Below are 86,999 nucleotides of genomic sequence, written 5' to 3'. Positions count from 1 at the left end.
CGCTGGCGGCAGAGCAGGCGCGGCGCGCGGAACTGGCCGCGCTGCCGCCCCTGCCCATGGCGCAAGCCTGGGCGCAGCTGGAAGCCTGGCTCAAGCAGGAGGAGCCGGCGCTCTTGCGCAGTCTGGGTAAGCCAGCCAGCCCCGAGGCGCTGGCCGAGCTGGAGGCCAAGCTCAAACTCAGCCTGCCAGACGACTTCAAGGCTGCGCTGAGCGTGCACGATGGCCAGAAGGGCGAGGAGCCGCTATTCGAGGGCGAGTTCTTCCTGAGCGCCAAGGGCATGCTGTCGCAGTGGCGCACCTGGACCAAGCTGATGAAGTCGCCCGATATGGCCGAGTGCAGCGGCGCGCCGGATGAGGGCATACGCCCCGATTGGTTCCACCCGGCCTGGATTCCCTTCACCCATGACGGCATGGGCAACCACCTATGCCTGGACCTTGCCCCGGCCGAGGGCGGCCAAGTCGGTCAGGTGATCCGCGTCTGGCACGATGAGGACGAACGCCAACTGATCGCGCCAAGCTTCGCGGTGTGGTTCAGCAGCTTTGTGCGCAGCCTGCCGAATGAGGATGATGCAGCGCCAGGGGCGGCAGAGCACGCGGGCTAGAACACCCCTAGCACCAGGCCGCCGGCCAGGCCCTGGCCGATATCATGGGCGGCCTGCAGTGCGGCCGGGTCGGCCGGGCCGCGTACGATCAGTGGCTCGGCCACGGGCTTGAGCGGGTAGCCACGGCAGATACGCTCAACTGCCGTGGCGGCGCCGCTACCGTCATTGCCGGCCGCCACGATCAGCGCATAAGGGCGGCCTTCGACCCGGCCCTGGGCTGGATAGAAGGTGCGGTCGAAGAAGTCCTTCAGCGCGCCGGCCATATAGCCGAACTTTTCCGGGGTAACAAAGAGCAGCGCATCGGCGGCCAGCAGCTCAGCCAGGCCCGCGTCCAGCGCGCGCAGCAACTGCGCATCCACCGCTTCGGTCTGGGCGCCAGCCAGCGCGGCCTGGGCCAAGGCATACACCGGGCCCAGCTCGGTCTGGCCGGCTTGCAGAATCAGCAGTCGTTTCATCACCGCTCCCCACTACAATCGGGGCATCCCCCTGCCCCTGGTGCACCATGTTCTACCCAGTTGCCCAACTCAGACAAATCGAACAGGCCGCCCTGGCCCAGGGTCTGCCGCTCATGCAGCGCGCCGGCCAGGCCGCGGCGGGCTTTATCGCCCAGCGCTTTGGCCCACAGGCACGCGGGCTGGTGCTGGTGGGGCCGGGCAATAATGGTGGTGATGCGCTGGTGGCGGCGCGGCGGCTGCATGAGCTCGGTTTTGCGCTCGATGTGCTGATGCCGGCCGGCCCCGAGCCGCTGCCAGCCGATGCGGCGCAGGCCTGGCAGGATTGGCTGGCCGTGGGTGGCAGCGCGCTGCACAGCCTACCGGCCCAGCCCTATCAGTTTGTGCTGGACGGCCTGTTCGGCATCGGCCTGAACCGCGCACTGGCCAGCGAGTGGACGGACTTGATCGACGCGGTGAACGCACTGGCCCTACCCACGCTGGCGCTGGATGTGCCGAGCGGCATCCTGGCTGATAGTGGCGCCCAGCCCGGTGCGGCCATTCAGGCAAGCTGGACGCTCAGCCTGATCGGCACCGTACGCGGCCTCTTGACCGGCGCGGCCTGCAACCACGTGGGACAACGCCTGCTGGCTACGCTCGGCCTACCCGACTCTCTGCTGCCTGCCGGCAGCCTGGCCGACTGCGCGCAATTGGCTGCCCAGTGCCGACTTAGCCGCCAGCCCGATAGCCATAAGGGCCGCTTTGGCACACTGGTCATTGTAGGTGGGGCGGCCGGCATGGCCGGCGCGGGCTTGCTGGCTGGCCGCGCGGCGCTGCATGCCGGCGCCGGCAAGGTGATCGTGCATCAGCTCGACCCGGACGGACCGCGCTACGACCCCTGCCGCCCCGAGCTGATGCTGCGCCAATACACGACCGCGCAGGATCTGCAGGCCGATGTGCTAGTGGTCGGCCCAGGCCTGGGCAACAGCTCAGCCGCCGCCCAGGCGCTGCAGCAGGCGCTGGCCACGTCGCTGCCGCTATTGCTGGATGCCGATGCGCTCAACCTGCTGGCCAGCGATACCGGGCTGGGTGAGGCAGTCGCGCAGCGCGCGGCGCCCTGCGTGCTGACGCCACACCCGAGCGAAGCGGCGCGGCTGCTGGCCTGCAGCACCGTCGATATCCAGGCGCAGCGCTTTGATGCGGCACAGGCCTTGGCCGAGCGCTACCAAGCCACCGTGGTGCTGAAGGGCGCCGGCAGCCTGGTTGCGCAGCGCACGCGCATGGCGGTGAATACCGCCGGCAGCGCGGCCCTGGCCAATGCCGGCCAGGGCGATGTATTGAGCGGCCTGATCGGCGCCCTGCTCGCCCAGGGCCTGGATGACTGGCAGGCCGTTAATCTGGGTGTATGGGCGCATGCCACGGCCAGCGATGCGCAGCGTGCGCGCACTGGCAGCCTGGTGACGCTGGCCGATGATGTAGCCGAGCAGGTAGGCCGTGTGCTCGCGCGCCATCAGTGTTAACAGGCCCTAGGCCGGCATAGCCACCCGAGGGCTTGGCAAGCTAGACTCGCGGCCTGCTTTGAAGTCTGAGGACCTGCACCATGACCACCCGCGTTCTGACCGGCATCACCACCACCGGCACGCCCCATCTGGGCAATTATGTCGGCGCGATTCGCCCGGCCATCGAAGCCAGCCGCCAGCCTGGCGCCGAGAGCTTCTTCTTCCTGGCCGACTACCACGCGCTGATCAAGTGCGATGACCCGGCGCGCATTGCCCGCTCGCGCCTGGAAATCGCCGCCACCTTCCTGGCAGCCGGCCTCGATACCGAACGCGTGGTGTTCTACCGCCAGAGCGATATTCCCGAGATTCCCGAACTGAACTGGCTGCTCACCTGCGTGACCGCCAAGGGCCTGATGAACCGCGCCCATGCCTACAAGGCGTCCACCGATGCCAATGAGGCAGCCGGCGAAGAGAGCGACCAGGGCGTGACCATGGGCCTGTTCTGCTACCCGGTGCTGATGGCGGCCGACATCCTGATGTTCAACGCCCATCAGGTGCCGGTGGGCAAGGACCAGGTCCAGCATATCGAGATGGCGCGCGATATCGCCCAGCGCTTTAACCACCTGTTCGGTGCCGGGCGCGAACTGTTCGTGCTGCCCGAGGCACGCGTGGATGAGGAGATTGCACTCTTGCCGGGCCTGGATGGCCGCAAGATGAGCAAGAGCTACGACAACACCATTCCGCTGTTTGCCGGTGGCGCCAAGGGCCTGAAGGAGGCGATTGCCAAGGTGGTGACCGACTCGCGCCTGCCTGGCGAAGCCAAGGACCCGGACAGCAATGCGCTGCTCACCCTGTTCAGCGCCTTTGCCAGCGCCGAGGACACCGCCGCCTTCCGCGCCGAACTGATCGCCGGCCTGGGCTGGGGTGAAGCCAAGCAGCGCCTGTTCGAACGCATCGAAAGCCAGATCGGCCCGATGCGCGCGCGCTACGAGGCGCTGATCGCCAACCCGGCCGAGATCGAAGCCGCCTTGCAGGCCGGTGCCGCCAAGGCCCGTGCGATTGCCGCGCCCTTCCTGGCCGAGCTACGCGCCGCGGTCGGCCTGCGCAGCTTTACTGCGGCTGCAGCGAACGCCAAGCCAGTGGAAGCTGCCAAGGCCGCCCTGCCGCTGTTCAAGCAATATCGCGAAGCAGACGGGCGCTTCTACTTCAAGTTCAACGCCGCCGATGGCCGCCTGCTGCTGCAAAGCCAGGGCTTTGAGCAAGGCCGTGAGGCCGGCCAGTGGGTTGGCCGACTGAAGGCCGAGGGTGTGGCAGTGCTGGCCAGCCTGCCCGGCCAGCTGGGCGAAGGCGTAAGCGAGGCCGAGCTGGCCGCCGCCCTGCAGCAACTGGCCGACGCCGCCTGATTGCAAGCCTGCCGGCCAGCACCGCTGGCCGGTCTGCGCTATATATTGCCTAGGCAGCCGTTTTCTTGGCGCCAAGCGTGGCAGCAGGCAATCAGCACAGCGCATGGCACCGCTTGGAAACCGCCGCCAGTCCGGTCCTCTCTGCGAGTCTGAGTATGCTGAGCCTGCTCCGCAAAACCCGTCTTCTCTTGCTCTCCTGCTGCCTCTCGACACTACACGCGGTGCAGGCAGGCGAAATCGGCCTGGTCGGCATCGATACCGCCTCGCTCGCCAACCCCTTCTTCAAAGCCATCGTGCGCGGCGTACTGCATGCCGCCAAGGCGCACGACCCGGCGGTCGAGGTGATCACCCTTCAACATGAGTACGATCCGCAGCGCGAGGAAAGCAATCTGCGCCATCTGATCGCGCGGCGCGTGCGCCTACTGATCACTTCCTCGGCCGGTAGCGCGCGAGTAGACAAGCTGCTGCACCAGGCGCGCCAGCAGGGCAGTGTGGTAATTGCCGTCGATGTGATCGCCCCAGGCGCCCAAGCCACGGTAATGACCGATAATCGCCAGGCTGGTGAGATCGCCTGTCACTATCTGGCCGAGGCCATGCAGGGTAAGGGCCAGCTGGCCATACAGGGCGGTCCGCAGGTGTCCTCGGTTATCGAACGCATCCAGGGTTGCAAAGCAGCACTCGCGCACTACCCAGACATTGCGCTGCTGCCAACGGAGCTTGATGGTCGAGCTTCGCCCTCGGGTGGCCATGCCGCCACACAGACTCTGCTCAAACAGCATCCCAATGTCGCCGGCATCTTCACCATCAACGACCGCCAAGCGCTGGGCAGCGATAGCGCGCTGCGCGCAGCCGGGCGCCGCGATGTGCTGATCGCCAGCGTGGATGGCTCACCTGCTTTCGCCGAGGCGCTGCCGCGCAGTGACAATCTGCTCGCCTCCGCCACCCAGGACCCATTCAAGATGGCCAAACGCGCGGTGGAAATCGGCGTGGCCATGCTGGCAGGCCGCCCGGCCCCGAGCACGCCAGAGCTGATCGCGCCCGGTCTGCTGACCCGCGACAATCTGGCTCAATACCAAGGCTGGCTGGCCAATCCCTAGGCCTACGGCCCGCACGCCACACGGCTCATTGGCAACTTGCACGACTTGGCTGCAGCTTGCGTTCGGGCTGGCTATAACACATTCGGTGCGTTGCACGTAGCCAGTTGAAAACGGTTTCGGCACGCCTTCATACGCTCAGGAGAGGAAGCCATGCGCAAGAACCTGCCGGTTACGGAGGAAGAGCGTCTGCTCGACCCCAAACGTCCCATCGTCACCAAGACCGATCTGAAAGGCGTGATTCGCTACGCCAACCCCGCCTTTATCGATATCAGCGGCTTCAGCAAGGAAGAGCTGCTGGGCAAACCGCACAATGTGGTGCGCCACCCCGATATGCCCCCCGCAGCGTTTGAGGACATGTGGCAGACCATCAAGGCCGGCCTGCCCTGGCGCGGGCTGGTGAAAAACCGCAGCAAGGATGGCGCGCACTACTGGGTGGAGGCGTATGCCACACCTTTGTACGAAAACGGCGAGCGAACCGGCTATATGTCGGTGCGCAATGCGCCAAGCCGCCAGCAGATCGACGAAGCGAACCGGCTATATGCGGCGGTGAATGCCGGCCAGGCCAGCTTCCCGGCCACTCGCTACCCGAAAGATGTGTCGATTGCCTGGCGCCTCGGTCTCTTGGTAATGATCCCGGTGCTGCTCAGCGTGATCAATCTGCTGGTGGAGAACCAGAGCGCCCATATCGGTCTGACCCTACTGGCCCTGGCCGCCAGCGTGGGCCTGGGTGGCTGGACCTGGCGCGGCGTGGTCGTGCCGCTGCAGCGGGCCAGCCAAGCCCTGCGCAAGCTCGGTGAGGGCGAGTTCAAACACAGCGTGGACACCCGCGCGGCGGGCGAATTTGCTCCGCTGCTGCTCGGGCTCAATTCCATGGGGGTCAATCTGCGCGCCATCATCGCGGATGTGGTGTCGGCAGCCGATAGCGTGGGCGAGCAGGCCAAGGAACTGAGCGCGCGGGTGACCGAACTGGCCGATACGGTCAAGGAGTCGGCCGACGGCATCAACTCACTCGCCGCTGCGCTCGAGCAGCTGTCGACCTCGGTATCGGAAATCTCCGAGGCCACCGCGCGCAGCTCCAACCATGCCGATACCGCCAGCCAGCTGGTGGATGATGGCGTGGAACAGATCGGCAGCTCGGCGCACGCCACCCAGCGCGTGGTCAGCACGGTGGCCGAAACACAGAATGTAATCGATCAGCTGCGCGTATCGATTGCTGCCATCAACCAGGTCACCCGCACCATACGTGAGGTGGCCGAGCAGACCAATCTGCTGGCCTTGAATGCCGCCATCGAGGCGGCGCGGGCCGGCGAGCAGGGGCGCGGCTTTGCCGTGGTGGCCGATGAGGTACGCAAGCTGGCCGAGCGCACCGGCAGCAGCACGGCCGAGATCAGCGGCACCATCCAGAATATCGAGGGCAATACCGCCTCAGTGCTCAGCTCCATGCAGCAAGCAGCCGAGGCCGTTCAGCACAGCACGGCGATGATAGACCAGAGCAGCACCAAGCTCGGTCAGATCAAGCAGGCCAGCAATGGGGTGTCGTCCTCGGCCCAGGATATCGCCGTCATGCTCAAACAGCAGGACAGCACCACGCAGCTGCTCGCGCAGAGCATGGAAAAGATGAGCGCGCTGGTGGAACGCAATAGCGTGAATATCGGCGCGGTCAACCAGTCGGCGCGCATGCTGGCCGGCACGGCCAGCGATCTGTACAGCCTGCTTGCGCAGTTCCAGGGCAAGCTCTAGGCACTCACCCGGCACGCCAGCCCCGCCCTGCGGGGCTTTTTCATGCCGGCTGCGACCGCTCAACCTGCCGGTGTCGGCTTAGCGCGTACGGGCGGGTAGAGATTGCACACATTCACATGCTCGGCGCTGTGCACATACCAATCGCCGCTGGCATGCCGGCGCGCCTCCACCCAGCGCTGCCAGGTGGCGGTGTCGGTACGCAGCAGCTCCAGCGCCGGGCGCTCGGCTTCCGGCACATCGGCCAGCAGGCGCGCCTGGCTGATCGGCACCCGCTGCTCGGGCTTCTCATAAAAGCCGAGCGGGCCAGTACCACGCGGCAACGCGGAGAGCGCTTCGATACCCTTGAGCACCCGACCCACCACAGTGATATTGAGGTCGAGCGCGCGCGGCGCCTGGCCGATAATCGTGTACAGACTGCTGCCATTGCTGCTGTCCACCGCATTGCCGCGCCCGGCGCCGATCACGCCATAGCAGTGCGGAATCCAGGCCCGGCCGGTCTTCGGGTTGGCCGCCACCGGCATGCCGTCCAGAAAGCCGGTGATCGGTGCGTAGCCATCGACATCCTTGAGGCGGGCAATCGGCAGCTTGGCGAGTGGGATCGAGAACTCCGCCGGCAGCTTGGCCTCGGCACCACCGAGCGGCTTGAGCTTCTCCGGTTCTTTCTCTTCATCCACCGGGTCGCCCCACTGGCTGACGAAATTGTCCTGCACCCGTATCACCGCCAGGCCGTCGAAATAGCCTTCGCTGACCAGTTTGCGGATATTGGCGGCATGGCGGGGCGCGAAACGCGGCGCCAGCTCGAAGATCACCGTGCTGCCATTCACCGTCATCAGCACCGTATTCTGCGCATCCAGCGCGCGCCAGTCGCTGGGCTGGGATTGCTTGAGCACCTCGGCCGGGCTCAGTGTGCTGGGCTTGGCCGCGTGGGCAAGGCCCAGGAGCGGCAGGATCAAGGTGAAGCGGAAAACAGACGACAGCACAGCATTCTCCTCAAACGTTGGGGGGCGCGAATGATCGGGCAGAAGCATGGCAGCCCGGCTGGGCGCAGCATGCCATGCGCGCAGATAAGACAGAAGAGCACCCTAGCCGCCTAAGGCCCGCCGCTTGGATGGACCCCACGGCAAGCCAGCAGCTATAGTGGCCCCATTCCCAAGCAGGCCCCACCCGCTGACGCATGCACCTCGTGTCCATCGATATCCCTACTCTGGCCCTGTGCCGCGGCCTGCTGCTCATGCTGCTGTCGGCGCTGCTGTGGTTTTCGATGCGCTACGACCGCGATGTCAGCGGCCCCGGCTTTTGGGCGCTGGGCTTTGCGCTGAATGGCCTGGCGATTCTGACCTTCCTGTTTGACCAGCCCTACCTTGTTCCCATCCTGAACCTGACCAACCACCTCGCCACCGGCCTCGCCTGCTGTGCGCTGCTGTTCGGGTTCTGGCGTTTCAATCTGCAGCCACCGCAATGGGGCGTGCTGGGCGTCATCGCCATCCTGCCGCTGATTGGCCTGCTCATCAGCAACGATCTGGGGCGCAATGCCCTGCTGCGCGTGCTGTTCACCGCCAGCGCCCAGCTGGTGTTCTATCTGGCGCTGCTGCAGCTGCTACTCAAGCCATTTCGTGCCGAGATCGGCCAGCTGTTTGGCTGGCTCAGGGTATTGATCACCCTCTTCCTGGTGTTCTTTGCCTGGCAATACGGGCAGATCGGCGCCCGCTATCTGGAACTGCAGGTCGATACACCGAATGTGCTCTACAGCGGCATATTTGGCATCGTCAGCCTGATGTTCACGCTGACCTTTGCGATTGCCTGCATCGCCTTGCAACTGGTACGCATCTCGGCCGGCTTTGCCGATAGCGCCATGACCGACTGGCTGACCGGACTGCTGAATCGGCGCGGCCTGAGCATGCTGGCTGAACAGGACGACGCGCGCCGCCACCGCGACGACAGCACCAGTGCGGTGATCTGCTTCGATATCGACCATTTCAAGCTGGTGAATGATCGCTTTGGCCATCCGGCTGGCGACCAGGTGCTCAAGATGCTGGGCAGTGTGATTCGCAGCAATATTCGCGGTCACGATATCGCAGCCCGCCAAGGGGGCGAAGAGTTCAGCGTGGTCCTGGTTGGTGGCGATGAAAGCCAGGCCATCCAGGTCGCCGAACGTATCCGGCAGGATTTCAGTACGCGCAGCCTGAGTTTGGGGCTGGCTCTGGAAGAAAAACTGACCGTCAGCGCCGGCGTGGTGCAGGTGGTGCGCGACCGCACCATCCTGCAGGCCCTCGATGCGGCGGACATTGCGCTGTATGCCGCCAAGCGCGCCGGGCGCAACCGGGTCGTGGCAGCCTCGTCCTTGGCCAGTGCCAGTGGGCGCTAGCCGCATCACCGGCCCGGCAATTCCAGCGCAAGAAACGACAGTCACCGCACAGCAGCCCGGTTTAGACTGCCGGGCATGGACGACACCGCCCGCTACCAAGCCATTCTGCAACGCGACCGCAGCCAGGACGGCCAGTTCCTGACCGGGGTGCTGAGTACCGGCATCTACTGCCTGCCCTCCTGCCCCGCGCGCAAACCGCGTTTCGAGCATGTGCGCTTCTTCGCCAGCGAGGCCGCGGCCCAGGCGGCCGGTCTGCGCGCCTGCAAGCGCTGCCAGCCCGATCTGTTCTACCGCGGCCAGCCAAGCGGCGAAGCCTGTTACGAGGCGCTGCGCGCCCTGCTGCGCGACGCGCCGGCCGCGCCCGGCGATGTGAATGCGCTGGCCGCACGCACCGGCGTCTCGCGCCGCACCCTGCATGCGCTATGCCGCGAACACGGCCAGACCACACCGGCCCGCCTGCTGCGCAGCGCGCGGCTGGACTGGGCCGCCGACACCCTGCTGCGCAGCCAGGACCATGTGGCGGATATCGGCTATGCCGCAGGCTTTGCCAGCGAGGCGGTGTTCCACCGCCAGTTCCGCCAGGCCCACGCGCTGACGCCAGCCGCCTACCGCGCGCTCGGCCACAGCACGCACTTCACGCTCAGCCTGCCCAGCGCTTACCGCAGCGAGGAAGTACTCGCCTACCTGGGCCGCGACGCCCAAGGCCCGGCCGAGCGGCGCGATGGCCAACAACTCTGCAAAGCCGTATTGCTGGATGGCGAGCCGTTCCGGCTCAACCTGCATCTGGATGGCGCCAGCGCGCACTGCAGCGTGGCGGGCGCCCAGTCGCCCAGTGCGGCCCAGATGCGTGCCGCGCATCACATGGCCTTACGCTGCCTGGGCCTGAACGGCCAGGTGGCCGGCTTCGAGCGCAGCGCGCGCCAACACCCGGCACTCGCGCCGCTGCTGGCACGCCGCCCCGGCCTGCACTTCCCGCTCTCGGCCACCGTGTTCGAAAGCCTAGTGTGGGCGATTGTCGGCCAGCAGGTCAATCTGGCCTTCGCTGCCACCCTGCGCCGCGTGGTCATCGAGCTGGCCGGCCAGCCGGCTGGCGAGGGCATGCTCGCCCATCCCAGCGTGGCGGCCGTGGCAGCGCTGGACCCGGCCACGCTGTGCACGCGCCAGTTCTCGCGCAGCAAGGCCGCCTATCTGGTCGACACCGCGCGCTACCTGCTCGAGCACGGCATCGATATCGAGCAGCTGCCGCACTGGTCCTTCCCGGCCGCCCTGCGCCGCCTGACCGCCATTCGCGGCATTGGACCGTGGACCGCCCAGTACACGCTGCTGCGCGGCGGCGGCTTTGCCGACTGCGTGCCCGTGGGCGACGCGGGCCTGACCGCCGCACTGCAACGTCAGTTCCAGCTGGGCGAGCGCCCGAAGGCCGAGGCCACCCAGGCGCTAATGGCGCCGTTTGCCCCGTGGCGCAGCCTCGCCACCGCCCATCTGTGGGCCAGCCTGAGCGATAAGCCATGACACACTACTACGATCTGATCGCCTCCCCGTTTGGTCCCATGCTGGCCGTGGTCGACGCAGCCGGCGCGCTGACCCAGCTGCATTTCAATCCCTCACCCAAAACCTATGCCCGGCTAGGCGACGCCCAAGCCGATGCAAAGCGCCTGGCCGAGGTGCGCCACCAGCTTGGGCAATTCCTGGCCGGCACACGTACCGTCTTCGAACTGCCCTTGGCGCCCGAGGGCAGCGCTTTCCAGCAACAGGTGTGGCAGCGCCTATTGGCCATTCCCTATGGCGAAACCCGCAGCTATGGCGAGCTCGCGCGCGAGCTGGGCGACCCGAACTTGAGCCGCGCCGTCGGGCGCGCCAATGGCAGCAATCCAATTGCGCTGATCGTGCCCTGCCACCGCGTGATCGGCGCGGATGGCTCGCTAACCGGTTATGCGGGCGGCCTGCCGCTCAAGCAGGCGCTACTGGCCTTCGAGCGCGAACACCGGCCGGGGCCGCAGGGGCTGCTGGCTTTCTAGCCTGGACAGCGCCGCAATCGGCGCTTGTCGCTACCAGCCCGGCCCGCTACAAACAATGGGTTAGCTCACTTCCGGGAGTCCCCATCATGCGCATCGCCCACAAGCTGATCCTGGCTTTTGCCATCCTGGTCGTACTGGTTCTGGCCATGGGAGTGGTGGGAATCAGCTCATTGGCCCATCTGGACCATGCCCTGCTGCATGTGACCGACGATGCCTTGCCCGGCGTGCGCTATTCGGGCGCCATGCGGGCCGAGGCCATCGATTTCCGTAATCGTGAAACCCAGTTTCTGATTGCGAAAGATGCCGAGGAAATACGGGAGGTGGCTGGCCGTCTGGGCAAGAACCTTGAAGCGCTGCAGGGTTTTGAGCAGGCATATGCCAAGTACCTCAGTTCCGAGGAGGAAAGGACGCTGTTCAGCGGCTATCAGGCACAGCTGGCTGCCTATCTGGCCACCCACAAGGCCTTTCGTGCGCTGGTGGAGCGCGGCGATCAGGAGGCCGCGCTGGCCTTCTTCCGCGGTGAGGGGCGTAAGGGCTTTCGCAGCTTTTTGCCCACCGTGGACCAACTGGTGGAATTCAATGTAGCCAGGGCCGGTGCGCTCTCGCAGGCCGCCCACGAGGACTATGCCGCTGCGCGCACCCGGCTGATCGCCATCGTGGCAGTGGTCACGCTGCTCGCCTTACTGCTTTCCTACCTGATTGTGCGCAGCATTACCGGCAAGCTGGGCAATCTATCCGGCACCATTCGCGCCATTCAACAAGACCTCGACTTCACACGGCGGGTGCAGGTGGAGGGAAATGATGAGGTAGCGGCGACCGCCAAGGCCTTCAACAGCCTGGCCGAAAGCGTGCAAGGCGTGCTCAGGGGGGCCGACCGTACCAGCGACCAGCTGATCGCCATGGTGCAGGACCTGAGCAGCTCGGCCCGCCAGGTATCAGATGGCTCACGCCAGCAAAGCGATGCAGCCGCCAGCATGGCCTCAGCGGTTGAACAGCTGTCCACCAGCATCAGCCACCTGGCCGACAGCGCCCGGGAGGCCATGAATTTCTCGGTGGAGTCGGAACACCATGCCAACGACGGAGCCCAGGTCATCGACAAGGCTGTGCGCGAAATGGGCGAGATCGCCACGGTCATCCGCCACACCGCGGATTCGATCCGTGAGCTGGACCAGCGCTCCGCCGAGATCGGCAGCATTGTGCAGGTGATCCGCGAAGTGGCCGATCAAACCAATCTGCTGGCCCTCAATGCCGCCATTGAAGCCGCCCGTGCCGGCGAGCAGGGTCGCGGCTTTGCGGTGGTGGCCGATGAGGTACGCAAGCTAGCTGAACGCACCACTGCCGCCACCGGCGAGATCAGCCACAAGATCAGCGGTATCCAGCGCTCCGCCCAGCAATCGATGCTGACCATGGGCAGCGCGGTAGAACGGGCGGCCAGCGGGCTGGAACTGGCCCAGGCAGCGGGCAGTACCGTCAACACCATCACTGCCGATGCGCTACGGGTGGAGGAACAGGTCCAAACCATTTCCAGCGCGCTGAAGGAACAGGACCAGGCCGGCCACCAGATTGCCGAGGCCGTGGAGCAGATTGCCAATATGGTGGAGCGCAATAGCGCTTCGGCTGAGCAGACCAGCCGCTACGCGCTTGATCTGTCCGATATTGCCCTGGCCATGCGTCAGGATATTGCACGCTTTCGCGCCTAGGCCGCCTGGTGGCCTGCAGTCCAGAAACAAAGCCCCGCACCAGGCGGGGCTTTTTTTGCGGGTGACGGCTTTAACCACCTTACTTCATGGTCGGCATCACAAACTCGGCACCCGAGCGGATCGACTGCGGCCAGCGCGCGGTCACCGTCTTCAGGCGCGTGTAGAAGCGGATGCCCTCGGCGCCGTAAGCGTGATGGTCGCCGAATAGCGATGCCTTCCAGCCGCCAAAGCTCATAAAGGCCATCGGTACCGGAATCGGCACATTCACCCCCACCATGCCGACCTGGATGCGCGCCACAAAGTCGCGCGCCGCATCGCCGTCGCGGGTAAAGATGGCGGTGCCATTGCCGTAAGCGTGCCCATTGGTGATGCGGATCGCCTCCTCGTAGGAATCCACGCGCACCACGCACAGCACCGGGCCGAAGATTTCTTCCTGGTAGATCTTCATCTCGGTGCGTACGCCGTCGAACAGCGAGCCGCCGAGGAAGAAGCCGCTTTCGCAGCCCGCCACCACATGATGGCGGCCATCCACCACCAGCTTGGCACCTTCGGCCACGCCGGCGTCGATATAGCCGGCCACCTTGGCCTTGTGCTCGCGCGTGACCAGCGGGCCCATTTCCACATCGGCCGAGGAATCCCAGGCGCCGATCTTGAGCGTCTGCACCTTGGGCGCGAGCTTGGCGATCAGCGCGTCGGCCGTGGCATCACCCACCGCCACCGCCACCGAGATCGCCATGCAGCGCTCGCCAGCCGAGCCGTAGGCGGCGCCCATCAAGGCATCCACCGCCTGATCGAGGTCGGCGTCGGGCATCACCACCATATGGTTCTTGGCGCCGCCCAAGGCCTGCACGCGCTTGCCCTTGGCCGTGCCGCTCGCATAGATGTATTGCGCAATTGGGGTGGAGCCGACAAAGCTGACCGCCTGGATGTCTGGGTGATCGAGGATCGCATCGACCGCCACCTTGTCGCCCTGCACCACATTGAACACGCCATCGGGCAAGCCAGCTTCCTTCAGCAAGCGCGCCAGGATCAGGGCGGTGCTCGGGTCGCGCTCGCTCGGCTTGAGGATAAAGCTATTACCAGCCACCAAGGCGAGCGGGAACATCCACATCGGCACCATGGCCGGGAAGTTGAACGGGGTGATGCCGGCCACCACGCCCAGCGGCTGGCGCAGGCTATAGCTATCGACTGCCGTGCCGACATTCTCGGCAAACTCGCCCTTCAACAGATGCGGCGCGCCGCAGGCGAATTCGACCACTTCGAGGCCGCGGATCAGCTCGCCATGCGCATCGGCCTTGACCTTGCCATGCTCGCTGGCAATCGCCGCGACGATCTCCTCGGCATGCTTTTCCAGCAATTCCTTGAACTTGAACATGACGCGCGCGCGGCGCAGCGGCGGCGTGGCCGCCCAGGCCGGAAAGGCTGCCTTGGCGGCGGCGACGGCAGCAGCAAGCTCGGTCGGCATGGCCAGTTGCACCCGCGCGCTGACTTCGCCAAACGCCGGGTTGTACACATCGCTGAAGCGGCCCGATTGGCCGGCCACTTCGGCGCCATTGATCCAGTGGTGAATGGTCTTGCTCATGGAGAGGGTCACTTTCATATCGCCCGCCCTCCGCAAGGGATGGCGGGCCTTGCATTAGCAGGAAGTTTTAGCCGGCGGCGCGGATCGAATCGCGCAGCACCTCGGTCATGCGGCTCAGTTCGTCAGGTGTGGAGATAAAGGTCGGGCCCATGGCGATGATGTCGCCGGTAAAGCGGAACAGCACGCCGCGCTTGAGCGCCTCTTCGAACACGCGGATCGCCCGCAGGCCGGGCTTGCCCTCGATCGGCGCGAGTTCCACCGCAGCGGCCAGCTGGCAGTTGCGGATATCGATGATATTGGCCTCACCCTTCAGACCATGCACGGTCTCTTCCAGGCTGCGGCTCAGGCTGTTCACGCGCTGGTAGATATCCTCCTCGGCGATCACATCGAGCGCGGCATGCGCGGCGGCCACCGCCAGCGCATGGCCCGAATAGGTGTAGCCATGGAAGAACTCGACCATATGCTCGGGGCCGGTCATGAAGGTGTCGTAGATCTGCTTGGTGGCAATCACGCCGCCCATGGGCACCAGGCCGTTGTTCACGCCCTTGGCAAAGGTGATCAGGTCGGGTGTCACATCCCAGTGCTGGGCGGCAAACGGCTTGCCCATGCGGCCGAAACCGGTGATCACCTCGTCGAAGATCAACAGGATGCCGTGCTTGGAACACAGCTCGCGCAGGCGCTTCAGATAACCCTTGGGCGGCACGATCACCCCGGCCGAACCCTGCATCGGTTCGACGATGACCGCAGCAATGGTGGACGCATCATGCAGCGCCACCAGCCGTTCGAGCTCATCGGCCAGGTGCGTGCCGTAATCGGGCTCGCCGCGGCTGAAGGCCATTTCCTTCAGATTATGGGTATGCGGCAGATGGTCGACGCCCTGCAGCATGCCGGCGGCAAACATCTTGCGATTGGCCACCATGCCGCCGACCGAGATGCCGCCAAAGCCGACGCCGTGATAGCCCTTTTCACGCCCGATGAAGCGGGTGCGGTGCGCCTCGCCACGCGCGCGGTGGTAGGCCAGTGCCATCTTCAGGGCGGTATCGACCGCTTCCGAGCCCGAGTTGCAGAAGAACACATGCTCGAAGCCAGCCGGTGCCGCCTCGGCAATCCGTTCGGCCAGCTTGAATACGCCCGGCGTACCCATCTGGAAGGCGGTGCCATAGTCGAGCACATCGAGCTGCTTTTTCACCGCTTCAACCAGCTTGGGGTGGCGGTGGCCAAGACCGCAGCACCATAGACCAGACAGTGCGTCGTACAGCTTATTGCCCTCGGTGGTCCAGTAATAGCTGCCCTCGGCACGCGCCAGCAGCCGGTTGCTGCGGTGTTCGGCGCTTTGCTTGTAGTAGCGGTTATGGCTGAACGGCATCCAGTAGGCGTCCAGGTCAAGTTCGGCATCGAGTGCATTGGCGGCCATCTTGGTCTCCCGGGCAGAAAGTGTAATGATCTGTATTGGCTGCGTACTGGTAAGCGCGGTGCGCGATAGCCGCAGAACTGCCTGCAGTATCTCGCTGGCTTCCCCAGATCAGCCAGATACACAGCCCCCCTTGCCGTGGCGAGATGTATTGCGACCCAACCCAGTACAGTGAGCGAAAACCATGCTGCAGCTCGACCCCAAGGCGCTGGCGCCGCTGACCGAACAGATCGTGCAGGGCCTGATCGCCAAGATAGAACGCGGCCTGCTGAATGAAGGCGTACGCCTGCCCTCGGTACGCGGCCTGGCCCAGAGCTGCGGCGTCAGCCCGTTTACCGTGGCCGAGGCCTATAACCGCCTGGTGGCGGCAGGCTGGATACAGTCGCAGCGCGCACGCGGTTACTTCGTGGCCGCCCGCGCGCCCTTACGCAGCCCGCCACCGCGCGCGCCGGTGGATGAGGACTGGCTGCTCAGCCGCGTGTATGAAGACCGCGAGCTGGCCCTGCAGGCGGGCGGCGGCTGGTTGCCCCCCGACTGGCTGTATGAGGACGGGGTGCGCAGCGCGCTACGCGCCATGGCGCGTGCACCGGCCGAGGTGCTGGCGGGCTACGGCCACCCACAGGGCCTGCCCGAGCTGCGCCAGCATCTGCAATGGCGGCTTGCCCTGCGCGGCATCGAGGCACCGGCCGATCAGCTGGTGCTGACCCACGGCGCCAGCCAAGGGCTGGACCTGGCCCTGCGTCTCTTGGTGCGGCCTGGCGACACGGTACTGATAGACAGCCCCGGCTACTCGACCCTGATCGCCGCCCTGCTTGGCCACGGCGCGCGCCTCTTGGGCGTGCCCAGGCTGGCGAACGGGCCGGATGTGGCCGAGCTGGCCCGCCTGGCCGCCGAGGCCCGCCCGGTGGCCTTCTTCACCAATAGCGCGCTGCACAACCCAACCGGCACCACCACCAGCCCCGCCACCGCACACCAAGTGCTCAAACTGGCCGAGCGCTGCGATTTCCGGGTGATTGAGGATGATCCGTTTGCCGATCTATTGACCACGCCCGTGCCAAGCCTCGCCAGCCTGGATGGGCTGCAGCGGGTCATCTATCTGGGCAGTTTCTCCAAGACCCTGTCGCCCGCCTTGCGCCTCGGTTACTTGGCGGCCGATGGGCAGACGGTGGCGCGCGCCACCCAGCTGAAGATGAGTGCCGGCCTGACTGGCTCGGCCATCATGGAGTCGGCCGCGCTGACCATGCTGACCGATGGCCATCACCGCACCCATCTGGACCGCCTGCGCGAGCGCCTGGCCGAAGCACACAGCCGGGTAAGCCGGCGCCTGGGCGAGCTGGGCTGGCAGGTCTTCCATCCGGCCAGCGGGGGATTATTCCTGTGGGCACAGGCACCGGCCGAACTGGATGTGGACACTCTGACAGAGCGCGCCGCCCAGGCCGGCATTGCACTGGCCCCCGGGCGCTTCTACCTGCCGGAAGGCGGCAGCAGCCGCCATTTCCGCTTCAATGTAGCCTGGAGCGATAACAGCCGCCTGTATGGCTGGCTGGCGGCACAGCTCGGCCGCTAACGCCGCCCTGGTAGGCCGCGCGCCCATTCGTGGTAAATGGCCGCCGCCACCTGCTGGCTCTGCGCGACCCGCGCGGTCAGATCGGGCAATAGCGCGGCAGCCTGCTGCACGGCCGGAGATTGGCTGTGGATGAGCTCATCATGGCCTTTATCCAGCCAGAGGCGGATCTTGGCCTCATCGACCTCGCAGTGAAACTGCATGGCCAGATGCTTGCCAGCATATTCAAACGCCTGGTTCGCACAGTAAGTGCCGCAGGCCACGCGCATGGCATCGGGCGGAATGGAAAAGGATTCACCATGCCATTGGAACAGGTTGGCACTGGGCAGCCCACCGAACCAGCGTTCAGCGCCCGCCTCGGCCTGCAGCTCGCTCCAGCCTATCTCCACATGCTCGGCCGCCCCCACCTCACCACCCAGCGCCACGCTCATCAGCTGGCCACCCAGGCAATGGCCAATGACCGGCCTATCCAGCGCCACCGCCTCGCGGATCAGCGCAATCAGCTGCGGGTAATAGGGCAGCGCGTCATTGGCGCTCATCGGCCCGCCCAGCACGCACAGGCCGGCATAGTCATCCATGCGCTCGGGCAGATGCGCATTATCGAACAGGGGGAACACCCGGTAGGGCAGATTCTGCTGTTCCAGCCAGGTAGCGAAATAGGCCGGACCATCGTCAGCCACATGCTGAACTATCGCAATCGGGCGCATGCCGATCTCCTTGTGGGCGAGTTGTAGCCGGCAAGTCTGCCACCCACCGCGCGAACTGGCGACACGTGACCTATCCTGCCAGCCGCAACAGCCAAACTGCAGAGCACCATCAACCCGACCGGGGCCGATGGTATTGGCGCTCGCGGGCAAGCTCAGCGCCCAGATAGCGGGCCATCATCTGCTCAAACAGCCCCTCATCACGGATCGCCTCCAACTCCCGGCGCAAGCGGGCCAGATCGTCGACGGATAGCACACGCGCATCCAGAGCTACCCCGACAGGCAGGCTGCGGCTGCCCGGCACCGGTAACACACGCACTGCCACCTTGGCCGGCGACTGATCGAAATACCAGCGGTACACATAGGCATTGCCGAAAGTTGCGGCAATGCGGCCCGCCTCCAGCTTGCGATACACGGTCTGCGCATCGACCGAGATATCCACGCGGCTGGGCGGCAAGCTGGCCAGCAGGCGGTCGACCTGGGCGCCGTAGGTAACGCCTCGGATCACGCCAAACACCAGCCTGGATTGCTTGAGCGCATCGGCCAGGCTGTTTACGCCGCTATCGGCGCGTAATACCAGCTCCATCGGCTCCTTGGCCAAGGGCACGAACTGCTGTTCATGTACAGGCGACGGCAGCGTACCGACCGGCCCACGCAGGGCCGACGGTCGTATCGGCGCGATGGCACGCGCACGCTCGGCCGGCAGCGCTTCCAGCAGCAAGATGCATTGGCTACGCCGCGCCAGCTCGCGGTACAGATCCGGATAGAAGCCCCGCACCTGGCCGGACGCATCGACAAAACTCGCATAACCGAGCGGAATCACCGTCAGTCGATACAGGCAGCGCGCCGACACCGGCAAGAGCGCCAGCAGGCAGCACAGCACGCCCAGACAACGCAAGCGCATAACACTCCCTCATCACTTAGTAATCCCTATAACTGCTAACAGCATAGCCAGCCAAGCGCCGCGCCAGCGGCCTAATCCATACCGCGCCGCGCAAAAAAACTTTGACAAGGCCAGCGCCGGCCGGTATCTTGCGCCTCCTTTCCTCGATAGCTCAGTCGGTAGAGCGCCGGACTGTTAATCCGTAGGTCCCTGGTTCGAGCCCAGGTCGAGGAGCCAGACGCAAGTAAAAAGCCCAGTTCACGCTGGGCTTTTTACTTTTCCAGTCCAGCCTGGACCGCCTGGGAAAGAAATTTGCTTCAGGCTTTGACAGCAGGACCATCTGCCGGTATCTTGCGCGTCCTTTCCTCGATAGCTCAGTCGGTAGAGCGCCGGACTGTTAATCCGTAGGTCCCTGGTTCGAGCCCAGGTCGAGGAGCCAGATGTAAACAAAAAGCCCAGTTCACGCTGGGCTTTTTTGTTTTTGGCATGAGCAGCGCCTAGGCCGCAGCCAAGGCCTGCTGCAGGAAGGCCGGCACCTTGGCCGCACTGAGCTGGCTGATCCGCCGCAGCAGCGCAATCTCAACCGCCTGCTGAGCATAAGCAACACAGAGGCGCTGCGTGAGCTGCACCAGCAGCCGGGCCGACACCTCGGCATCTGCCTCCGCCCTATGCGCCCGCCCCTGAAAGCGCAAACCCAGTGCGCCAGCCAAGCGCGATAGCGAGTAGCTTGCCTGCCCGGGCAACAGACGCCGCGCCAGCAACAAGGAACACAGCCAACCCTCACTCCCCGCATCCCAGCCTTGGCGTGCATATTCGGCCTGCAGGAATTTGGCATCGAAGCTGGCGTTATGGGCCGCCAGCGCATCCGTGCCGATAAAGTGCCGCAACTCAGCCAGCACCGCCTCAACCGACGGGGCCTGATTCACCATCTCCTGACTGATACCGGTCAGCGCCGTGATCTCTGCCGGGATGCGCACACCGCAGTTCACCAGCGAAACAAAGCGCTCGGTAATCTGGCCATCGATGATGCGCAAGGCGGCCACCTCGGTGATGCGCGCGCCCTGAGCAGGGCTCAATCCAGTGGTTTCAAAGTCCAGCATCACAACGGCCTGCTTGAGCAAGGGCACTCCTCTGTGCGGCCAGGATGGCCTGAAAATGCAAAAGGCCCGACAACATAGTTGTCAGGCCTTTTTTGTATTACTTGGTCGGAGCGAGAGGATTCGAACCTCCGACCCCTTGCACCCCATGCAAGTGCGCTACCAGGCTGCGCCACGCTCCGACTCGAAGGAGGCCGGATTATACCCGACTTTCCGCAGCTGACAAGCGCAAGTCAGCTGGCAAGAAAATCACGTAGCGACTCCAGCTCACGGCGCATGGCCAAGGCATCCAGGCCTGGCTGGCCCGGCTCCTCCACCAACATGCCATGTTCAAGCTGCCCATGCTCAGCTGCATCCAGCGCCTGATGTTCGAGGCGATTGCGCGCACCACTGATGGTGAAGCCTTCTTCGTACAGCAGCGTACGGATACGCCGCACCAGCAGCACCTCGTGATGCTGATAGTAGCGACGATTGCCGCGCCGTTTTACCGGGCGCAACTGGGTGAATTCCTGCTCCCAGTAACGCAGCACATGCGGCTTCACGCCACATAGCTCGCTGACCTCACCAATGGTGAAGTAGCGCTTCGCCGGTATCGGCGGCAGCTCAGACCTCGGCGACGAGCTTTCCGTCTGCATAATTATCTTCCACCATGCCCTTCAGCTTTTGGCTGGCGTGGAAAGTGACCACGCGACGGGCGGAAATCGGAATCTCTTCGCCCGTTTTGGGATTGCGGCCCGGGCGTTGCGGCTTATCGCGCAGCTGGAAATTGCCAAAACCGGACAGCTTGACGCTCTCCCCGGCTTCCAGCGACTGGCGGATCTCCTCGAAAAAGGCCTCCACCATGTCCTTGGCCTCGCGTTTATTGAGGCCGACCTTGTCAAATAGCAAGTCGGCCAGTTCAGCTTTGGTCAGTGTCATATTTCGGTATTCTTGAAGCGGATTTCGTCGCGGAATGGGCCTAGCTGCGAAGCTGGGCATCGTGGCGTTGTTGCAGCGCAGCGACGAGCTGGGAGACGGCCAAATCGATCTCGGCGTCCGAAAGCGTTTTCTGAGTATCTTGCAATATCACCTTGAATGCAAGGCTCTTTTTCCCTTCCGGCACCCCCTTGCCACGGTACACATCGAAGCCTTCTATGCCGGTAACACAGGGCGATTTGGCGCTGCCCATGGCATCCAGAATGTCCTGGTATTGCACGGCATCATCGACCACGAAAGCCAGGTCGCGGCGCACGGGCTGGAACTTGGAAACCGGCTTGGCAGCGATCAGATCACGCTGGATCAGTGCCGCCAAATCCATTTCGAACAGCACCGGCGCTGCCGGCAAATCGTAGTTCTGCACCCACTTCGGATGCAGCTCGCCCATTACCCCAACGACCACGCCATCAAGCAGAATGTTCGCGCAGCGACCTGGGTGGAAAGCCGGGTGCTCAGCCTTCTCGAAACGCGCTTGGCGCGGCGCGAGTAGCGCCTCCACATCGGCCTTCAGGTCGTAGAAGTCCACCCGCGTGGCAGTAGCACCCCATTGCTCGTGCAGACGCGGGCCATAGGCAAGGCCCGCGAGCTTTTCCGGCTGCTGGTTGGCATCCACACCGTGGAATACACGCGCCACCTCGAATAGACGCACACGTTCGTGCTTGCGGTTCAGATTGGCGATCAAGGTGCTGACCAGGCCGCCGATCAGGGTCGAGCGCATCACGCTCATCTGGCTGGCAATCGGGTTCAGCAGCTTCACCGGCGCAGTATTGGCGGCGAAATCAGCCTCCCATTGCGCTTCCACAAAGGCATAGCTGACGATTTCCTGGAAGTCGCGCGCGGCGAGAGCCAGCTTCACTGCCAGAGCCGGCCGCAGCTTGCCATCCTGCTTAAGCATCGCCAAGCTATTGCTCGGCGCGCGCGTCGGCACATTGTCGTAGCCATACAGGCGGGCCACTTCCTCGATCAAGTCCTCCTCGATATTGATATCGAAGCGGTAGCTCGGCGGCGTCACGATCAGCCGCTCGCCATCCTGGCCCACCTGCAAGCCAAGCTTCTGCAACATGGCGACGATCTGCGCCACATCGAGCGAAATACCCAGCACGCGCGCGACACGCGGCACGCGCAGCGTCACCGGCGCACGCGCCGGCAGCTCGGCCAACGCCTCGGTCAGCGGGCCGGCCTGACCACCGCAGATGGCCAAGACCAGCTCGGTCGCACGCTCCATGGCCTGGCGACAGTTGCCGAAATCCACCCCGCGCTCGTAGCGGTGACTGGAGTCGGAACCGAAACCCAGGCGACGCGCCTTGCCATTGATGACAGCCGGCGCGAAATAGGCCGACTCAAGGAACACATCTCGAGTCTGCCCTGCCTGCACCGAGGTGGGCATGCCACCCATGATGCCGGCCAGCGCAATAGGGCCGCTACCGTCAGCAATCACCAGCATATCGGCCTCCAGCGCCAGCTGCTTGCCGTTCAGCAGCTCCAACTGCTCACCCGCCACCGCCATGCGCACATGCACATCGCCCTTCAACTTGGCATGGTCGAAGGCGTGCATGGGCTGCCCCAGCTCCATCAACACATAGTTGGTAATGTCGACCAGGGCGGAGATCGAACGGATGCCGCTGCGCTCCAGGCGTCGACGCATCCAATCCGGCGTCGCTGCCGCAGCATTGACGCCCTGAATCACCCGACCGACATAACGCGGACAGGCTGCAGGCACATCGAGGTGAACGGCGCGCTGCGCATCGATAGTGACCGCAGCCGGCTGGATGGCCACCGGCGAGTAGCGCGAATCAGTCAAGGCAGCCACTTCGCGCGCAATGCCGCTCAGGCTTAGGCAATCGGCGCGATTCGGCGTCAGCTTCAGGGTCAGGATGCGATCATCGAGCTGATAGTAATCGCGGAAGCTCACCCCGACCGGCGCATCGGCCGGCAGGAGCAGCAAGCCTTCACTCTCCTCGCTGACGCCAAGCTCACGGGCCGAACACAGCATGCCGAAGCTCTCCACGCCGCGCAGCTTGGCTTCCTTGATCTTGAAATCACCCGGCAGGCTGGCGCCCACCAAGGCGCATGGCACTTTGACGCCGGGCGCAACATTCGGCGCACCACAGACAATCTGCAGCGGTGCGCCACCGAGCCCCGCATCCACCTGGCAGACATTGAGCTTCTCGGCATTCTCGTGCTTACGTACTTCCAGCACCTGGGCGACCACCACACGGTCGAACGCCGGCGCGGCCGGATCGTTCTCTTCCACTTCCAGGCCGGCCATGGTCAGCAACTCGGCCAGCTCAGCATTATTCAAGGCTGGATTTACCAGCTCGCGCAGCCAGGATTCAGAGAATTTCATGGCTTGGTTCCCTTATGGATTGACGGGCGCCACACGGCACCTCAGCAGGACTTGATGGGGGCAGAGCGGGCCGCGGCCCGCTCAAGTGCATCGACTTAACGGAACTGACCGAGGAAGGTCAGATCGTTATCAAAGAACAGGCGCAAATCGTTGACGCCGTAATAGAGCATGGCGAAACGATCGAGGCCGATGCCGAAGGCAAAACCGGTGAACTGCTCGGGATCGATGCCGACATTGCGCAGCACATTCGGGTGCACCATGCCGCAGCCACCCACCTCCAGCCAGCCGCGCTCACCAAGCACGTCCACCTCGGCCGAGGTCTCGGTAAACGGGAAGAAAGACGGGCGGAAGCGCACCTGCAGGTCGTCGCGCTCGAAGAAGCGGCGCAGGAAGTCGATCAGCGTGGCCTTGAGGTCGGCAAAGCTTACGCCCTCCGCCACCCACAGGCCCTCCATCTGATGAAACATCGGCGAATGGGTCGCATCCGAATCCACACGGTACACACGACCTGGCGCCACGATCTTGATTGGCGGCTTATGGTTCTCCATATAGCGCACCTGGATCGGACTGGTATGCGTGCGCAGCACCAGCGGCTCGCCATCCTTACCACCGCCTACATAGAAAGTGTCCTGCATCGAGCGGGCTGGATGATCCTTGGGCGTATTGAGCGCCTCGAAGTTATGCCAGTCGCCCTCGATTTCCGGACCATCCGCCACCTCAAAACCCATGGACTGGAACAGCGCGACGATACGTTCCTTGACCAAGGTCACTGGGTGCAGGCCCCCACTACCATTGCCACGCCCGGGCAGGGTGACATCCAGCGCTTCGGCAGCCAGCTGCTGGTTCAGTTTTTCCGCCGCAATGGCCTCACGCCGGCCATTCAAAGCAGCCTCGAAAGCCTGCTTGGCCTGATTGATGACTGCGCCCTGGCTACGCTTTTCTTCCGGCGGCAGCGCGCCAAGCTGCTTGAGCAGCTCGGTCAGCGCACCGGATTTGCCCAGGTACTTGGCTTTGACGTTCTCGAGCTCGACCGGATCGGCCGTAGCCGCCAAAGCAGCCAGGCCCTCGTCAAGAAGGGTTTGCACATTGCTCATCGTACGTCGCTCCTCATAAGGCTGGCGATGCGGTCTTGTTCAAAACCGCATGGCCAGCATCCCGTTACACACAGGCGGGGGCAGACAAAAAAAGGGAGGCTCGCGCCTCCCTTTTTCAACTTCCTGGAGCTCAGGCCGCGAGGCTGGCCTTGGCTTGCGCAACGATTTGCGCAAAGGCAGCCTTATCAAACACGGCCAGATCGGCCAGCACCTTACGATCAACATTGATCGAAGCGCGCTTGAGGCCGTTCATGAACTTGCTGTAGCTCAGACCCAGTTCACGCGCAGCGGCGTTGATACGGGCGATCCACAGTTGACGGAATTGACGCTTACGCTGACGACGGTCACGGTATGCATATTGACCGGCCTTCATCACCGCCTGTTTGGCGATGCGATAGACGTTCTTGCGACGACCGCGATAGCCCTTGGCGAGAGCGAGGACTTTTTTATGGCGGGCGCGGGCTGTTACACCACGTTTGACGCGAGGCATGGTTTATTCCTTTCCGAGAAGATTAAGCGTACGGCAACATCGCGCGAACGGAGGCCATATTGGTCGGGTGGACCATGGTCGTGCCGCGCAGCTGGCGCTTGTTCTTAGTGGTCTTCTTGGTCAGGATGTGGCGCTTGAACGCCTTGGAGCGCTTAACGCCACCATTACCCAACACCTTGAGGCGTTTTTTCGCGCTCGATTTGGTCTTCATCTTCGGCATGACGTACTCCGTTTAGCCTAGTTATATCCGGCGCAAGGTGGTGAATTGCTCCACACTTAATGCCCAGCGCCACGTTATTTACGACAAGAGCGGATCGGTTCACACCAACCCAAGGCTTGTCGCCACCTTGTATTCAACTCAAGCTTTTTTCTTCGGGGCCAGCATCATGACCATCTGACGACCTTCAAGCTTGGGGAACTGCTCGACCACAGCCAATTCACCGAGCTCGGTCTCAACACGTTTGAGTTGAGCCATACCGATTTCCTGGTGAGCCATCTCACGGCCGCGGAAGCGCAGCGTGAGCTTGACCTTGTCACCTTCTTCCAGGAAGCGCACCACATTGCGCAACTTGACCTGAAAGTCATTTTCATCGGTACCCGGGCGGAATTTGACTTCCTTGATCTGCACCTGACGGATCTTGAGCTTCTGTTCATGCCGCTTTTTGCTTTCGCGGTATTTGAACTTGCCGTAATCCATAAGGCGACATACCGGCGGCACTGCGTTCGGGGCGATCTCTACCAGATCGACTTCGCGTTCTTCCGCCATGCGCATGGCTTCCGCCAGGCTAACAATGCCGAGTTGCTCGCCGTCGTCACCAGACAGACGGATTTCGCGGGCGGTGATTTCACCATTGATCCGCGGCTCTTTATCCTGAGCGATAGCTGTTACTCCCAAGTAAAAAACGAAAACCGCGCGTCCCGGTAACAATGGCCTCGAATTAACGAGGCCATCGGGCTCAGATCTTGATGGACTCAGCGCTCCAGCGCTCGATCAGCGCTTCCAGCGTCATCTGCCCCAGGTCTTCACCACCGCGGGATCGCACGGCAACCAAGCCTGCTTCCTTTTCCTTATCGCCTACGACGATCTGGTAAGGAAGCTTTTGCAAGCTATGTTCCCGTATTTTAAAGCCTATTTTGTCACTTCTCAAGTCCGCTTCCACACGGAAGCCCAATTGCTTGAGCCGCTCGGTGACTTCAGCAGCGTAATCAGCCTGGTGTTCACTGATGCTCATCACTACCGCCTGCACCGGCGCAAGCCATAGCGGGAAGGCGCCGGCATGGTTCTCGATCAGAATGCCCAGGAAGCGCTCCAAGGAGCCCAGAATCGCGCGATGCAACATGACCGGGCGCTTGCGCAGGCTATCTTCCGAGCTCACATACTCCGCATTCAGGCGCTCAGGCAGTACGAAATCGAGTTGCAACGTGCCGCACTGCCAAGAACGACCCAGCGCATCCTTGATGTGATACTCGACTTTAGGACCATAGAAGGCGCCCTCACCCGGCAATTCCTCCCACTCAACACCACAGGCGCGCAGCGCTTCGCGCAAGCCGTTCTCTGCCCTGTCCCAAGTCTCATCCGTGCCTGCGCGCTTTTCCGGGCGCAAGCTCAGCTTGACCGACACATTCTCGAAGCCGAAGTCGTCGTACACCGACATGGCCAGCTCATTGAAAGCCTTTGATTCAGCCACGATCTGATCTTCGGTACAGAAGATGTGCGCATCATCCTGCACAAAGCCACGCACGCGCATGATGCCGTGCAGAGCACCCGAAGGTTCGTTGCGATGGCAGGCGCCAAACTCAGCCAAGCGCATGGGCAGATCACGATAGGAGCGCAAGCCGCTATTGAACACCTGCACATGACCCGGACAGTTCATTGGCTTGACCGCGTAGTCGCGCTTCTCCGACTCCGTGGTGAACATATTTTCGCGATAGTTCTCCCAATGGCCGGATTTCTCCCACAGCACCCGGTCCATGACCATGGGCGTGCGGATTTCCTGATAACCCGCCTTGGCTAAGCGCTTACGCATGTATTGCTCAACCGACTGCCACAGGCTCCAACCCTTGGGATGCCAGAACACCATGCCCGGCGCCTCATCCTGCAGATGGAACAGATCAAGCTGCTTCCCCAGCTTACGGTGATCGCGCTTTTCTGCCTCTTCCAGCATATGCAAATACTGGTCGAGGTCTTCCTTCTTCGCCCAGGCCGTACCGTAGACACGCTGCAGCATCTCGTTACGACTATCGCCGCGCCAGTAGGCACCAGCCAGCTTCATCAGCTTGAATACCTTGAGCTTGCCCGTGGACGGCACATGCGGGCCGCGGCACAGGTCGGTGAACTCACCCTCGCGATACAGCGACAAGACCTGATCAGCCGGGATGCTCTCAATGATTTCGGCCTTGTACTGCTCGCCAATACCTTTGAAGTAGGCAATCGCCTCATCGCGACTCAGCTCATAGCGCTCGACCGGAATGTCGCGCTTAGCCAGCTCGGCCATCTTTTTTTCGATTGCCAGCAAGTCTTCTGGCGTAAATGGCCGCTTATAGCTGAAGTCATAGTAAAAGCCATGCTCAATCACCGGACCGATGGTGACCTGTGCATCAGGAAACAGCTCCTTGACCGCATAGGCAAGCAAATGTGCCGTCGAGTGACGAATCACCTCCAAGCCGTCCGCATCTTTTTCCGTCACGATCGCCAACTGCACATCACGATCGATCAGATAGGAGGTATCGACCAGCACACCATCCACCTTGCCGGCCAAGGCGGCACGCGCCAGACCTGCGCCGATGCTGGCGGCAACATCTGCAACACGCAGGGGTTGGTCATAACTGCGCTGGGAGCCGTCGGGAAGCGTGACGATGGGCATTTCGATTCCACCTTTACGTTGGGACTACATTAGGAAGTCGGACTGATCACCGACTTCTCAGATTCATGCGATGCGCTTGCTACAGACGAAAAAAAAGTGCGACCTAAGTCGCACTTTTTTGAATAAACGAACTTCCGAAAGCCGACTCAGCCCAGATTGAGAGTGCCGGTAGTAGTAGTTCGAAAGGACATCTTCGTTTACTCCGATGTTGGTAGGCGCGATTGGACTCGAACCAACGACCCCCACCATGTCAAGGTGGTGCTCTAACCAGCTGAGCTACGCGCCTAAAGAGCTGCGCATTCTAGGGACTTCACGAAGAACTGGCAAGCCCTGAATGCAAAAAATTTCACATACCCGGCTTGCGCCAGAAATAACGCCAGACAAAACCAGGATAAGCCGCCACCACGAACAGCGCGAAAGTCGTGACATAGAACTGCCAGCGCTGAGTATGCACAGGCCCCAGGCGGCTTTCCAACCACAGACCCAGGCCACCCATCAGCAGATAGAGCAGGCACAGCTCGAGCAAGCGCCAAGCGAAGGCCTTATGCTGGCGTGGCGCCCAGATAAACAGGATGCGCTCGACCATAAACGGCAAATTGGCGGCCAAGGCCGCCAATCCGATAAAGGCATAGAGTGCCGGACTCACAGCATGCCCAGGCTATGGCGAATCGACTCATAGCACAGCTGCAGCAGCCGATCAGGCATCAGGCCAAGGACCAGCACAGCCAGGCAGTTGATCGACAGCAGCACGCGCATATCGAGCTTGACTGCGATCGGGCTATGGTCGGTCGGCTCATCCATGAACATCAGCTTGACCACGCGCAGATAGTAGAACGCGCCAACCAGCGAAAACAGCACCGCCACCACGGCGAGCCAGATCAGACCGATGTCGACAATCGCCTGAATGACGGCCAGCTTGGCGAAGAAGCCAACGAAGACGGGAATACCTGCCATCGAAAACATCACCAGCAGGAACATCCAAGCAAACCAGGGGCTGCGTTGCGCCAGGCCCTTCAGATCAGACAGGCGTTCGGCTTCGAAACCAGCACGCGACAGCAGCAGCACTACACCGAAGCCCGCCACCGCCATGATGGCGTAGACGATGGCATAGAACATACCGGCAGCGTAGCCCTGGGCCGAACCGGCCAGGATGCCCAGCAGCATGAAACCCATGTGCGAAATGGTCGAGTAAGCGAGCATGCGCTTCAGATTGGTCTGCGCGATGGCGACGATATTACCCACGCCAATCGACAGCACGGCCAGTACGATCAGCATGCCCTGCCAGTCAACCAGCAGACCCGGCATGGCTTGAACCAGCAGACGCATGACGAAGGCAAAGGCAGCGAGCTTGGGGGCCGAACCGATCAGTAGCGTGACCGCGGTCGGCGAGCCCTGATAGACATCAGGCACCCACATATGGAAGGGCACGTTGCCCAGCTTGAAGCCGATACCGGTGACGATAAAGACCAAGCCGAATACCAACAGGGTGCGGCTGGCCGAGCCATCCGCGATCTTGGCGGCAATGGCGTGGATATCCAGGCTGCCAGTGGCGCCGTAGATCATCGACATGCCATACAGCAACATGCCCGAGGCAAGCGCGCCCAACACGAAGTACTTCATGGCGGCTTCGGTAGCCGGTTTGGAATCACGCGGCAGGGCAACCAACGCGTACAGGGACAGCGACAGCAGCTCCAGACCCACATACAGGGTCAGCAGATTGGTGGCAGAAGCCATCACCATCATGCCCAGCAGCGCGAACAGCGACAGCGTGAACAGCTCGCCCTTGTACATCTGGCGGTAAGCCGCATAAGCACGGCTGTAGGCCAGCATCAGGCCGACGGCGGCATACATGCCGAGCTTGAGCACATCGGACATCGCATCAGCGACGAACATGCCCGAGAAAGCGGCGCGCGGGGTCCAGGAAAAACCCTGGATGGTCAGCACGGCGCTCCCCAACAATGCTACCAGCGACAGTGCATAGGTGATGTCGCGCTGTTCATCCTTGATGAACAGGTCGATCAGCAGTACGGCCGAGACCGCACACAAGAGCCAGATTTCCGGCAGGGCGGCGACCAGATTCAAACTAGCGAGCGTCATTCTTGTTTAATCCCGGTTCGTCTCAAGGCAGCTTGGAGTGTTTAACTTGGGTGATCAGCGTATCGACGCTGGTGTGCATCTTTTCGGTGAAGGCTTGTGGGTACAGACCCATGCCCAGCACGGTCACGGCCAGCACGGCCAGCACGGCGAATTCACGCAGATTCACATCCTTGAGCTCGGCAACGTGCTCATTGGCCACTTCGCCGAAGATCACCCGCTTATACATCCACAGCGTGTAGGCAGCGCCGAAGATCAGGGTGGTGGCAGCGGCAAACGCGTACCAGAAGTTCACCTTGACGGCACCGATGATCACCATGAATTCACCGACGAAACCCGAGGTAGCCGGCAGACCGGAGTTGGCCATCGCGAACAGCAGGAAGAAGGCAGCGAACTTGGGCATGGTATTGGCCACACCGCCGTAGTCGGCGATCTTGCGGCTGTGCACACGGTCGTACATGACACCGATACAGAAGAACATGGCGGCCGACACGAAGCCGTGCGAAATCATCTGCACCAGCGCGCCTTCGACACCGTAGGTGGTTGGTGCGCCATCGGCGAACATATAGAAGCCCAGTGTCACGAAGCCCATATGGGAAATCGAGGAATAGGCGACCAGCTTCTTCATATCGGTCTGCACCAGGGCAACCAGGCCGATATAAACCACGGCGACCAGGGACAGCGCGATGATGATCCAGCCCCATTCACGGGCGGCATCCGGTGCAATCGGCAGGGCAAAACGCAGGAAGCCGTAAGCGCCAAGCTTCAGGGTAATCGCAGCCAGTACCATGGAACCGCCGGTCGGCGCTTCCACGTGGGCATCTGGCAGCCAGGTGTGCACCGGGAACATCGGCACCTTCACCGCAAAGGCGAAGAAGAAGGCAATCATCATGAAGCCTTGCACGGCCAGCGGCAGGGCAACGCGTTGGAATTCGGCGATCTCGAAGGTCTTGCCGGCCTGGAAATACAGGTAGATGAAGGTCACCAGCAGCAGCAGCGAACCCATCAGCGTGTACAGGAACAGCTTGATCGCGGCGTAGACGCGATTCTGACCGCCCCACACACCAACGATCAGGTATAGCGGCACCAGCATCGCTTCAAAAAACACATAGAACAGCATCGCATCCATTGCGGCAAACGCGCCATTGATCAAGCCGGACATGATCAGGAAGGCCGCCATGTATTGGGCAACGCGCTTCTCGATCACTTCCCAGCCGGCGATCACCACCAGCAGCGTGGTAAAGGCATTCAGGATCACGAAGAACATGGACAGGCCATCAACACCGAGGTGGTAGTTGATATTGAAGGCCGGGATCCACGGCATCTTTTCCACGAACTGCATGCCACCGTGCAGATCTGCAAACTCGGTGTAGAGCGGGATGGTAACCAGGAAGCCCAGCAATGCGCCCAGCAGCGCGATCACGCGTGCCCAGCCGGCGCGGCTATCGCCGCCGGTCGCTAGCACGATGAGGCCGGCCACGATCGGCACCCAGATCGCCAGACTCAACAGATGTTCAGACATATCCACCCTTACCTACTGAATGTGTTTTCTTTAAGCGTGCACAGCGCACGATTACTGCGTAATCAGGAAGCGACCCAGCCACCAGGTCAGCAGCAGCAAGGCGCCGATGATCATGGCAAACGCGTAATGGTAGATGTAGCCAGTCTGTACGCGACGCACCAGACCTGCGAACACACCCACCAGCTTGGCGGCACCGTTGACGATCAGACCATCGATCAGGACGGTATCGCCCGCCTTCCAGAACACCTTGCCCAGCTTGCGACCGAAGGTCGCAAAACCCTGGATATAAAGGTGATCCATGTAGTACTTGTTTTCCAGCAAGGTATTCAGCGCGCCGGTCTTGGCCTGAATCGCGGCCGGAATCGACGGCTTCTTCAGATAGAAGAACCAGGCCGTCACTACACCGCCCAGCGCCAGCCAGAACGGCAGCGTCATAAAGGCGTGCAGGCCCATGCCCAGCGCGTCATGCGCATGGTGAATGACCGCTTCCATGGCCGGGTGTGCTTCGCTGTTCACGAAGATCACATTCTTGAAGAAGTCACCCGCCAACATCGGGCCGATGGCGATAAAACCAATGACCAGGGACGGGATGGCCAGCGCAACCAGCGGGCCAGTCACCACCAGACCCGGGCTGTGCGGCTTCTCGCCCGGCGCCAGACCATGATGGTGGTCATCGTCGGCGTGATGCTCGTCATGTCCATGATGCTCATCCACCTTGCCGAAACGCTCCTCGCCATGGAAGACCAGGAAGAACATACGGAAGGAGTAGAAGGCGGTCACGAATACGCCGGTCAGCACCGCGAAGTAAGCCCACCCAGCGGCTGGCAGCTGCGAAGCGCCCACGGCTAGGATGATGGAATCCTTCGAGTAGAAACCGGACAGGAAAGGCGTACCGATCAGCGCCAGAGAGCCGAACAGCGAGGTCCAGTAAATGGTTGGCATGTACTTCTTCAAGCCACCCATGCGACGGATGTCCTGGTCATGGTGCATAGCCATGATCACGGCGCCGGCTGCAAGGAAGAGCAAGGCCTTGAAGAAGGCGTGCGTCATCAGGTGGAACACCGCGACCGAGTAGGCCGAGGCGCCCAACGCGACGGTCATATAACCGAGCTGCGACAGGGTCGAGTAAGCCACCACGCGCTTGATATCGTTCTGGATGATGCCCAGGAAGCCCATGAACAGCGCGGTGATCGAACCGATGATCATGATGAAGTTCAGCGCGGTATCGGACAGCTCGAACAGCGGCGACATACGCGCGACCATGAAGATACCGGCGGTCACCATGGTTGCCGCATGGATCAGGGCGGAGATCGGGGTCGGCCCTTCCATCGAATCGGGCAGCCAGACATGCAAGGGGAACTGGGCGGACTTACCCATCGCACCAATGAACAGCAGGATGCAAGCCACACTGAGCAAGGACCATTGCACGCCTGGGAACAGGCTGATGGTGGCGTCCTTCATGGCCGGCGCGCTGGCGAAGACATCGGCGTAATAGAAAGAACCGAAGTGCGCGAGCACCAAGCCGATGCCGAGCAGGAAGCCGAAGTCACCCACGCGGTTGACCAGGAACGCCTTCAGATTGGCGAAGATGGCGGTCGGGCGCTTGAACCAGAAACCGATCAGCAGGTAGGACACCAGGCCCACAGCTTCCCAGCCGAAGAACAGCTGCACGAAGTTATTGGCCATCACCAGCATCAGCATCGAGAAGGTGAACAGCGAGATATAGCTGAAGAAGCGCTGGTAGCCGGGATCTTCCTCCATATAGCCGATGGTGTAGATGTGCACCATCAGCGACACGAAGGTCACCACCACCATCATCATGGCGGTCAGCTTGTCGACCAGGAAACCGACCGAGACATCGATACCGTCCACCGTCAGCCAGGTGTAGACATTGCCGTTATAGGCCTCGCCGCCATTGAGCTGGTCGTACAGCACATAGAAGGAGCCGACACAGGCGGCAGCCACACCGAGAATGGTCACCCAGTGCGCGCCGGCACGACCGACGAAGCGGCCAAACAGGCCGGCGACGATGGCGCCAAACAGCGGCAGAAGGGGGATCAGCAGATAGAGCGTCGGTTTATCCATAGCGCGGTCTTGTTCTGTATTACTTGTGTAGGTCGGCGGCTTTGCTGCAATCGGGCAGTTCGGGTCAGCCCTTCAGGCTGTCCAGATCTTCCACATTGATCGAGCGGGTGTTACGGAACAGCACGACCAGGATAGCCAGACCGATGGCGGACTCAGCAGCTGCCACGGTCAGGATGAAGAACACGAAAATCTGTCCACCGGTATCGCCCAGATACTTGGAGAAGGCGATGAAATTCATATTCACGGCCAGCAGCATCAGTTCAATTGCCATCAAGAGCACGATGATGTTCTTGCGGTTCATGAAAATGCCGAATACCGAAATCGCGAACAGGATCGCGGCCAGCACGAGGTAATGGGTCAGCGTCATGGCTTGTAAGCTCGTCTTGTCTCGGTTCAGGCCGCTGGCTTGTCGCCAGCCTCATCGGCAGCAGCAGGCTCAGGCTGCTCGACCACGGCGTCCATCTTGACGATGCGCAGACGGTCGTTGCGCTTCACCTTGATCTGCTCAGCCGGATCAATGTACTTGGTGTTCTTGCGGCGACGCAGGGTCAGCGACACTGCGGCGATCATGGCAACCAGCAGGAGCACGGCGGCCAGCTCGAAGGGCAGCAGGTAGTCGGTGTAAATTGGTACGCCGAGCTGCTTGATGTTGGACACGCCTTCCGGCAGCGGTGCGACGGCAGAATAAGCGTCGAGGCCAGTGCTCGGCGCGATCAGGATCAGCACCATTTCGGCGGCCATGATCACGGCAACCACGGCGGCGAAGGGGAAGTAGCTCCAGAAACCCTTGCGCAGCTCTTCGAAGTTGATGTCCAGCATCATCACCACGAAGAGGAAGAGCACCATCACCGCGCCGACGTAAACGAGTACCAGCGAGATGGCGAGGAATTCAGCCTCGATCAGCATCCACAGCACGGCGCCGGTGAAGAAGGACAGCACCAGGCTCAGTGCGGCGTGCACCGGGTTCTTGGCGGTAATCACCCGTAGCGCCGAAGCGATCAGGATGGCCGCGAAAATATAGAAGATGACAGTGGTCAGGGTCATGGCTGCCGGCTCGGTAATAGTCGTTTAGCGGTACTTGGCATCGGCTTCGCGGTTCTTCGCGATCTCGGCTTCGTACTTGTCACCCACTGCCAGCAGCATGGGCTTGGTGTAATACAGGTCGCCACGCTTCTCGCCGTGGTATTCGAGCACATGGGTTTCCACAATCGCGTCGACCGGACAGGCTTCTTCGCAAAAGCCGCAGAAGATGCACTTGGTCAGATCGATGTCGTAGCGCGAGGTACGGCGCGTGCCGTCATCACGCACTTCCGACTCGATGGTGATGGCCATGGCCGGGCACACCGCTTCACACAGCTTGCAGGCAATGCAGCGCTCCTCGCCATTCGCATAGCGACGCTGAGCGTGCAGGCCACGGAAGCGCGGCGAATACGGCGTCTTCTCTTCCGGAAACTGAACAGTGATCTTGCGCTGGAAGAAATGCCGGCCCGTGAGCGCCATGCCCTTGACCAGTTCAACCAGCAGGAAGGTCTTGAAGAAATTCTGAATCTTTTCCATGGTGCTCAACTCACCAGAGCGAATACGGGGTTTGCATCCAGGCGGCGACCAGGACGATCCAAACAAGGGTCACCGGGATGAATACCTTCCAACCCAGGCGCATCAACTGGTCGTAGCGATAGCGTGGGAAGGTCGCACGGAACCACAGGAACAGGAACATCACGAACATCATCTTGCCCAGCAACCAGAAGATGCTTGGCGCGCCCAATACGGGGATGGTCGCTGCGAATGGCGACAACCAGCCACCCATGAACAACACCGAGGTCATCGCGCAGATCAGCCAGATGTTCGCGTACTCACCCAGGAAGAACAGGGCGAAGGACATGCCCGAATACTCGATCATGTGACCGGCCACGATTTCCGACTCGCCTTCGGCCACGTCGAACGGTGCGCGGTTGGTTTCCGCCACGCCAGCGATCAGGTAGACCAGAAATAAGGGGAACAGCGGGATGAAGTTCCAGGACAGGATGGAACCACCGCCGATGCCGTGGCCTTGCTGATTCACGATATCGCTAAGGTTCAGACTGCCCGACACCATCAGGACACCGACCAGAGCAAAACCCATGGCCAGCTCGTAGGAAATCACCTGAGCCGAGGCACGCAAAGCACCAAGGAAAGCGTACTTGGAGTTGGACGCCCAGCCAGCCACAATGATGCCGTACACGCCCAGCGAGCTGATGGCCATCACATACAAGAGACCCGCGTTTACGTCAGCCAACACCAAGCCAGGGGCAAAGGGCACTACCGCCCATACCGCTAGCGCCGGCGCCAACACCATCACTGGAGCCAGGAAGAACAGGCCGGTGGAAGCAGCTTGCGGGGAAATGATTTCCTTCAGCAACAGCTTCAGGCCGTCGGCAATCGGTTGCAGCAAACCGAACGGACCCACGCGGTTCGGGCCGATACGGATCTGCATATAGCCGATCACCTTGCGCTCATACAGCGTCGCGTAGGCCACCGCGCCGAACAGCGGCGCAACGATCAGGATGATCTTCAGCAGAGTCCAGGCAAACAGACCCAGAGTCGGGCCGAGCACGGAGAGGAAACCGTTATGCAGCGCGTCGATCATGACTGTCTCCTCAGGCGCGCGTCAGTTGAATGGGAGCGAACATGGCGCCAAGCACCACGGTGTCCGGGTGAGCAACGGCCAGACGCACCACGCCATCGGCCAGGCCGGCGTCCAGCGCGACCTGGAAGCTAGCATGGGCATCGCCCTGGCTGACTTGCACGCGCTCACCAGCCTGTACACCAAGCTGCTGGGCGGTGGCGGCGGACAGGCCCACTTGCGGGGCGACCGCATCACGGGTCTTCTGCAACGACGGTGCACGACGCACCAGTGCATCAGCCTGATAGATCGGCACTTCACCCAGACGCACTAGGCCAGCCGATGGCGCCTGCAGCTGGATGCTGACGCCCTGCACGGCATTGCTCAGCTTAGCAGCGATGCCCGCCTCGCCTTGCGGCAGCGCAGCCTTGCGTACGGCTTCGGCATTGTCGAAGTCGAAACCTTCCAGACCGAGCAGATTGCCCAGCACACGCAGCACCTTCCAGCCCGGACGGCTATCGCCGAGTGGCTTGACCACGCCATTGAAGGCTTGCAGCTTGCCTTCCATATTGATGAAGCTACCGGCAGTTTCCGAGAACGGGGTAATCGGCAGCAGCACATCGGCGTAATCGAGCGCGCCATGCTTGAAGGCCGAGAAGGCCACGACCATTTCGGCCTGCTTGGCGACCGCCAACGCAGCCTGCGCGTCATGGCTATCGAATTCCAGTTCGGTATTGAACAGCAGTACCGCCTTGCACGACTGAGTCAGCGCATTGCTCGCCTGCAGGCCCAGTACCTGCGCGCCAACCGTGTTGGCGGCTTCGCTCATCCAGCCCAGGGTGGCACCGGTCAGCTCGGCCAGTTGGGCAGCCAAGCTGGCGATCTCGGCGGCACGCGGGGAGTGTGCAGCCAGATTGCCCAGCAGCAGTGCGGCGCGGTCGCCTTCATTGGCGGTAGCGGCCAGCAGCTGTTCGGCGATGGCACGGGCAGCGTCGCTGACCACGGCGTTCGCGAGCTCAGCCGGCACGGCTTGCTGCTTGAGTTCAGCAGCGGCCTTGACCACGCCAGCCAGTGCTTCGACCAGTTGATCCGGACGGACGATCAGCTTATTGCTCACCGTGGTGAACAACTCGTCATCCATCGGGTTGATCAGCGACAGCTTGAGGCCACGCTTGACAGCCTGACGCAGACGCTGGGCAAGCAGCGGTTGCTCCTTGCGCACGGTCGAACCAATCAGCAGCACCGCTTTGGCAGCGGCGATATCGGCGATGGGCTGACCAAGCCAGCTTGCGCCCTGCTGGGCAGGGGCCAAGCGCGCATCGGCATAACGAGTCCCAAAGCTGGCAGCACCGGCACCAAGCGCCGTGCTCAGCTTGTTGAGCAGGAACAGCTCTTCCACGCTCGAGTGCGGGGTGGCCAGCACAGCCAGTGACTGCGCGCCAAATTCATTGCTGATCGACTTCAGGCCATTACCCACGTATTCGAGGGCGGTCTGCCAGTCGGTCTCGATCCACTGACCGCCTTGCTTGAGCATGGGCTTGGTCAGGCGTTGTTCGCTATTCAATGCTTCGTAGGAGAAGCGATCGCGGTCGGCGATCCAGCATTCATTGATGGCTTCATTTTCCAGCGGCAGCACGCGCATCACGCGATCGCTCTTGACCTGCACCACCAGATTGCTGCCCAGGCCATCGTGCGGGCTCACGCTCTTGCGGCGCGACAACTCCCAGGTACGGGCGGTGTAACGGAAAGGCTTGGAGGTCAGCGCGCCAACCGGACACAGATCGATCACGTTGCCGGAGATTTCCGAATCCACGGTCATACCGATGAAGGACATGATCTCGGAGTGCTCGCCGCGGCCGGCCATGCCGATCTCCTGCATGCCGGCCACTTCTTCGGTGAAGCGTACGCAGCGCGTGCAGTGAATGCAGCGGGTCATATCGGTGGAAATCAGCGGACCGAGATCCTTGTTCGGCACCACGCGCTTTTCTTCTTCATAGCGCGAGCTCGACGCACCATAACCGACGGCCAGATCCTGCAGCTGACACTCGCCGCCCTGGTCACAGATCGGACAGTCGAGCGGGTGATTGATTAGCAGGAATTCCATCACGCCCTGCTGGGCCTTGACAGCCATGTCCGAGTGCGTAAACACCTTCATGCCATCATTGACCGGCGTAGCGCAAGCCGGCAGCGGCTTGGGCGCTTTCTCGACCTGCACGAGGCACATGCGGCAGTTGGCCGCAATCGAGAGCTTCTTGTGATAGCAGAAGTGAGGAATATGCGTACCGATAGAACGCGCAGCCTCAATGACCGTAGTGCCATTGGGGACTGTCAGTTTGGTACCGTCGATTTCGATTTCAAGCATGGTCGGGCTGCCCGAACTTTCGTTTGTTACTACTGGCGGATGCCTGGTCTGTTGCGACCAGCCAAGGAAGGGTTTGCTGGCAAACCCGCTCGGGGCTGACTACTTAGTAGCCAGGCACAATGCATTTCTTGTGTTCGATATGGTGCAGGAACTCATCGCGGAAGTGCTTGAGCATGCCTTGCACCGGCATCACGGCGGCATCGCCCAGCGCGCAGATGGTGCGGCCAGCGATGTTCTTGCCGACCGACTCCAGCAGCTCGAGGTCTTCCGGGCGGCCCAGGCCGCGCTCGATGCGGTCCACCACGCGGTACAACCAGCCGGTACCTTCACGGCAAGGTGTGCACTGACCGCAGGACTCTTCGTAGTAGAAGTAGGACAGGCGACGCAGCGCCTTAACCATGCAGACGGTCTCGTCCATGACGATGACGGCGCCCGAACCCAGCATGGAGCCGGCCTTGGCGATCGCATCGTAGTCCATGGTGGTTTCCATCATGATGTGACCAGGCAGCACCGGCGCCGAGGAACCACCAGGGATCACGGCCTTCAGCTTCTTGCCACCGCGCATGCCACCGGCCATTTCCAGCAGTTCGCTGAACGGCGTGCCGAGCGGAATCTCGAAATTGCCCGGACGATTGACATGACCAGATACCGAGAACAGCTTGGTGCCACCGTTATTCGGCTTGCCGAGTTCGAGGAACTTCTGCCCGCCTTCACGGATGATGTAGGGCACCGACGCAAAGGTCTCGGTGTTATTGATCGTGGTCGGCTTGCCATACAGACCGAAGCTGGCCGGGAAAGGCGGCTTGAAGCGCGGCTGACCCTTCTTGCCTTCCAGCGACTCCAGCAGCGCCGTTTCTTCACCGCAGATATAGGCGCCATAACCATGGTGCGCATGCAGCTGGAAGCTGAAATCGCTGCCGAGAATCTTGTCGCCGAGGAAGCCGGCGCGACGCGCCTCTTCCAATGCGGCTTCGAAACGCTCGTAGGCGGCGAATACTTCACCGTGGATGTAGTTGTAGCCGACCGAAATGCCCATCGCATAACCGCCGATGATCATGCCTTCGATCAATGCGTGCGGGTTATTGACGATGATGTCCAGGTCCTTGAAGGTACCCGGCTCGCCCTCATCGGTATTGCAGACCAGGTATTTCTGACCCGGAAAGCTGCGCGGCATGAAAGACCACTTCAGGCCGGTAGGGAAACCCGCGCCACCACGACCACGCAGGGACGAGGTCTTCAGCTCGGCAATGATCGCGTCCTGGCTGATGCCCTCGGCAATGATCTTCTTCAGGGCTGCATAGCCACCGCGCTGGATGTAGGCGTCGATGTTCCAGGAGTTCGGATCATCAAAATCGACGCCGTCGAATACAACGCCTTTGACGTAAACGGTCATGCGCTTCGTCCCCGGCCTTAGTTGAGTTCAGCCAGCTTGCGATCAATCGCATCTGGCGTCATGTGGTTACACATGGTGTGGTTATTGACCAGCATCACCGGCGCGTAGCCGCAAGCGCCCATGCACTCGCCTTCCTTGAGGGTGAACTTGCCGTCAGCGGTGGTCTCGTTGTAACCGATACCCAGCTTCTTTTGCAGATACTCACCGGCATCAGCACCGCCCGACAAAGCACAAGGCAGATTGGTGCACACAGTCAGCTTGTACTTACCAACCGGGCTACGGTCATACATATTGTAGAAAGTCGCCACTTCGTGGGCGGCCATGGGCGCAATACCCAAGTAGTCAGCCACGAACTTGATCGTGTCGCTCGACAACCAGCGCTTTTCAACCTGCGCAATGCGCAAGGCCGACATGACAGCCGAGCGCTTCTGATCGGCCGGATACTTGGCCACTTCGCGATCAATCTGCGCGAGAGATTCCGGGCTCAGCCCTGCATTGAGATCACTCACCGGTCAATCTCCCCAAACACGATGTCCTGCGTACCGATGATCGCCACGACATCCGAAATCATATGGCCACGCGCCATTTCATCCAGCGCAGACAGGTGAACAAAGCCCGGCGCACGAATCTTCAGGCGGTAGGGTTTGTTGGCGCCATCAGACACCAGATAGATGCCGAACTCGCCCTTCGGGTGTTCAACCGCTGCATAGGCTTCGCCTTCGGGCACATGCATGCCCTCGGTGAACAGCTTGAAGTGGTGGATCAGCTCTTCCATATTCGACTTCATGTCGAGACGCGAAGGCGGCGCCACCTTGTGATTGTCGACGATGACCGGACCAGGGTTCTTGCGCAGCCAATCCACGCACTGCTTGATGATGCGGTTGGACTGACGCATTTCTTCGACACGGCACAGATAGCGGTCATAGCAATCGCCATTCACGCCGACCGGGATGTCGAAATCGAGCTTGTCGTAGACCTCGTAGGGCTGCTTCTTACGCAGATCCCATTCGACACCCGAACCACGCAGCATCGCGCCGGATAGGCCAAGCTGGATCGCGCGTTCAGGCGACACCACACCGATACCGACAGTGCGCTGCTTCCAGATACGGTTATCGGTCAGCAGCGTTTCGTATTCGTCGACATAGGTCGGGAAACGACGGGTGAAGTCTTCAATGAAATCGAGCAGCGAGCCCTGGCGGTTCTCATTCAGCTGACGAATCGCCGCGGCATTACGCACCTTGGAAGCCTGGTACTGCGGCATGCTGTCCGGCAGGTCGCGATAGACACCACCCGGGCGGTAGTAGGCTGCGTGCATACGCGCACCCGATACCGCCTCATAGCAGTCCATCAAATCCTCACGCTCACGGAAGGCGTACAGGAAGATGGTCATCGCGCCGCAATCGAGACCGTGCGCACCAATCCACATCAGGTGGTTCAGGATACGGGTGATTTCGTCAAACATGACGCGAATGTATTGAGCACGGATAGGCACCTCGATGCCCATCAGCTTCTCGATCGCCATCACATAGGCGTGCTCATTACACATCATCGACACATAGTCGAGTCGGTCCATATAGGGAACCGACTGGATGAAGGTCTTATGCTCGGCCAGCTTCTCGGTAGCGCGATGCAACAGGCCGATATGCGGGTCGGCGCGTTGCACGACTTCGCCATCCAGCTCCAGCACCAGGCGCAACACGCCGTGCGCAGCCGGGTGCTGTGGGCCGAAGTTCAGCGTGTAATTCTTGATCTCAGCCACCGTAGTTCTCCTCGCGAATGATGCGCGGAGTGATCTCGCGCGGCTCGATGGTCACGGGCTGGTAAATCACGCGCCCTTGAGTCGGGTCGTAGCGCATTTCCACATTGCCAGACAGTGGGAAATCCTTGCGGAAGGGGTGACCGACAAAACCATAGTCAGTCAGGATTCGGCGCAGGTCGGGGTGGCCGGTGAACACAATGCCGTAAAGGTCAAAAGCTTCGCGCTCGAACCAGTTGACCCCAGGCCAGACATCCAGCACCGAATTGATCAGCGGCAGCTCGTCGTCTTCGCAAAACACGCGCACACGCAGGCGGGCATTCAACGAGACAGACAGCAGATGGTAAACAACGGCAAAACGGCGACCATCCCAGCCACCGTCCTTATAGGTACTGTAATCCACGCCACATAGATCGACGCAGCTCTTAAACTGCAGCGCATCATGATCACAAAGAAGGCGTGAAATTGCCGGCCAGTCGGAAGACTTGACCACGAGAGTCAATTCATCCAGAGCCTTAGTCAAGGAAACGGCCTTGTCACCCAAGGCCGTTTGCAGCGTTTGTTGCAGCGCGTCGAGTTTGGTTGCCATGATGCGTATCTTGGTTAACGCGCGATGGTGTTGGTGCGCTTGATCTTGTTTTGCAGCTGAATCAGACCGTAGAGCAAGGCCTCAGCTGTCGGAGGGCAACCCGGGACATACACATCCACAGGCACGATGCGGTCGCAACCGCGAACCACCGAGTAAGAATAGTGATAGTAGCCGCCGCCATTGGCGCAGGAGCCCATCGAGAGCACCCAGCGCGGCTCTGGCATCTGGTCATAAACCTTGCGCAGCGCCGGCGCCATCTTATTGCACAGCGTGCCAGCGACGATCATCAAATCAGACTGACGCGGACTAGGACGGAAAACGATACCAAAGCGATCCAGATCGTAACGAGCCGCGCCCGCATGCATCATCTCGACCGCACAGCAGGCCAGACCGAAGGTCATTGGCCACAGCGAGCCGGTACGCGTCCAGTTCACCACCGTATCCACAGTGGTCGTGATGAAACCCTTGTCCATCACACCTTGCGCCATTGGATTCTCGGCTACTCCCATTCCAGCGCTCCCTTCATCCACTCATAAACGAAGCCAACCACCAGAATAGCCAGAAACACCATCATGGCCAAAAAGCCAGGAAAGCCGACATCCTTGATCACCGCCGCCCAAGGCAGCAGAAAGGCAACTTCGAGGTCAAACAGGATAAACAGGATGGCAACGAGGTAATAACGCACATCAAACTGCATGCGTGCATCCTCGAACGCCTCAAAACCGCACTCGTAGGGAGACAGCTTCTCCGCATCAGGACGATTGGTGCCCAATAGCACGCTGACTATCTTGCCAAGCGCCATAGGGGCCACACCAACCAGCAAGCCCACCACCATGAAGAGCAGGACTGGGAAGTAGTTCTCGAGCATGAAAGCTCCCCGGTACGGTTTTAACGTAATTAGACGTGATGGAAGTCTAGCTTCCATTGATATCGCCGCAAGCCTATTTCGGGAGACTTTGCAGCGATTAAGAATTTGGTGCCGACAGTGAGACTCGAACTCACACAGCTTGCGCCACTACCCCCTCAAGATAGCGTGTCTACCAATTTCACCATGTCGGCAGCGCACCAAATATTTGAACGAAATCAGTTAGGGATACTGCTCTGATTGTCGTTTTGCACCGGCTTGGCCGGCGTCTTTTCTTGCCCCGAAGCCGGCTGAGTCTGCACAACACCAGACATCACACCCGCTCCAGCATTAGCACCAGGCTTGGAATCCACCCAGACCAATGCGAACAAACTGCAGAAAAAGATTGTAGCAGAAATCGCAGTCGTTCTACTCAGGAAATTTGCAGAACCCGAGGCACCGAACAGACTACCCGACGAACCACTACCGAAGGCTGCACCCATATCCGCACCCTTACCATGCTGCAACAACACCAGCACGATCACCACCACGGCGGACAGGACATTTACAACCTGAATTAAACTTTTGAAGACTTCCATTTTGCTCAACCAGACGCTCGGCAAACTCGGCCGAATTCTCCAGCACAGGGGCACAAAACACACACCCCTCTCATCAATCGCACAGCAAGCAGGCTGCAACTCGCACAATACCCACCACTGCACAACTAACCACGCCCAACCAACGAGGCATAAGCCAAGCATGGAAAAGCAAAGGCGGCGGATTCTATATGCCCGAGCCCCGCCAAGTCAATGCGAGCCACGCAATTTGCGCTGCGACAGAGTTGTAATCTTTCCGCAATATTCGATGATTAAGATTCGGTCCGTTTGCAGGACTTGGCAGCCCACGGGACTGGTTCAGGTTCGTTCTTACTCGCTTTAGTCTTGTTATCGATATCACGGAGAATCAGCATGTATCTGTCTTTTGGCCGCAAAATGATCGCGACTGCCATCCTCGGCCTGAGCTTTTCCGTCGTGCACGCTGCCGACATCACCGGCGCCGGTGCCAGCTTCCCCTACCCGCTGTACGCCAAGTGGGCCGAGGTTTACAAGCAAAAGACCGGCAACGGCCTGAACTATCAGTCGATCGGTTCGGGCGGCGGCATCAAGCAGATTCAAGCCAAGACCGTGGACTTCGGCGCCTCTGACGCACCGATGAAGCCGGAAGACCTGGCCAAGAACGGCCTGCAGCAGTTCCCCACCGTGATGGGCGGCGTCGTGCCGGTCTACAACTTGCCCGGCATCGCCGCCGGCCAAGTGAAGCTGACCCCGACCGTGCTGGCCGACATCTACCTGGGCAAGATCAAAAACTGGAACGACCCCGCCATCGCCGCCTTGAATAAAGGCCTGGCGCTGCCGGATCTGCGCGTGAACATCGTGCGTCGCGCCGATGGCTCGGGCACCACCTTCATCTTCACCAACTATCTGTCCAAGGTCAGCCCGGCGTGGAAGAGCAGCGTCGGTGAAGGTACCGCCGTTGCCTGGCCTGCCGGCATCGGCGGCAAAGGCAACGAAGGTGTGGCCGCCTATGTGCAGCGCCTGAAGGGTGCCATCGGTTACGTCGAATACGCTTACGCCAAGAAGAACAAGCTGTCGCACGTGGCACTGCAGAACAAGGAGGGCGCTTTCGTGCAGCCAAGCGAAGAGTCCTTCAAGGCTGCTGCCGCCTACGCCGACTGGAAGAATGCCCCGGGCTTTTACGAGATCCTGACCGATGAGCCAGGCAAGGCCTCCTGGCCTATCGTTGGCGCCACCTTCATCCTGGTGCACAAGAAGCAGGACAAGGTTGCCAACGCCCAGGAAGTGCTGAAGTTCTTCGATTGGGCTTACGGTCCAGAAGGCGACAAGCTGTCGCTGGATCTTGACTACATCCCGATGCCGGATGAAGTGGTCGCCCAGATCAAGGCCTCCTGGAAGCAAATGACCGACGCCGCTGGCAATCCGGTTCTGAAGTAAACTTCGCGTCCGCGCCCTTAGGCGCGGCTTCGCCCAAAACGGCAGGGATTGATGGTGACATCGGTTCCTGCCGCTATGTTCGTAACGAGCCGTGAGTCCTTCATGTCCGACCCCGCCCGCCCTGCGCGCCCTCCCCTGGCCGACATTCTGTTCTTTAACCTGACCCGCGGCGCCGCGCTGCTGGTCCTGGTCCTGCTGACCGCCATCATCATTTCCCTGGTGCACGGCAGCTGGGACTCGCTTACCCATTTTGGTGCCAGCTTCCTGCTCTCGCCGAGCTGGGACCCGGTTGCGCAGAATTTTGGTGCCTGGCGTCCGATTCAAGGCACGCTGATCACTTCCTTTATCGCCCTGCTGATCGGCGTACCGATCAGTTTCGGCATTGCCCTGTTCCTGACCGAGCTGTCGCCGCTGTGGCTGCGTCGCCCACTCGGCATCGCCATTGAACTGCTGGCCGGCATTCCTTCTATCATCTACGGCATCTGGGGCCTGTTCGTGGTTGCCCCCATCCTGATGGAAGGCAAGGAACTGACTTGGCTGGGCATCACCATTCCGCCGATTCAACCCTGGCTGACCGAAGTCACCAGTGGCATTCCGGTGATCGGCCCGCTGTTTGACGGCCCACCCTTCGGTATCGGCATGTTCACCGCCGGCCTAATCCTGGCCATCATGGTCATTCCCTACATTGCCTCGGTAATGCGCGATGTGTTCGAAGTGGTGCCGCCCATGCTGAAGGAATCCGCTTACGGCCTGGGCGCTACTACCTGGGAAGTGGTATGGAACGTGGTCTTGCCCTACACCAAGACCGGCGTGGTCGGCGGCATCATGCTCGGCCTAGGTCGCGCACTGGGCGAAACCATGGCGGTGACTTTCGTGATCGGGAATTCCTACGATTCAATCGACTCGCTATTTCATGCCGGCAACTCGATTGCCTCCATTCTGGCCAATGAGTTTGCCGAGGCCAGCGATGCACTGCACTACGGCGCGCTGATCGAAATGGGCCTGATCCTGTTCCTGATCACCTTCGTGGTTCTGGCCCTCTCCAAGCTACTGCTGCTGCGCCTGCAAAAGGGCGAGGGCAGCCATTCCTGATCGCAGAGCACATCATGAACAACTCACTCTATCTGCGGCGTCGCCTGATCAATGGCTTCAACCTGACCATGTCCACGCTGGCCATGGCCTTCGGTCTGTTCTGGCTGGGCTGGATTCTGCTTACCCTGTTCGGCAATGGCCTGGAAGCGATCAGCTGGGCGACCTTCACCCAAGATACCCCTGGACCCGATAGCGCCGGTGGCGGCCTGCTGAATGCCATCATCGGCAGCTTGATGATGGCCCTGATCGGCACGCTGATCGGCACGCCCATCGGCATCCTGGCCGGCATTTACCTGGCCGAGTATGGTCAGCGCGGCTGGCTGGCTCCGACCGCACGCTTCATCAACGACATCCTGCTGTCCGCCCCGTCCATCGTGATCGGCCTGTTCGTCTGGATCGCCTATGTGCAATACATCGGCCATTTTTCCGGCTGGGCTGGCAGCTTTGCGCTAGCGCTGCTGGTGATCCCGGTCGTCCTGCGCACCACCGAGAATATGCTGCGCCTGGTGCCGAATTCGATGCGTGAAGCCGCTTATGCACTCGGTGCGCCGCGCTGGAAGGTGGTGACCGTGGTCACCCTGCGCGCCTCCAAGGCTGGCGTAATCACCGGCATCCTGCTGGCGGTGTCGCGCATCTCGGGCGAAACCGCGCCGCTGCTGTTTACCGCGCTGAACAACCAGTTCTTCAGCGCAAACATGAATCAGCCTATGGCCAACCTGCCGGTCACCATCTTCAAGTTCGCCATGAGCCCGTATGAGAACTGGATTTCGCTCGCCTGGGCCGGCGCGCTGATCGTGACCATGGCGGTACTGATCCTGAATGTGATCGCCCGCAGCCTGCTGAAGAAAGAAAGCACCTGAGCCCCGACGGCCAGGCCAGATATCGCCAGAAAGTGACGAGATGACTACCCAAAACGCCACCGCCAAACTCACGGTCCGTGACCTGAACTTCTACTACGGCAACTTTCACGCCCTGAAGAACATCAATCTCGATATCGCCGAGAAGAAGGTCACCGCTTTTATCGGCCCATCGGGCTGCGGCAAGTCCACGCTGCTGCGCACCTTCAACCGCATGTACGACCTCTACCCCAAGCTGCGCGCCGAGGGTCAGATCCTGTTCAACGGTAAGAATGTGCTGGATAAGAGCGTCGACCTGAACATGCTGCGCGCCAAGGTCGGTATGGTGTTCCAGAAGCCGACGCCCTTCCCGATGTCGATCTACGACAACATTGCCTTCGGCGTGAAGCTGTATGAATCGCTGAGCCGCTCGGAAATGGACGATCGGATCGAGTGGGCGCTGCAGAAGGCCGCGCTGTGGAATGAGGTCAAGGACAAGCTCAAGCAGTCTGGCCTCGGCCTCTCTGGCGGTCAGCAACAGCGTTTGTGCATCGCACGCGCAGTGGCCGTGAAGCCGGAAGTCGTACTGTTGGACGAGCCGACCTCGGCGCTCGACCCGATCTCGACCGCTCATATCGAGGAACTGGTCCACGAGCTCAAGCAGGACTACACGATCGCCATCGTGACCCACAATATGCAGCAGGCCGCACGTGTATCCGATTTCACCGCCTATATGTATCTGGGCGAACTGATGGAAGTCGGCGCCACCGACGATATCTTTACCAAGCCCAAGCGCAAGGAAACAGAAGACTACATCACTGGTAAATTCGGCTGATCCGAGCCCTTTACGCAGTGCGCAAAAAAGGCGACCCCAGGGTCGCCTTTTTCATGGCTGCCTAGCCTTAGGCCAGTACCGCCTCGTTGACCACCTCGACCAGATGGGACACCCAGCGTTCGGTCAGCTTCAGATCATCGGACTCCACCATCACGCGCAATACCGGCTCGGTGCCCGAGGGGCGCAATAGCACACGGCCACGACCCGCCAGCTCGCATTCGGCTTCCACCAAGGCGGCCTGAATGGTCAGGCTGGCGCGGAAGTCGAAGTCCTTGCGCACCTTCACATTACGCAGCACCTGCGGGTAGATGGGCAGATCGGCACAGAATGCCGCCAGGGTCTGGCCTGACAGGCGCACCGCAGCCAAGACCTGCAGCGCCGACACAATCGCATCGCCAGTCGAATGCTTGTCGAGGCAGAGCAGATGACCCGAGCTTTCGCCACCAAGCTGCCAGCCATTCTGCTTGAGCAGTTCGAGCACATAGCGATCGCCGACCTTGGCGCGGGCGAATGGGATACCCAACTTGCCGAGCGCATGCTCAAAGCCCAGATTGGTCATCAAGGTACCAACCACGCCGCCAGCGAGCTGGGCCTGCTGATGACGGAACTTGGCCATCACATACAGCAGGCGGTCGCCGTCATACAGCTCACCTTCAGCATCCACCACCATCAGCCGGTCGCCATCCCCGTCCAGCGCGATGCCGAAATCCGCACCCTCCGCCAGTACACGGGCGCGCATGGCGGCTGGCGCAGTAGCACCCACGCCTTCATTGATATTCATGCCATTGGGCTGATTGCCCATGGCAATGACGGTAGCACCAAGCTCGTCGAAGACATGCGGCGCCACCTGGTAGCCGGCGCCATGTGCGCAGTCAACGACAATCTTCACGCCGCGCAGATCGAGCTCATTCGGGAAGGTGCTCTTGCAGAATTCGATGTAGCGGCCGGCCGCATCGTTGACGCGCCGGGCGCGACCGAGCATCTCCGAGCTCACGCAGCTCATCGGCTTGTCCAGCTCCGCCTCGATCTCCAGCTCGACTGCGTCATCGAGCTTCAAACCGCCTTCGCCGAAGAACTTGATCCCGTTGTCCTGAAAGGGATTGTGTGAGGCCGAAATCACCACGCCGGCGGACAGACGCAAAGCGCGGGTCAGATAGGCGACGCCCGGCGTGGGCAGCGGCCCGGTGATATGTACATCCACGCCAGCGGCCGACAGGCCGGCTTGCAGCGCAGCTTCCAGCATATAACCCGATACGCGCGTGTCCTTGCCGATCAGCACTGCGGCATGGGTGCCATCGCCACGTCGAGCAGAAAGCACCTTGCCCGCGGCATAGCCGAGACGCATGGCGAAATCCGGCGTAATCGGGTACTCGCCCACCAGGCCACGCACACCATCGGTACCAAAATACTTGCGACTCATACTGCCTTCCTTCTTATCCGGCGCCTTTAGGGCGCCTCGTCATGATTCCGCAGGCAGGCTTAGCGGTAGCAAACCCTGCCAGATCTTCAATGCATCCACGGTATCGCGTACCGCATGTACGCGCAGCACCGCGGCTCCAGATTGAGCAGCCAGCAGCGCCGCGGCCACGCTGGCCGCATCACGCTCGGTGGCTGGTCGTTCGCCAAGCAAATGGCCAAGCATGGACTTGCGCGACACCCCCACCAGCAAGGGACCACAGTCCCGGCACAGCGCGGGCAAAGCGCCAAACAGGGCTGCATTGTGCGCGAAGGTCTTCCCAAATCCAAAACCGGGGTCGAGCAGAATGCGCTCTGTTGCAATCCCCGCCACACGCGCCTGCTCGCGCCGGACCTGCAGATACGCCCCCACCTCGCCGACGACGTCCTGATACTGCGGCGCCTGCTGCATCGATTGCGGCACACCCTGCTTGTGCATCAAACAGACGGCGGCGCCACTCTCCGCCACGGCGTCCAGCGCACCCGGCGCCTCCAGCGCGGCGATATCGTTGACCAGGTCGACGCCCATCGCCAGTGCCGCGCGCATCACCTCGGTCTTGCAGGTATCGATTGACAGCGGCACCTGCCAGCTCACCAGCTCGCGCAGCACCGGTACCACGCGCGCGAGTTCCTCCTCGACGCTAATGGTAGGAGCGCCGGGGCGGGTCGACTCGCCGCCGATATCGAGCATATCCGCGCCTTCATCGAGCAGGCGACGCGCCTGCGCCAGCGCCGCATCCAGCTGTGCGTAGCGGCCACCATCGGAAAACGAATCGGGTGTGATATTGAGAATGCCCATCACCAGGGGGCGCTGGAGCGGGAGCCGGAAACGGCCGGCATGCAGGAAGGCAGTCATGGCAGACACGCAAAGCGCAACAGCGGCCGGAGCCGCTGTTGCTGGTTGAGTTGAGGCTTACAGTTCCTGAGCCGGCGTGGTGCTTGGCTCGGGTGCTGGTCCGCTCGGCGTATCGCCAGGTGGCGGGGTAAGCGAACCGCTAGGCTTGGGCGGGCGCGGCGGACGGCCTTGCATGATGTCCTCGATCTGCTCGGCATCGATGGTTTCCCATTCGAGCAGTGCAGCGGTCATCGCTTCCACCTTGTCACGGTTCTCGTCCAGCATCTTGCGCGCCAAGGCGTATTGCTGGTCGATGATGCGGCGGATTTCCGCATCAACCTGCTGCATGGTCGCTTCCGACATCGATTTATGCGTGGTCACCGAGCGGCCAAGGAAAACCTCACCCTCGCTTTCACCGTACACCATCGGGCCAAGCGCGTCGGACATGCCGTAACGGGTAACCATATCGCGCGCCATCTGGGTAGCACGCTCGAAGTCATTCGAGGCACCCGTGGTCATCTGATTCATGAACAGCTCTTCGGCAATCCGACCGCCGAACAAGATAGCGATTCGGTCCATTAGATAGCCACGGTCGTAGGCATAGCGGTCGCCTTCCGGCAGCTGCATAGTCACACCCAGCGCACGACCGCGCGGGATGATGGTGACCTTATGCACCGGGTCGGCCTTGGGCAGCAGCTTGGCGATCACGGCATGGCCGGACTCGTGATAGGCGGTGTTTTGCTTCTCTTCCTCGCTCATCACCACCGAGCGACGCTCGGCACCCATCATGATCTTGTCCTTGGCCTTCTCGAAGTCCTGCATATCGACCAGGCGCTTATTGCTGCGCGCGGCGAACAGGGCGGCTTCGTTGACCAGGTTGGCGAGGTCGGCACCGGAGAAACCCGGTGTGCCACGCGCAATGATGTCGGCCTTCACGTCGTTGGCAATCGGCACCTTGCGCATATGCACATTGAGAATTTGCTCGCGGCCACGGATATCGGGCAGCGACACCACCACCTGGCGGTCGAAACGACCTGGGCGCAACAGGGCCGGGTCCAGCACATCGGGGCGGTTGGTGGCGGCGATCACGATCACGCCGACATTGCCCTCAAAGCCGTCCATCTCGACCAGCATCTGGTTCAGTGTCTGCTCGCGCTCGTCATTACCACCGCCCAGACCTGCACCGCGCTGGCGGCCCACCGCATCGATTTCATCGATAAAGATGATGCAAGGCGCATTCTTCTTGGCGTTCTCGAACATATCGCGCACGCGGGCCGCGCCCACGCCGACGAACATTTCCACAAAGTCGGAACCCGAGATCGAGAAGAACGGGACTTTGGCCTCGCCGGCAATCGCACGGGCCAGCAGGGTCTTACCGGTACCGGGCGAACCGACCATCAGGATGCCGCGCGGAATGCGGCCGCCCAGCTTCTGGAACTTGCTTGGATCGCGCAGGAAGTCGACCACCTCGGTCACTTCTTCCTTCGCTTCATCGCAGCCAGCCACGTCGGCAAAGGTCACGGTGTTGTTGTTCTCATCCAGCATGCGTGCACGCGACTTGCCGAAGGAGAAGGCGCCGCCCTTGCCGCCGCCCTGCATCTGGCGCATGAAGAAAATCCACACGCCGATCAGCAGCAGCATCGGGAACCAGTTGATGAACAGGCTCATCAGGAAGCCCTGCTTCTCTTCCTGCTTGGTGGTGAATTTCACATCGCGCTGGATCAGCGTGTCGACCATGCGGAAGTCGAACGGCGCCAGGGTGGAGAATTCGCTGCTGTCGGCGCGCTTGCCACGGATGGTGTAGCCGGACAGCACATTGCCTTCCAGCTCGACGCTGGCGACGCGGCCTTGCTGAACCTCGCTCATGAACTGCGAGTAGGGAATCTGAACCTGTTGGTCCCGACGGGAATTGAACTGGTTGAACACAGTCATCAACACGAGACCGATGATCACCCATATAGCGATATTCTTGCCCAGATTATTCACGGGACGACTCCTTATACCGGCGAAAGTAAATACGGCTGCGCCGGCGACAGCCTAGTCCTGCCAATTCTATCGACTACCGCCAGCCCACGTCAGGGCTTTTTTCCCTTGCCCAGCAGGTAGATCTCGCTGGAGCGATCGCGCGAGGCGGCAGGCTTGCGGCTGAGCACGCTGGCGAACATGGCGCGCATCTGCTGCAGGTATTCGTTGTAACCCGAACCCTGAAAGGTCTTGACCAGAAAATGGCCACCAGGTTTCAGATGATCGGTACAAAATTCCAGCGCCAATTCACACAGGTGATAACTGCGTCCCTGATCAATCACCGCCATGCCGCTGATATTGGGGGCCATATCGCAAATCACAAGGTCCATCTGCCGACCGTTCAGTAATTGCGTGAACTGGGCCAGCACCGACTCCTCGCGGAAGTCACCCTGTACGAATTCCACGCCATGGATGGGCGTCATTTCCAGGATGTCGAGCGCGAACACCCGGCCGGCATCGCCCACGCGACGCTTGGCCACCTGCGACCAGCTGCCCGGTGCCGCCCCCAGGTCGGCCACCCACAGGCCGGGCTTGAGTAGCTTGTCCTTGTCGTCGATCTCCATCAGCTTGTAGGCGGCGCGCGAGCGATAGCCGTCCTTCTGGGCCTGGTGGACATAGTGATCGTTGACGTGCTCTTGCAGCCACGCCTTGCTGGTTCGGGATCGTGCCATACACTGAATTCTTAGAAGGATTGAGCCGGCCTGAACGCAATATTGCGCGCCATCCGGCATGCGATAGGCCGAAGTCTAGCCGAGCGAGCGCTTTTCCACTCGTACTGAATAGCCGGGATACCAGCCTGACCCGCCCTCAGCGTCCTGCGGGCCGATCAAGAAACAGTCAGGTCTTTGCGGCGCGATTCAGCTAGAATTCGTCGCTTTTTCACGGAGTTAGATCAATGGAACTGAGCAGAGACGAGCGCCTCTACCTGCGCACCCAAGCCCACCAGCTCAGCCCGGTGGTGATGATAGGCAATAACGGCCTGAGCGACGCGGTGATCCGCGAGATTGCACTGAACCTGGATGCTCACGAGCTGATCAAGGTACGTGTGCTCGGTGATGACCGCGAACAGCGTGCACGCTGGTTCGAGGAAATCTGCGCGGCGCTCGATTGCGCACCGGTTCAGCATATCGGCAAGCTGCTGGTGCTCTACCGCGCCACCAAGGAAGGCAAGCCGCGCTACGAGCTGCCCAAGCCGGGCCGCAAGACGCCGGCCAAGGCGGCAGAGAAGACCAGCAAGAAGCCAGTCGAGAAGGTAGCCACCGGCCGCGCCGGCAAGCCTGCCAATAGCAAGGGCGGCACTGCACTGCGCAATAAGCGCAAATAAACAGGCCGGCATCTGCCGGCCTTGTCATTTCTCAGTTCTCGCTGAAGGCGACTTCGGTATCCACCGTAAAGCCTGCGGCGGCTGGCTGGAAACGCCAGCGCGACAGGGCCGCGATCACGGCGCGGTCGAAGACCCGACGCGGCTTGGCTTCGATGATCTCCACCTTGGTCACCTTGCCGGCCTCGTTCACGCTCAGGCGCGCCTGCACGCTGCCCGACTCAATGCCTTCGCGCAGCGCTTCGCGCGGAAATTCAGGCGTTTCGCGGTATACAGGCTTCTTGTTCGGTGCAGCAGGCTCGGGGCGTGCCGGTGCCGCGGCAGGCGCCGCACTGGCCAACTGAACCGGTGCCGGAGACGGTTTGCTTTCCGCGGCAGCCGGTGGCGTATTGACTGCGGCTGGTTCGGGCGCGGCCAGCTTCTCGGCCGGCGCGGGAGCAGCAGGCTTCTTGGCATCGACGACCGGTGCAGCGGGCTTGGCGGCAGCCACATTTGGCGCAGGCAGCGTGGCGACTGGCTTGGCTTCGCTCGGTTTAGGTTCGGCCGGCTTGGGTTCGGGCTTGGCGCCTGGCGAGAACCAGCGCGCCGGATTCGGCATCACCCCAAAGATCTGTGCCTCGGTCTCTTCCGGCGCGAGCTCAGCGCTCTGCGCCGAATTGGCGGCGACCTGCTGGGCCACAGTGGGTTCGGGTTTGTGATTCGCAAAAGCCAGCAGACCACCAACCAGCACCACAGCCCCCACCCCGGCGAACACCAGTGGCTTGCGGCTCTTGTTGGTCTGTGTGGCTGTGGCACTAGCGGCACTGACACCGGCGCCGATCGGACTGATCAGGCCCAGCGCCTCAAGCCGTTCGAAATCACGTACAACCTTGGCGGTCTCGACTTCGTGGCCATTGGCCAGACGTTCAGCCAGGCTGCTGACGCTGGCCTGACCATCGCTCCACTGCAGAAACTTGCGCTGATTGATACTGAGGCCGTTGGCGGGAGCGGCAAGCTCCCCATCCCCGGCGGAAGTGCGGCCATAGACGGCCAGCAGATTTGGACTGGACATTACGGTACTACTCCCCTGATTGCCTCGCTCTGGATAATGGCGAGTGCGCCGAGGAGAGTAGTCGCAGCTACATCAGCGTGTCAGAAGAAAGTCATATACAGACAACACGCGTCGCCTGAATGCAACAGATTGTCGCCTATTTGACCGAGCCACGAATCACGTAGATCAGGCCGAACACGCTCTGCACCAAGTAGATCAGGCTGGAGATGGTCTGCCAGCTCTGGAAGCCGCCACCGAACACCCCTTCCGCCGCCGTATGCATGGTCGGCTTCACCTCGGAAATCACCGGGAAAACCGCGAAGTGATTGACCAGGGTGAGCGCTAGCATAGCCAGGATCAGCCACAGCTCCAGGGTCTGGAAGGCACGCAGGCCTTCCACCCACAGGATGTGCAGGAAGATATAGATGCCGGCCACGATACCGACCCAGGCCATGGCACGGAACATCACCGCCACCATCTTGAAGGCGAGGCCATTGTCGAGCTGCTGGAATAGCAGCGGCCCGACCAGAAGACCGATGATCCAGAGACCGCCGATCCAGAACACCACCAGGATGGAACGCAGGGCGTTGGGGAAGGTTTGCATCCGCTCTCTTTCGCTAGGCTTAGATGTATTTCACGTCCAGCACTTCGTATTCGCGGATGCCGCCCGGTGCCTGCACCTCGGCCACATCACCCGCCGACTTGCCGATCAGCGCGCGCGCGATCGGGCTCGACACCGAGATCTTGCCCAGCTTGATGTCGGCCTCATCGTCGCCGACGATCTGATAGGTCACCGCATCGCCCGACTCGCAGTCTTCCAGATCAACCGTGGTACCGAATACGATACGGCCCTCGGCATCGATCTCGGCCGGATTGATGATGATGGCGTTGGACAGCTTGCCTTCCAGATCGGCAATACGCCCTTCCACGAAGCCCTGGCGCTCCTTGGCGGCGTCGTATTCGGCGTTCTCGGACAGATCGCCATGCGAGCGCGCTTCGGCGATCGCGGCAATCACACTCGGGCGCTCAATGCTCTTCAGGCGCTGCAGCTCGTTGCGCAGCATTTCGGCACCCAAAACGGTCAATGGCACTTTAATCATTACATCCTCCAGTCCGGCCGGGGTTTGCATCGGTTCGGCCGGCGTCAAAAACAAACCCGACGGGCTAGGCCGTCGGGACATAGATCACGGCACCACCGGTGCCGTGACAGGGTTCAACAGGGTATTCAGGCGGTTTGCAAACGCTGGTGCAGGTCCTGCACCGAGTAAACCGTCCATTCCTTCATATGCTTGATGCCATACGCCGCAGCCCGACCACCGGCAACGGTGGTGTAGATCGGCACGCGGCCCTTCAGCGCTTCAAAGCGGATCGAGTAGGAATCCTGAATCGAGGCGCGGCGCTCGTCAACCGTGTTGATGATCAGCGCGATCTCGCCGTTCTTGATCATGTCCACGATATGCGGGCGGCCTTCCTTGACCTTGTTCACATCGGTCGCCGGCACGCCGGCCGCCTGCAGCACGGCAGCCGTACCACGGGTGGCGACGATCTCGAGCCCGGCATCCACCAGCATGCGGCCCATTTCGGCCAGCTGCGGCTTATCGCCGTCGCGCACCGAGATGAACACCTTGCCGGAGGTCGGCAGACGCTCGCCGGCGCCCAGCTGCGACTTCACATAGGCTTCGGCGAAGGTATCGCCCACGCCCATCACTTCGCCGGTCGACTTCATTTCCGGGCCAAGGATGCTATCCACGCCAGGGAACTTCACGAAGGGGAATACCGCTTCCTTGACCGAATAGTAAGGCGGAATCACCTCACCGAAGATGCCTTGATGGGGCAGGGTCTGGCCGACCATGCAACGCGCAGCGATCTTGGCCAGCGGACGACTGGTGGCCTTGGATACATAGGGCACGGTGCGCGAGGCACGCGGGTTCACTTCCAGTACGAACACGGTCTCACCCTGGATGGCGAACTGCACATTCATCAGACCGACCACGTTCAGGCCGCGGGCCATGGCGATGGTCTGGCGACGCAGCTCGTCCTGCAATTCCTTGCTCAGCGAGTAAGGTGGCAGCGAGCAGGCCGAGTCACCTGAGTGCACGCCCGCCTGTTCGATGTGCTCCATGATGCCGCCGATGATCACGTTCTCGCCATCCGAGATCGCATCCACATCGACTTCGATCGCATCGTTGAGGAAACGGTCGAGCAGCACCGGGCTGTCGTTCGACACCTTGACCGCTTCACGCATATAGCGGGTCAGGTCGTCTTCCGAATGCACGATCTGCATGGCGCGGCCGCCCAGCACATAGGACGGACGTACCACCAGCGGGTAGCCGATCTCGGCAGCCAGCACCAGCGCATCCTTCTCGTTGCGCGCGGTAGCATTGGGCGGCTGACGCAGGGCCAGATCCTGCAGTAGCTTCTGGAAGCGCTCACGGTCCTCGGCGGCGTCGATCATGTCCGGCGTGGTACCGACGATGGGCACGCCATTGGCTTCCAGCGCACGCGCCAACTTCAGCGGTGTCTGACCGCCGTACTGCACGATCACGCCGGCCGGCTTTTCCACATGCACGATCTCGAGTACGTCCTCGAGCGTCAGCGGCTCGAAGTACAGGCGGTCCGAGGTGTCGTAGTCGGTGGAGACGGTTTCCGGGTTGCAGTTGACCATGATGGTCTCGTAACCGTCTTCACGCAGTGCCAGCGCGGCATGCACGCAGCAGTAGTCGAACTCGATGCCCTGGCCGATGCGGTTCGGACCGCCGCCCAGAATCATGATCTTCTTCTTGTTGGTTGGCGCGGCCTCGCACTCTTCCTCATAGGTCGAGTACATATAGGCGGTGTTGCTGGCGAACTCGGCCGCGCAGGTGTCCACGCGCTTGTAGACCGGGCGGATGCCGAAGCCCTGGCGACGGGCGCGCACCGCGGCGGCTTCCGCGCCGATCAGCGTGCCGATGCGGCGATCGGAGAAGCCCTTGCGCTTGAGGCGACGCAGCTCAGCCGCGTCGAAGCTTTCCAGCGCCTGGCCGGTCATCGCTTTTTCGTCGGCGATGATGTCTTCGATCTGGGCCAGGAACCACGGGTCGATCTTGGTGTGGCTGAATACTTCATCGAGGCTCATGCCCACACGGAAGGCATCGGCCACGTAGAGGATGCGCTCGGGGCCAGGGGCGCCGAGTTCGGCGGCCAGCACGTCCATATCGGTGGTGCGCTCGTCAAAACCAGCCAGGCCGGTTTCCAGACCACGCAGCGCCTTTTGCATCGATTCCTGCAGCGTGCGGCCGATGGCCATCACTTCACCGACCGATTTCATCTGGGTGGTCAGGCGGCTATTGGCCTGCGGGAACTTCTCGAAGGCGAAACGCGGGATCTTGGTGACGACATAGTCGATGGACGGCTCGAAGGACGCCGGGGTCAGGCCACCGGTGATGTCGTTCTTCAGCTCGTCCAGCGTGTAGCCGACCGCCAGCTTGGCGGCCACCTTGGCAATCGGGAAGCCGGTGGCCTTGGAGGCCAGCGCCGAGGAACGCGACACGCGCGGGTTCATCTCGATCACGATCAGGCGGCCATCCTTCGGGTTGACCGAGAACTGCACGTTCGAGCCGCCGGTATCCACGCCGATTTCACGCAGCACCGCCAGCGAGGCGTTGCGCATGATCTGGTATTCCTTATCGGTCAGCGTCTGGGCCGGCGCCACGGTGATCGAGTCACCGGTATGCACGCCCATCGGGTCGAAGTTCTCGATCGAGCAGACGATGATGCAGTTGTCGTTGCGGTCGCGCACGACTTCCATCTCGTACTCTTTCCAACCCAGCAGCGATTCTTCGATCAGCAGCTCGCGAGTGGGCGAGAGATCAAGGCCGCGCGTACAGATCTCGACGAATTCCTCGATGTTGTAAGCAATACCGCCACCGGTGCCACCCATGGTGAAGCTGGGGCGGATAATGGCCGGGAAGCCGACCTTGGCCTGCACAGCCAGCGCGTCTTCCAGCGAGTGAGCGATGCCCGAGCGCGCCGAACCGAGACCGATCTTGGTCATCGCGTCCTTGAATTTCAGGCGGTCCTCAGCCTTATCGATCGCTTCCGGCGTGGCGCCGATCAGTTCGACCTTGTACTTGTCGAGCACGCCATGGCGCCACAAGTCGAGCGCGCAGTTCAGCGCGGTCTGGCCACCCATGGTGGGCAGGATCGCGTCCGGGCGTTCCTTGTCGATGATCTTTTCCACCACTTCCCAGGTGATCGGCTCGATATAGGTCACATCGGCCATATTCGGGTCGGTCATGATGGTGGCCGGGTTGCTGTTGACCAGAATGACCCTGTAACCCTCTTCACGCAGGGCTTTGCAGGCCTGCGCGCCGGAATAGTCGAACTCACAGGCTTGGCCAATGATGATCGGGCCGGCGCCGATGATGAGGATGCTTTGAATGTCTGTACGCTTGGGCATCGCTGTCTATATCCAAAAATCAAACTGGTTAATTCGCACTCGCCGTGGCGAGCTTGGCACTAAAGCCGAGAAACAGGGCACCGACCGAGCCGGCCAGCGAGGCTGACAGACGCTGGCGGCGGCGGAAGGCATCCGCCACGCGCGCGCCGATCAGGATCACGGCGCTCAGGTAGAGCACGCTGCAGCTCTGGGCGATCAAGCCCAGCACCGTAAAGGTCAGGGCCGGGTAGGCATACGCCGGATCAACGAACTGCACAAAGAAGGAGATGAAAAACAGTATCGCCTTCGGGTTGAGCAGGCTGATCAACAGCGCCTTGCGGAACGGATGGCTGTCATCCACCGGCACCGGCGGGGCGACCAGCGCGCCATGGGCACGCCAGCCGCGCCAGGCTCCGTACAACATCTGCACGCCTATCCAGGCCAGGTAGGCCGCGCCCACATACTTGAGCAGCAGGAACAGCACCGGCGTGGTCTTCAGCACCGAGGCCACCCCCATGGCCGACAGCAGCATCAGCACGGCATCGCCGACGAACACCCCGCAGGCACCCTGAAAGCCGCGCCGCACGCCGCGCTGCGCGGCGACCGACAGCACATAGATCGAGTTCGGGCCGGGCAGTAGCACGATGAAGATTGTGCCCAGTACATAGGTGGTCAGGTCGGTGATGCCAAACATCTGCGTGCTCCTGGCAATCAGCGGCCGTGCTGCTCCATGGCCGTGATAAAGCGGTCGAACAGGTAGGCCACATCGTGCGGACCAGGGCTCGCTTCCGGGTGACCCTGGAAGCTGAAGGCAGGGCGGTCGGTCAGGGCAATGCCCTGCACGGTGCCGTCGAACAGCGAGCGGTGCGTGACGCGCACATTGGCCGGCAAGCTGGTCTCATCGGCCTGGAAGCCGTGGTTCTGGCTGGTGATTAGCACGCGACGGTCGTCCAGATCCTGCACCGGGTGGTTGGCGCCATGGTGACCGAACTTCATCTTGCTGGTCTTGCCGCCGGCCGCCAGGGCCAGCAGTTGGTGACCGAGGCAGATGCCGAACACCGGCAGCTTTTTGTCCAGGAAGACCTTGATCGCGGCAATCGCGTAATCGCAAGGCTCGGGGTCGCCAGGACCGTTGCTGAGGAAGACGCCATCCGGATTGAGCTTGAGCACTTCCTCGGCCGGGGTCTGCGCCGGCACCACGGTCAGCTTGCAGCCACGCTCGGCCAGCATGCGCAGGATGTTGTGCTTGACGCCGAAATCGTAGGCCACCACATGGAAGCGGCTGTCGGTCTGGGTTGCATGGCCCATGCCCAGCTGCCATTCACGCATGGTCCAGGCAAATGGCTGCTTGCAGCTGACCACCTTGGCCAGATCCTGGCCGGCCATGCTGCCAAAGCTGCGCGCCAGCTCCACGGCCTTCACCGGATCGATCTCGCCGGCCATGATGCAGCCGGGCTGAGCGCCCTTTTCGCGCAGGATGCGGGTCAGCTTGCGAGTATCGATATCGGCAATCGCCACCGTGCCGGTGCGCTCAAGGTAGGCATCCAGCGTCTCTTCCATGCGGAAGTTGGAAGCGCGCAGCGGCAGGTCGCGAATAATCAGGCCGGCGGCGAACACGCCGTTCGATTCGGCATCTTCACGGTTCACACCGACATTGCCGATGTGCGGGTAGGTCAGGGTAACGATCTGGCGGCAGTAGGACGGGTCGGTCAGGATTTCCTGATAACCGGTCAGCGCCGTATTGAACACGACTTCACCGACCGTATGGCCGGCAGCGCCGATGCTGCTTCCGTAGAACAGCGTGCCATCGGCAAGAGCGAGCAGGGCTTGGGGACGTTGTTGGGACACCAGCGACTCCTAAAACTTGGGGGCAACGCGCCCCCTAGACGTAAGAAAACGGGATAGGCGCACCTATCCCGTTCCCTCTCGTAATTCAGTGATTTTCGGCGCGGATTCTAGCGGAAAGCGCCCTCGCGGGCAATCGCGGCGCGCGGAAAATCCTTGCAATCAATCGCTTGGGTGTCGCGGCCACCGCGGCGCTTACAGCAGCGCCTCGATATCCTTGACCAGCTCTTCGGGCTTGGTGGTCGGCGCATAACGGTCGACTACCTGGCCCTCGCGATTGATCAGGAATTTGGTGAAGTTCCACTTGATTGCCTCAGTGCCCAGCACCCCCTTGGCCGAGGACTTCAGGTATTGATAGAGCGGGTGGGCGCCATCGCCATTCACTTCCACCTTGGCGAAGATCGGGAAGTCCACACCATAGTTCTTCTGGCAGAAGGCACCGATCTGCTCGCTATCACCCGGCTCCTGGCCGCCGAACTGGTTGCAGGGGAAGCCAAGGATGACGAGACCCTTGTCCTTGTAGCGCGCGTACAGCTCCTGCAGGCCCGCGTACTGCGGGGTGAAGCCGCACTCGCTGGCGGTGTTCACCACCAGCACCACCTTGCCACGGTAAGCAGCCAGATTCTCGGGCGCGCCATCGAGGCGGTCGGCGGAAAAATCGTAGAAGGATGTGGACATGGGCGACCTCGCAAAGTGGGATGGGATCAGGCAGCCCGCATCATACCGCCATGAGGACGCGCGGATTGCGCCTGCTTGACCGATAATTGCGCCATGACTTCCCGCTATGCAAGCGGCCTGGCCCACGCTACCCGGGCCACTCCCCAGCTGGCGGCCGATGCGGTTGCCCAGGCACTCGAACGCCTGGGCGACAGCCGCGCCGCCAGCGTATTGCTGTTTCTTTCCGCCGATTTTGCCCACGACCCTCGCCCTGCCCTGCTGGCTGCCGCGCGTAGCGCGCAGACCCTGGCAGTGGCCGGCTGCACAGCGCTCGGCGTGCTGAACGAGGACGACTGGTTGCTGGATACGCCGGCCGCCTGTGCGCTGGTATGCGATAGCCCGGTGCCGGACGAAGCCAGCAGCCACCGTCTGACCCTGGCCGCCCCCAATACCGTGGACCTGGCCTGGCTCGCGCACGGTCCGGCGCGCCTGGGTGGCATTGCCGGCGACGCCACCGGGCTCGGCCCCTACAAGGTCTGGTGCCATGGCCAGCTGAAGGCTGATGGCCAGTGCGAGCTGCCGCTGAGCGTGCGCGATCTGGCCGTATCGCGTGGCATGCAGGCAGTCGGCACCGTGCACACGGTAACGGGCGTGGCCGGCTTCGACCTGCAGACTCTGGATGGCCGCCTGGCCATTGCCACCCTGCGCCGCCTGCTTGGCACCTTGCCACCGCTGCACGAGCTGGCGCTGGCGGTGCTGGATGCCGACGGACAGCCACGCCTGCTGCTGCCGCTGGTCTCGGTGAATCCGGATAGCGGCGTGACGGTGGCCGCCCAACTGCAGCCGGGCGAGCAGGTGCAGTGGATGCAGCGCTCCGCCGCCCTGGCACTGGATGAGGTACGCCTTTTTGCCAAGCAGCCGGCGCCTGCCGCCGGCCTGCTGTTTTCCTGCGCCACGCGCGGCGCAGCGCTGCATGAGGGGCTGGACCGTGAATGGCAGACCCTGCGCGCGGCCTGGCCGGGCGCGCCTTTAGCCGGCTTCTATGGCAATGGTCAGATCGCCCATCTGGCCGGCAGCAATCAGCTCTTGCACCAGAGCCTAGTCATGGCGGCGCTGGGGTAAAATCGGCGTCCCGCATCTGCATCATTCATGAAGGCCTTGCCGCCATGTTCAATCCTTCCCGCGACCAGGCTCGCCAGTTTCTGTTCGACACCTGGGCCAAGCACAAGCAGCAGGCGGCGCTCACCGACCTCGAGCGCATCGCCTTCGCCGTGCTGACCCGTCACCCCGAGTACCAGCCCATTGTCGATGCGCCCGAGCGCTATCGCGACAAGGACTATCTGCCCGAGTTCGGCGAGACCAATCCCTTCCTGCACATGAGTATGCACTTGGCCATTGAGGAGCAGCTGTCCATCGATCAGCCCACCGGCGTGCGCGCGCTCTACCGTGCGCTGTGCGAACACAGCGGCGACGAACACCGTGCCCAGCATGAAATGATGGATTGCCTGGCTGAAATGATCTGGCAGGCGCAACGCAGCGGCACCGGGCCGGATGGTGCACTTTATCTGGCCTGCATGCGGCGCAAGGCTGGGCTGGACGAGGCGGGCTGAGGCGCAAGCCACCCGCAGCACCAAACCATCACGGACGGTGGCTCACCGTCCGTCCCCCCAAGCTCACACCGATACGCCTCAGGGTGCCGGCTGCTGTTCGCCCGGCCCCATTCCGTGCTTGCTGGCCTCGGCCAGCTGGGCGCGCAGCTCACGCATGCGCGCTTCGATGGCGGACATCTGGTAGAAATCGCCGCCGGCGCGACGGGCGATCTGCAGCTGTTGCAGGGCGGCGCTCGGCTCATCCAGCAGCGCGTAATACTCGGCCAGCGCGCGGTGCGCGGGGCCGGTCTGCTTGAGTTGCTCATACGCCTGCGCCAGCCGCTTGTGCAGGCCCGGGTCGCCACTGCGCAGGCCAAGCGCCTGCTCAGTCAGCTTGATGGCCTGCTCCCACTGCCCCTGGCGCAGATTCACATCGATTTCACCGTATTGCAGCGCGGTCGCGCTCGGATAGCTGGCCAGACCGCTGCGGAACAACGCGGCAGCGTCGTCGTAGCGCGCCTGGGCCAGGCGGATATTGCCGCCCAGCGCAGCCAGCATCGCATGCCCGCTGGGCAGCGCCTTCTGGGCCAGGCTCAGCCGCTCCCAGGCCGCCTCGTGCCGGCCGGCCTGCAGCAGGGCCAGCGCATAGCCATATTGCTGGGCTGCCTCATCTGCGTACTTTTTCTGGCTGGTGGTGCCGGCGTAATGGGCAAGCGCGGCTTGCGCGCCCAGCTGCAGCACGCGCGCACGCTCACGCACCAATAGGAAATCCATGCTGTCCGGCCACTGCCGATACGGCTGTTGGGCGGCGCGTGCCTCACTATCGCTGATGCGCTCGCCGGTTACCGGGTGGGTGCGTAGGAAGGCGAAGGCGCCGTTATCCACATTGCGGTAAAACTTCTGCATGCGGTCAAAGAAGGTCGGCATGGCGCGGATATCGAAACCAGCCGCTTGCAGGGTCTGCATGCCGACCCGATCCGCCTCGCGCTCGAAGTCGCGCGAGAAATCCAGATAACGCTGGGTCTGATAACCCTGGCTGGCCGCAACCGCGGCAAATGGCGCGTCGCCACTACCGCGCGAGGCGGCCAGGATGGCCAGCGCCAGCGTGCCCAGCGACACGATGCCGGCGCCCTTCTGCGATTCGACCATGCGCGCATAGTGATGCTGGGTGACGTGGGCGATTTCGTGCGCGAGCACGGCGGCCAGCTCCGATTCATGCTGCGCCAGCACGATCAGGCCGGTGTTCACGCCGATCACCCCGCCCGGCACCGCCCAAGCATTGATGCTGGGCGAGAGCAGCGGGAAGAAGCGGAACTGGGTGCGGTTTTCATGGCTGGCCGATACCAGCTTGTAACCGAGCTGGTTCAGATAGTCGCTAACCTCCACATCGTCGAGCACCTCGCCGGAGCGGCGCAGCTCGCGCGCCGTCATATCGGCGATGCGCTTTTCCTCATGCGGTGGCAGATTGGCCAGCGAGGAATCGCCCAGGTCGGGCAGATCGCTGGCGGCAAGGCCGAGCGACAGGGTGGCGGCCAACAGGCCAAGGGCAATCGGGCGCAGGTTCATGGACCTATGATAAGCAGCCGGCCGCCCAGGTTCCATTGTCATCTACCCGCCAGGCCACCAAGGCGCCCGGCCGCGCTTTTGACCGCAAGCCGGGCGGGCCGGATAATTGCCGCTCTTTCGCCCCCGAAGCCCGTCACGACCATGCGCTCCTTGCTCGCCCTGTTTGCCTGCCTGCCCCTCTTGGCCGCCCCACTACCCGATTGCGCCAGCGTGGTGCGCGATCTGAACGGCCGCCTGCAGGGCAAGCTCAATGCGCGCGAGCTGAGTGAAACGCTGAGCCAGCTGAACCGCAGCGGCCAGCTGCCGGCCAAGTTCGTCACCAAGCAGACCGCGCGCGAGCTGGGCTGGCGACCGGGCCGCTCGCTGTGGGCCTCGCCCGAGCTGGAAGGCAAGAGTATGGGCGGCGATGTCTTCCGCAATTTCGAGCGCCGCCTGCCCAAGGGCAGCTGGCGCGAAGCCGATCTCAATTACCGTGGCGGCAAACGCGGCGCGCAGCGCCTCGTGTTCGAGCCGCGCCCCGATGGCCGCCGTTATGTCACCATCGACCATTACAACCAATTCACGGAAGCACCCGCATGTCGCTGACTCGCATCGAATTCGTCAACGTTTCCAGCGTCGAGGATTTTTACGAACAACTGGAAGGCCAGCTCGAGCTGGAATACCCGCTCGGCCGCAGCCTGGATGCCGTCTATGACGTGCTGTCCAACGATGTCGAAGGCAAGGTCGAGATCACCTGGCATGACGCGGGCTTTTCGCGCGTGGCGCTGGGCGACTGGTTCGCAAGGGTGATGGATGTGCTGAACATCGTCTCCACCGAGCGCGACGATTTCAGCGTGAGCCTCGATTAAATGCTGGTACTCGGCCTCGAATCTTCCTGCGATGAAACCGGTGTCGCGCTCTACGACACCGAGTACGGCCTGCTCGCCCATCATCTGCATACCCAGATGGCCATGCATGCCGAATACGGCGGCGTGGTGCCCGAGCTCGCCTCGCGCGACCATATCCGCCGCGTGCTGCCGCTCACCGAGGCCTGCCTGCAGGAAGCCGGCAAGACGCGCGCCGATATCGATGCGATTGCCTTTACCGAGGGGCCGGGTCTGGCCGGTGCGCTACTCACCGCCGCCGCGGTAGCGAATGGCCTCGGTGTGGCGCTGGGCAAGCCGGTGATCGGCGTCCACCATCTGGAAGGCCATCTGCTCTCACCGCTCTTGGCCAGCCCGCGCCCCGACTTCCCCTTCGTGGCCCTGCTGGTCTCGGGTGGCCATACCCAGCTGATGGCCGTGCATGGCGTTGGTCATTACGAATTGCTGGGCGAAACGCTGGACGACGCCGCCGGCGAGGCCTTCGACAAGACCGCCAAGCTGCTTGGCCTCGGCTACCCCGGCGGGCCGGCGCTGTCCAAGCTGGCCGAGCAGGGCGATGCGAGCCGCTTTACCCTGCCGCGCCCGATGCAGCACTCGGGTGATCTCGATTTCAGCTTTGCCGGCCTGAAGACCGCGGTGCTCACCCTGGTGAAGAAACAGGCCGAGCTGGATACGCAGACCCGCGCCGATATCTGCGCGGCCTTCCAGGCCGCCATCGTGGATGTGATCAGCAGCAAATGCCTGGGCGCGATGAAGCAGACCGGACTCAAGCAGCTGGTGGTAGCCGGCGGCGTAGGCGCCAATCGCCAGCTGCGCGACGGGCTGAACCTGATGGCTGCGCGGCGCAAGTTCAAGGTGTTCTACCCGCCGCTCGATCTGTGCACTGACAACGGCGCGATGATTGCCTTCGCCGGCGCGCAGCGCCTAATGCATGCGCAGACCGCCGGCCCCTTCGCAGTACGCCCGCGCTGGGATCTGGCCAGCCTGCCCGCTGCCTGAGCCGAGCTTGGGCGCAAAAAAGCCGCTGATATACAGCGGCTTTTTTATTTGCCTGGGGTTGCTGGCTTAACGCCAGCGATTGAGCTGATTGCGCATCCAGCGCCACAGCATGGGCAGCTGGCACAGGCCGAATAGCATGAAGCCCATTTCCATCCCCGCCTGACCGCCCTCGCCCAACCAGCCAAGGAAAAACAGCCAGAACAGCACGATGCCGAGCAGCGCCAGCTGCTTGAAACCGCGCGATACCGGCTCGGGCGCGCGGCTCGAGCGCAGCTCGGTGTCCTGCTCACTCCAGCGCGGCTTCATCTGGATGCGCATGCGCCGACGCATATCAGGCCACCGTGAAGCGCGCGCGCAGCAGGTCAGCGAGCCCCATCTCCAGCACATCGCCCGACTGCAGCGCGCCCACGCCGGCCGGCGTGCCGGTGTAGATCAGATCGCCAGCCTGCAGGCTGAAGCGGCTGGACAGGTATTCGATGATAAAGGGCAGCTCATAGATCATCAGCCGGGCATCGCCGTTCTGGCGGCGCTGGCCGTTCAGATCCAGCCAGAACTGCACTTCCCCAGGCTCGGGTAGCGCGGCGGCAGGCAGGAAGGCGCTCACGCAGGCCGAACCATCGAAGCCCTTGGCCACGCTCCAGGGCAGGCCTTTTTCCTTGGCGCGACTTTGCAGATCGCGCGCAGTCAGATCGAGGCCCAGGCCATAGCCGGCAATATGCTGGAGCGCCGTGGCGCGCGGAATATGCTTGCCGCCCTGCCCGACTACCAGGACCAGCTCGCCCTCGTAATGCACCTCCTGCGCATGCGGCGGCAGGGGAATCGGCGTGCCTTCGTACAGCAGGGCCGAGGTGGGCTTGAGGAAGACCACCGGCTCGGGCTCGACCTGGTTGCCCAGCTCGGCCGCGTGGGCGGCGTAATTGCGCCCGATGCAGAAGATATTGGCGACCGGCAGTTCGCGCTGGTCGGTAAAGCGTATGACTGGCATGGCGACATCCGCGTGAACGAGGGCCCAATGTTAACAAGCGGGCCAGAAAAAAGGACGGCCGCGGCCGTCCTGGTTTAGCTTGATCAAATCCGCGCAGCGCGCCAGCGTCATTCACAAAACGGTGCTGGCAAGGCGTGCGAAACGCAGACAGTACAAGACGTACGGCAAGTGAGCACAACGCGGCCAGCGCCGTTTTGTGGATGGCGCTAAAGCCAGAAGGCCACCGTGACCACCAGCACTAGTAAGAGCCAGCACAGCAGCGTGCGCCAGACCAGGCCGACCGCGCTATTGAGCATATTGGCATCGGCCTCTTCACCCAGGCCCAGTTCGGGGCGGAAGGTCACCGTGTAGTTCTGGTGCAGCGGCATACCGAGGCGCACGCCGATGGCGCCGGCACCGGCCGCCAGCAGGATGCCGTAGGCCGCGCTGGCCCAGCGCTCGGCCTGCTGACGCCAACAGAACACCGCATCCTCGAAGTCGCCCACGATGGCGAAGCTGGCCGCGGTCACGCGGATTGGTAGCCAGTCGATGGCATCGGCCGCCTTGTCGGCAAAGCTGCCAAAGCGCTCGCCACGACGACGGTCGCGCGCACCCCATTTGAGCTGCAGCACCGTGGTGGCGCGATAGGCCACCGCGCCGGCCGGGCCGAGCACGATGAACCAGAACATCGGGCCGAACACATGGCGGTAGGCATCGATCAGGCCCTGTTCAATGGCCAGACGCGCCACCTCATTGCTGCTCAGCTCGCTGCTTGGCTCGCGCGTCCAGCTGGCCAAGAGCTCGCGCGCCTTGGGCAGATCGTCATCGCGCAGCGCCTCGGCCACGCCAGTAAAGGCCGAGCTGAACTGGCGAAAGCCCATGGTCACCCACAGCACGGCCAGGCCGAACAGCCAGGCAGCGGCCCAGTGCACGAGCTGCAAACCACCCCAGATGCTGAGCACCAGCGCAGTGGGCGTCAGCACCGCAATCAACCAGCCAACCACGCCGTGCTGGTATTCACCAGCATTGAAGTTGCGCTCCACCGCTTCGGCAAAGCCGCGGTAAGCACCGTAGAAAGGATTGCCCCGGCCGATGGGCCGGAACTGTTCGAGGACGAGAGCGAGGACGAGCGCGAGCCAGGTCATGGAGCAGCATTTCGGTTCAAGACCGCGCCATGATAGCGCAAAAGCTCCAGACGACCGCCCAGCTGGGCCGCGCACCGGCACGGTTCAGAAGCCGGCGGAATAACGTAGTAATTTAGTCAACCATTGGCCGCAGCCCCTTGCTGCGCTATGATTTCGCGTCTTCCCGAGAGCCAGCCTGCAAGGCTAGGCCTATCAAAACCGTCCTGGAGAACTGTCATGGAACACAAGCTGCCCGAACTGCCCTACGCCCTCGACGCCCTGGCTCCCTTTATGTCCAAGGAGACCCTCGAGTACCACTACGGCAAGCACCATCAGACCTATATCACCAATCTGAACAATCTGATCAAGGGCACCGAGCACGAAAACGCCAGCCTGGAAGAGATCGTGAAGAAGGCTCCGGCCGGTGGTCTGTTCAACAACGCCGCCCAGGTCTGGAACCACACTTTCTTCTGGCTGGGCTTCAAGCCGAACGCCGCAGCAGCCGACCGTGCACCGGCTGGCAAGCTGGCCGACGCCATCAATGCCAAGTGGGGTTCCTTCGACGAGTTCAAGAAGGCCTTCAACACCGCCGCAGCTGGCAACTTCGGCTCGGGCTGGACCTGGCTGGTCAAGAAGGCTGATGGCTCGCTCGATATCGTCAACACCAGCGCTGCCGGCACCCCGCTGACCACCGCCGACACCGCGCTGCTGACCGCCGACGTGTGGGAACACGCTTACTACATCGACTACCGTAACAGCCGCCCGAACTACCTGGAAGGCTTCTGGAAGCTGGTCGATTGGGACGTGGTTGCCGCCCGCCTGGGCTAAGCCCTCGTCCGGCCCCATGGGCCAGACCGCCAGTGAAACGCCCCTGCTTTGGCAGGGGCGTTTTGTTTTACTCCCTACCGGGCTCAAATCGGCACGGTACGGCCCAGGTAGAGAATCGGCCCGGTCGGGCGGTCAAGCGGCGAGCCGGTTTCCGGCTCCAGGGTGATTTCGAACAGCTGCTGCGCTTCCACCGACGGCAGACGCGCCAGCGGCAATTCCAGCACTTGGCCAGGCTGGACCAGCCCCAGCGAAGTCGGACCGGCCGCGCCCTGTGGCTTGGTCCAGAACTGCAGCGCACGACCAGGCGGCAGCACATCAGCCCCTGCTACCGGCACCAGCCGCAACGGGCGACCGGCCTGCAATTCCACCACCCAGCCGGTGGCCTGGGTGCTCGGGTTTTGCAGCACGGCCAGATAGCGCGGGCCGCTCGCATCCGGCCCAGCTCGCTGCACCAGCAGCACACCAAGCAGCAGGCTCAATGCCAGCGCGGCCCCGCTAAGTCCTTGCCACAGCCCAAGGCGCTGCCACCATGCCGCGCGGCTTGGCGCCACCGGCCGCGCCGTCGCGGCCACCATTGCCTTTACCGCACGGTCGATGCGCGGCCAGAGCGCGGTACTGGGTTCGGCTGGTGCGGCATGCCGGCTCAGGCTCAGTAGCTTGTCCTGCCAGTCATAGACTTCGGCGCGCAGGGCCAGATCGTGGTGCAGTGCCTCGCGCAGCTGCCTCTGTTCCTCGGCTGGCAGCGTACCCAGCACATATTCGGCGGCTGCGGCACTGCGCTGGGTGGCGTCGTTCAAGTCGATCATACCAGGCACTCCTTCAGGCTGGCCAGGCTGCGCCGTATCCAGGATTTGACCGTGCCGAGCGGTGTTGCCAGCCGGGCGGCGATCTGTTCATGGGTATAACCGTCGACAAAGGCGTGCAGCACACAGGCTCGCCGCGCCTCATCCAGGTGCTGCAGGCAGCGCTCCAGGCTCTCGGCATCCAGCTCGCGCTCGGCTGCGCTATCGGCGCTCGCCATCTGATCGGATAGCGCCGTCAGCGCCTCTGGCTCCAGTACCTGCAGGCGCGCCGGGTCGCGCACCGCCTTCAGCGCCTGATGGCGTACGATGGTATATAGCCAGCCACGTGCAGATCCGAGCTGCGGCTGATAGCTGTGCGCATGCTGCCAGACCTGCATGAAGGCCTCCTGCAGCACATCCTCGGCCCGCTCCCGGTCGCGCACGATGCGCAGGGCCACGCCCAGCAACCAGCGCGCCTCGCGCTCGTAGAGGGCGCGCAGCGCAAACTGCTCGCCGCGCGCGCAGGCCAGCACGGCTGCTTCATAGTCAAAACTTGGCGGGATGGGCATACGGACCTTGGCGGTGTCGGCGCAATCGAGCGCCGACACTAGCAGTTGCACACAGGGGGTTCAAGCCGCCTTCCAGAAGATGTAATCGGCCTGGTAGGGCACGCGCTGCTGCTTGCCCACGCTGCTGGCATCGCAAGGGCTGGCCGGCGCCACGCCGCCCTGGGTGGCCACGCGCTGGATATGGCTGACCCCGCTCAGCAGCCCCGCGCCGACGGCCGGGTTGGCCTTGACCAGTTGCAGCGGGATATTGCCCGGCGCGGCCGGTGCCACGGCCAGCTGGCTGCCGGTGAGCTTGCTGCCGTCCAGCGCTGCCCAGGTGGCGGGCGGGCCGTAATAGCTGCCCAGCTTGGCGCCCTGCCGATTCTTGAGCTCGGCCATGGGACCAAGGAACACCCATTCGTGGCTGCCGGGCATGGCAGCCTTGGCACGGCATTCATAGGTGATTTCGCCCACGCCCACGCTTTCCAGTGCCACGGCATGGCCGGCGGGCACTTTGACAGCATCGGGCAGGCCATCCTGGCTGAACGGTTTGGCCATCTCGGGCATGGCAGGCAGGCCGGCGCAGGCCGATAGGAAGGTGGCGGCGCCAAGGGTAAGCAGGCTGGTAGCGGTACGCATGGAATAGCTCCTGGTTTTTGGGGATAAAGGCGATGTGGCCGAGGCTCACTTCCCCTACTAGCCAGGCGCGCGCATTCTGGATGCAGCGACCGCAAAAAAATTTCCCAAGCACGGCAAGTGCGCCCAGCCTAGGTAGGCGGCGAAGTATCCAGGGGCGCATGGCGCGCCATCAGCTCGCAAAGCCAGGCGATGAAGGCCCTGAGCTTGGCGCTCAGATGGCGGTTGGGCGGGTAGACCACCTGCAGCGGCATGCTTGGCGCTTGCCAGTCCTCGAACAGCGCAACCAGACGGCCCTGCTCCAGCTGCGGGCGCGCCATATAGTCGGGCAGCCAGAGTATGCCCATCCCGGCCAGGCCAGCCGCCAGATACGCGCTGCCATCATCCAGCGCCACGGTATAGCGCCCGGCCAACTCGACGCGCTCGGCACCGCGCCACACGCTGATCGGCGCCAGCTTGCCGGTGCTGGCGGCCAGAAAGCCGACCGTACGGTGATGGCTGTTTTCTAGCTCGGTCGGGTGCGTGGGCAGGCCGGCGCGCGCCAGATAGCTGGGCGCCGCATAGGCCGCAAAGTGCAGCTCGCCGATGCGGCGCGCGATCAGCGTGGAATCAGCCAGCGCACCGCCGCGCAGCACGCAGTCGACATGGTCGCCAATCACATCCACCAGCCGGTCGCTCACGCCCAGGTCGAGCTGGATATCGGGATAGCGCGCATGAAAGTCCGGCAGGGCCGGCACCAGGATCAGCTGGGCAATCGGGCTGGGCACATCAACGCGCAGGCGCCCTTGGGGCAGGGCTGCCGCCTGACCCAGGCTGGCATCGGCCTCCGCCATGGCGGCCAGTAGGCGCACCACATGCTGGTAGTAGATCGCCCCCTCGGCGCTCAGCGCCACCTTGCGCGTGGTGCGATTGAGCAGCTTCACGCTCAGACGCGCCTCCAGCTGCTGGATCAGCTGGGTTACCGTGGTCTTGCTCATATGCAGCGTCTGCGCAGCCTTGGTAAAGCTGCCGGCTTCCACCACCCGAGCGAAGGCCTGCATCGCATCGAAGCGATCCATCTCTACTCCCTGACATCGAATCATTATTTGCAAAACGCAAACAGTGATTGTGCGACTTGCGCGTTTATCCGCCCAGCGCAAATTCCTAATATCGCCTGCCAGTCACCCGCCGGCAGCCTGCCGCGCTGGGGAACGTGTCCAAATCACAGGAGACCCAGCCCATGTCCACACGCGATGTTGTCTTTCCCACCCAGCGCCAGGCGCTGTACGAACAGAACCGCTACTCGCCCGCGGTGCGTTCGAATGGCTTTCTGTTTGTATCGGGGCAAGTAGGCAGCCATCCGGATGGCAGGCCAGAGCCGGAGCTGGCGCCCCAGGTCAGGCTGGCCTTCGACAACCTGAATGCCATCCTGGCCGCGGCTGGCTGCAGCTTTGATGATGTGGTCGATGTCACCGTCTTCATCGTCGACCCGGCCCTGCATTTCGAGACCATCTGGCAGGTATTCAGCGACTGCTGGGGCGAAGCCCCCCACCCCACGCTCACCGGCGTGGGCGTGACCTGGCTGTATGGCTACCAGTTCGAAATCAAGGTGATTGCCAAGCTGCCGGACTGATACGACCCTGGGCAGACGGGCATGGATGAGGGTGTGAGGAGCGCAGCCGCCTAAGCGAGGACGTCAAGACGCGCGCTTGGCCAGCCAGCGCAGCAGCGGCCCGGTCAGCAGTGTGCCGACGATGGCGCTGGGCAGGCCATACAGCACCACGGCCACATAGATCATCGAAGCACCGCCGCCCGTGTAAGGCTTGATGCAATCGATGTAGTAGGCATACACGAGCCAGGGCGCGAACAGCAGCGACGCCCCCACCGCCCGCAAGGGTTGCGGGCCGGCCAGCGCGAGCACGGCCGGCAGCATGGGCACGGCCACAAAGCACAGGGACAACCCCCAGGTGGCCAGATCGTGCCGGTAGCAGACAACACTATTGAAGGTCTGCAAGGCCACCACCAGGGCGATGGCAGCCAGCCCGATAAGAAACGATGTGGCGCGCGATGGCAGCTTCATGGCGCGCGGCCTGCGCCCGCCCCCAATGGGCTGAGGCCTTTCGGCTTGATTTGAGTCTGGCATCGCACGCTGAAGCCTCCGAGGTACCGAGCAGCTCGGCTGCGGCTGGTCGTGCAGCAATCCTGCCGCAAATCAAGGGACGTAGGGCGGATTCGCGTAGCAATCCGCTGTGGGATCAAGGCATTGACGCGGAAATTGCTGCGGCGGTTATTCCATCAAGATTGCATTCGGCGGGTTGTCGCTGCGCGCCGAACCCTCCCTACGGTGCTAAATCCATAGCCTGGAGAATGGTAGGTAACGCAGACATGTGCGAAAAGCTGCGCGCACTGTGCGTCTTGCTATGTGGTGCATAGTGCAGCGCCCGCATGCCGGCGGCGGCAGCCGCCTGCAGCCCAACCGGACTGTCTTCAACCACGATGCAGTTTGTCGGGGCAAAGCCCATTGCCGATGCTGCATGCAAGAACAAGCCAGGTTCGGGTTTCCAGGAGCCAATGAGATAAGAGCTGAAGACCTGTTCGCCAAAAAACGGCGCCAAACCCGTCACCGCCAAACTCTGCCTGATCTTCTCGGGCGGTCCACTGGAGGCAATACAGCAAGGGAAAGTAAGGGCCTGCAGCATTTCCGGCACGCCCTCGATCGCCCGAAGTTCGGTCGCAAACAATTCAGCAACCCGTTGTCGGTAACTTTGCTCAAAGCACGCGGGTAGCGGTGATGACAGCTTCTGCTCGATCTCATGCAGGATGCGCGACAGCTGCTTGCCGCGGAACTGGTCGACCAGCGACTCGATGGGCTCGTTCAGCAAGGGGAGCAGATCCAGGAAGGCCTGGTTACAGAGGGTTTCGCTATCTACCAGCGTACCGTCGAGATCGAAGATGACCAGTAAACGTGACATGGGCTTAGATGTCCGCCATAGAGGGTGAATTCATACAACAATCCGCCGTGAGTCAAAGCATTGACACTTTAATGACTGTCGCAGTCATGACAGCGAGACCGTATGCGGCGGCTTGTGACGCAAGCAACGCTGCAGTCGCCCTACACCACCCCACACAGCCGATACCCCACCCCCAGCTCGGTACGCAGGAATTCGGGTTTGGCGGGCAGGTCTTCGAGTTTTTGGCGCAGATTGCCCATGTGGATGCGCAGGTAGTGGCTGCGTGCCTCGTAGCCCGGGCCCCAGACTTCGATCAGTAGTTGGCGGTGGGTCAGTACCTTGCCGTGCGATTTGATCAGGGCGGCCAGCAGGCGGTATTCGATCGGGGTCAGGTGCAGCAGGGTGTCGCCCTTGTGCACCTCGCGGCGGGCCAGGTCGACGCGGATGGTGCCGAACTGGACCTGGGCGCTGGCTTCGTCCGCGGCGTTGAGGGCGGCGCGGCGCAGCTGGGCGCGTACCCGTGCCAGCAGTTCGGGAATGCCAAAGGGTTTGACCAGATAGTCATCGGCGCCGGCATTCAGCGCGCTGACCTTGTCCTCCTCGCGGTCACGCGCCGACAGCACCAGAATCGGTGCGGTGGACCAGGCGCGCAGTTCCTGAATCAAGACAATGCCGTCCTGGTCGGGCAGACCCAGGTCCACCACCAAGAGCGAGGGCTGGCGCGTACCGGCTTCGATCAGCGCCCTTTGCGCACTCTCGGCCTCGAATACCAGCCATTGCTCGGCTTCCAGCGCAGTGCGCACAAAGCGGCGGATATGTGGGTCGTCCTCGACCAGCAGGATGCGCGCGGCATGCTGGCGCGACTCGGTCTTTTCAATGCTCATGCTCTGGCTCGGCAAAATGGGGCGGCTGGCCCAGGGGCAGGGTAAATACCAGGCGGGCGCCGCCTTCAGCAAGATTGTGGGCGCGCAGCTGGCCGCCGTGCGCCTCGACGATGGCGCGGCAGATGGCAAGGCCGAGGCCTACGCCCGGTTGGGCCGATTCGGCATCACCGCGCGCGAATTTATCAAACAGCTTTTCTTCCTGGCCCGGCGGAAAACCCGGACCGCGATCTTCCACCGCCACCTGCAGACGCACGCCGTCCACCTGGGCGGCGATGCGGATAGGGCTGCCGGGCGGGCTGTACTTGGCGGCATTGTCGAGCAGATTGACCAGCACGCGTTCGATCAGCACCGGGTCGAATTCACACAGCGGCAGCGGCTCATCCAGCGCCAGCTGCAGCGGGTGGCCGGCCAGCACACCATCGAGCTGGTGCAGGGCCGAGCCCACCACTTCCTCGAGCGAATTCCAGTCGCGCTGCAGCTGCACCGCGCCAGCCTGCAGGCGGGCCATTTCCAGGAGCTTGATCACCAGCTCGGTGGTGGCCTGGGTTTTTTCGCGCAGCGCCGCAGTCAGCTGCTGGCGCTGGCGCTCGTCCAGGCCCGGCTGGTCCAGCGTCTGGGCCAGGCCCTGCAGCGCGGTCAGCGGGGTGCGCAGATCGTGCGATACGGCGGCAAGCAGATCGTTGCGCAGGCGCTCGCCTTCCATCTGCACCAGCGCATCCTGCGCCACTTCCACGAAGTGCACGCGCTCCAGCGCCAGCGCGATCTGGGCCGCGCAGGCATCCAAAAGGCGCTTGTCTTCCGGCTCATCGAACAGCTGCGCATCGGCCGGGGCCAGCATCAGCACGCCACGCGTGCGCATCGGCGCCTTCAGCGGCAGGTAGTGGGCGGCGCTAGCCGGCAGGGTCTGGGTGCCCAGGCCGGCGGCCTGCTGATGGTCGTACACCCATTGCGCGACTGCGCTATCCACGGTCAGACCGGGTTCGGCCTCGGGCGCCAGCATGGGGCGCAGCTTCTCGTGGCTGTCGGGCAGCAGCAGTACGCAGAGGCCGCCAAACAACATGGGCAGGCGGCTGCCGGCCAGGGTCACGATCTGCTCGGTCAGCAGCGCGCCACTCAGCGCCTGGGCCAGCTTGGCTAGCTCATCGGCGCGGTATTCGCGCTGGCGCGCCATATCGGCTTCGAAGCGCAGCCGGGCAGCCAGCTGGCCGATGATCAGCGCCACGGCCAGCATCAGCGCAAAGGTGAACAGGTATTGGGTGTCGTTCACCGTGAAGGTCAGACGCGGCGGCACGAAGAAGAAGTCGAAACTGGCCACCGCAAGGCAAGCGGCCAGCGCACCGGGGCCACGCCCGAAGCGGATCGCCACCAGCACCACGGCAAGCAGAAACACCATCACTACATTGGCGAGGTCAAACACCGACAGCAACAGCGAGGCCAGCACCGTGGTCAGCGCCACGCTGCCGAGCGCCGCCGCATAGCCACGCCAGCCGGCACGCAGGCGAATCGGGCTGGCGGGCTCGCTGAGTGCACCGGCATCGGGCGCCATGCCCACCAGATAAAGATCGAGCTCGGCCGCCTGGGCGGCTAGCCGGTCGGCCAGGCCCGGACGCAGCACGCGCCACCAGCTGGCGCGCTGGCGATGGCCAATCACCAGCTTGCTGACATTGCGGCTTTGCGCATAGGCGCGCAGCGTGGCCACCGCGTCGGACCCGGCCAAGGTGGCGGTCTCGGCGCCTAGCTCTTCGGCCAGGCGCAAGGTGGCCAGCACGCTGGCGCGGCTGGCCTTGCTGCGCCCCTGCAGGGCCGGGGTTTCCACATGCACGGCCAACCAGTCGGCCTGCAGCTTGCTGGCCAGGCGCGCCGCGGCACGCACCAGTTTTTCGCCACTGTCGCCCGCGCCAATGCAGATCATCAGCCTTTCCTTGGCCTGCCAGACATTCTCGATGGCGCGGTCCTGGCGGTAGGCGCGCATCTGCGCATCCACCCGGTCGGCAGTGCGGCGCAGCGCCAGCTCACGCAGCGCGATCAGATTACCCTTGCGGAAGAAGTGCTGGGCGGCACGCTCGGCCGCATCGGCCAGATAGACCTTGCCCTGGGCCAGGCGCAGCAGCAGCTCATCCGGAGGCAGGTCGACCAGGCTCACCTCGTCGGCCGCGTCGAACACATGGTCGGGCACCGTCTCGCGCACGCGTATGCCGGTGATGCTGCCCACCACATCATTCAGGCTTTCCAGGTGCTGCACATTCAGCGCGCTATACACATGGATGCCGTTGGCCAACAGCTCCTCGATATCCTGCCAGCGCTTCTGGTGGCGGCTGCCGGGCAGATTGCTGTGCGGCAGCTCGTCCACCACGATCAGTTGCGCGCCCGAAGCGAGTGCGGCGTCGAGGTCGAATTCGGCCATCAGCCGACCGCGGTAGTCCACGCTGCGCGAGGGCAGCATAGGCAGGCCATCGAGCAGCGCGGCGGTTTCCGCGCGGCCATGGGTTTCCACCACGCCCACCAGCACCACCACACCCTGTTTTTGCTGCTGGCGCGCGGCACTGAGCATGGCGTAGGTCTTGCCCACGCCCGCACAGGCGCCGAAGAAGATCTTCAGCTTGCCGCGCCGGGCGGCCTGCTCCTCCTTCTGCAGGGCCTGCAATAACTGGTCGGGGTCGGGGCGGGAATTGCTCATGGGGCCGGGCGGGATGGGGTTTGGTATGGCCGGGCGCGCATCAGGCGGCCTGCTTGCCAGCCGCCAGCTTATCCAGCGCCAGGTTCAGCTCCAAGACATTTACCGTGCGCTCGCCAAAAATGCGCCAGCTCGGGTAGGCGGTATGGCGGTCGACCAGGCGCTTGACCTGCTCGGGCTGCAACTGGCGCGCGCGGGCCACGCGGGCAATCTGGTAGTAGGCAGCGGCCGGCGAGATATGCGGGTCAAGACCCGAGGCCGAGGCGGTAACCAGCTCAGCCGGTACCGGGCCTGCCTGCTCGGGATGCGCGGCGCGCACGGTGGCGATGCGTGCCTGCACGGCCTCGGCCAGCGCCGGATTGCTTGGCCCGAGGTTGGAGCCCGATGACGCGGCGGCGTTATTCGGCATCGGCCCGGTAGCGCTCGGACGGCTCCAGAAATAGTTCGGGCCGCTGAAGGACTGGCCGATCAGCTGGCTGCCCACCAGCTGCTGGTCGCGCTGGATCAGGCTGCCATTCGCCTGATGCGGGAAGATGGCTTGGGCCAGGCCGGTGATCAGCGCCGGATAGAACAGACCAGTGATGGCGCTGAGCAGCACGAACAGGGTGAGCGCGGGGCGCAGAAGGGTTTTCATCGAAAGTTTCCTTGTCAGCAAGGCCCTGCCCACTTAGGGCAGGGCTCGAGATTTAAGCCGCGCCAATGGCGACCAGCAGCAGGTCGATCAGCTTGATGCCGATGAAAGGCACCACGAGACCGCCCAGGCCGTAGACGAGCAGATTGCGGCGCAGCAGCGCGGCGGCGCCCAGGGCGCGGTACTTCACGCCGCGCAGAGCCAGCGGAATCAGCACGATGATGATCAGCGCATTGAAGATCACCGCCGACAGGATGGCGCTGCTCGGGCTGGCCAGCTGCATGATGTCCAGCGCCTTCAGCTGCGGGTAGGTGGAGGCAAAGGCCGCCGGAATGATGGCGAAGTACTTGGCCACATCGTTGGCCACCGAGAAGGTGGTCAGCGCACCGCGCGTCATCAGCATCTGCTTGCCGGTCTCGACGATCTCGATCAGCTTGGTCGGATTGCTGTCGAGGTCGACCATATTGCCGGCCTCCTTGGCAGCCTGAGTGCCGCTATTCATGGCCACCGCCACATCGGCCTGGGCCAGCGCCGGCGCGTCATTGGTGCCGTCGCCAGTCATGGCCACCAGCTTGCCCTCGGCCTGGTAGTCGCGGATCAGCTTGAGCTTGTCCTCCGGGCGCGCTTCGGCCAGGAAGTCGTCCACCCCGGCTTCGGCAGCGATAGCGGCGGCGGTCAGGCGGTTGTCGCCAGTAATCATCACCGTCTTGATGCCCATCTGACGCAGCTCGGCAAAGCGTTCCTTGATGCCGCCCTTGACGATGTCCTTCAGCTCCACCACGCCCATTACCTGCGCGCCATCGGCCACCACCAGCGGCGTACCACCACGGCGCGCCACCTGGTTCACCAGCTCGTTCACCGCCTCGGGGAAACGGCCGCCCAGCGCAGTGATATGGCTGCGCAGCGCGTCGGCCGAGCCCTTGCGCACCTGGCGCAGACCATCCGCTTCTCGGATGTCCACACCGGACATGCGCGTCTGCGCGGTAAACGGCACGAAATGGGCATCGAGCAAGGGGCGACCGCGCAGGCCAAAGCGCTGCTTGACCAGCACCACGATGGAACGCCCTTCCGGGGTCTCATCGGCCAGCGAAGCCAGCTGGGCCACATCGGCCAGCTGTTGCTCGCTGATGCCGGGCGCGGCCAGCAAGGCGCTGGCCTGACGGTTGCCCAGGGTGATGGTGCCGGTCTTGTCCAGCAGCAGCACGTCCACATCACCGGCCGCTTCCACTGCGCGGCCCGAGGTGGCAATCACATTCGCCTGCATCATGCGGCTCATGCCCGCCACGCCAATCGCGCTGAGCAAGCCGCCGATGGTGGTGGGAATCAGGCAGACCAGCAGGGCGACCAGCACGGTGATGCTGACCGGGCTGCCGCTGCCGGCCGCGTTCACGCTATAGATCGAGAAGGGCAGCAGGGTAACGGTGGCCAGCAGGAAGATCAGCGTGAGCGCCACCAGGAGGATGGTGAGCGCGATCTCGTTCGGGGTCTTCTGGCGCTTGGCCCCTTCCACCATGGCGATCATGCGGTCGAGAAAGGCTTCGCCCGGGTTGGCCGTCACGCGGGCAATCAGCCAGTCGCTCAGCACCCGTGTGCCGCCGGTGATGGCCGAGAAATCGCCGCCCGATTCGCGGATTACCGGTGCCGATTCGCCGGTAATGGCCGACTCGTCCACCGAGGCCACGCCTTCCAGCACTTCGGCATCGGCCGGCACGGTGTCGCCCGCCTCGATCAGCACGATATCGCCGCGGCGCAGGCTGGCCGAATCGATGATGCTGTGCTTGGCCTCACGACTGGCCTGGGGTAGTTTCTTGGCCACCACATTCTTACGCGTGCCGCGCAGCGCGGCGGCCTGGGCCTTGCCGCGCCCCTCGGCCAGTGCTTCGGCAAAGTTGGCAAACAGCACGGTGAACCACAGCCAGGCGGCAATCGCAAAGATAAAACCGGCCGGCGCCTCGCCCTGGCCCAGCAGGGCTTGCACACCGAGCAGTGTGGTGAGCGCGCTGCCCACCCACACCACGAACATGACCGGGTTGCGCAATTGGGCGCGCGGCGACAGCTTGCGGAAGGCTTCGGCCACGGCCGGCTTGACCAGCTGCGGGTCGAACAGCGCCAGGCCGCGCACGGTCTTGCTTTCATTCATTGCGGGCTGCTCGGCTTCAGACTGGCCGGGCGTGCTGCCCGGCTTACGCAGGGCTTCATTGATGGCATTCATGGGCTTGTCTCAACGGGAAAACAGCTGCAGGTGTTCCACCACCGGACCCAGCGCCAGGGCCGGGATATAGGTGAGCGCACCGACGATGATCACGCTGCCGATCAGCAGCACGACAAACAGGGGGCCGTGGGTAGGCATGGTGCCGTTCGAGGCGGCCAGACGCGGCTTGCGCGCCAGATTGCCGGCAATGGCCAGCACCGCCACGATGGGTACGAAGCGCCCGAACCACATCGCCGCACCCAGCATCAGGTTGTAGAACGGCGTATTGGCGGACAGGCCGGCAAAGGCGGAGCCATTGTTGTTGGCGGCCGAGCTGAACGCATACAGGATCTCGCTCAGGCCATGTGCACCAGGGTTCCACAGGCTGGCCAGCGCCGCGGGCGTGAGCACCGCCACGGCCGTGCCGCCCAGCACTAGGATGGGGCCGACCAGAATCACGATGGACACCATCTTCATCTCGTAGGCTTCGATCTTCTTGCCCAGGTATTCGGGCGTGCGACCTATCATCAGGCCGGCCAGGAAGACCGCCAGCAGCGCGAACACCAACATGCCATAGAGGCCCGAGCCCACGCCGCCGAACACCACCTCACCCAGCTGCATCAACCAGGTGGGCACCAGGCCGGCCAGCGGCATCAGGCTATCGTGCATCGCATTCACCGCGCCGCAGCTGGCTGCGGTGGTCACTGTGGCAAACAGGCTGGAGGCCACGATGCCGAAGCGGGTTTCCTTGCCTTCCAGATTGCCGATGCCGGCATCCATGCCCAGCTGGGTCAGCAGCGGGTTGGCCTGCGATTCAAAGCCGACCAGGGCGCCGAACATGGCCACGAAGATCACGCTCATGGCGGCCAGCACGGCCAGGCCCTGGCGCAGATCGCCGACTTGCCAGCCGAACATGAAACAGAGCGCAGCCGGGATCAGGAAGATGGCCAGCATCTGGGCGAAGTTGCTCGCGCCGGTGGGGTTCTCAAACGGATGGGCCGAATTGGCATTGAAGAAGCCGCCGCCATTGGTACCCAGCATCTTGATCGCCTCCTGCGAGGCCACCGGGCCCATGGCGATGGTCTGCGTCTTCGCCTGCACGGTTTCCATGACTGGCTTGCCGGCCGCATCCAGCACGGCTTGCCCTGCGGCATCCAGCTTGGGCTGGCTATAGCTGACCGGCTCGATCAGCTGCACTTCCTGGTAAGCAGACAGATTCTGGATCACGCCCTGCCCCACCAGGAACAGCGACAGCACGATGGAGATAGGCAGCAGCACATAGGCATTCACGCGCCACAGGTCGAACCACGCATTGCCAATGCCAGCCGCGTTACGACGGGTAAAGCCACGGATCAGCGCCACCACCACCGCAATGCCGGTGGCCGCGGACAGGAAGTTCTGCACAGTCAGCGCCAGCATCTGGGTCAGGTAGCTCATGGTGGCTTCGCCCACATAGCCCTGCCAGTTGGTATTGGTGACAAAGGAGATGGCGGTATTGAAGGCCGAGCCGGCCTCGACATTGGCCATGCCCGCGGGGTTCAGCGGCAGACTGAGCTGCAGGCGCTGCAGGCCATATACGGCCAGCAGGCCCAAGACATTGAACAGCACGATGGCCGTGGCATAGCGCCACCAGGGCATGTCTTCATCGGGGCTGGCACCAAGCAACTTGCCCAGACCACGTTCAATGGCGGCGAGGGCGGCAAAGCGCGCCGAAAGGCGGCCATCCAGCACCGCACGCAGATAACGCCCCAGCGGCCAGGCCAGGGCAAACAATACGATCAGGAACAGGCCGATTTGCACAACGGGCGAGGCGTTCATGCGACCTCCTCGGCATACAGCAAGGCATACACGAGATAGCCGGCCAGGCTAAGGGCCGCGCCCGCCGCCAGCCAATACATCAGCTCAGCGCTCATGCCGTGGCCCCTCCAGCTTGCGGCAGCCCGCGATCAGCCCGAGGGCCGCGCCGGCAAAGGCCAGGAACAGAATGACAACAGTTGCTTCCACGATCTCTCCCTGCAAAGTAAACGGTTGAATACGAACCGAATGCTAGAGAGCGGCATGCAAAGACAGTGTTTAGAGCCGGCCGAGGCGCATATAGATCGCGTAAAGATGGCGCAGCAGCGCGCCAAGACGAGGCTGGCCGCAGGGCGTTCGGCCGGCTTGCATAAGGGAAGTGCCTTGCTTGGCCATACGCAGTCGCTAGCCGAGCCTGAGCAGCCCAACTAGGGCGCTAGAAAACCCAAACCAGCCGCAGGCACAGCCCCAGGCCGCACACATAGGTACCAATGGCGCCAATGAAACGCGCCGGGTTCGGTTGGGCGATGCTGGGCCAGGCGATCAAGCCAAGGGCATGGATTAGCCGGCAGGCCGTGGCGGAAACGATCAAGCCCAACACGGCACCGGAAGGGGCTTGCGTACCCAGATAAAGAAACAGCACGGCCAGGAAGGGCGCGTACTCCGTCGCGTTGCCGTGGGCACGCACCACCTTGTGCAGCAGATCGCCCGGATCGTCGGCATGACCAGCCAGACGCTGTTCCGCAAAGCGCAGCGCAGAAATCAGCAAGCCCAGCCCGAACACCAAGGTCCCCAGAATGGCCGTGCAGAGCAGCGCGGTGGTATGCATGGTGTGTTCCTCCCCGTTTGAGCCAGATAAGTGGTGGGCGTACTTAAGGTGCCGCGATCGCGCCGTATTGCTCAAGAGATGGCGAGGACTCAGCGCCTGTCTTACAGCACATGAATGTCCTCTAGATAAATCGCGTAACCGTGCGGCGTTTTACTGAAGACAAATTGTGCGGTGAAGTCTGAACGCTGGTGATTCATGGCTAGGTCATGGTCAACGGCAAAGCCGGAATCGTCGTTGTAGCGATAGGCAAACACGCCCAAATCGCTGAACGCATCGGGGTCGGTGATCACACAGGTCTGACAGTCGCCGAAATGATCGTCAGACATGGCCCTGACAAAGGCCTCGCTCCAGGGCGGATCGCTGTCCCTCCGATCAATCAAGCCAAGCGCCTCGTCCAGGCCGTGCTGGGCAGCAAACCGCACCCAGGCACGGGCGAACGCGATGATGTCTGCCTCAGCGGCATCGAGAGACGGGCGTTGCATGGCACTCCTAATCTATTGATCTCGCGGGTGAACACTCGGGCAAAACCATCAACTCGGCTCACCATCGCTTTGCCCTGGCGAAAGCAGTAAAAAAAACGGTACGGTTGCAAACCATGTTGGCAGCCCGTTAGGTACCCCCGATGGCCTCAGGAAACCAGTACCAGTACATCGCAACTTCGTTTGAGACATCAGCTTGAGTCTTGTAGGCGTATAGATCGATTCCGCCCAGGACAAAACCACATTGGGCATACAGCCGGCAGGCCGGCACATTGTTTGTCTGTGTTTCCAGCCGAATGCCTTGAAGATGATGGTCGAGCGCCCATTGTTTTGAAAACTCGATCAGGCTTTTGGCTAGCCCAGTGCCGCGATGCGCATGCGCTACAACAAGATGCTCAATCTGGGCGAGATGATTCCAAGTCGAGCTGAGCACAATCTTCCCAGCCAGCGCTTGGTTAACGAAGGCACCATAGACAGAACAGTCTTCATCCAGCGCCTCATCTGACGCATAGGTTTTCAGATAAGGCGTTACGCTTTCGACGGTAAGCCCAAATGCCTTGCCAGCCAGACTGACGTTGAAGACTTCACGAACGACAAAACAGCTCTCGGCATCTAATGCCTGCGCCGCCTCTTCAGATATCGCGCTGATTCTCATAGATCGCCTCCCCAACTAAGGCTGCACCCCGACACGGCTTCGCGCCGAAGGACAGGATCGAGGCAAGATGCAGCCAGTGCCAAGCTAAATGCCGGTACAAGTGGGTATTGCAGATTGAAAACATGCCCACAAGCAGCGCTTGTGGGCATCGGTTTGGCCAAGCGCTTAGGCTGCTCGGACGACTAATGCAGTGAGCCTACGAACGATGGGTAGAACAACCAATAGAACCGGAAATGCGACTACCCAAGAAAGTGCCCAGGCGCTGGGCCACACCGCCATGAAACTCTGCCCCCACCCAACACCTCGAATCGTGCTGATCATTGAAACGACACATGTCATAAGCACCGAGAGAATGAGTGGCATGACGATGCCTGCATAGCGAGCAGGTAGCTTGGGGATGCCGAAGAAGAGATGCGATTTTGAAGTTTTCATAGAAGTCCTTAAGCCGGTCAAGCAAGGCGCCTTCTTCGCTGCAAAGCAAAGAAATACAACCCCGGCGAGAGCCGGCGGAGGTGGCGCGTTGATTCACGTAAACGCTTACGGCACTCTTCTTATGAAGATCGCGGCGGCGATCGTAGCAGAGCTGAATTACCGATGCCAGCGGCTGGCAGCGGGCTTGCGGTTAAGGTCTGAGGCAATGTACAGCTTCAGCTGGGACGCAGTGGAGGGGATCGGGTGCTGACGCTTGAAGCTCGGTGGCTTGTGACCAAACCGCTTGCCACCCCTGAGGGCCTAGCTCATAGGAGTCCGTATGCCAGCAGATCACGACGCGCCCAGAGGGAAAGCACAGCTTAGCCTGGTAGCGGACCATGGCCATATGCGCTGAGAGCCGGACACTCATTGTTCCTTCCACTTCCCATGCCGCGTAGAAAGGCTCGGCGCGGATGGCACCAAGATAGGCCTCGCGGGAGAAGACTTTCCCCCCTGGCGTGATGAGTTGGTATTCCTGTGCATGCAAGGCCTCGAGTACTGCCATATCTCTCGCGACGAGCGCGCGCGTTCTTCTCGCCTCCAGCGCACGAAAAAACGCTGCGTCAGGAACTGGCTGCTCGATGAGTGAAGACATGGGCACGGAGGGTAGAGGGGGCTTAAGGTTGGAGGTAAGGGGCAGCCGGAGCCGCCTAGCTTTGGACTGCTACGTTGACCGGAAGGTTATGCAGCGATGACCGTTGCTCGCTTGCCGACAACTGTCCGCTCGATGGCGGGGCTCGGTGCCGCCGCGTTGCACATCGCCAGAGCCTGCATTACCGCTCATTCAGCTTCCATCCCTCTGACTCCCAGACGACAGGCATAGAAAACTGCTCTACGTCCCGATACATGACCGTGAGGACCCCCTCACGCTTATCGCCGGAGAACACAAATGAAAAGTCCGCCAAAGCGTAGTCGCCAAACATCTTTGCCAGACTCACTTTTGCCTGTCTGAGGTGCTTATTCCAGTCACCTTGTTCGCGGTCGTCACGTATGCGCGTTGAGAACGCGCCGCGCATGCCCATCGCATCCGCGTTCTTGGCGGCCATGAGCAGCAGAACAAAGGGCTCTGCCTCAGCTGGAACCGGCCGTGCTTCCTCGGCAATTGCGGGCATAGCCAGCATCAGCGAGAGGAGTATGAAGACGATGATCTGCATCGTGCGCATTCGGTTTTCCTTCATGCTTAAGGTTTGAAATCGCAGGTGCTGCGCGAATTCATCATGCAGCATCCAGTGGGTTGATGGCTTGCGCGGGGCTGAGCATCAGCTCAGCCCATAATGTTGCAGCCACGCTATAGCGGGGGTGATTTAGCAAGAGAAGCGAATACCCGCGCTCAACGCCTTACGGACACAGAACGGGACCGCCCGCGACTTTGCCATTGCCAACCAGCTGGCAGGCAAGGGCGCGGGCCGGCTCCGCGTGGTTCAGTTAAACCTCATCCGCCTTGATGATGCCGCCGTACGCTTCGGCATACACGTATTCCCCGGCGATCAGGCCAGACACATAGGCTTGGAAGTAGTCGGCAAAGCTCGTGGCCTTCAGCTCGCGCGCTTCCATGTCGTGCCACATGCTGATGACCTGTCCGACGGAGCCGGATTCGTCCGGGTCCAGGTCAAGGCACAGATGGTCGCCACTGCCATTGTGGGTGAAGGGAATCCACTTCGCGTTCCACCAGTCATCCTTGATGCCGTCGTCCGGCTCTGAGGTGATGTCGTCGAAATCGCCGCCATCCAGCAAGCCTTGCCAGACTTGCCACTGGCGGTAGATTTCCTCGCAGGAGAGGAATTCCATGCCATCGAATATCGACGCCGACCCGCTTTGGCCGTTATGCACCTTCAGGCAAGCAATGAAATCCGCCGGCAGCTTGACGGCCAGTTGGGCCTCCAGCTGAGCAATCTGCGCATCGGAAGCCGGCGGATTCAAGCAGGCAAGGCCTTCTGGCCAATGCTGCGCCAGCCATCCTTCGAATAACTGCCATGTGTGCGCCATCATTTATCCCTTTTTCATCTTATTGATCTGACGCCCGCAAAGACGTGTGTAAACCCGCCGCAACGATGCCGAATACCGGCCAGCGCGCGCGAGGCCGGGCTTT

86 protein-coding genes and 5 tRNA genes are annotated in these 86,999 nt (G+C 62.4%); 24 read left to right on the top strand and 67 right to left on the bottom strand.

Features of this window, described 5'->3' with window-relative positions; genetic code table 11:
- A partial coding sequence (locus BT173_RS14595) for an SMI1/KNR4 family protein (protein WP_175545610.1) occupies window positions 1–602 on the top strand: 602 nt, incomplete at its 5' end.
- On the opposite strand, the gene BT173_RS14590 is transcribed toward BT173_RS14595, so the two are convergent.
- Window positions 599–1,057, bottom strand: a complete 459-nt coding sequence (locus BT173_RS14590; protein WP_072429394.1) for an NAD(P)H-dependent oxidoreductase — start codon at window positions 1,055–1,057, stop codon at window positions 599–601. The two genes, BT173_RS14595 and BT173_RS14590, sit on opposite strands and share 4 nt — an antisense overlap.
- A gap of 47 nt (window positions 1,058–1,104) precedes the next feature.
- Here BT173_RS14590 and BT173_RS14585 point away from each other — a divergent pair, with 47 nt between their 5' ends.
- The 4 genes from BT173_RS14585 to BT173_RS14570 all read left to right on the top strand — a co-directional run bounded on the left by BT173_RS14585 (window position 1,105) and on the right by BT173_RS14570 (window position 6,772).
- Window positions 1,105–2,553 carry a bifunctional ADP-dependent NAD(P)H-hydrate dehydratase/NAD(P)H-hydrate epimerase gene (locus BT173_RS14585; RefSeq protein WP_072429393.1) on the top strand — a complete coding sequence of 483 codons (1,449 nt, stop codon included), beginning with the start codon at window positions 1,105–1,107 and terminating at the stop codon, window positions 2,551–2,553.
- Between the two features lie 80 nt (window positions 2,554–2,633).
- On the top strand, window positions 2,634–3,935 hold the full coding sequence (locus BT173_RS14580) for a tryptophan--tRNA ligase (protein ID WP_072429392.1): 1,302 nt from the start codon (window positions 2,634–2,636) through the stop codon (window positions 3,933–3,935).
- A gap of 155 nt (window positions 3,936–4,090) precedes the next feature.
- Window positions 4,091–5,032, top strand: coding sequence for a substrate-binding domain-containing protein (locus tag BT173_RS14575; RefSeq protein ID WP_072429391.1), 942 nt, complete (start codon window positions 4,091–4,093; stop codon window positions 5,030–5,032).
- A 150-nt stretch (window positions 5,033–5,182) separates the two neighbouring features.
- A complete protein-coding gene (locus tag BT173_RS14570) occupies window positions 5,183–6,772 on the top strand; it encodes a methyl-accepting chemotaxis protein (RefSeq protein WP_072429390.1) in 1,590 nt (529 codons plus the stop codon).
- A gap of 59 nt (window positions 6,773–6,831) precedes the next feature.
- Here the strand turns inward: BT173_RS14570 and BT173_RS14565 are convergent, their stop codons facing one another.
- Window positions 6,832–7,752 carry a peptidylprolyl isomerase gene (locus tag BT173_RS14565; protein WP_217651476.1) on the bottom strand — a complete coding sequence of 307 codons (921 nt, stop codon included), beginning with the start codon at window positions 7,750–7,752 and terminating at the stop codon, window positions 6,832–6,834.
- A 203-nt stretch (window positions 7,753–7,955) separates the two neighbouring features.
- Here BT173_RS14565 and BT173_RS14560 point away from each other — a divergent pair, with 203 nt between their 5' ends.
- The 4 genes from BT173_RS14560 (at window position 7,956) to BT173_RS14540 (ending at window position 12,855) form a co-directional block, all read left to right on the top strand.
- On the top strand, window positions 7,956–9,137 hold the full coding sequence (locus BT173_RS14560) for a GGDEF domain-containing protein (protein ID WP_175545609.1): 1,182 nt from the start codon (window positions 7,956–7,958) through the stop codon (window positions 9,135–9,137).
- A gap of 75 nt (window positions 9,138–9,212) precedes the next feature.
- The gene (locus BT173_RS19050) at window positions 9,213–10,649 is read left to right on the top strand and encodes a DNA-3-methyladenine glycosylase 2 (protein ID WP_084658652.1); all 1,437 of its coding nucleotides are present in this window, start codon (window positions 9,213–9,215) and stop codon (window positions 10,647–10,649) included.
- Entirely contained in the window at window positions 10,646–11,155 is a 510-nt protein-coding gene (locus tag BT173_RS20080; RefSeq protein ID WP_072429388.1) for a methylated-DNA--[protein]-cysteine S-methyltransferase, read from the top strand. Before BT173_RS19050 ends, BT173_RS20080 begins: the two co-directional genes overlap by 4 nt.
- Window positions 11,156–11,241: 86 nt before the next feature.
- Entirely contained in the window at window positions 11,242–12,855 is a 1,614-nt protein-coding gene (locus BT173_RS14540; RefSeq protein ID WP_072429387.1) for a methyl-accepting chemotaxis protein, read from the top strand.
- Window positions 12,856–12,934: 79 nt separating this feature from the next.
- Here the strand turns inward: BT173_RS14540 and BT173_RS14535 are convergent, their stop codons facing one another.
- The gene (locus BT173_RS14535; RefSeq protein WP_217651475.1) at window positions 12,935–14,455 is read right to left on the bottom strand and encodes a CoA-acylating methylmalonate-semialdehyde dehydrogenase; all 1,521 of its coding nucleotides are present in this window, start codon (window positions 14,453–14,455) and stop codon (window positions 12,935–12,937) included.
- A 49-nt stretch (window positions 14,456–14,504) separates the two neighbouring features.
- On the bottom strand, window positions 14,505–15,851 hold the full coding sequence (gene aptA, locus BT173_RS14530; protein ID WP_072429385.1) for an omega-aminotransferase AptA: 1,347 nt from the start codon (window positions 15,849–15,851) through the stop codon (window positions 14,505–14,507).
- A gap of 181 nt (window positions 15,852–16,032) precedes the next feature.
- Between aptA and BT173_RS14525 the strand changes: the two genes are divergently transcribed.
- On the top strand, window positions 16,033–17,415 hold the full coding sequence (locus BT173_RS14525) for an aminotransferase-like domain-containing protein (protein ID WP_072429384.1): 1,383 nt from the start codon (window positions 16,033–16,035) through the stop codon (window positions 17,413–17,415).
- Here BT173_RS14525 and BT173_RS14520 read toward each other — a convergent pair.
- Both BT173_RS14520 and BT173_RS14515 read right to left on the bottom strand, forming a co-directional pair.
- Window positions 17,412–18,119, bottom strand: a complete 708-nt coding sequence (locus BT173_RS14520) for a type 1 glutamine amidotransferase (RefSeq protein WP_072429383.1) — start codon at window positions 18,117–18,119, stop codon at window positions 17,412–17,414. The two genes, BT173_RS14525 and BT173_RS14520, sit on opposite strands and share 4 nt — an antisense overlap.
- Before the next feature lie 109 nt (window positions 18,120–18,228).
- Entirely contained in the window at window positions 18,229–19,020 is a 792-nt protein-coding gene (locus tag BT173_RS14515; RefSeq protein WP_072429382.1) for a substrate-binding periplasmic protein, read from the bottom strand.
- A 140-nt stretch (window positions 19,021–19,160) separates the two neighbouring features.
- On the opposite strand from BT173_RS14515, the gene BT173_RS14510 reads away from it, so the two are divergent.
- Together BT173_RS14510 and BT173_RS14505 are read left to right on the top strand one after the other, a co-directional pair.
- A tRNA-Asn gene (locus BT173_RS14510) sits at window positions 19,161–19,236 on the top strand.
- Between the two features lie 126 nt (window positions 19,237–19,362).
- Window positions 19,363–19,438, top strand: a tRNA-Asn gene (locus tag BT173_RS14505).
- A 58-nt stretch (window positions 19,439–19,496) separates the two neighbouring features.
- Here the strand turns inward: BT173_RS14505 and BT173_RS14500 are convergent.
- The 28 genes from BT173_RS14500 to secG form a co-directional block, all read right to left on the bottom strand.
- The gene (locus tag BT173_RS14500) at window positions 19,497–20,102 is read right to left on the bottom strand and encodes a 3'-5' exonuclease (protein WP_373279671.1); all 606 of its coding nucleotides are present in this window, start codon (window positions 20,100–20,102) and stop codon (window positions 19,497–19,499) included.
- Window positions 20,103–20,201: 99 nt separating this feature from the next.
- Window positions 20,202–20,278: transfer RNA gene (locus BT173_RS14495), tRNA-Pro, on the bottom strand.
- 51 nt (window positions 20,279–20,329) lie between these two features.
- Window positions 20,330–20,731 carry a MerR family transcriptional regulator gene (locus tag BT173_RS14490; protein ID WP_072429380.1) on the bottom strand — a complete coding sequence of 134 codons (402 nt, stop codon included), beginning with the start codon at window positions 20,729–20,731 and terminating at the stop codon, window positions 20,330–20,332.
- A complete protein-coding gene (locus tag BT173_RS14485) occupies window positions 20,700–21,014 on the bottom strand; it encodes an integration host factor subunit alpha (RefSeq protein ID WP_072429379.1) in 315 nt (104 codons plus the stop codon). Before BT173_RS14485 ends, BT173_RS14490 begins: the two co-directional genes overlap by 32 nt.
- A gap of 40 nt (window positions 21,015–21,054) precedes the next feature.
- Window positions 21,055–23,418 carry a phenylalanine--tRNA ligase subunit beta gene (gene pheT, locus BT173_RS14480; RefSeq protein WP_072429378.1) on the bottom strand — a complete coding sequence of 788 codons (2,364 nt, stop codon included), beginning with the start codon at window positions 23,416–23,418 and terminating at the stop codon, window positions 21,055–21,057.
- Window positions 23,419–23,513: 95 nt separating this feature from the next.
- Window positions 23,514–24,512, bottom strand: coding sequence for a phenylalanine--tRNA ligase subunit alpha (pheS, locus tag BT173_RS14475; RefSeq protein ID WP_072429377.1), 999 nt, complete (start codon window positions 24,510–24,512; stop codon window positions 23,514–23,516).
- 130 nt (window positions 24,513–24,642) lie between these two features.
- A complete protein-coding gene (gene rplT, locus BT173_RS14470) occupies window positions 24,643–25,002 on the bottom strand; it encodes a 50S ribosomal protein L20 (RefSeq protein ID WP_072429376.1) in 360 nt (119 codons plus the stop codon).
- Window positions 25,003–25,024: 22 nt separating this feature from the next.
- Complete coding sequence (gene rpmI / locus BT173_RS14465; protein ID WP_072429375.1) at window positions 25,025–25,222, bottom strand: 50S ribosomal protein L35; 198 nt, start codon at window positions 25,220–25,222, stop codon at window positions 25,025–25,027.
- Between the two features lie 138 nt (window positions 25,223–25,360).
- Window positions 25,361–25,897: a translation initiation factor IF-3 gene (infC, locus tag BT173_RS14460; protein ID WP_072429374.1), complete on the bottom strand. Its 537-nt coding sequence runs from the start codon at window positions 25,895–25,897 to the stop codon at window positions 25,361–25,363.
- A 61-nt stretch (window positions 25,898–25,958) separates the two neighbouring features.
- Window positions 25,959–27,866 (bottom strand): threonine--tRNA ligase, encoded by a 1,908-nt coding sequence (gene thrS, locus BT173_RS14455; RefSeq protein ID WP_072429373.1) that lies wholly within the window; start codon window positions 27,864–27,866, stop codon window positions 25,959–25,961.
- Between the two features lie 209 nt (window positions 27,867–28,075).
- Window positions 28,076–28,152, bottom strand: a tRNA-Val gene (locus BT173_RS14450).
- Window positions 28,153–28,212: 60 nt separating this feature from the next.
- Window positions 28,213–28,512, bottom strand: coding sequence for a DUF2818 family protein (locus tag BT173_RS14445; RefSeq protein ID WP_072429372.1), 300 nt, complete (start codon window positions 28,510–28,512; stop codon window positions 28,213–28,215).
- Window positions 28,509–29,963 (bottom strand): NADH-quinone oxidoreductase subunit NuoN, encoded by a 1,455-nt coding sequence (nuoN, locus tag BT173_RS14440; RefSeq protein ID WP_072429371.1) that lies wholly within the window; start codon window positions 29,961–29,963, stop codon window positions 28,509–28,511. Before nuoN ends, BT173_RS14445 begins: the two co-directional genes overlap by 4 nt.
- A gap of 22 nt (window positions 29,964–29,985) precedes the next feature.
- Window positions 29,986–31,482, bottom strand: a complete 1,497-nt coding sequence (locus BT173_RS14435; protein ID WP_072429370.1) for an NADH-quinone oxidoreductase subunit M — start codon at window positions 31,480–31,482, stop codon at window positions 29,986–29,988.
- Between the two features lie 51 nt (window positions 31,483–31,533).
- Window positions 31,534–33,567, bottom strand: coding sequence for an NADH-quinone oxidoreductase subunit L (nuoL, locus tag BT173_RS14430; RefSeq protein ID WP_072429369.1), 2,034 nt, complete (start codon window positions 33,565–33,567; stop codon window positions 31,534–31,536).
- Between the two features lie 64 nt (window positions 33,568–33,631).
- Window positions 33,632–33,934, bottom strand: coding sequence for an NADH-quinone oxidoreductase subunit NuoK (nuoK, locus tag BT173_RS14425; protein WP_072429368.1), 303 nt, complete (start codon window positions 33,932–33,934; stop codon window positions 33,632–33,634).
- 26 nt (window positions 33,935–33,960) lie between these two features.
- Complete coding sequence (locus tag BT173_RS14420; RefSeq protein ID WP_072429367.1) at window positions 33,961–34,611, bottom strand: NADH-quinone oxidoreductase subunit J; 651 nt, start codon at window positions 34,609–34,611, stop codon at window positions 33,961–33,963.
- Between the two features lie 24 nt (window positions 34,612–34,635).
- On the bottom strand, window positions 34,636–35,124 hold the full coding sequence (gene nuoI, locus BT173_RS14415) for an NADH-quinone oxidoreductase subunit NuoI (protein WP_072429366.1): 489 nt from the start codon (window positions 35,122–35,124) through the stop codon (window positions 34,636–34,638).
- A 10-nt stretch (window positions 35,125–35,134) separates the two neighbouring features.
- Window positions 35,135–36,193, bottom strand: a complete 1,059-nt coding sequence (gene nuoH, locus BT173_RS14410) for an NADH-quinone oxidoreductase subunit NuoH (protein ID WP_072429365.1) — start codon at window positions 36,191–36,193, stop codon at window positions 35,135–35,137.
- Window positions 36,194–36,203: 10 nt separating this feature from the next.
- Window positions 36,204–38,531 (bottom strand): NADH-quinone oxidoreductase subunit NuoG, encoded by a 2,328-nt coding sequence (gene nuoG, locus BT173_RS14405; protein ID WP_072429364.1) that lies wholly within the window; start codon window positions 38,529–38,531, stop codon window positions 36,204–36,206.
- Between the two features lie 103 nt (window positions 38,532–38,634).
- Window positions 38,635–39,924, bottom strand: coding sequence for an NADH-quinone oxidoreductase subunit NuoF (gene nuoF, locus BT173_RS14400; RefSeq protein WP_072429363.1), 1,290 nt, complete (start codon window positions 39,922–39,924; stop codon window positions 38,635–38,637).
- Between the two features lie 17 nt (window positions 39,925–39,941).
- On the bottom strand, window positions 39,942–40,412 hold the full coding sequence (gene nuoE / locus BT173_RS14395; protein ID WP_072429407.1) for an NADH-quinone oxidoreductase subunit NuoE: 471 nt from the start codon (window positions 40,410–40,412) through the stop codon (window positions 39,942–39,944).
- A 17-nt stretch (window positions 40,413–40,429) separates the two neighbouring features.
- Window positions 40,430–41,683, bottom strand: a complete 1,254-nt coding sequence (locus BT173_RS14390) for an NADH-quinone oxidoreductase subunit D (RefSeq protein ID WP_072429362.1) — start codon at window positions 41,681–41,683, stop codon at window positions 40,430–40,432.
- Complete coding sequence (locus tag BT173_RS14385; protein WP_072429361.1) at window positions 41,676–42,269, bottom strand: NADH-quinone oxidoreductase subunit C; 594 nt, start codon at window positions 42,267–42,269, stop codon at window positions 41,676–41,678. Before BT173_RS14385 ends, BT173_RS14390 begins: the two co-directional genes overlap by 8 nt.
- 14 nt (window positions 42,270–42,283) lie before the next feature.
- Entirely contained in the window at window positions 42,284–42,757 is a 474-nt protein-coding gene (locus tag BT173_RS14380) for a NuoB/complex I 20 kDa subunit family protein (RefSeq protein ID WP_072429360.1), read from the bottom strand.
- An 11-nt stretch (window positions 42,758–42,768) separates the two neighbouring features.
- Window positions 42,769–43,137, bottom strand: coding sequence for an NADH-quinone oxidoreductase subunit A (locus BT173_RS14375; protein ID WP_072429359.1), 369 nt, complete (start codon window positions 43,135–43,137; stop codon window positions 42,769–42,771).
- Between the two features lie 106 nt (window positions 43,138–43,243).
- Window positions 43,244–43,328: transfer RNA gene (locus BT173_RS14370), tRNA-Leu, on the bottom strand.
- Between the two features lie 24 nt (window positions 43,329–43,352).
- On the bottom strand, window positions 43,353–43,712 hold the full coding sequence (gene secG / locus BT173_RS14365) for a preprotein translocase subunit SecG (RefSeq protein WP_072429358.1): 360 nt from the start codon (window positions 43,710–43,712) through the stop codon (window positions 43,353–43,355).
- A gap of 369 nt (window positions 43,713–44,081) precedes the next feature.
- Here secG and pstS point away from each other — a divergent pair, with 369 nt between their 5' ends.
- The 4 genes from pstS to pstB all read left to right on the top strand — a co-directional run bounded on the left by pstS (window position 44,082) and on the right by pstB (window position 47,888).
- Window positions 44,082–45,125, top strand: coding sequence for a phosphate ABC transporter substrate-binding protein PstS (gene pstS / locus BT173_RS14360; protein WP_072429357.1), 1,044 nt, complete (start codon window positions 44,082–44,084; stop codon window positions 45,123–45,125).
- A gap of 102 nt (window positions 45,126–45,227) precedes the next feature.
- Entirely contained in the window at window positions 45,228–46,217 is a 990-nt protein-coding gene (gene pstC / locus BT173_RS14355) for a phosphate ABC transporter permease subunit PstC (RefSeq protein WP_084658649.1), read from the top strand.
- 14 nt (window positions 46,218–46,231) lie between these two features.
- The gene (gene pstA, locus BT173_RS14350) at window positions 46,232–47,077 is read left to right on the top strand and encodes a phosphate ABC transporter permease PstA (RefSeq protein WP_072429355.1); all 846 of its coding nucleotides are present in this window, start codon (window positions 46,232–46,234) and stop codon (window positions 47,075–47,077) included.
- 40 nt (window positions 47,078–47,117) lie between these two features.
- A complete protein-coding gene (gene pstB, locus BT173_RS14345) occupies window positions 47,118–47,888 on the top strand; it encodes a phosphate ABC transporter ATP-binding protein PstB (protein ID WP_072429354.1) in 771 nt (256 codons plus the stop codon).
- Between the two features lie 67 nt (window positions 47,889–47,955).
- Here the strand turns inward: pstB and glmM are convergent, their stop codons facing one another.
- From glmM to rlmE, 4 genes are all read right to left on the bottom strand, one after another.
- The gene (gene glmM / locus BT173_RS14340) at window positions 47,956–49,308 is read right to left on the bottom strand and encodes a phosphoglucosamine mutase (RefSeq protein ID WP_072429353.1); all 1,353 of its coding nucleotides are present in this window, start codon (window positions 49,306–49,308) and stop codon (window positions 47,956–47,958) included.
- Window positions 49,309–49,347: 39 nt separating this feature from the next.
- Window positions 49,348–50,199: a dihydropteroate synthase gene (folP, locus tag BT173_RS14335; RefSeq protein ID WP_072429352.1), complete on the bottom strand. Its 852-nt coding sequence runs from the start codon at window positions 50,197–50,199 to the stop codon at window positions 49,348–49,350.
- A gap of 57 nt (window positions 50,200–50,256) precedes the next feature.
- Window positions 50,257–52,164, bottom strand: a complete 1,908-nt coding sequence (ftsH, locus tag BT173_RS14330; RefSeq protein ID WP_072429351.1) for an ATP-dependent zinc metalloprotease FtsH — start codon at window positions 52,162–52,164, stop codon at window positions 50,257–50,259.
- 89 nt (window positions 52,165–52,253) lie between these two features.
- A complete protein-coding gene (gene rlmE / locus BT173_RS14325; RefSeq protein WP_072429350.1) occupies window positions 52,254–52,874 on the bottom strand; it encodes a 23S rRNA (uridine(2552)-2'-O)-methyltransferase RlmE in 621 nt (206 codons plus the stop codon).
- Window positions 52,875–53,098: 224 nt separating this feature from the next.
- Between rlmE and yhbY the strand changes: the two genes are divergently transcribed.
- Window positions 53,099–53,527, top strand: coding sequence for a ribosome assembly RNA-binding protein YhbY (gene yhbY, locus BT173_RS20075; RefSeq protein ID WP_072429349.1), 429 nt, complete (start codon window positions 53,099–53,101; stop codon window positions 53,525–53,527).
- A 31-nt stretch (window positions 53,528–53,558) separates the two neighbouring features.
- On the opposite strand, the gene BT173_RS19955 is transcribed toward yhbY, so the two are convergent.
- From BT173_RS19955 to BT173_RS14285, 7 genes are all read right to left on the bottom strand, one after another.
- On the bottom strand, window positions 53,559–54,575 hold the full coding sequence (locus tag BT173_RS19955) for an energy transducer TonB (protein ID WP_072429348.1): 1,017 nt from the start codon (window positions 54,573–54,575) through the stop codon (window positions 53,559–53,561).
- A gap of 136 nt (window positions 54,576–54,711) precedes the next feature.
- Window positions 54,712–55,158, bottom strand: a complete 447-nt coding sequence (locus BT173_RS14310; RefSeq protein ID WP_072429347.1) for a DUF4149 domain-containing protein — start codon at window positions 55,156–55,158, stop codon at window positions 54,712–54,714.
- Window positions 55,159–55,177: 19 nt separating this feature from the next.
- Window positions 55,178–55,654 carry a transcription elongation factor GreA gene (gene greA, locus BT173_RS14305; protein ID WP_072429346.1) on the bottom strand — a complete coding sequence of 159 codons (477 nt, stop codon included), beginning with the start codon at window positions 55,652–55,654 and terminating at the stop codon, window positions 55,178–55,180.
- 125 nt (window positions 55,655–55,779) lie between these two features.
- Window positions 55,780–58,992, bottom strand: a complete 3,213-nt coding sequence (carB, locus tag BT173_RS14300; RefSeq protein WP_072429345.1) for a carbamoyl-phosphate synthase large subunit — start codon at window positions 58,990–58,992, stop codon at window positions 55,780–55,782.
- A gap of 28 nt (window positions 58,993–59,020) precedes the next feature.
- Window positions 59,021–59,665 carry a leucine efflux protein LeuE gene (gene leuE / locus BT173_RS14295; RefSeq protein ID WP_072429344.1) on the bottom strand — a complete coding sequence of 215 codons (645 nt, stop codon included), beginning with the start codon at window positions 59,663–59,665 and terminating at the stop codon, window positions 59,021–59,023.
- 17 nt (window positions 59,666–59,682) lie between these two features.
- On the bottom strand, window positions 59,683–60,819 hold the full coding sequence (gene carA, locus BT173_RS14290; RefSeq protein WP_072429343.1) for a glutamine-hydrolyzing carbamoyl-phosphate synthase small subunit: 1,137 nt from the start codon (window positions 60,817–60,819) through the stop codon (window positions 59,683–59,685).
- Between the two features lie 192 nt (window positions 60,820–61,011).
- The gene (locus BT173_RS14285; RefSeq protein WP_072429342.1) at window positions 61,012–61,494 is read right to left on the bottom strand and encodes a glutathione peroxidase; all 483 of its coding nucleotides are present in this window, start codon (window positions 61,492–61,494) and stop codon (window positions 61,012–61,014) included.
- A 93-nt stretch (window positions 61,495–61,587) separates the two neighbouring features.
- Here BT173_RS14285 and BT173_RS14280 point away from each other — a divergent pair, with 93 nt between their 5' ends.
- The gene (locus tag BT173_RS14280; protein ID WP_072429341.1) at window positions 61,588–62,595 is read left to right on the top strand and encodes an FIST C-terminal domain-containing protein; all 1,008 of its coding nucleotides are present in this window, start codon (window positions 61,588–61,590) and stop codon (window positions 62,593–62,595) included.
- 44 nt (window positions 62,596–62,639) lie between these two features.
- Window positions 62,640–63,083 carry a DUF1841 family protein gene (locus BT173_RS14275; RefSeq protein WP_072429340.1) on the top strand — a complete coding sequence of 148 codons (444 nt, stop codon included), beginning with the start codon at window positions 62,640–62,642 and terminating at the stop codon, window positions 63,081–63,083.
- A 78-nt stretch (window positions 63,084–63,161) separates the two neighbouring features.
- On the opposite strand, the gene BT173_RS14270 is transcribed toward BT173_RS14275, so the two are convergent.
- On the bottom strand, window positions 63,162–64,628 hold the full coding sequence (locus tag BT173_RS14270; RefSeq protein WP_072429339.1) for a M48 family metalloprotease: 1,467 nt from the start codon (window positions 64,626–64,628) through the stop codon (window positions 63,162–63,164).
- Window positions 64,629–64,769: 141 nt separating this feature from the next.
- Between BT173_RS14270 and BT173_RS14265 the strand changes: the two genes are divergently transcribed.
- The 3 genes from BT173_RS14265 to tsaD are packed head-to-tail and all read left to right on the top strand — an operon-like array spanning window position 64,770 to window position 66,490.
- Window positions 64,770–65,213 carry a ribonuclease domain-containing protein gene (locus BT173_RS14265; protein WP_072429338.1) on the top strand — a complete coding sequence of 148 codons (444 nt, stop codon included), beginning with the start codon at window positions 64,770–64,772 and terminating at the stop codon, window positions 65,211–65,213.
- The gene (locus BT173_RS14260) at window positions 65,204–65,476 is read left to right on the top strand and encodes a barstar family protein (protein WP_072429337.1); all 273 of its coding nucleotides are present in this window, start codon (window positions 65,204–65,206) and stop codon (window positions 65,474–65,476) included. Before BT173_RS14265 ends, BT173_RS14260 begins: the two co-directional genes overlap by 10 nt.
- The gene (tsaD, locus tag BT173_RS14255; RefSeq protein WP_072429336.1) at window positions 65,477–66,490 is read left to right on the top strand and encodes a tRNA (adenosine(37)-N6)-threonylcarbamoyltransferase complex transferase subunit TsaD; all 1,014 of its coding nucleotides are present in this window, start codon (window positions 65,477–65,479) and stop codon (window positions 66,488–66,490) included.
- 66 nt (window positions 66,491–66,556) lie between these two features.
- Here the strand turns inward: tsaD and BT173_RS14250 are convergent, their stop codons facing one another.
- The 3 genes from BT173_RS14250 to BT173_RS14240 form a co-directional block, all read right to left on the bottom strand.
- Window positions 66,557–66,808 carry a hypothetical protein gene (locus tag BT173_RS14250; protein WP_072429335.1) on the bottom strand — a complete coding sequence of 84 codons (252 nt, stop codon included), beginning with the start codon at window positions 66,806–66,808 and terminating at the stop codon, window positions 66,557–66,559.
- A gap of 13 nt (window positions 66,809–66,821) precedes the next feature.
- Window positions 66,822–67,475, bottom strand: coding sequence for a fumarylacetoacetate hydrolase family protein (locus BT173_RS14245; RefSeq protein WP_072429334.1), 654 nt, complete (start codon window positions 67,473–67,475; stop codon window positions 66,822–66,824).
- Window positions 67,476–67,681: 206 nt separating this feature from the next.
- Entirely contained in the window at window positions 67,682–68,599 is a 918-nt protein-coding gene (locus BT173_RS14240; protein ID WP_072429333.1) for a CobD/CbiB family protein, read from the bottom strand.
- A gap of 216 nt (window positions 68,600–68,815) precedes the next feature.
- Here BT173_RS14240 and BT173_RS14235 point away from each other — a divergent pair, with 216 nt between their 5' ends.
- Window positions 68,816–69,406, top strand: a complete 591-nt coding sequence (locus BT173_RS14235) for a superoxide dismutase (RefSeq protein ID WP_072429332.1) — start codon at window positions 68,816–68,818, stop codon at window positions 69,404–69,406.
- Window positions 69,407–69,489: 83 nt separating this feature from the next.
- Here BT173_RS14235 and BT173_RS14230 read toward each other — a convergent pair whose 3' ends face one another.
- The 4 genes from BT173_RS14230 to BT173_RS14215 all read right to left on the bottom strand — a co-directional run bounded on the left by BT173_RS14230 (window position 69,490) and on the right by BT173_RS14215 (window position 72,430).
- Window positions 69,490–70,212 carry an anti-sigma factor gene (locus BT173_RS14230; RefSeq protein ID WP_072429331.1) on the bottom strand — a complete coding sequence of 241 codons (723 nt, stop codon included), beginning with the start codon at window positions 70,210–70,212 and terminating at the stop codon, window positions 69,490–69,492.
- Complete coding sequence (locus BT173_RS14225) at window positions 70,209–70,808, bottom strand: sigma-70 family RNA polymerase sigma factor (protein ID WP_308417583.1); 600 nt, start codon at window positions 70,806–70,808, stop codon at window positions 70,209–70,211. The genes BT173_RS14230 and BT173_RS14225 overlap by 4 nt, the downstream gene beginning before the upstream one ends.
- A gap of 9 nt (window positions 70,809–70,817) precedes the next feature.
- The gene (locus tag BT173_RS14220) at window positions 70,818–71,375 is read right to left on the bottom strand and encodes a DUF3455 domain-containing protein (protein WP_072429330.1); all 558 of its coding nucleotides are present in this window, start codon (window positions 71,373–71,375) and stop codon (window positions 70,818–70,820) included.
- Window positions 71,376–71,503: 128 nt separating this feature from the next.
- The gene (locus BT173_RS14215) at window positions 71,504–72,430 is read right to left on the bottom strand and encodes a LysR family transcriptional regulator (protein ID WP_072429329.1); all 927 of its coding nucleotides are present in this window, start codon (window positions 72,428–72,430) and stop codon (window positions 71,504–71,506) included.
- Between the two features lie 161 nt (window positions 72,431–72,591).
- On the opposite strand from BT173_RS14215, the gene BT173_RS14210 reads away from it, so the two are divergent.
- A complete protein-coding gene (locus tag BT173_RS14210) occupies window positions 72,592–72,984 on the top strand; it encodes a RidA family protein (RefSeq protein ID WP_072429328.1) in 393 nt (130 codons plus the stop codon).
- A 63-nt stretch (window positions 72,985–73,047) separates the two neighbouring features.
- Here BT173_RS14210 and BT173_RS14205 read toward each other — a convergent pair whose 3' ends face one another.
- The 14 genes from BT173_RS14205 to BT173_RS14130 all read right to left on the bottom strand — a co-directional run bounded on the left by BT173_RS14205 (window position 73,048) and on the right by BT173_RS14130 (window position 86,899).
- A complete protein-coding gene (locus tag BT173_RS14205; RefSeq protein ID WP_072429327.1) occupies window positions 73,048–73,431 on the bottom strand; it encodes a hypothetical protein in 384 nt (127 codons plus the stop codon).
- Between the two features lie 259 nt (window positions 73,432–73,690).
- Window positions 73,691–74,323, bottom strand: coding sequence for an HAD-IA family hydrolase (locus BT173_RS14200; RefSeq protein ID WP_072429326.1), 633 nt, complete (start codon window positions 74,321–74,323; stop codon window positions 73,691–73,693).
- A 140-nt stretch (window positions 74,324–74,463) separates the two neighbouring features.
- Window positions 74,464–75,186 (bottom strand): response regulator, encoded by a 723-nt coding sequence (locus BT173_RS14195; protein ID WP_072429325.1) that lies wholly within the window; start codon window positions 75,184–75,186, stop codon window positions 74,464–74,466.
- Window positions 75,176–77,863 carry a DUF4118 domain-containing protein gene (locus tag BT173_RS14190; protein WP_072429324.1) on the bottom strand — a complete coding sequence of 896 codons (2,688 nt, stop codon included), beginning with the start codon at window positions 77,861–77,863 and terminating at the stop codon, window positions 75,176–75,178. Before BT173_RS14190 ends, BT173_RS14195 begins: the two co-directional genes overlap by 11 nt.
- Before the next feature lie 40 nt (window positions 77,864–77,903).
- The gene (gene kdpC / locus BT173_RS14185) at window positions 77,904–78,494 is read right to left on the bottom strand and encodes a potassium-transporting ATPase subunit KdpC (RefSeq protein WP_072429323.1); all 591 of its coding nucleotides are present in this window, start codon (window positions 78,492–78,494) and stop codon (window positions 77,904–77,906) included.
- Window positions 78,495–78,546: 52 nt separating this feature from the next.
- Window positions 78,547–80,703, bottom strand: a complete 2,157-nt coding sequence (kdpB, locus tag BT173_RS14180) for a potassium-transporting ATPase subunit KdpB (protein WP_444542033.1) — start codon at window positions 80,701–80,703, stop codon at window positions 78,547–78,549.
- Between the two features lie 9 nt (window positions 80,704–80,712).
- A complete protein-coding gene (kdpA, locus tag BT173_RS14175; RefSeq protein ID WP_072429322.1) occupies window positions 80,713–82,500 on the bottom strand; it encodes a potassium-transporting ATPase subunit KdpA in 1,788 nt (595 codons plus the stop codon).
- A 412-nt stretch (window positions 82,501–82,912) separates the two neighbouring features.
- Window positions 82,913–83,305: an MAPEG family protein gene (locus BT173_RS14160; RefSeq protein WP_072429319.1), complete on the bottom strand. Its 393-nt coding sequence runs from the start codon at window positions 83,303–83,305 to the stop codon at window positions 82,913–82,915.
- Window positions 83,306–83,406: 101 nt separating this feature from the next.
- Entirely contained in the window at window positions 83,407–83,787 is a 381-nt protein-coding gene (locus tag BT173_RS14155; RefSeq protein ID WP_072429318.1) for a DUF7668 domain-containing protein, read from the bottom strand.
- A 127-nt stretch (window positions 83,788–83,914) separates the two neighbouring features.
- On the bottom strand, window positions 83,915–84,439 hold the full coding sequence (locus BT173_RS14150) for a GNAT family N-acetyltransferase (RefSeq protein WP_072429317.1): 525 nt from the start codon (window positions 84,437–84,439) through the stop codon (window positions 83,915–83,917).
- A 165-nt stretch (window positions 84,440–84,604) separates the two neighbouring features.
- Window positions 84,605–84,871, bottom strand: a complete 267-nt coding sequence (locus BT173_RS14145) for a DUF2798 domain-containing protein (RefSeq protein WP_072429316.1) — start codon at window positions 84,869–84,871, stop codon at window positions 84,605–84,607.
- A 190-nt stretch (window positions 84,872–85,061) separates the two neighbouring features.
- Window positions 85,062–85,505 carry a nuclear transport factor 2 family protein gene (locus BT173_RS20070; RefSeq protein ID WP_072429315.1) on the bottom strand — a complete coding sequence of 148 codons (444 nt, stop codon included), beginning with the start codon at window positions 85,503–85,505 and terminating at the stop codon, window positions 85,062–85,064.
- A 178-nt stretch (window positions 85,506–85,683) separates the two neighbouring features.
- Window positions 85,684–86,136 (bottom strand): hypothetical protein, encoded by a 453-nt coding sequence (locus BT173_RS14135; RefSeq protein WP_139256172.1) that lies wholly within the window; start codon window positions 86,134–86,136, stop codon window positions 85,684–85,686.
- 199 nt (window positions 86,137–86,335) lie between these two features.
- Entirely contained in the window at window positions 86,336–86,899 is a 564-nt protein-coding gene (locus tag BT173_RS14130) for an SMI1/KNR4 family protein (RefSeq protein ID WP_217651473.1), read from the bottom strand.
- Window positions 86,900–86,999 lie beyond the last annotated feature (100 nt).

This window comes from Chitinimonas taiwanensis DSM 18899, assembly GCF_900119825.1.
GTDB classification, from domain to species: Bacteria; Pseudomonadota; Gammaproteobacteria; order Burkholderiales; family Chitinimonadaceae; genus Chitinimonas; species Chitinimonas taiwanensis.
Note: the sequence above shows the minus strand (reverse complement) of the source record. Positions and strands in the feature narration are given on the sequence as shown.

What these genes read in the sequence shown, in the direction of transcription:
- BT173_RS14135 (WP_139256172.1), bottom strand. Translation starts at nt 86,136, where the DNA reads ATGCTGCATGATGAATTCGCGCAGCACCTGCGATTTCAAACCTTAAGC.
- BT173_RS14570 (WP_072429390.1), top strand. Translation starts at nt 5,183, where the DNA reads ATGCGCAAGAACCTGCCGGTTACGGAGGAAGAGCGTCTGCTCGACCCC.
- BT173_RS14535 (WP_217651475.1), bottom strand. Translation starts at nt 14,455, where the DNA reads ATGAAAGTGACCCTCTCCATGAGCAAGACCATTCACCACTGGATCAAT.
- BT173_RS14190 (WP_072429324.1), bottom strand. Translation starts at nt 77,863, where the DNA reads ATGAGCAATTCCCGCCCCGACCCCGACCAGTTATTGCAGGCCCTGCAG.
- thrS (WP_072429373.1), bottom strand. Translation starts at nt 27,866, where the DNA reads ATGCCCATCGTCACGCTTCCCGACGGCTCCCAGCGCAGTTATGACCAA.
- BT173_RS14590 (WP_072429394.1), bottom strand. Translation starts at nt 1,057, where the DNA reads ATGAAACGACTGCTGATTCTGCAAGCCGGCCAGACCGAGCTGGGCCCG.
- BT173_RS20070 (WP_072429315.1), bottom strand. Translation starts at nt 85,505, where the DNA reads ATGTCTTCACTCATCGAGCAGCCAGTTCCTGACGCAGCGTTTTTTCGT.
- BT173_RS14145 (WP_072429316.1), bottom strand. Translation starts at nt 84,871, where the DNA reads ATGAAAACTTCAAAATCGCATCTCTTCTTCGGCATCCCCAAGCTACCT.
- BT173_RS14435 (WP_072429370.1), bottom strand. Translation starts at nt 31,482, where the DNA reads ATGTCTGAACATCTGTTGAGTCTGGCGATCTGGGTGCCGATCGTGGCC.
- rpmI (WP_072429375.1), bottom strand. Translation starts at nt 25,222, where the DNA reads ATGCCGAAGATGAAGACCAAATCGAGCGCGAAAAAACGCCTCAAGGTG.
- BT173_RS14230 (WP_072429331.1), bottom strand. Translation starts at nt 70,212, where the DNA reads ATGATCGACTTGAACGACGCCACCCAGCGCAGTGCCGCAGCCGCCGAA.
- BT173_RS20080 (WP_072429388.1), top strand. Translation starts at nt 10,646, where the DNA reads ATGACACACTACTACGATCTGATCGCCTCCCCGTTTGGTCCCATGCTG.
- nuoI (WP_072429366.1), bottom strand. Translation starts at nt 35,124, where the DNA reads ATGGAAAAGATTCAGAATTTCTTCAAGACCTTCCTGCTGGTTGAACTG.
- nuoL (WP_072429369.1), bottom strand. Translation starts at nt 33,567, where the DNA reads ATGGATAAACCGACGCTCTATCTGCTGATCCCCCTTCTGCCGCTGTTT.
- BT173_RS14240 (WP_072429333.1), bottom strand. Translation starts at nt 68,599, where the DNA reads ATGACCTGGCTCGCGCTCGTCCTCGCTCTCGTCCTCGAACAGTTCCGG.
- BT173_RS14155 (WP_072429318.1), bottom strand. Translation starts at nt 83,787, where the DNA reads ATGCAACGCCCGTCTCTCGATGCCGCTGAGGCAGACATCATCGCGTTC.
- rlmE (WP_072429350.1), bottom strand. Translation starts at nt 52,874, where the DNA reads ATGGCACGATCCCGAACCAGCAAGGCGTGGCTGCAAGAGCACGTCAAC.
- BT173_RS14215 (WP_072429329.1), bottom strand. Translation starts at nt 72,430, where the DNA reads ATGGATCGCTTCGATGCGATGCAGGCCTTCGCTCGGGTGGTGGAAGCC.
- nuoK (WP_072429368.1), bottom strand. Translation starts at nt 33,934, where the DNA reads ATGACGCTGACCCATTACCTCGTGCTGGCCGCGATCCTGTTCGCGATT.
- BT173_RS14220 (WP_072429330.1), bottom strand. Translation starts at nt 71,375, where the DNA reads ATGCGTACCGCTACCAGCCTGCTTACCCTTGGCGCCGCCACCTTCCTA.
- pheT (WP_072429378.1), bottom strand. Translation starts at nt 23,418, where the DNA reads ATGAAATTCTCTGAATCCTGGCTGCGCGAGCTGGTAAATCCAGCCTTG.
- BT173_RS14485 (WP_072429379.1), bottom strand. Translation starts at nt 21,014, where the DNA reads ATGACACTGACCAAAGCTGAACTGGCCGACTTGCTATTTGACAAGGTC.
- kdpA (WP_072429322.1), bottom strand. Translation starts at nt 82,500, where the DNA reads ATGAACGCCTCGCCCGTTGTGCAAATCGGCCTGTTCCTGATCGTATTG.
- BT173_RS14130 (WP_217651473.1), bottom strand. Translation starts at nt 86,899, where the DNA reads ATGATGGCGCACACATGGCAGTTATTCGAAGGATGGCTGGCGCAGCAT.
- nuoG (WP_072429364.1), bottom strand. Translation starts at nt 38,531, where the DNA reads ATGCTTGAAATCGAAATCGACGGTACCAAACTGACAGTCCCCAATGGC.
- nuoN (WP_072429371.1), bottom strand. Translation starts at nt 29,963, where the DNA reads ATGACGCTCGCTAGTTTGAATCTGGTCGCCGCCCTGCCGGAAATCTGG.
- pstA (WP_072429355.1), top strand. Translation starts at nt 46,232, where the DNA reads ATGAACAACTCACTCTATCTGCGGCGTCGCCTGATCAATGGCTTCAAC.
- BT173_RS14420 (WP_072429367.1), bottom strand. Translation starts at nt 34,611, where the DNA reads ATGACCCTGACCACTGTCATCTTCTATATTTTCGCGGCCATCCTGATC.
- greA (WP_072429346.1), bottom strand. Translation starts at nt 55,654, where the DNA reads ATGATTAAAGTGCCATTGACCGTTTTGGGTGCCGAAATGCTGCGCAAC.
- BT173_RS14525 (WP_072429384.1), top strand. Translation starts at nt 16,033, where the DNA reads ATGCTGCAGCTCGACCCCAAGGCGCTGGCGCCGCTGACCGAACAGATC.
- BT173_RS14280 (WP_072429341.1), top strand. Translation starts at nt 61,588, where the DNA reads ATGACTTCCCGCTATGCAAGCGGCCTGGCCCACGCTACCCGGGCCACT.
- tsaD (WP_072429336.1), top strand. Translation starts at nt 65,477, where the DNA reads ATGCTGGTACTCGGCCTCGAATCTTCCTGCGATGAAACCGGTGTCGCG.
- pstC (WP_084658649.1), top strand. Translation starts at nt 45,228, where the DNA reads ATGTCCGACCCCGCCCGCCCTGCGCGCCCTCCCCTGGCCGACATTCTG.
- BT173_RS14160 (WP_072429319.1), bottom strand. Translation starts at nt 83,305, where the DNA reads ATGCATACCACCGCGCTGCTCTGCACGGCCATTCTGGGGACCTTGGTG.
- glmM (WP_072429353.1), bottom strand. Translation starts at nt 49,308, where the DNA reads ATGAGTCGCAAGTATTTTGGTACCGATGGTGTGCGTGGCCTGGTGGGC.
- aptA (WP_072429385.1), bottom strand. Translation starts at nt 15,851, where the DNA reads ATGGCCGCCAATGCACTCGATGCCGAACTTGACCTGGACGCCTACTGG.
- secG (WP_072429358.1), bottom strand. Translation starts at nt 43,712, where the DNA reads ATGGAAGTCTTCAAAAGTTTAATTCAGGTTGTAAATGTCCTGTCCGCC.
- BT173_RS14375 (WP_072429359.1), bottom strand. Translation starts at nt 43,137, where the DNA reads ATGCTCGAGAACTACTTCCCAGTCCTGCTCTTCATGGTGGTGGGCTTG.
- BT173_RS14270 (WP_072429339.1), bottom strand. Translation starts at nt 64,628, where the DNA reads ATGAACCTGCGCCCGATTGCCCTTGGCCTGTTGGCCGCCACCCTGTCG.
- BT173_RS14285 (WP_072429342.1), bottom strand. Translation starts at nt 61,494, where the DNA reads ATGTCCACATCCTTCTACGATTTTTCCGCCGACCGCCTCGATGGCGCG.
- pheS (WP_072429377.1), bottom strand. Translation starts at nt 24,512, where the DNA reads ATGAGCAATGTGCAAACCCTTCTTGACGAGGGCCTGGCTGCTTTGGCG.
- BT173_RS14205 (WP_072429327.1), bottom strand. Translation starts at nt 73,431, where the DNA reads ATGAAGCTGCCATCGCGCGCCACATCGTTTCTTATCGGGCTGGCTGCC.
- kdpC (WP_072429323.1), bottom strand. Translation starts at nt 78,494, where the DNA reads ATGAAAACCCTTCTGCGCCCCGCGCTCACCCTGTTCGTGCTGCTCAGC.
- BT173_RS14520 (WP_072429383.1), bottom strand. Translation starts at nt 18,119, where the DNA reads ATGCGCCCGATTGCGATAGTTCAGCATGTGGCTGACGATGGTCCGGCC.
- BT173_RS14275 (WP_072429340.1), top strand. Translation starts at nt 62,640, where the DNA reads ATGTTCAATCCTTCCCGCGACCAGGCTCGCCAGTTTCTGTTCGACACC.
- BT173_RS14200 (WP_072429326.1), bottom strand. Translation starts at nt 74,323, where the DNA reads ATGTCACGTTTACTGGTCATCTTCGATCTCGACGGTACGCTGGTAGAT.
- BT173_RS14265 (WP_072429338.1), top strand. Translation starts at nt 64,770, where the DNA reads ATGCGCTCCTTGCTCGCCCTGTTTGCCTGCCTGCCCCTCTTGGCCGCC.
- BT173_RS14580 (WP_072429392.1), top strand. Translation starts at nt 2,634, where the DNA reads ATGACCACCCGCGTTCTGACCGGCATCACCACCACCGGCACGCCCCAT.
- folP (WP_072429352.1), bottom strand. Translation starts at nt 50,199, where the DNA reads ATGACTGCCTTCCTGCATGCCGGCCGTTTCCGGCTCCCGCTCCAGCGC.
- BT173_RS14575 (WP_072429391.1), top strand. Translation starts at nt 4,091, where the DNA reads ATGCTGAGCCTGCTCCGCAAAACCCGTCTTCTCTTGCTCTCCTGCTGC.
- BT173_RS14490 (WP_072429380.1), bottom strand. Translation starts at nt 20,731, where the DNA reads ATGCAGACGGAAAGCTCGTCGCCGAGGTCTGAGCTGCCGCCGATACCG.
- BT173_RS14250 (WP_072429335.1), bottom strand. Translation starts at nt 66,808, where the DNA reads ATGCGCATCCAGATGAAGCCGCGCTGGAGTGAGCAGGACACCGAGCTG.
- pstS (WP_072429357.1), top strand. Translation starts at nt 44,082, where the DNA reads ATGTATCTGTCTTTTGGCCGCAAAATGATCGCGACTGCCATCCTCGGC.
- BT173_RS14195 (WP_072429325.1), bottom strand. Translation starts at nt 75,186, where the DNA reads ATGAGCATTGAAAAGACCGAGTCGCGCCAGCATGCCGCGCGCATCCTG.
- yhbY (WP_072429349.1), top strand. Translation starts at nt 53,099, where the DNA reads ATGGAACTGAGCAGAGACGAGCGCCTCTACCTGCGCACCCAAGCCCAC.
- leuE (WP_072429344.1), bottom strand. Translation starts at nt 59,665, where the DNA reads ATGTTTGGCATCACCGACCTGACCACCTATGTACTGGGCACAATCTTC.
- BT173_RS14380 (WP_072429360.1), bottom strand. Translation starts at nt 42,757, where the DNA reads ATGGCGCAAGGTGTGATGGACAAGGGTTTCATCACGACCACTGTGGAT.
- nuoF (WP_072429363.1), bottom strand. Translation starts at nt 39,924, where the DNA reads ATGACCGTTTACGTCAAAGGCGTTGTATTCGACGGCGTCGATTTTGAT.
- nuoH (WP_072429365.1), bottom strand. Translation starts at nt 36,193, where the DNA reads ATGATCGACGCGCTGCATAACGGTTTCCTCTCCGTGCTCGGCCCGACT.
- BT173_RS14235 (WP_072429332.1), top strand. Translation starts at nt 68,816, where the DNA reads ATGGAACACAAGCTGCCCGAACTGCCCTACGCCCTCGACGCCCTGGCT.
- rplT (WP_072429376.1), bottom strand. Translation starts at nt 25,002, where the DNA reads ATGCCTCGCGTCAAACGTGGTGTAACAGCCCGCGCCCGCCATAAAAAA.
- BT173_RS14260 (WP_072429337.1), top strand. Translation starts at nt 65,204, where the DNA reads ATGTCGCTGACTCGCATCGAATTCGTCAACGTTTCCAGCGTCGAGGAT.
- BT173_RS14515 (WP_072429382.1), bottom strand. Translation starts at nt 19,020, where the DNA reads ATGCGCTTGCGTTGTCTGGGCGTGCTGTGCTGCCTGCTGGCGCTCTTG.
- BT173_RS14150 (WP_072429317.1), bottom strand. Translation starts at nt 84,439, where the DNA reads ATGAGAATCAGCGCGATATCTGAAGAGGCGGCGCAGGCATTAGATGCC.
- BT173_RS14540 (WP_072429387.1), top strand. Translation starts at nt 11,242, where the DNA reads ATGCGCATCGCCCACAAGCTGATCCTGGCTTTTGCCATCCTGGTCGTA.
- BT173_RS19955 (WP_072429348.1), bottom strand. Translation starts at nt 54,575, where the DNA reads ATGTCCAGTCCAAATCTGCTGGCCGTCTATGGCCGCACTTCCGCCGGG.
- BT173_RS14310 (WP_072429347.1), bottom strand. Translation starts at nt 55,158, where the DNA reads ATGCAAACCTTCCCCAACGCCCTGCGTTCCATCCTGGTGGTGTTCTGG.
- kdpB (WP_444542033.1), bottom strand. Translation starts at nt 80,703, where the DNA reads ATGAATGCCATCAATGAAGCCCTGCGTAAGCCGGGCAGCACGCCCGGC.
- BT173_RS14585 (WP_072429393.1), top strand. Translation starts at nt 1,105, where the DNA reads ATGTTCTACCCAGTTGCCCAACTCAGACAAATCGAACAGGCCGCCCTG.
- carB (WP_072429345.1), bottom strand. Translation starts at nt 58,992, where the DNA reads ATGCCCAAGCGTACAGACATTCAAAGCATCCTCATCATCGGCGCCGGC.
- BT173_RS19050 (WP_084658652.1), top strand. Translation starts at nt 9,213, where the DNA reads ATGGACGACACCGCCCGCTACCAAGCCATTCTGCAACGCGACCGCAGC.
- BT173_RS14245 (WP_072429334.1), bottom strand. Translation starts at nt 67,475, where the DNA reads ATGCCAGTCATACGCTTTACCGACCAGCGCGAACTGCCGGTCGCCAAT.
- pstB (WP_072429354.1), top strand. Translation starts at nt 47,118, where the DNA reads ATGACTACCCAAAACGCCACCGCCAAACTCACGGTCCGTGACCTGAAC.
- BT173_RS14385 (WP_072429361.1), bottom strand. Translation starts at nt 42,269, where the DNA reads ATGGCAACCAAACTCGACGCGCTGCAACAAACGCTGCAAACGGCCTTG.
- BT173_RS14210 (WP_072429328.1), top strand. Translation starts at nt 72,592, where the DNA reads ATGTCCACACGCGATGTTGTCTTTCCCACCCAGCGCCAGGCGCTGTAC.